Origin of the sequence: Corynebacterium hansenii (genome assembly GCF_030408795.1) — a bacterium.
GTDB lineage: Bacteria > Actinomycetota > Actinomycetes > Mycobacteriales > Mycobacteriaceae > Corynebacterium > Corynebacterium hansenii.
In genome coordinates this window covers 2975666-3091008 of record NZ_CP047211.1, presented here as the reverse complement: position 1 = coordinate 3091008, position 115343 = coordinate 2975666, and the positions used below count along the sequence as shown (strand labels likewise).

Here is a 115343-nt window from a genome sequence, read left to right as displayed (position 1 = left end):
TCCGTGGCGGAAGATGGGGCTCCAGCACGGCCCGCAACGGCCCGCCGCCTCCGATTCCGGGCGGGATCCGATGGCTCCGCCGCCGGCCGGTCCTTCGGGACCCCTGGGCCCCGGCGGCGCCGCCAACCGTATCCGCCGTGGCATGGACGCCGAGTTGGAGAAGGAGCTCTGGCTCAACCGGGTGCTCGTGGACTGGGGCCTGTGCGGCTTCAGCATGGCCGAAGCCTCGGGCCAGGCCGTGACGGCCACATTGCTGTTCGGTCCCCCGCGCTACGCTCCGACGTCGCGCCGCATGCCGACGGGCCCGGTGTCCCCCGACGCGGTGATGCTCACCAGCCTGCACATCGACCCGATCATGGCGGACCAGGGCACAGAGGAAGCGCTGATCAATGCCGCGGTGACGCATCTGGCCGGTCGCGGCGTACGTGCGGTGGAGGCCTTCGGCTGTTCCGGCGGCGGAGACGACGGGGAAAACGCGATTCCGCGGGAGGAAATGTCCCTGACCGAGTCGATCCTGCACTCGGTCGACGCTCCGCGGACGCCGCACCGCTGCGAGTCAACCGCGCTCGGGGCCATCAACCACGACGCCGGCGACGTCATCCCGACGCGCATGCTCATCAATTCCGGCTTCACGGTCGTGGCGCCCCATCCGACGCATCCGCGGCTGCGGCGCGAACTGGACGCCGACCTCGACTGGGCGGCGGCGGTCACCGATGCGCTCGACCAGCTGGTGGCCGCGCAGTTCTACGCGTCCTTCTCGGCTTCCAGGAGCTCGACGAAGCTGTAGGTGCCGGTCAGCGGCTGATCGTCCTCCTCCGGGAGGTACAGGCGCTTGACGCCGACGACGATCGCCTCGGCGATCTGGTCGCGCTGATCGGGCGACGCCAGCACCGCGACGTCGTCCGGATTGGTCAGGTAGCCCACGACCACCTCGACGGTGGGCATGCGCGTCAGGCGCATCAGATCCCACGTGCGGGCGTGCGTGCGGCAGTCACCCAACGGAGTGCGGGCGACGATCTCGCGCTGGATCAGCCCGGACAGCTGCTGGCCGAGAATCGAGCTGTTGCCGACGATCGAACCGAAGTAGAACGTGGCCAGACCCGACGCGCGCTCGTTCGGATAGCGGTCGGCGCGCAGGGAGATCATCACATCCGCGCCGAAGGCGTTGGCCATCTCGGCGCGCTCTTCGATGGACGGATCACCCGTGCGGGGCCGCGACAGGATGGTCTCGGCGCCCACGGCGACGAGGCGACCCTCGACGCGCGAGGCGAGATCCCAGAGGATCTCCTCCTCGGTGATGGGACCGTAGGGCCCTTCGACGGTCATGCCCGGATCGTTGGAGCTGCGGCCCGGGTCGATGACGACCCGCTTGCCCGACAGCTTCGGGCCGGCGGCGCGCACCCGCTCGCGCTCGTGCATGGCGACGTGCGATCCACCCGTCACCCGGCGCCCGAGGTAGCTCAGGGCGCGGAACGTGACCGGCCCGCAGATGCCGTCCGACTGCAGGCCGTAGTTGACCTGGTATTCGCGCACGGCGGCGTCGGTCAACGGCCCGAAGTGGCCGTCGACGCGGGTGTCGAAGAAACCGAGCTCCTGCAGGATGCCCTGCAGCTGCCCGATGTCGTCGCCCGTCATCGGCGAGATCGGGTCGAAGGCCAGCACGCGGGCGCCGAGGACGTACGACGCCTCGCGCAGCGCCTTGAGCGTCGAATCGCGGATGATCCCGTCGGCGTAGATGCCGCGGGACTGCTGGAACTCCAGCAGCGCCGATCGCAGTTCTTCGTCGAAGAGGTCGTCGTCGCCGCTCCATTGCGGCGAGTCCTGTTGGATGGCGTCCCCGGCGTAGCCCGGCAGAAGGCCCAGTCTGGCCAGCGTGGTGCGTACCTCCGCTACGCGCGGCGATCGCTCCCCCACCTGCAGATACTCCGGCACCGGGCGTCCCCTTCCTTCACGTGCTCCGATGGGCAGCCTGATCGGTTGCCCATGTTCACACGCTACCAGTTAGAGCTGAGCTTCCACCTTTCGGAGGATCTCCGCCTTCGGCTTGACGCCGACGATTTCATCGACCTTCTGGCCGCCCTTGAAGATGAGCAGCGCCGGAATCGACATGATCTGGAACATCGCGGCCAGGGTGCGCTCGGCCTCGATGTCGCACTTGGCCACGACGGCGCGGTCGCCGAGCTCGGCGGCGACCTCGTCGACGACGGGGGCCAGCTTGCGGCAGGGGCCGCACCAGTCGGCCCAGAAGTCGACGAGGACGGGCTTGTCGGACTCGATGACCGTGGACTTGAAGTTCGCGGCGGTGACGTTCACGACAGACATGTTTCTCCTAAGAGGATCAGGAAATTATATTGGTGCAGTATATCGAAAAGCGGCCGATGATCAAGAGCTTCAATCGGCGCCCCGCGGGCTACGTCTGCGCGGCCAGGTAATGCTCGGCGTCGATGGCCGCGGTGCAGCCGGTGCCCGCGGCGGTGATGGCCTGCTGGTAGTGGGAATCGACCAGGTCGCCGGCGGCGAAGACGCCGGGGACCGAGGTACGGGTCGACGGAGCCTCCACCTTCACGTAGCCGGACTCGTCCAGGTCGACCTGGTCGACGATCATCTGGGAGCGCGGATCGTGGCCGATGGCCACGAACATCGCGGTCACCGGCAGCTCGGAGATTTCGCCCGTGACGGTGTCCTTCAGCTTCAGCGACGTCACCGAACCCTCGCCCACGACCTCCTCGACGACCTTGTTGGTGGCGAATCGGATCTTGTCGTTGGCGCGGGCGCGCTCCTCCATGATCGCGGACGCGCGGAACTCCTCGCGGCGGTGGACGATGGTGACGGACTTCGCGAACTTGGTCAGGAACGTCGCCTCTTCCATGGCGGAGTCGCCGCCGCCGATGACGGCGATGTCGTGGTCGCGGAAGAAGAAGCCGTCGCAGGTGGCGCAGGAGCTGACGCCGTGGCCGAGCAACTCCTGCTCGCCGGGGACGCCGAGGTAACGCGGCGCGGCGCCCATCGCGAGGATGACGGTGCGGCCCTTGTGCTCCTCGTCGCCGACCCACACGGACTTCACGTCGCCGGTCAGGTCCATGCGGTCGACGTGCTCCATGCGCAGCTCGGCGCCGAAGCGCTCGGCCTGGGCGCGCATCTGGTCCATGAGGTCGGGGCCCTGGATGCCCTCGGCGAAGCCGGGGAAGTTCTCCACCTCCGTGGTCGTCATCAGCGATCCGCCGAACTCGACGCCCTCGAAGACGACGGGCTCGAGCTCGGCGCGGGCGGCGTAGATGGCGGCGGTGTAGCCGGCGGGGCCGGAGCCGACGATGATGACGTCGTGGATGGTGTCGGACATGCTGCGTTCCTCCTGGTGGGTGCCCTTTGACGTGGCATTTCGCGGTGTGCGGCGCGGCCGGGCGCTGCCGACCGCCCGCGTCGTCGTCTCCTGCGGCAGCCTACCCGGGCGCGCCGATGGTCCGATGGACGACGGGCTCCGCGGGGACGGTTCCGCAGGTGTTCACGGTCAACAACACCGTCACCCGCCCGTGCATTCCCGCGGACAGCACGAACAGCTGCCCCACGCGGTCCCCGTGGGCCATCGGCGCGGCACCGAGCAGGGCGTCCTCCCGCTCGCCGTGCTCGGCCAGGCATGCGCCCGCGCGGGCGGGGTCGATGAGCCCGCCAAGGTCCCTCTCCCCCATCGCGCCGGCCGCCGCGGGTCCGAGGGAGGCAAGGTCGATGCCGGGTTGCGCGGGTTCGCGTGACGACGCCCCGTCACCGGCCCCGCCGACGGGCGGCTGCTGGTGCGGGGGCGGGGTGAGCCACGCGCCACCGGCGGCGAAGATGACGGCGGCCGCGGCCGCCGCGGCGATGGTCGCCGGTCCCCGCGGGAAAAGCCGCACCACGGAACGGCGGTCGGGATCGGTCGAATGGCGCAGCCGCCAGGCGTCGTGGACGGACGGCGGAGGGGAATCGTCGCAAAGCAGGGAGGAGGCGAGGTAACCGAGTTCGTCGTCCGCGAGGGCCCGGTGGGGCTCGTCGGGGTGATCGTGGGTGCCGTGGCGGGTCATCGGTCGACCTCCGAATCGAGTCGGCGCAGCTGGCGGCGCAGCGTGGCCCGGGCGCGGGCCCGGCGGGACTTGACCGTGCCCTCGGGGATGCCCATGCGGCGGGCGACGTCGGCGAGCGGCCAGCCCATCAGGTCGACCTCCACGATGACGCGCCGCTGCTCCTCCGGCAGCCGCGACATCGCCTGGCGCATGACCACGCCCAGGGCGGGATCGGCACCGTCGCCGGCGTCCGGCGCGGGCGTGACGCGGTCGTCGACGACGCCGTCGGGCGGGCCGTGGCGGCCGCGCATCCGGTCGTGGCAGCTGTTGACCACGATGCGGTGCAGCCACGTCGCCACCGACGAATCGCGGCGGAACGCCGACGCGCTGCGCAGTGCCTTGACCAGGCCCTCCTGCATCGCGTCGGCCGCGTCCGATTCGGTGCGCGAATGCCGCACCGCGGTCCACCACAGCTGCCGCTCGTGCCGGTCGACGAGCGCCGGGAACGCCCGCGCGTCGCCCGCCAGATGGGCGGTCAGCAGCTCGAGATCGCCGCGCCCGTCGGCCGGAGCCTCTTCCGTGTCCATGCGGTCGACCAGCGCCGTCGGCGCGGTGACCCTCCCCCCGAAGTTCACGCGCCCATCCCATCACGGGTCGGGCGGGCGCGCCATCCGGGGCGGGCCGGGCGCCGGGGTCAGCGTTCCGCGGAGACCTCGGCGATCGACGCCGTCATGGTGTCGGGCAATTCGGTGACCCAGATCAGCAGGTGCCGCGACTTGGGTGCGCCGTCGAGCGCGATGGTCGTGTCGCCCTCGCCCAGGCGGCCCTGGCCGAGCACCTTCGTGGCGCCCAGATCGCCCGTGCCGGACGTGGCCAGATCAGCCGGAATGGAGCGTATCTCGACCTTCGTCCCCGGCGCGCCGAGGATCTCCACCTGCCCCGGTACGGCGTCCTGGCGGAAGGTGAGCACCAGGCCGATGCCCTTCTTCAGCGCCATCGAATCGGAGCCGAGCGGGTAGTTGTACGTCGACGTCATCCACGACGTGTCCCGGTCACCGTCGATGGCGAAGGCGGCGGCGGAGGGATTGTCCGGCCCGGCGAGCGGGTTCGGGTTGGTCGCCTGCCACTCCGCGGCATCCGTGATGCGGATGGGTCCGGCGGGCAGCGCCTCCTCCTGGCCGCGGCGCACGGAGTCCGGCGTCAGCGGCGAGTCCTCGGCGCGGTTGACCCACGCGAACACCGCCGCCAGGATCAGCGCCAGCACCAGCACGAAGCCGACGACGATCGCGCCGGAGCCCCACAGCCGTCCGCGGGTGGTGGACGTGACCTGCTTCAGGCGCGCCGGCGTGATCGGCGCATCGGCGTCTTCGGCGATGACCTGCAGCTGGCCCGAGTCCGGGCCGAGCGCGGCCTCGCGCAGGCGCTTGGCCAGCACCAGGCCGCGGTCGGCGGCCGCCGCCGGATCGTCCACCCCGGAATGCCGGTCGGCGCCCGGCTCGGCGCTCTGGCCCGGGCGGTCGTCGCCGTCGCGGGTGCCCACCTCGTTTCCGGCATGGCTTTCCGACGTCTCGCTCCAGGCGAGGTCGGTCTTCACGTGCGCGGAGGCGCCGCCGGGACCGTCGTGGGCGACGGCGCCGGGGTGTTCGCCGCCGTGTTCGCCGGCGTGGGCGTCGGCGCGGTCACCCGCGTGGTCGCCGGTTCCTTCCTTGCCTGCGGACGTGCGGCGCGTGGCGTCGTCGAGGATGCCGCGGATGTCGGACGGCACGTGGGTGCAGCCCGCCAGCAGCGTCGACAGGGCGCGGCACGCGACCGCGAGATCGCCGTCGGCGGTCGCCTCGGGCAGCGGCGCCGGGAAGGCCAGCTCCACCCGGCCGTCGACGCTGACGCGCAGGCGGTCCAGATCGTCCGCGCCGAGCACCAGCCCGGCCTTGTGCGCGCGCCCGGCGGCCTCGGCGAGGTCCGCCACGGCGAAGGCGGCGGCGTCGGCGTTGGTGCCCTCGCCCACCGCCGACAGCGGGATGCCGGGCACCCAATCACTGGCCACGATGACGTCGGTGCGGCCCAGGTGCACCGCGCGGATCCGGGCCAGGCCCGGCCCCTCGATGCGGCGCAGCGCCTTGGCGCTCTCGGCGATCTGCACCGCGGCGCCGGGGGCCGTGTAACCCACGTGCGGAGCAGTGAGGGTGTCGACGAACGTCAGCGCGACTTCGTCGTGAAGCTTCTTTCCTTCCGCGTCCAGGCGCACCGGGCCCGTGCGGTCGACCGCGCGCCAGAAGCGCACGCCCGGGCGCGAGCCCTCCTCGGACAGCAGGCGGTAGCGGCCGCCGAAGACCATCTCGCCGGGGACGAAGCGCGTGGGGCGCGACGCCTCCGACGGCATCGGCGGGAGCATCGGCGAAGCGGTGAAGCCCTCCGACGCCATCGCGGCGTTCTCGCCGGCCGCCGACGACGGGCCGCCCACGACGGTGCCGGCGATCGCGGCGTCGGCGTCGTCGGCATGCACCTCGGTGCCGTCCACCGGCTTCGGCGCGAAGCGGCGCAGGCCCGGAATCCGGCCCAGCAGACCGCCGAGGATGCGCACCTCCGGCAGCGGCGAGCGCGACAGCACGACCCCGGTGACGATGAGGAAGACGATGCCGGCCAGGGCCGTCCGCAGGAATGCGCCGACCGACCCGAGGGCGTCCAGCGGATCGCCGATGACGAAGGAATCCAGCGCCATGGCCACCGCGATGCCCACCAGGGCCGCCCCGAGCGCCCACACGCACGTCCTGAGCACCTCGCGGCCGCGCAGATCGCCCAGCGTCCGCCGCAGCAGCCACCCGCCGATGATCGCGCCGGCCACGAAACCGAAGCCGTTCGCCGCGCCCAGCAGGACGACGACGAGCTCGGTGCGCGAGGCCATCAGCGGCGCCAGCATCGAGAGCGCCACCTTCACCACCGTGATGCCGAAGATGATGAACGTCGGCGTCCACGCCTCCTCGCGGGCGTAGAAGACGCGCAGGTGCAGCAGCACCAGCGCGTACGGGATGAGCGTGAACGCCGAGAACGACAGCGTCCAGCCGAGGATGTCGGCGGTTTCCTTGGGGAACAGCCCGTAGGCGAACAGCGCGTTGGAGATGGGCACGCCGAAGGCCGTGAAGAACACGACGATGGGGATCAGCGCGATCATGGTCAGGCGCGTGCCCACCGACAGATCGCGGATCACCGCCCTGTCGTCGCCGTCGGCGGCGTTGCGCGACAGGCGCGGCATGATCGCCGTCAGCAGCGTCACGCCGATGATGCCGTAGGGCATCTGCAGCAGCAGCCACGCCTGCTGGTAGATGCCCGGGGCGGCGTCATCCGCCGAGGAGGCGATGCGGGTGGTGATGAGGTAGCCCGCCTGCGAGATGGCGACGTAGGTGACGATGGCGATGCCCATGCCGCCGAACTGCTTGATGCGGTCGTCGATGCCCCACAGCGGCCGCATGTCGATGCCCAACCGCCGCAGCGGCGGGATCATGATCAGCGCCTGGATGACCACGCCCAGCGTCGTGCCCACGCCCAGCAGCAGGATGTGCGGGTCCGTGATCGTGCCAGGGTGATCGAACGGCAGGGAGCCGGGCAGAAGCCAGTAGAGGAGGAGCGTCGCGATGGCCACCACGTTGTTGGCCACCGGCGCCCAGGCCCCCGGTTTGAACACGCCCTTGGTGTTCAGCACCGCCATGAGCAGCGAGAATATGCCGTAGAAGATGATCTGCGGCAACAGCAGGAACGCGAAGGACGTCGCCAGCGGGACGTTGACCTTGCCGTCGGAGTCGAGGCCGATCCTGGTCAGTATCGGCGCCGTGACCACCGCCAGGACGGTGACCGTGCCCAGCAGGGTCAGCGACAGGGTCATCAGCCGGCGCACGAAGGCGGCGCCGCCGTCGGCGTCCTCCTTCTGGGCGCGCACGAGCACCGGCACCACCAGCGAGGTGAGCACCGCGCCCAGGACGATCTCGGTGATCAGGTTCGGCAGCGTGTTGGCGGTGTTGAACGCCGACATGATGGCCGGGCCGAGCGTGATGCCGATCAGCGCGTTGCGGAGGAATCCGGTGATGCGCGAGAACAGCGTGGCGACGGCCATCGAGCCCGTCGAGCGGACGACGTCCGCATCGCTGGCCGTGCCGGACTCGGACGCTGCGGAGGCGCCGGAGCCCGTCGCCGGACCATGGGCGGCGGCGCCGGAACCGGCACCGGTGCCCGCGGCGCCGTCGCGCGTGCGCGCGATGGTCCCCGTCGCGGTGCCCGAGGCGGAACCCGCGGCGACCATCGTCGAACCCGCCGCGCCGGCGGTGCCCGCCGACCCGGACGAACCGGACGGACCGGACGAACCCGCCGCGGAGGCGGTGCCGCCCGCGGACGCCGGAGAACCCGAAGAGCCGCCGCCGGTCGGGGGGCGGTTCAGGATCGGGGCCGGCTCTTCGCGGCGCGCCGCGGGAGCGGTGCGGGGCGCGGGAGCCGGCGCCGGCGGAGCGGGCCGTCGGATGCGGCCGCGCTGCCCGGTATGTGGCGCGTCGGGATCAGTCACGCCCCCATTGTGGACGAATGCGCCGGAATCCATCGAATCGGCGCGTGCGCCACACCGCGAAACCGCCCACGGCGAGACTCAGCACGACCGACGCGATGATGAGCGAACGGGTGCTCGGGCCGGTGCGGGCGACGATCTTGACGGGGGCGGAAATCCGCTGGCCCTCCGGCGTCTCCAGCCACATGTGCAATTGGTTCTGGCGTTCCCGGTCCACGGTCTGCCCCGGGTTCTCCGGCGTGACCTGAAGCGTCAGCGACCCCTTGGCGGGCAGCATCGCCTCGTGCCGGCCGATGACCCCGGAGTCGCCCACCTGAACCCGCGCGTAGGCGGGCACCGGCAGCGGCAGGCCGTTGCGGCCCACGATGACCACGGGCGACATGTCGGTGGCGCGCGTGTAGACGCCGCCGGGGGCCACGAGCGTGACGGAGTCGCGGAGCTTCTGCAGCATCTCCCCCATGCCCGCCATGGTGTTCCCGGCGTTCGCGGCCCGGTCCAGGTGGGACGGGGCGTTGCGGCGACCGGTCCCGGTGACGGCGCGCAGGATGTCGCGCCGCAGCGGTTCGGTGAAGCCGTGGCGCGTCAGCGCGACCTGGGGGTCGTTGGCCATCATCTCGGCGAGGTCGGTGAGGTAGCCGGATTGCTGGGCGGCCCGGCTGACCTCGGTGCCGGACACCGCCCCCGGATCGGGGTTCGGGGCGGAGCTCTGCGCCTGCCCGACCGCATGGTCGGTCGCGGAACGGGCGAGCGCGTCGCCGAGCTGGACGGGTTCGGCGATGCCGTCGTCGAACGTCGCGGCCACCGCGCGCAGCAGCGCCCGGGCGTCCTCACCGGTTGCGGACCACCCCGCGGGCGGCATGGCGACGATGGGCGCCGCCCCGGATTCGCCCGCCCCGACCGAGGCGTCGGAGATCTCCTGGCGCAGCGTGCCCACGACCGTCTGCATGCGGGCGACGCCGGAATCGGCGGTGAGGTCGTAGCGGCCCGCCACGGCGGCGTAGCCGGCGACCTCCGGCGACCTCCCCGTCGCCGCCAGCGCCGACGACAACGGCACCGGCAGGCCGAACGCAGCCGTCCCCGGTGCGAGTTCGGCCGTTTCCCCCGGGCGGGCGATGCGGCCCTCGTCGAGGGTCAGCGAGTTCGCGGCGACCAGCGACGTCGTGCGCGGAGCGGCCGGCGGCCAGATGCCCCCGGGCACCTGCATGGACTCGAAGGCGGTGGAGCCGTCGATCGGCGCCGACGTGTCGCCGAATGCCGTCATGGGCACCGATGCCGCGTCGAGGTACCCCTCGGGCGGGATGATGGTCGACGGCAGCGCCTTGCGCCCCAGCACCCGTTCCACCACGCCGTCGCCCATGGCCAGCGCTTCGGTGGCCAGCTCCCGGTCGTTGGCCGCCGCGACCGCGTTGAGCTCGGCGCCGGACCACGGCAGCGTCACCACGCACAGGTCGCGGGTCACGGCTTCGAGGCGGGCGACCCAGTTGCGCGCGGCTTCGGCGCCCTCGCCCTTGCGCAGGTCGAGGTCGTCGCCGGAGCCCCACGAATCGCGCAACCGCTTGTTGCCCTCCACGGGGCTCGGCCGTTCGGTGCCCACGCGGTAGCCGTCGGCCATGCGCGAGGCGACGTCGAGGAGCTCCGGGTCGACGGCCACGCACGTCGACGCGCGCAGCGACGGCCCCGACGCCCCGGCCAGCTCCGATTCCAGGGCGCCGAGCAGCCCGTCCAGGCGCCCGCCCGGGGACATCTCCTGCGACAGCGATTCATTGGCCAGGATCAGCTCCGGCCGTCCCGGGGCTTCGCCCGTTTCCCCCGGCACCAGCGGCACGTTCGCCGCCAGGGGCCACACCAGGGACACGGGGGCGGGATCGGCGGGCTTCTCTCCGCGGCCGGCGCCACCCGGACCGCCGTCCGATCCCCGGCGGGAGCCCGGCGCCGCGACCTCGTCCCCGTCGCCGCCCGCGCCGGGCCGTTCGGCATCCCCGGCGGCGTCGTCAAGCCGGGAATCGACAGGCACGAGCATGCGCGATTCCGCCAGGAACTGGTCGATGTCGTTGCCCGGCCGGCCGTTGGCGTTGACCAGCACCGGGTACACGCCCGGCTCGGCGATGCCCAACCCGGCCGGTGCGTCGGCGGTCAGCGGCACGGACAGGGTGATCTCGCGCGACTCCCCCGCCGCCAGGTCGAAGCCGTCGCGGAAGGACGTGGCCACGCGGAAATCCTGCTCGGGTGCGGCCATGGCCAGGCGCGCGCCCGCCGCCCCGCTGAGGGGGTCGGAGCGCTGGGTGCGCAAAATGATGTCCCGGACGTCGCCCTCGGACCTGTTCGACACCGTCAGGCGGATGTTCAGTTCGCCGCCGACCTCGGGGTTCTGGGGGGTGACGGCGGTGACGCGCAGGTCCAGCGGCCCGCGGTTGGCCAGGCGGTCGGCGCCGGCGCCCCACTGCTCCGACACCGACGCGTCGGCGGGATCGATGGGCCACGGCGGCGGCGCGGCCGCGGCATCCGGCAGCGCCACCCGGTCCAGCGGGCCCACCGGCACGACGGGCGCGGCGACGAGGGCAAGTGCGCCCGCCGCCGCCGTCGCGATCAGCCGCACCAGGCGGCGCCCCCCGCGCCCCGTCACCGCGGGGTCGCCCTTCCGGCGTCCTTCTCCGCCTTGGCCAGCTCCGGCAGCAGGTCGTGGGCGCGCCGGGCGAGCTTGCGCTCGTCGGCGTACGCCAGCCGCTCGACCAGCGTGGAGGCGGGGAACCACGTCACTTCGGTGACCTCGGGGTCCTCGTCGTTGAGGTCGCCGTCGACGTAGCGCAGCAGGTGGTGGTGCACCGTCTTGTGGATGCGCGTGCCGTCGGAGATGAACCAGTAGTCGATGACGCCCAGCTCGGCGATGACCTCGCCGTGGATGCCGGTTTCCTCCCACACCTCGCGTTCGGCGGTGGAGTCGTGCGCTTCGCCGGGTTCGACGTGGCCCTTGGGCATCGACCACAGCAGGCGGCCGCGGCGGTCGAGGCGCCCGATCAGCGCCACGTAGACGCGCGACAGGTCCACGCTGCCGTCGTCGGCGACGGCTTCGGCGAGCCCGGAGACGACCAGGCCGCCGGCGGACGTTTCGATGGACGTGCGCATCCGGTCGCGCTGCTCGCCGCCGCGCTGGGCGGTGCGTCCGGCCGCGGGGCGGCGCCCGGGGCGTCCCTTGGACTGGCCCGCTTGACGACGCCGCTGCGCACCCCGGCCCGCCCCGGACCTGGAACCCGGCCGCGACGATCCCTTGCCGGAGCGTGACTTGCCGCCGCCGGAGGAGCCGGAACCGCGCTTCTGCTGGGACTTCCGGTCCTGGCCCTCGGCCGTGCGGGAGGTGTTCCCGGCGTCGGGGGAGCCGGTGGCGCCCGAGCCGCCCTTGCCGCCCGAGCCGCCGGAGCTGCGGGAGCCGCCCTTGGCCGCGCCGTCGGATGCGGCCGTGGCCGGAGCGGCGTCCTTCACGGCGACGCCGCCGCCCTTGTCGGAGGCGCCTCCATCATGTGCGTTGTGGCGGGCGTTGGCGCCGCGGTTGCTCCCGCGCCCGCGCCCGCCCCGGCGGCGTCGCCGCGAACGGCTGCCGGAGCCGGAACGCGACCCCTGATCGCGTTTGCCGTCGCCGGAACCGCCGCGATTGCGGGAGCCGCCGCCCGATGCGTCGGAGGCGCCGCCGGAGGTCGTGCCGGACTCGTTGCCGGAGGCATTTCCGGGTGAAGAGGAGGACTGCCCGGTGCCGGATCCCCCGCCCCGCCCGCGGCCGGATTCGGAGGCGGTGTTCTGCTGCGCCCCCCGGCCGCCGTCCTGCGGTCGGCCGCTGCGCCGACGCGAACGGCGGCGGCGCCGACGCTGCGGCCCCGCCGTCCCCTCGTTCCGTTCGGCATCGTTCATTCCTCACAGACTACCGGGCCGCTCCGGGGCTGCGGGTATTGTGTCGCACGTGACCGACGCCCCGACTCCCCAGCACACCCCCGACCACGGAGACCCCGAGGTCCGGCGCACCGCGATGCTGGCGGTGGCGGACCAGGCGATCGGCCGGGAGGCCGACCTGCTGGCGCCGCTGGCCGCCGCGTTCGCGGCCGAGGGGCACTCGTTGTACCTGGTCGGCGGCTCGGTGCGCGATGCCCTGATGGGGCGCCTGGGCAACGACCTCGACTTCACCACCGGCGCGCGGCCGGACGTGGTGGCGCGGATCCTGGAGGACTGGGCCGAGACCACGTGGGACACCGGCATCGAGTTCGGCACCGTCTCCGCGGAGAAGAAGGGCCGGCAGGTGGAGATCACCACCTTCCGCGCCGACGTCTACGACCAGGTCAGCCGCAACCCCGAGGTGACCTTCGGCGACACGCTGGAGGGAGACCTGATCCGCCGCGACTTTCGGTGCAACGCAATCGCCGTGGAGCTCCACGGCGACGGGACCCGCTCCTTCCGCGATCCGCTGGGTGGCTTCGACGATGTCGTCGCCGGCGTTCTGGACACGCCGGGCCCGCCGGAGGTCAGCTTCGGCGACGATCCGCTGCGCATGCTCCGCGCCTGCCGCTTCACGTCGCAGCTCGGCTTCGCCGTCTCCGACCGGGTGCGTGAGGCGATGACGGAGATGAACGGCGAGATCCGCCGCATCACCGCCGAACGCGTCGCCGCCGAGCTGGACAAGATGATCCTCGGCGCCGACCCGTCGGCGGGCATCGACCTCATGGTGGACACCGGCCTGGCCGAGCACGTCATGCCCGAGATCCCCGGCATGAAGATGACGCAGGACGAGCACCGCCAGCACAAGGACGTCTACCAGCACTCCCTGCAGGTCATGCGCCAGGCCATCGAGCAGGAGGAACCCGGCGAACCCGACCTCGAGCTGCGCTGGGCGGCGCTGCTGCACGACTGCGGCAAGCCGGCGACCCGCTCGTTCACGGAATCGGGCAACGTGTCCTTCCACCACCACGAGGTCGTGGGTGCCAAGCTGGTCCGCCGCCGCCTGCGGAAGCTCAAGTACCCCAAGCGGGTCACCGAGAACATCGCGCAGCTGGTTTACCTGCACATGCGCTTCCACGGTTACGGCGACTCCGCCTGGACGGACTCCGCCGTGCGCCGCTACGTCAACGATGCGGGCCCGCTGCTGGACAAGCTGAACAAGATCGTGCGGGCGGATTGCACCACGCGGAACCGTCGCAAAGCAGCCCGCCTGGCGCGGGCCTGCGACGACCTGGAAGCCCGCATCGACGAGCTCGCCGCCGCCGAGGACCTGGCCAAGGTGCGGCCCGACCTCGACGGCAACGACATCATGGAGATCCTCGACCTCGCGCCCGGCCCCGAAGTCGGCGCCGCATGGAAGCACATGAAGGACGTCCGCCTGGACAAGGGGCCGCTGGAGCGCGAGGACGCGATCCTGGAACTCAAGCGCTGGTGGACCGAGCGCGAAGGCTGAACGAAGGCCGGCCGAAGGCCGACGGGACAGTCGGCGCGCACGACCGTTGCGCGCACGGACCGGCCCGGGACGGCCCGAGACGGCCCGGGACGGCCCCCGTGCCTGTCGGCCCGCCGGGGGCGGCGGGCATAATGGGCGGGGTGGAGCAGGAGAACCTTTTCGGAGACCGCCTTTTCAATTGCCTCGAGCGCAACGACCCCGCCGCGGGGATGCTGCTCGTCGCCGCCCCGGGCATGGAGTCGCCGGAATTCGCCCGCAGCGTGGTGTTCATCATCGAGCACGACGAAGGCGGCACCCTCGGCGTCGACCTGACCACGCGGTCGCAGACGCCGGTGCACAACGTCCTCCAGCCGTGGGCCGACCTGATGTCGAAGCCGCCGGTCGTCTACGTCGGCGGGCCGGTCAACCAGACCCAGCCCGTGTGCGTGGGCGTGCTGCGCACCGGCGCCGACGTCCCGGAGGGGCTGGACGAGGGCACCGGCGCTCCCCTGCTGGAGAAGCTCGCCCACCGGTTCGCGCTGGTCAACCTCGGCGTCGAGCCGGCGGAGGTCACCGAACACCTGGAGGGCGCGCGCCTGTTCGCCGGTTACGCCGGGTGGGCGCCCGGCCAGCTGCACGACGAGATCGAGCGCGGCGACTGGTTCGTCGCCCCCGCCCTGCCCAGCGACGTGCTCGCGCCGGGGCCGGCCGACGTGTGGGGCGACGTCATGCGCCGCCAGCCGTGGCCGCTGCCGCTGTACTCGACGTACCCCGTGGACGTCCGTGACAACTGACGGGAGGGCGCGGGGGCGTCGTGAAGCCGTCCCGCCACCGACCGACCCGCACCCCATCCGCGGCGGGATCGCCGAAGCGTGGCCCGTGGGCCTGGGGCTGGTGCCGCTGGGCCTGGCGTTCGGCGTGCTGGTGACGCAGACGGGGTTCGAGTGGTGGTGGACGCCGGTGTTCTCGATCCTGGTGTACGCCGGGTCGATGGAGTTCCTGGCGATTGGCCTGGTCATGGCACATGCCGGGCTGCTGGGGTCGGCGGTGACGGCGTTCATGGTGAATTTCCGGCACATCTTCTACGGGCTGACGTTCCCGCGCGACGTGATCCGCGGGCGGCTCGGCCGGGCGTATTCGACGTATGCGCTGACGGACGAGGCCTACGCCATCGCGTCGGCGCGGCCCGCCGGGGCGCCGCCGCTGACGGGCGCGCGGCTGCTGACCATCCAGCTGTCCTGCCAGATCATGTGGGTCGCGCCGGGCATCGCCGGGGCGGTGGCGGGGCGCGCGCTGCCGGAGGGGTTGGTCGGCTTCGAATTCGCGTTGACCGCCCTGTTCACCGTCCTGGCGGTGGATGCGTTCCGCCTCAACCGCGACTGGTCGCTGCCGCTGTCGGCGCTGGCGTGCGTCGCCGTCGGGTGGCTGGTGGACCCTGGGCAGATGCTGGTCATCGGGCTGATCCTGTACTTCTGCGTGCTGCTGACGCGCGTGTGGTCGCCGCGCCTGGACCGCGCCCTGCGGTGGGGCCGGGGGCCCGGGCCCGTTTCGCTTGACGACGCCGGCCGCGCCGGGACCGACCGCGCCGAAACCGACCGTCCAGGGGAGGCCCCGTGATGCCCGATTACGGATACGTGCTGGTGTCCCTGCTGGTCATGGGTGCGGTGACGGTTGCGCTGCGCTGGGCGCCGTTCGCCTTCATCCGCGTGCTGCGAGGCTCGGAGCTGGTGAGGTTCCTCGGCGTGACCATGCCCGTCGGCGTCATGGTGGCGCTGGTGGCGTACACGCTCGTCGGCAGGATGGGGCTGGTCGGCGGCGATGGAGCCGGGGGCGGCGGGGACCCCGGCGGGTGGTGGGCCGCTCCCCTGGCGCTGGCGGCGACGGTGGCGCTGCATCTGTGGCGCCGCAATGCCGCGGTGAGCATTCTCGTGGGCACCGCGCTGTACGTGGTGCTGGTCAATGTGGTGGCCTGAGGCGCCGGGGCTCGGGGCGCGGTCTCGCTCCCCGCTTGGCATCACGTGCCGGTTGGCGTCACAAGCCGCTCGGAGTTGGACCCGGGATGCAGTCACTGGCCACGTGAACGGCGATAAAAGCCCAGGTGGCCAAATCGAGTGGCTGCACTTTCGCGCTACCGCACCCCGTGCGCCGGAATAGCGCCGAACCGGCCGAACCGTCCGAACACGCCGAACAGCCGATCAGGCCCGCAGGTGGCCGACCCGCTCCCACGCCGGATCCTCGGCGGCCACGATCTCGTGGTCGCCCTCCGTCCACGTGTCCACCAGGTTCGCCAGCCGCTCCGTCGCATCGGTTTCCGGGTCGACGTAGAAGTGCAGCAGGCGCACGCCGTCGGCGGTCTCCGCGGCGACGACCATCCCGTCATCGGCGAGCGTCGCCATCGCATCCTCCCCGAAGTCAGCCAGCGCCTTCGCCGAACTTTCGGCGGCCTGGCCGTCGTCAAGCACATCCGCGAACAGCAGCTGCACCACCACGTGCCGCGTGTACAGCGGCCCGATCAGCGGCGACAGCGGCGCGCGCGTGCCCACCATCACCGGCTTGTCGTCGGCCTGCCCCTGCAGCGTCAGCCACCGCGGGCACGCCCCGGCCAGATGGTCGATGAACGCCGGCAGATCCGACAGCGCCATCGCCCCCTCGGGCTCCTCGGCGGCGAAGGCGAAGGACCGCAGCCACAGCCCGAAGTCCTCCTCCCCCAGCGCCAGCTGCAGCAGCATGAAACCGACGTGCGCGACGTCGCGCTCCCCCTCCTCGCCGGCGGCCGCCAAGCTCTTGAACACCGGGTGGTACAACCGCACGTCCGCGACGCCCTGGCCCGCGGCGACCGCCACCCGCGCCTCGGCGGGGTCGATCTCATGGCCCGCCCACGTCACCGTGGAGACGGGCTCGGCCGTGCGCAGGTCGGTGAAGGACCACACCGGGCCGTCGTCGGGCGCGGCATTGAGCCAGCGGCGCGCGATGTGGCGCACCTCCGGGTCGCCCGCCGCAGTGACCGTCAGCAGGTGGCGCGAAAACGGCTCGCCCGGGCCGAAACCCCACACCAGGCGTTCGTCGATCGCCGAAATGCGCGGGCCGACCTCCGCCTGGATGTCCATCGGCTCGGCATCGCCGAAACCACCGCCGCCGAAATCGGCGCCGCCGGTGAACGCGCCGTCGAGACGGTCCGCCCCCTCGGCCGCCCACCAATCCCAGAACGCCGCGATCGCGCCATCGCGGGTCGCGTTGCCCCGCGGGGCGCCGCCATCGCCGCGCGAACTGGACCGGGTCCAGCCCCACACCCCGTCGAATCCGGCGTCTCCGGCGCTCCCCGGCGTTTCGGTCATGGTGGCGTTCCCTTCATCGGCTGCCTGCGTTGATCTTGAACAACGCTACGCCACGCGGCGGCACTTCTCAGGGTGTGCTGCAGATGTGCGTCCGCCGTCAGCTGACGGCGTCCGCGGTGGCGCGTTCCTCGAATTCGCGGCCCCACCGGGCGGCGTAGACGGCGCACATCATCAGCTGGATCTGGTGGAAGATCATCAGCGGCAGGATGATGACGCCCGCGCCGCCGGAACCGAAGATGACGGCGGCCATCGGCAGGCCCGTGGCCAGCGACTTCTTGGAGCCGCAGAACTGGATGGCGATGCGGTCGCGGCGGTCGAAGCCGGCGCGGCGGGCGATGAACCCGGAGATCCGCAGCATGAACTCGACCAGCACGACGGACAGGACGCACAGGATCAGGATGTCCATCAGCGGCACCCGCGACCAGATGCCCTCGACGACGCCTTCGGAGAACGCGACGTAGACGACCATCGCGATGGAGATGCGGTCGACGTTCTTCGTGGCCTTCGCCGCCGCGAATTTCAGCGTCCACTTCCGCAGCACCTGGCCGATGGCGAAGGGCAGCAGCAGCTGCAGCGAGATGTCCAGGAACACCGAGCCGTCGACTTTGACGCCGTCGCCGGTGGCCATGAGCACCATGACCAGGACGGGCGTGACCACGATGCCCAGCAGATTCGACGCCGAGGCGCTGACGATCGACCCGGCGACGTTGCCGTGCGCGATGGACGTGAAGTTCACCGAGGACTGCACCGTCGACGGCACGAGCGTCATGTAGAGGATGCCCAGGTAGAGCCCGGGCGCGAGCACCATGTCGAGCGGCTTCAGCGCCAGCCCGATGATGGGGAACAGCACGAACGTCAGCGCGAGGATGGTCAGGTGCAGCCGCCAGTTCTTCAGGCCATCGAGGGCCTCCCGGGGGCTCAGGCGGGAGCCGTAGAGGAAGAACAGCAGGCCGATGGCGATTTTCGTGGCGATGCCGAAGCCCTCCGCGAACGCACCGCGCGCGGGCAGGAAAATCGCGATGACCACCGCGAGGATGATCATCACGATCAGGGGATCGGGGCGCCATGAGCGCAGACGGTTCCACATGGGGAACAAGGTTATCCCCTGCCCCGGCCGGGCGAGGCGGTTACGGCGGTTCGGGGGCCGGGCGCGATGGCTTTACGACGTCCCGGCGTGCGCCCTGGTTCGGCCATCAGCGGGATTCGGCCCCTCGTCCGCGGCGTCGTCGATGATGGGGTGTTTGACCAGACCGAAAGCCCCGGCGGAGAATGAAGCGACAGCGTGGAGGAAACAACGATGAGCCGTGAAAATGAACCGTCAACCATGGAGAGAATCCGTGTGTGCCGAGAAATCGTGGAGGAGATTCAGGCAGAGAATCAAGAGCCCGCATGTCATCTGCGGTTCAGCGGCCGATCCTTTGGCATAGCGGACAGTCACTTGGGCGGAATTCCATATTTGCCGCACGGCGACAAGTATCCGACGGGGGCTGACGGTCAAATGTTATGGCTCTGTGCTCAAGTGAACTTTGCCCAAATGCCGCGAATGGGCGATTTTCCCGATGAGGGGATTTTGCAGATCTTTCTTTCGGAGTTCGATCATGATGGTGGCTTCGGTCTCTACGCGGAGGATGACGGAACGGTTCAGGGGCAGTGGTGCGTGCTTTATCATCCGTCGGTGGATGAGACGGTCACCGAAGATGAGTGTCTGGCGAAAATGCCGCGGGCGTGGGACGACGACACGGAACCGTGGCGCACTCCCGACAGGCCCTTGAAAATGGAGTTCCTGCCCATCGAACTCGAAGCCTTGAGCCAAAGTGATTTTCGCTTTGATCCATTGTTCGCCGACGCGCTGAAATCGCGCCTTCCCGACGGGGATCCGGAAGAATACATGCCCGATGGCTTGGCCGATGGGATGTCCGATGAGCGGGAACTCGTGGATGAAATCAGGGAGAAGATCAATATCGGAGGTTGCAAGATCGGAGGATATCCGAGATTTGCCCAAGATGACCCTCGGCCATGCGGTGAGGGAAGTGGGAGGCCTTTGACGGAATGGGATACCCTGCTGTTCCTATTGGATGGTGATACGTTTACGTTTCCCTTAGGCGACGTCGACGATATGGACATCAGCCTAAATGGTGCCACGCTGAATCTCTTCATTCGCAAGGAAGATTTGAAGAACCGGGATTTTTCCCGTGTTCTGGCGCAGTGGGCATGCAGTTGACTCGGGAGCCGGGCAGGGCTGAGCCCAGCTAAACCATGGTCAGCCGCCCATATTTTCCCTATCGCCGGTACGCGTAGACGCCCACGAAAGTGAGCTTGCTCCGATCCGATGCGGCTCCACTGGCGTCTACATCGTAGATGAGGTAGAGGGAGTTGCAGTCTGAAAATTGCCGCATATCTTCATCCAGTCGAACGTCGAAACTTTCCCCGTATGAGTGTTCCCTCACTCTGAGGGCAATATCGTCATCCAGGTCAAAACTGGCTTCCGCGAAGTCTTCGTCGTACCAATCCAACGAAAAATCGTTGAGAAATTCGCTGGTTGCATTATCGTCGTCGTCATCGAATTCGGGTTCGACGTATTCCAGCAACTCTTCTTCGGTGTCGAAATTGCCGCACCAAATGGAGACGACGTTTTCCTTTTCCAGCATCGGCTTATCCTTCGTGATCCAGGTGGACCCGCCGGCCGAGAACCAGCCGGCAAGACTTGGCCTCCATCTTGGCATTTCTCCGGTCGACGGTGCCGGTCAAATCGTCGGATTCCGACACCCTTCACCCGGCTGCCACACGATCCGTCCATTGCCGCCCCGTACCGAATTCTCCATGAGCTGCACTAACCCACCCCGAATGCGCTAACCCACCCGCTGCAGCGGGTGGGTTAGCGCATTCGGGGTGGGTTAAGGCAGGACGGTGGGCCCGGCCTTCCCAATACCGGGTGGGTTAAGGCGAAGTGCGTTGGGGCGAAAAGGCGTTCTGAACCGCAACCTCCGTCGCTTTGCGACGGCCCGCGTTCCCTCAATTTGGCCTATTCGGCGTCGTTGGCGCGGGCGGCGCGGCGCAGCGCCTCACGATCTACGGAGCTCCCGCCGCCCTCGCACATGCCGTGGAGACCGCAGGAGCCGCAGCCGCCGGTCACGCCGCAGTCAGCGGAGGGATCGCGGGGCGCGGCGGAGGCACCGGTGGCAGGAGCACCGGCGGCGGTGGAATCGGCCGAACAGCAGGCGTCCGCGGCGGTCGACTTGGCGGCCGTGGCGTCAGTGCCGGCGGTGCCCGAATCGCACGCATCCGCCTCGGCGGACCCGCAGCCGCAGCCCGAACCGCACGCGGCATCGGCACCCGCGCCGTCGGAGCCGCCGGAGGAGCAGCATCCGTCGGACTCGGCTTCGGCGGACTTCTTGGCGTCGTAAAGCGCGATCGTGTGGGAGCCGATGGCGCCGCCGACGCCCAGCATCGCCAGCCCCAGCAACCCGGTCACGGCGACCCACAGCCACATCCATCCCGACGCATCGGGCTGGACGGCCACGTACGCCAGCGCCGCCGACCCGGCGAACGCCAACGCCGACACGGCCCACGGCGGGCCGGCGACGCGGTGCGTGATGTCCCAGTTCTCCCTGGATTTGCGGGCCTCGGGGGCGCGGATGCCCACGTACCCGTTGCCCGGCAGGCTGGCGGACCACGCCAGACCCGCCACCACGCCCACTGCGACGGCGACGACCAGCAAAATCACCGGAATCACGATCATGGACTCCAATATAGGGCCCCGAGGCGCCACCACGGCAATCGCCGCAGCCACCCGCCCACTATGCTGTGTACCCATGACCAACAGCGGGAACACCGACAACAGCACCACCGCCCCCGAGACCGGCCACCGCTACACGCCGGCCGTCGCCGCCGAGGTGGAGGCGGCGTGGCAGAAGCGCTGGGCGGAGCGCGGCACCTTCCACGCCCCCAACCCGGTCGGCGATCTCGCGCCGGCCGATGGCGCGGAGCTGCCGGCCGACAAGCTGTTCGTGCAGGACATGTTCCCCTACCCCTCGGGCGTCGGCCTGCACGTCGGCCACCCGCTGGGCTACATCGCCACGGACGTCTTCGCGCGCTTCCACCGCATGCGCGGCGCGAACGTGCTGCACACGCTGGGTTACGATGCCTTCGGCCTGCCCGCCGAGCAGTTCGCCGTCCAGACCGGCACGCACCCGCGGGTGACCACCGAGGCGAACATCGCCAACATGGAGCGCCAGCTCGGCCGCCTGGGCCTGGGCCACGACAAGCGCCGCGCCTTCGCCACCACCGACACCGACTACTACCGGTGGACGCAGTGGATCTTCCTGCGCATCTACAACTCCTGGTTCGACGAGCGCGACGGCAAGGCGCACCCCATCGAAGAGCTCGTCGACGCCTACGCCTCCGGCGCAGTGGCCCTGCCGCCGGAGTTCGACGGCCGCGCGTGGGATGACCTCGACCGCGTGGAGCGCGAGCGCGCCCTGGAGGCCCGCCGCCTGGTGTACCGCTCGAACTCGATGGTCAACTGGTGCCCCGGCCTGGGCACCGTGCTGTCCAACGAGGAAGTCACCGCGGAGGGCCGCTCCGAGCGCGGCAACTTCCCGGTGTTCCGCAAGCGCCTGGGCCAGTGGATGATGCGCATCACCGCCTACTCCGATCGCCTGGTCGACGATCTGGAGCTGCTGGATTGGCCCGAGAAGGTCAAGTCCATGCAGCGCAACTGGATCGGCCGGTCCCGCGGCGCCGAGGTCGTGTTCGAGGCCACCGCCGCCGACGGCACCTCCCGCGACATCGAGGTCTTCACCACCCGCCCCGACACCCTGTTCGGCGCGTCCTACATGGTGCTGGCCCCCGAGCTGGACCTGGTAGACGAGCTCGTCGCGGCCTCCTACCCCGACGGCGTCGACCCGCGCTGGACCCTCGGCGAGGACTCCCCGGCGGACGCGGTCGCCGCTTACCGACGCTCCATCGCCGCCAAGTCCGACCTGGAGCGCCAGGAAAGCAAGGAGAAGACCGGCGTCTTCACCGGCGCCTACGCGACCAACCCGGTTTCCGGCGAGCGGATCCCGGTGTTCATCGCCGACTACGTTCTGTCCGGCTACGGCACCGGCGCGATCATGGCCGTCCCGGGCCACGATGACCGCGACCACGAATTCGCCACCGCCTTCGGGCTGCCCATCCGCGAGGTGGTGGCTCCCGCGAACGCGCCGGAGGGAGAGACCGCGGGCGTCGAAAAGCAGGCGTTCACCGGCGAAGGCAAGGCCGTGAACTCCGCCAACGACGACGGCCTGGACATCAACGGCCTGGGCCTGGCCGACGCGAAGGCCGCCACCATCGAGTGGCTCGAGGCGCGCGGCACCGGCCGCGGCACCACCCAGTACAAGCTGCGCGACTGGCTGTTCGCCCGCCAGCGCTACTGGGGCGAGCCGTTCCCGGTGGTCTACGACGAGGACGGCGTGGCGCACCCGCTGCCCGAGTCGATGCTGCCCGTCGAGCTGCCGGAGGTCGAGGACTACAAGCCCGTCACCTTCGACCCCGACGACGCCGACACCGAGCCGCAGGCCCCGCTGGCCAAGGCCACCGACTGGGTCAACGTCGAACTCGACCTCGGCGACGGCCCGAAGATGTACCGCCGCGACACCAACGTCATGCCCAACTGGGCGGGCTCGTCCTGGTACCAGCTGCGCTACATCGACCCGAACAACGACGACGCGCTGTGCGACATCGACAACGAGCGCTACTGGACCGGCCCGCGCCCCGACGTCCACGGCGCCGGCGACCCGGGCGGCGTGGACCTGTACGTCGGCGGCGTCGAGCACGCGGTGCTGCACCTGCTGTACTCGCGCTTCTGGCACAAGGTGCTGTTCGACCTCGGCCACGTGACGTCGAAGGAGCCGTACCGCCGCCTGTTCAACCAGGGCTACATCCAGGCCTTCGCCTACACCGATTCCCGCGGCGTGTACCAGCCGGCGGAGGACGTCGTCGAGCGCGACGGCAAGTTCTTCATCCCGGGCGCCGGCGAGGGCGGCGCTGACCTGGAGGTTTTCCAGGAGTACGGCAAGATGGGCAAGTCCCTGAAGAACGCCGTCTCCCCCGACGACATCTGCGACAACTACGGCGCCGACACCCTGCGCGTCTACGAGATGGCCATGGGCCCGCTGGACACCTCCCGCCCGTGGGCGACGAAGGACCTGGTCGGCGCGCAGCGTTTCCTGCAGCGCGCGTGGCGCCTGGTGGTCGACGAGGCCACCGGCGGGACGTCGGTCACCGACGCCGCGCTTGACGACGACGACCTCAAGGCCCTCCACCGCACCATCGACGGAGTGACCGGGGATTACGCCGGCCTGCGCGACAACACCGCCGTGGCGAAGCTGATCGAGTACGTCAACTACCTGACCAAGGAGTACTCGGGCACCGGCGCGCCGCGTGCCGCGGTGGAGCCGCTGGTGCTGATGCTCGGCCCCGTGGCGCCGCACATCGCCGAGGAGCTGTGGTCCCGCCTGGGCAACGACGAGTCGCTGGCCCACGGCCCGTGGCCGGTCGCCGACGAGAAGTGGCTGGTGGACGACACCGTCGAACTGCCCGTGCAGGTCAACGGCAAGGTGCGGTCGCGCGTGTCCGTCGCCGCCGATGCGTCGCGCGAGGACATCGAGGCGGTCGCGCTGGCCGACGAGAAGGTCGCCGCGTACACCGCCGAGGGCACCGTGGCGAAGGTCATCGTCGTGCCCGGCAAGATGGTCAACGTGGTGGTGAAGAAGTAGGGGCGGAAGCAGGAGCGCCGCCCTAGCGGCGGGCCACTACCGCCGTGGCCCGAGCGGCGGCGGGGCCTCTCCCCCGCCGCCGTCACGGACACGCCCGCGGGGCGGCGCCCCGCGCCGCCGTCACGGAGTGCCGGACTGGACGCCGAACATCGCGATGGAGAACGTCGACGTCATCCACGCCAGCGTCCACGACATGAGCACCCAGCACATGGCCAGCCACGGGCGCCACTTGCCGAAGGACTTCCACCGCAGATAGGTGATCCAGAAGCAGCCGAGCGCGCCGAACAGGCTCACCGCTCCGGGGACCAGCGGGAACGCCAGCTCGGCCCAGCGGGAGCAGATGAACACGTGGGAGCCGTCGTCGCAGTTCGGGCCGCCCATGATGGCGCTGATCACGCCGATGATGATCGCCGCCAGGAACGTGCCGCCCACGACGGCGGCCGCGTACTTCACCGCCGGGCGCCAGGAGTACTCCTTGCGCTCGAGGTGCTTCAGCGGGTCGTCGTCTTCGGGGTAAGGGTCATTCCGGGCGTCGCGCATGCCCTCACCATACGCGCGGGCCCTACGCCGGCGTGATGAGCGTCGGCACGGGGCAATGGCGCACGATCTGGTTCGTCGACGAGCCGATGAACACCCGCCCGAACGGCCCCAGCGTCGACGACCCCATGACCAGCAGGTCGCCCTTCTTCCACTTCAGGGCGCCGAGCGCCTCCTCCCAGCCGTGGCCGCTGCCGACGTCGGCCTCGACGTGGAGGTTCGGGTAGCGGGTGTGGGCGCGGTCGATGCCGCGGTCGATGAGGGCCAGCGCCTGTTCGCGCCATTCGATCATCAGGTCCGCGGACGAGCCGAAGCCGTGCTCGGTGGGGTACATGGTCGCGCCGCGCGGGGTGAAGGCCAGCAGCCGCAGCGGAACGTCCCACTTCATCGCGTAGTCGGCCGCGCGTTTGAGTGCGGTGTGCGACTGCGGCGTATCGATGTAGGACACGTTGATCCTGGTCACGCCGTTCTTCGACAGCTTCCGGCCCCGCGGCGACAGGCCCAGCGCGATCGGCGAATAATGCAGCAGCGCATCGGCGGTGGAGCCGGCGCGGAACCGGTCGGCGGGCGAATTCGCCTCGCTGCCCAGCAGAATCACGTCCGCGCCGAAATCCTCGGCCATCCTGGTCAGCGCCGTGGCCTCCGAAGAGGACTCGATGCTGACGAAGGGCTCGTCGTCAAGCATTCCCTTGCGGATCCCGGCGGCCTTCAGGGCCGCGCGCGCCGACCGCTCCGAATTGCGGCCCTCGCGCTCCACCCACGAATCGTGGTCGGACAGGCGCGCCAGGGACGTCAGGGGCCAGCCGCGCGACAGCACCGTGGCCACGCGAATGCGGACCTCGCAGGTGCGCGCCAGCCATGCGGCGCAATCCATCGCCTCCGGGCCATTGCGGCCCGGGCGCCACGCAACCAAGATGCGGAGCGGGCTATGCGGCATGCGATCCTCCTGGGGCTGTGCCGGAACGCGGCGGGGTTCGGGCGCCCGATCGGCGCACGTCAACGTCGCACCGACCAGCCTAGCCGCCTTCTACTCCGCGGCCGCCGCCCGGTCCTCCCCGTACGTCTGCAGGATGCGCTTGAGAATGGGCACCAGCTGCGCGCCGACTTCCAGCTCCTCGGGCGAGAGGGCCGCGAACATGTTCGCCATCTGCTCGTCGCGCTCGTTGGAGACGCGGTGCAGCTCCGAGCGGCCCTTATCGGTCAATTCGACCCGGACGCCGCGGCGGTCCTGGGTGTCGCGGACGCGTTCGACCATGCCGGCGTCCTCGAGGTGGTGGACGGCGTTGGATGCGGTGGGCATGCGGATGGCCTCCGCCTGCGCCAGCTGGTTGATGCGGCACGGGCCGAGGGCGTCGAGCGTCATCATGATGGAAAGCTGCGCTCGGCTCAGCTGCGACTCTTCGGAGCGCCGGCTGTAGAGCAGCTCGGCCCGGGTCAGCAGGGGGCGAATTTCCTTGGCCAGGCCCAGCGGGGTCATCGCTCCGGCTGCGGCGGCCGCAGCCTGCTTCGTTTCGGTCATGGGCGCAATCGTAGTCAAAGGGCGGCCGTCATTCCCAGTGCAAAATAGTCATGAACCGCTAGTTATTATGAAAAACACAGGGTTGCGCGGAGGGGCTGCAGCATCGTTGCTGTTCAGGGCTTTACGACGGTTTCGTCAGCCGTGATTCGAATGAAAAACCGGGGGTGAAAAAGCACGAGTGCGTTACACCCTAAAGGAGGGCGTAACGCACTCTGCATGGCCGTGGCGGCGCGGCGCGGTCGCTTCGGCGGGCTACTCGCCCGAGATGAACTTCTCCAGTTCGGCGCGCGCGGCGTCGTCGCCCATCTGCTTCGGCGGGGACTTCATCAGGTACGCGGAAGCCGGGAGGATCGGGCCGCCGATGCCGCGGTCCTTCGCGATCTTCGCGGCGCGCAGCGCGTCGATGATGATGCCGGCCGAGTTAGGCGAGTCCCACACCTCGAGCTTGTACTCCAGGTTCAGCGGCACCTCGCCGAAGGCCTTGCCCTCCAGGCGGACGTACGCCCACTTGCGGTCGTCGAGCCAGTCGATCCAGTCCGACGGGCCGATGTGGACGTTGCGGTCGTCGATGAGGCCGGCCAGCGGGCCGGTCAGGTTCGACGTGACGGCCTGGGTCTTGGAGATCTTCTTGGACTCCAGGCGCTCGCGCTCGAGCATGTTCTTGAAGTCCATGTTGCCGCCGACGTTGAGCTGCAGGGTGCGCTCCAGGCGCACGCCGCGGTCCTCGAACAGCTTGGCCATGACGCGGTGGGTGATGGTGGCGCCGACCTGGGACTTGATGTCGTCGCCGACGATCGGGACGCCGGCGTCCTCGAACTTCTTGGCCCACTCCGGGTCGGAGGCGATGAAGACGGGCAGGGCGTTGACGAAGGCCACGCCGGCGTCGATGGCGCACTGGGCGTAGAACTTGTCGGCCTGGTCCGAGCCCACCGGCAGGTAGGAGACGAGGACGTCGACCTCGGCGTCCTTCAGCGCCTGCACCACGTCGACCGGCTCCTTGGCCGACTCGTCGATGGTCTCCGCGTAGTACTTGCCGATGCCGTCGAGCGTCGGGCCGCGCTGGACCTCGACGCCGAGGGTCGGGACGTCCGCGATCTTGATGGTGCAGTTTTCGGAGGCGTTGATGGCCTCGGACAGGTCCTTGCCCACCTTCTTGTCGTCGACGTCGAACGCGGCGACGAACTTGACGTCGGAAACGTGGTAGTCGCCGAACTGCACGTGCATCAGGCCGGGGACGTCGTCACCCGCCTTGGCGTCGCGGTAGAACTCCACGCCCTGGACGAGCGACGAGGCGCAGTTGCCGACGCCGACGATTGCAACGCGAACGGAACTCATGAAATGCGGTCTCCTTGATTCGACTTCCGGTGCGGGCGCGGCGGGTGTTGCGGGCCGTACCCCAATGTGCTGACGCTATACCCATTCCATTCCCCAACCGCATTCGGAAACGGGTGGGGGCGAAGGTGAACCGATAAAGCGGGGGTGGTGCCCTGGGGGTGCCTGCTACCCTGACCGCGTGATCAGGTGGCGCGATGAGGTCGACCACACGCTGGCCCGCAACGCGGAGCTGGCGCGCTGGCGGAGCGGGGAGGTGTCCGCGAGGAAGCTGCGGGACGCCGATCCGCGGCTCGTCGCGGCCGCGCGATTCCACGGGGTCCCCGCCGGGGCGAAGTGCCCGCTTTGTCGCAATGGGGACCTCCGACTCGTATCCTGGGTTTTCGGAGAGAACCTGGGGCATCGTTCCGGCACCGCGTGCGGGGCCGCCGAACTTGCCCATTTGGTGGCCGAGCGTGGACCGTGCACCGTGCAGACGGTGGAGGTTTGCCCCGATTGCCGGTGGAACTTCAGGGTTCGCACGGCGACGGCGGAGACGGCCGACGCAGAATGAAGCAATAACCGATTTGGAGAGAGCCCGTGAGCAAGGATCCTCGAGACAACGCGAGCGGACCCGGTGACCCCGGGTCCGCCGGCGGCGAATGGTGGGACGTCGAGTCCGCCTCCGGCGCCGGGCGTGACGGGGCGACCGGCGCCACCGGCGCGGGTGCCGCCGGCGCGTCCGGCGAGCACCGCCTCGGACGAAACGGCGGCCGTCGCGCCGGCGGCCCGTCGAAGGACGATGCCTTCGCCGGGGACGGCAAGTACGCCCCCGATGAATACGGCCCCGATGACTACGACGCGGACGAGTACGACGCCGGGGACCGCATCGACGATGACCTGGAGGACGACGGAGACGTGGAGGAAAAGGGCGGCCGCCGCCGGGGCATCTGGGCATGGCTGGGAGTCGCCGCCGTGCTCATCATCCTGTTCCCCGTCGCGATCTTCGGCATCGCCTACATGGCGACCGACGTCCCGGAACCCGAAGATCTGCGCAACGACCAGATCGCGGTGATCTACGACAAGACCGGCGACAACGAGATCGCCCGCATCGTTCCGGAGGCCGGCAACCGCCGCGCCGTGAACCTGCAGGACGTGCCGTCGGTCGTCCGCAACGCGGTGCTCGCCGCGGAGGACCGCGAGTTCTACACGAACCCCGGCTTCTCGCTGAGCGGCTACGCGCGCGCCGCGTGGGGCGTCGTCACCGGCAACCCCTCCGCGGGCGGCGGTTCGACGATCACCCAGCAGTACGTCAAGAACGCCGTCGTCGGCAACGAGCGCACCGTCACCCGAAAGGCCAAGGAACTGGTCATGTCGGCGAAGATGGCGCGCGAATGGTCGAAGGACGAGATCCTCGAGGCGTACCTGAACACCATCTACTTCGGCCGCAACGGCTACGGCATCGCCGCGGCCGCCGAGGCGTACTTCGGCAAGAAGGTCGAGGACCTCACCGCCGCCGACGCCGCCGTGCTCGCCGCGTCCATCCAGCGCCCGTCGGCGCTGGACCCGTGGACGAACCGCGCCGAGGCCGAGCAGCGCTGGAACTACGTGCTGGACGGCATGGTCGACATGGGCGTGCTCACCCAGGCCGACCGCAACGCCCAGACGTACCCCGAGACGCTCGATCCCGCGCTGGTCCCGCAGCAGGCGCCGGAGCCCGGCCCAGCCGCGATGATCAAGTCGCAGGTCCTCGCCGAGCTCGACCGCGAGGGCATCACCGAGCAGGAGGTCAACACCCTCGGCCTGCGCGTGACCACCACCATCGACCCGGAGGCCCAGAAGGCGGCGCTCAACGCGGTGGACAACTACATGTTCTCCGACGACCTGCGCGCCGCGATCGTCTCGGTCGAGCCGAAGACCGGCGCCGTCCGCGCCTACTACGGAGGCAACGACCCGAACGGCTGGGATTACGCCAACTCGGGCCTGCAGACCGGTTCGACGTTCAAGATCTTCGCGCTCGCCGCGGCCCTGGACCAGGACATCCCGCTGTCGGCGCAGTACTCGTCGGCGCCGGTCCAGTCCGGTCCGGTGACCATGCAGAACGCCGGCGGCGCGTCCTGCGGCGTCTGCCCGATCTCCGAGTCGCTGAAGCAGTCGCTGAACACGCCGTTCATCCGCCTGCAGCGCGACCTGGCCAACGGCCCGACGGACACCGCCAAGATGGCGCACCGCCTGGGCGTCGCCGAGTCCCTGCCGGGCATCGAGCGCACCCTGGTCGAGGAAAACGGCCAGTCGCTCGACGGCATCGCCCTGGGCCAGTACCAGAGCCGCCCGATCGACATGGCGGTCGGCCTGGGCACCCTGGCCAACGACGGCGTCTACCAGCAGACCCACTTCGTGGAGAAGGTCGAGACCGTCAACGGCGAGGTGCTCTTCGAGCGCGAGAAGAAGGACGGCGAGCGCCGGGTCTCGGAGGCCGTGGCCACCAACGTCATCGACGCGATGAAGCCCATCGCCTCGTTCAACAACCACGCCCTGGCGGGCGGCCGCCCGTCGGCCGCCAAGACCGGCACCACCCAGCTGGGCGACACCGGCCTGAACAAGGACGCGTGGATGATCGGCGCGACGCCGCAGCTGTCCACCGCCGTGTGGGTGGGCAACGTCGACGGCTCCGCCCTGTACAACGCCTACGGCGGCGTGATGTGGGGCGCGAACACCCCGTCGGATCTGTGGAAGTTCACCATGGACAACGCGCTGGTGAACCAGAACTGGGAGAACTTCTCGCAGCCCAAGCCCGTCAACGGCGTCGCCGGTGCCCCGGCGTGGAGCGGCAATGCCCCGCCGGCCGGTCCGGGCCGGGACGAGAACTCGAACGAGGAGAGCTCCGAGGAGTCCTCGCCGGCCCTGCCCGAGCTTCCCGAGATCCCGCCGCCGGGCGGTGGAATCGGTGATCTGCTCCCTTTCCCCCGCCCTGGTGACGGAGGCGGACCGGGCGGTGGCGGCGGAGGCGGCAACGGCGGCGGCGGAGGCGGCGGGGGCAACGAGCCCGTGCCGCAGCCCGCGCCCGGCCCCGCTCCCGAACCGGCCCCCGGAAACAACTGAGCCGCTGTACCGAGCCACACCCGGGACGGACTGAACCGGCCCCGGGGAAGGGCCGCCGGAATTCTCGCCGGCGGCCCTTCGACATTCATTGGGGCCGCCGACCGGCGGCCGATACTTACCCCGGCCCGACCGACGGGCCGACGACACGAACGGGTGGATGAATTGAGCGGCATGCTGATCCTCACGATGGCGAGCGTCTTCGCGGGATTCCTTCTCTTCGGCGCTGCCTTCTACGGCTTCATGTACAAGTGGCCGCAGAGCCGCGTGTGGGGGCTCGTGATCGGCGCATTCTTCTTGGCGACGATCGTCCCCGTGATCATCGCCCTCTTCCACGCGGCGACGGGAGAGTGATCGGGCGCCGCTGCGGTCGCGGCGGGTCGGGCGGTTGCGCGCCGCCCGTCGCAAAGCAGCGGCTCCCGTAAAGCACCGGCTCCCGTAAAGCACCGGCCCCCGCAGAGAGCCAACCCCCGCATGGCGCCGGCCTCCGCAGAGCACCGGCGCCGAATGGCCCCCGGCCCCGCACGAGCGATTATGTGCGGGGCTTTCCCATGGGCTACCCTGACCAGGTTGCCTGACGCAACGACCCTCCTGCCACGCGGAGGTCGGATGCGGCGAGCACCGCGGACAGACCCGCGGCGCCTCCCTCCGTCGAACGCTCCCCGTGGCCGAAACACGAAGAACTAGACCATAGGAGGTGATGAGGTCCGTGCGTCACTACGAAGTCATGATCATCCTCGATCCGTCGCTGGATGAACGCACCGTCGGCCCGTCCCTGGAGAAGTACCTCGACATCGTCCGCAAGGAAAAGGGCGAGGTCGAGAAGGTGGACATCTGGGGCAAGCGCCACCTGGCGTACCCCATCGAGAAGAAGGAAGAGGGCATCTACGTCGTCCTCGACCTCAAGTGCGAGCCGGCCGCCGTGCTGGAGCTCGACCGTCGTCTCAACCTGAACGACTCCATCCTGCGCACCAAGGTGCTGCGGGGCGATCGCTAGTTTTCCCGCCGGGCCCTCCGGGGTCCGCACGGGACCGTAGGATGGCGGGCGTAAAAGCCCGTCACCGATGAACATCGCCCAATCCGAAGAGGAGCGAACATGGCACAGGGAGAGACCCCCATCACGCTGGTCGGCAACGTCGTCGCCGATCCGGAGCTGCGCTACACCCCGTCGGGTGCGGCCGTGGCCAACTTCCGCGTGGCGTCCACGCCGCGCGCCTTCAACCGCGACTCGGGCCAGTGGGAGGACCAGGAAGCTCTGTTCCTGACCTGCAACATCTGGCGCGAAGCGGCGGAGAACGTGATGGAGACCCTGAGCAAGGGCATGCGCGTCATCGTGCAGGGCCGTTTGCGCCAGCGGAGCTACGAGACCCGCGAGGGCGAGCGCCGCACGGTCTACGAGATCGAGGTCGACGAAGTCGGCCCGTCCCTCAAGTTCGCTTCGGCCCAGGTCACCCGCAACCCCCGCTCCGGCGGCCAGGGCGGCGGCGGAGGCCAGGGCTTCGGCGGCGGCAACCAGGGTGGACGCGGCTTCGGCGGCGGAAACCAGGGCGGCGGCCAGAACCAGGGCAATTTCGGCGGCCAGGGCGGCCGCGGAGGAAACCAGGGCTTCGGCGGCGGACAGCCGGCCGAGGACCCGTGGAACTCCGCTCCCCAGTCCGGCGACTTCGGTGGCGGCGACGAGCCGCCGTTCTGATCCGGTCCCACGCGATCACACAAATCCGACGTTAGAAATATCCAGCGAAAGGCAGGGATCATGAAGCTGATCCTCACCGCCGCCGTCGACAAGCTCGGTGTCCCCGGTGACATCGTCGAGGTCAAGGCCGGCTACGGACGTAACTACCTGCTTCCCCGCGGTCTGGCCATCGTGGCCACCCGTGGTGCTGAGAAGCAGATCGAGGGCATTCGCCGTGCCCAGGAGGCCCGTGAGATCCGGGACCTCGACCACGCTCGCGAGGTCAAGGACAAGCTCGACGCGCTCGAGAACGTTTCCGTCGCCGTGAAGGCGTCCGAGACGGGCAAGCTGTTCGGTTCGGTCACCGCCGCCGACGTCGCGGACGCGGTCCGCAAGGCGTCCGGCCAGGCCATCGACAAGCGCGCCGTGCAGCTCTCCGCCGGCCAGATCAAGGCCACCGGCAAGCACACCGTTGACATCGCGCTGCACCCGCAGATCACCGCGCATGTTTCCGTGGAGGTCGTCGCCGCCTAAACCGCGGCCCATGACGGCGGCCGGTCACACCGGCCCAATGACAACAGCGCACCCCGGCCCCTCCCGATCCCTCGGGAGGGGCCGGAGGTGTCTCTCGGGTGCGCCGGGGGCCCAACCTTCGAGTTCCGCTTGAACATGAGGGGGGAGGGGTTGCGGGAGGGGGTTGCCGGGCTTGTGGAAAAACTGTTGGGGAGTTTCCGCAGGACACCACCGTCAGCCCGCCCGAAAGTGAACCGCAGATGAGGTCCGGGTGGCGCGCAGGGGGTCCGAATGTCGCCCGTTGGCTACCCCCGCCACCGGACTTTTTCTCGGAATAGGTTCGTGACCAGCGGAAATACTGGTTTGTGCTGGTCACCGGGTTCGGCGTCGCGTGGGGCTTCGGAGTTGCTCCACATAATCTCCTGGGCATTCATGTTTCGTTCACACTTCGTCCCCAGATCCATCCACAGCTCCTGTGGATAACTCTGTGGGGAACCGCACCCGGGCGGCGCGTTCGAACGCCCGCGGATGAGGTTCCGATCCGGGCCGCGGGGTAGCCTGTGGCGGAACCTGGACCCGGGTCAGCCGGACCCGCGGGACGACAGCTCACGGAAGGGAAGGCGGCGGACATGAGCCAGCCACGGGAACCGATGGAGGGCGCGGCATTTGCGGCGTCGTACGACGACGTGCCCCCGCCCCCGGAGTCCGGGAGCTTCGACGGCGGATACTCGGGCGCCGGGCCGTCGGAAAGCGGGGGAGGCTCGGGAGGCTTCAACCGCAGGGGCCGCGGCAACGGCGACCGGTTGCGCGGCGAGCAGGTTTCGCGGGGAGTCGATTTCGGCCGCCAGCCGCCGCACAACATCGAGGCGGAGCAGGGCGTCCTGGGCGGCATGCTGCTGAGCCCCACCGTCATCGCCGACGTCTACGAGCTGCTCAAGCCGGAGGACTTCTACCGGCCCGCGCACCAGGCCATCTACGAGGCGATCCTCCACCTGTACGGCGAATCGTCGGAAGTGGACCCGATTCTGGTGGCCGGGCGCCTGGACCGGCTGGGAGACCTCGAGCGCGTCGGCGGGGCGCCGTACCTGCACACGCTCGTGGCGATGGTGCCCACCGCGGCGAACGCGCACTACTACGCCAAGATCGTCGCCGAGAAGGCCACCATCCGCCGCCTGGTCGAGGCCGGCACGCAGATCGTGCAGTTGGGGTACGCCGGGGCGGAGGACTCGGAGCCGGAGGTGCTCGTCGACCAGGCGCAGCAGATCGTCTTCGGCGTCGGCCGCGACTCGGAGAAGGCGGACTACTCGTCGATGTCCGAACTCATGGACCCGGCGCTGGAGGAGATCGACCTGATCTCGCAGCAGGGCGGCCTGGCGCAGGGCGTGCCCACCGGTTTCCACCGCTTGGACGAACTGACCAACGGACTGCACGGCGGGCAGATGATCATCATCGCGGCGCGCCCCGGCGTCGGAAAGTCGACCATCGCCCTGGACTTCATGCGGTCGGCGTCCATCCAGCATGGCAAGACCAGCGTGATCTTCTCGCTGGAAATGTCGAAGATCGAGATCATGATGCGCCTGCTGTCGGCGGAGACGGAGATCGACCTGTCCAAGCTGCGCTCCGGAAACATGGAGCCGGGCGACTGGAACAAGCTCGTGGAGCGCACGGAGCAGATCCGCGAGGCGCCGCTGTTCATCGACGACTCGCCGAACCTGACCATGATGGAGATCCGCGCGAAGGCCCGGCAGCTGAAGCAGAAGCACGACCTCGACCTGATCGTGCTCGACTACCTGCAGCTGATGTCCTCCGGCAAGCGCGTCGAATCCCGCCAGCAGGAGGTCTCGGAGTTCTCGCGCCAGCTGAAGCTGCTGGCCAAGGAGCTCGACGTGCCGCTGATCGCCATCTCGCAGCTCAACCGCGGGCCGGAAGCGCGCACGGACAAGAAGCCCCAGGTCGCCGACCTCCGCGAATCGGGTTCGCTCGAGCAGGACGCCGACATGGTCATGCTGCTCTACCGCCCCGACTCCCAGGAGCTCGAGCACGAGCGGGCCGGCGAGTCCGACATCATCCTGGCCAAGCACCGCGGCGGCCCGATCGGCACCGTCACCGTGGCCAACCAGCTGCGGTACTCGCGCTTCGTCAACATGGCCCACGAGCACTAGGGGGCCGGGGACGGGCAGGCTCACGCCGTTCGGTCACATTCGCACCGTGGGGGTGTTCCCCGTCACCTGGGCTTTCCAGTCCAGGTCAGCAGGGGTAAACTGCCTTACCCGCGGCCACGGGCGCATTTTTGCGTGCCAAAAGCGCCCCCGGACGGGGCCGCGGACGGTGAATGTACGGGAGGATTCTTTGGCGGGAACCGTAGCTGCCAACACGGCCGGCGCGTCGGCGAACACTCGCCCGCGCGTGGAATGGGTCGATTCGGCGAAGGGGCTGTGCATCCTCCTCGTCGTGCTCGGCCATGCCGTCACGGAGTTGGCCAACCACGGTTACTCGACCGGGATCTGGGCCGAGGTGAGCTTCATGCTCGGCCCCATCCGCATGCCCCTGTTCTTCCTGCTTTCGGGCCTCTTCGCCGCGAAGGCGCTGTCCGAGTCCTGGCACAAGCTGGCCAACCGCCGCATCTGGGTGATGGTCTGGCTGTACGTGCTGTGGGTGCCGCTGCGCGACGTCGTGCTGGCGATGCTCCCCGCGTCCTACGTGACCGAGATGGGCTTCATCGACGCGCCCCGCATCGTCGATCCCTCGAACTGGGGCGCGATGTTCTACAACTCGCTGCACGCCCTGGTCGAGCCGACCTCGTACCTGTGGTTCCTGTGGGCCCTGGCGCTGTTCGCGATCATCTCGAAGGCCACGCGGCACGTCCCCCCGCTCATCCAGATCGCGGCGGCGGCGGCCGTCAACGTCGCGGCGCCGTTCGTGGCGGTCAGCTGGTCGTGGGACTTCGTGTCCGAGATGTACGTCTTCTACCTGATGGGCATCTACGGCGCGCCGTACATCTTCCGCATGGTCGACCGCCGCCCCATCGGCTTCCTGGCCGGATCGGTGGCCGCCTACGTGGTGGTCGCGGGGTGGGTCGTCCTCACCTTCCCGTCGTTCAACGACGGCAACCAGGGCCTCACGCGCCTGTTCCTGTCGACGGCCGGCATCTTCGCGGCCGTCAACGTCATGGCCATGCTGCAGGGTTCGGTGGTGGTCGAGCCGTTCGAGAAGCTCGGCCGCCGCACGCTGCCGGTGTTCCTGATGCACATCCCGATGCTCGCGATCCTGGGCATCGTCGCCGACCAGTTCTTCACGCGGGATCCGGGGCTGCCGTGGCAGCCGGTCATCGCCACGGTGATCGCCGCGGCGCTGTGCCTGGGGCTGTACCGCCTGCTCCTGCGCGCGGGCGCCGGGTGGCTGTTCAAGCGCCCGGATTGGGCGGTTCGCTTGACGACGCCCGCCGTCGCCCCGGCCGTGCCCGCCACCCCCGCTTCCGCCGGGGAACCGGGTCCGGTCGCGCGGGCCCGCGCCACCGCCGTTCGCGGTGACGGGGAGGGCGGCCGCCGATGAAGCTCGCGACTCTGCGCATCGATGGTTCGACCCGGGCGGCGGTGCTGTCCGGGGGTTCGGCCGTGCTGCTGGACGCCTCGTGCGTCGGCGATCTGCTGTCCCGCGAAGGGTGGCGGGAGGAGGCCGACGCCGCCGTCGCCACCCTCGACGCCGATCGCCCGGATCCGGAGCGGGTGGTCCCGGAGTCCGCGTGGGCTTTGGCGCCGTTGATCCCGCGCCCGGGCAAGGTCTTCTGCGTCGGCTTGAACTACGCGGCGCACATCGACGAAATGGGCCACGACCGCCCCGACGTGCCGACGCTGTTCGCGAAGTTCGCCGATGCCCTGGCCGGCCCGCGCGATGACCTGATGGTCCACGAAGACGCCGCCGGCGCCCTCGATTACGAGGGCGAGCTGGCCGTCGTCATCGGCGAGACCGCCTACCGCGTGGACGAGGACGAGGCCGCGGCGCGCATCGCCGGGTACGCCATCCTCGACGACTTCACGCAGCGCGACGCCCAGTACGCCACGCAGCAGTGGCTGCAGGGCAAGACGCTGCAGCGGACCTCGGCCTTCGGGCCCTGGCTGGCCACGCCCGACGAATTCGACGCCTCGACCGCCCGCGTGCGCACCTGGGTCGACGGCGAACTGCGGCAGGACGCGCCGATCGCCGACCTGGTGTTCCCGCCCGCCGCGCTGGTGTCCTACATTTCGCGGTTCGTGCAGCTGAACCCGGGCGACGTCATCTCCACCGGGACCCCGGCCGGGGTCGGCCACGGGATGTCGCCGAAGACGTACCTGCGCGACGGCCAGGAAATCCGCGTGGCCATCGACGGCCTGGGGGAGCAGCGCAACATCCTGCGCATCCGGTAGCGTCCGGGGCAGGCGCCCGGTCGCGGGTCGCCGAGGCCGTGCCGGAGGCTTCCGCAATCGGAGGTTCCGGACGGGGCGTCGTGAAGCGAAAAAGCCCCCGGGAATACCCGGAGGGGTTTACGTGTTGTTCGGGGCGTGCCGGGAAGCGGCACCGCGCGGGGAGGTGCCCCGCGGGAACCGATGAAACGAGGAGCCCCTTCATGGCAACCATCGACGTCACCAACGAGACCTTCGCCCAGACCATCCAGGACAACGACATCGTGCTCGTCGACGCCTGGGCCGAGTGGTGCGGCCCCTGCCGCCAGTTCGCGCCGATCTTCGAGCAGACCTCGGAGAAGCACGCGGATGTCACGTTCGCGAAGCTGGACACCGACGCCAACCAGGAGATCTCCGCGGCGCTGGGCATCCAGTCGATCCCGACCCTGTTCCTGTTCCGCGAGGGCATCCTGCTGTTCCAGCAGGCCGGCGTGCTCCCGCCGCAGGCCCTCGAGGACCTGCTGCGCCAGGCCCGCGAGCTGGACATGGAAGATGTCCGCCGCCAGATCGAGGAGCAGATGGCCGCCGGGGACGCCGCCGCCGGCGACGCCCAGGCGTAAGTGGGCCGGTAGGCGGGTCCAGGGGCGCAGGCGCGTCCGGCCCCCGGGACCCCGGGGGGCGGGAAACCCCGCGCCCGGCGATGGCGGTCGTTCGGGGGAGCGGTCAGGCGGCGGTGCGCCGCGTCTGCCAGCCCAGCCCGAAGCCCGCGGCCGTGGCCACCAGGAGCGCGAGGACCCACGGGGTCGCCGACCCCGCGACCGGTCCCGCCTCCGCCTCCGCCGACGCCGCCTGGCGGATCGCCTCGTCGCCGCGCTTCTCCACGCCGGCGCCGCCCTCCGGGAAGACATGCGCGATCGCCGCGGTGAAATCGTCGGGCGAGACGTTCCGCGTCAGCACGGCCATGACGTAGCGGTCGTCCTCGCCGAAGAAACCGGCGGACGTGCGGATCTCCGGGTCGTACCAGCCGCCCTTCGCGCCGACGAACTCGTCGGGCAGTGCCGCGCGCAGGCCGATGTTCTGGTCCGCATCGCCGTAGGAGTACCGCGGCAGCGAGTACATCAGCTGCACCAGGTAGCGGGTCTCGACGTCGGAAAGCCCGCCCTTCTTGGACAGCAGGCCGTCGAAGAAGGCCACCATGTCGGCGGCCGACGACTTCGTCGAGCCCCAGTCCGAGTTCGGCACGGTCGCCTCGCTGAGCCCGTAGCGCTCCTTGATGTTCTCGACGACGCGCGTATTGCCGTACTTGCCCCACAGGGCGTCGGTCGCCTCGTTGTCGGAGTAGCGCATCATGTCGTCGCGGAGCATCGCGTCGCCGTTGCCCTTCACGGGCATGTCGCCCTCGCCGGCCTCGATCTCGCCGCGGCGGCCCGGAGGCGCGTAGTTCGTGTAACCGACGACCTCGGCGATGAACACCTTGGACAGGCTCGCCAGCTGGAACCCCTCCAGGCACTGCTCGTTGCACACGAGCTCGCCCGTCTTGCGGTCCAGGAACGCCATGCCGATCTGGCCGCCCCCTTCGGCGACGGTCTCGGTGGCCTCGTCCATCCGCTCGCGGATCTCGCGGCCGACGTCCGTCGTCGGCTCCGGGATGCCGGAGCCGCCGGCGCCGGCGCCCTTGGACGGCTTTTCGCCGCCCTTGCCGGCATCCTTCGGGTCTTCCTTTTCGGCGGACTTGTCGGCGCTCTTCTCGCCGGACTTGCCGGAATCCTTGCCCGCGTCCTTGTCGGCCTCCTTGTCCGCCGAGGTGGCGGGCGACTTGTCGGGAGAGGTGGATGCCGGAGCGTCGGAGCTCTTCGCGGGGGCCTTTCCGGTGGGCTTGGCCGGATCCTTCGCGTCCTCCTTCTTCGCCGCTGCGGCGGTCGGCGCGGCGAAAGGCGTGGCGGAAGCGGAATCGGGGGAATTGCTCGGCACGACGGCGGGCGCGGCGACGGCGAGCAGGGCCGCGCAAGCGGACGCGGCGGCGATGCGCCGGCCCGGGAACCGGGGGTTGAACATGATCCGAGACTTTACATCGGAAGCGCAATCCGTTTTTCCCGAAGGTGGCCGAGGGCGCCCGGAGCCGGGGTGCACGGCGTGAACCCCGCGCGTGGGGCCGGGTTTTACGTAGAATCCGGGGCGACGACACCGAAAGGAACCCCGCGACATGGCTAACCCGTTCAGCAAGGGCTGGAAGTACATGATGTCCTCCTTCGACAAGAAGATCGAGGACAACGCCGACCCGAAGGTGCAGATCCACCAGGCGGCCGAGGCCGCGAGGGAGCAGCACCGCCAGATCCAGGAGCAGGCGGCGTCGGTGATCGGCAACCGCAACCAGTTGGAGATGACGCTGTCGCGGTTGCGCAAGGAGAGCGAGAAGCTCACCGCCAACGCCCGCACCGCGGTCCAGCAGGCCGACGCCGCGCGTGCCGCGGGCGATGAAGCGAAGGCGCGCGAGTTCGAGAACTCCGCCGAGATTTTCGCGTCGCAGCTGGTGAGCGTGGAGACGGAGATTGAGCAGACCACCGAGATGCACGCCCAGGCCGTCACCGCGGCCGAGGAGGCCCAGCATCAGGCCAAGCAGTCGCAGGCGCGCTACGAGCAGATCAAGTCCCAGATCCGCGAGCTCGAGTCGCAGGCCGACCAGGCGAAGATGCAGGAGGCCACCTCCCGCACCCTCGAGGGGATGCAGGGCGTGGCCAACGATCCGAACGTGCCCACCCTGGAGGGCGTGCGCGAGAAGATCGAGTCCCGCTACGCCAACGCGCTCGGCGCCCAGGAGCTGGCGCAGAATTCCCACGCCGGCCGCATGGCCGAGATCGAGGCGTCCGGCGCCGACGCACGCGCGGATGCGCGCCTGGCGGAGATCCGCGCCCAGATGGCCAAGGAGGCCGGGGACAAGGAGCTGGGCAAGGGCACCGCGGGTGAGCTCGAGGCCGGCGCCGAGACCGGTGCGGAAGCGAAGCCGGGCGCCGATGCCGGGTCCGAGGCCGGTGCGACGGAGACGGCCGCCGACTCCAAGGCCGCGCCGGGCGCCGACGCCGGAGTCACCGACGTCGACGATGCCGACGTGACCGTCGAAGACCCCGGCGCGGGCGACGGCAAGCACCGCGCCTGAGGCACGACGGCCGGGATCAGCCCCTCTTGTCTCCCGAGGGGTTGTTCCGGCGGTTGAGCAGCACGCCGCGGATGCCGGCGTGGAACCCGTCCCGCAGATTGACGCGCTGGCCGTCGGTCAGCGTGTATTCGTGCAGCGTCTCGCAGGCGAACTGCAGCAGCGGGCGGTCGATCTCGGGCGGCAACCCGCCACCGGAGAGCAGGTGCGCTTCGTCGCGCTGCTGATCCGTCGCCGCGGACTCGTACCACCACAGGGCGTACTGCTGGCCCACGTCGAACGGCGACTGGAACCCGGCCGACGCCCAGACTTCGTTGGGCAGCGGGACGTAGCGCGACCGCAGCTTGCGACGCGGCGCCATCATCGAGGGGTTCGGTCGTGGCCCGGGCTTCGCGGGCGAGCCGGTGCCGGCGTCCTCGACTTGGCCGGAAGCATCCGAGCCGGACTCGGCGCCCGCCGCAGCGGGGGAGTCGCCGGTGGTCTTACCGCCGGCGTCCCCTGTACCGGCGGCGCCACCACCGGATACGCCGCCATCGGCGGCCTCTGCACGGGGCGCGCTGCCGCCGGCAGATCCGGATTGCGATGCATCCTGGCCCGCGACCGCGCCGCCGCCCGTTTCACCGGACTTCTCGCGGACCTGCCCGCCCGGCTTGGCGCCCTCCTTCGCTGAGGCCTTTTCCCCGGCCCTTTCCCCGGCCTTCGCCGCGGCTGCCGCGACCGCGGCCATCGCCTCCGCAGGATCCCGCGGCACCGGCGTCGACGCCGCAGCCGGGGAAACGCCCGCCTTCTCCGCCGCCGCATGCTCGGCCTGCGAGGCAATCTCGCGCGCGCCGGCCTTCGCGGCGGCCTCGGTTTCGGCGACCTTCGGCGCATCCGCCCTGGCCGTCGGCGTCGCCGCGTCCGCCGTCCCGCGATCCTCCGGCGAATCGGGATCCCCGGCGGACCGGTCGTCGTCAAGCGCAGTGCCGGGAGGCGTCACCCGGGTGTCGGGCACCTCCGTGGCGCCCTGCTCCTCGGGGGGCTCGCATTCGCCGAGCGGCTTGTCGCGCACGACCGGCGGCAGCGGGCCCTCCAGGACGTTGAGCTGCATGGACTCGGCGAAATCCTCGCGGGGGTCGAGGATCGTCGTCGAATCGCAGGCATGGCGAAGCGCCGACGACATCGAATCCCAGCCGAAGCCGTACAGGTGCACGCGCACGCCGGCGTTCGACGCCTCCGCGACGCCCGGCAGCATGTCGGCATCGCCCGACACGAGCACCATGTCCGACGCCAAACCGCGCACGCCGGCCAGGACCATGTCCGCGACCAGCCGCGTATCCACGGCCTTCTGCGTGCGGCGATCGCCCCATTCGATGAGTTGGCCCGCGCGCAATTGAACGCCGTCGATGGTGCGCAGGGAACGTTGATAACGGTGCGGCCCCGACTCCGGAATGCCGTCGTACCAGAGCTGCCGCTGCACCGGCTGCCCCAGCTGTTGCGTGATCATCCGGTCGAGTACATGAACAACCTCTCTGAGATCGATTTCCAATTGCCCGCGGGCTCCGGTCTCCCACGAGTTGTAAAAGCTGGCCAGCAGGTAAGACGTGTCGACGTAAACCAATGTGCGTTCAAGCATGGGCTCCTTCAATCCGTTCATTGCTAAAGAAAGTCAGATTCGTTCATGTCCCAGGATGCATGAATTTGGCGGTCCCGTGGCCGGGAAGTCCGCCGGGTACCGTTGACCACGGCCGGGGCGGAATTCGAGCGCGGAAAGGTGGCGGGCGGCGTGAAGCGGTGGTTCGCGATGCTCGTGGCGGTGACCGTCGTCGGGCAGGCCGTGTTCAACGGCGGGCGCGTGCTGCTGAGTTACCGCGTGCTGGATTTCGGCGGCGATGCCGTGATGATCGGGGCGTTCACCGCGGCGTTTTCGCTCGTCCCCCTGCTGATTGCGCTGCGTGCCGGGCGGCTGGTCGATGACGGCCACGCGCCCGCGGTGATGCGCGCCGGGCTGATCGCGACGGTGGCGGCGACCGCGCTGATGGCGTGGTCGGAGGGCTTGGGCCTGCTGCTGGTCGGCTACGTGGCGTTGGGGTTCGCGCACATGACCAGCCTGATCGCCGCGCAGGGGATGGTCTCCAAGTTGCGCGGCACAACCAGTGGCCTCGATTCGCTCTTCGCCTACTTCACCTTGGGCATTTCGGTGGGGCAGTTGCTGGGCATCGCGCTTTCCGGGTGGATCGCGGCCGGTGGGCAGGGCGATGGCCGCGTGAACACGACCCCGGCGTTGCTGGGCCTGACCGCGCTGGGCGCGGTGGCCCTGGTGGCCGGATGGCCCGTGGCCTCGGCTTTTCGACGCCTCGTGCCCGCCGTCGAGCAGCCGGCCGAGGGAGCGCCCGCGCATTACCCGGTGCGGAGGATGCTGGGCCTGCCCGGGATGCCCGCGGCGATGGGGGCGTCGGTGGCGGTGATCGTGGCCATCGACCTGATGACCGCCTACATGCCGGTGCTCGGCCATGAAATCGGCTTGTCGGTTGGCGAAGTGACGATGATTCTCGGTGCCCGGTCGGGCATGGGGGTCGTGTCGCGCGCGCTGATGCCGTGGGCGCTGGCGCACGTGGACAGGGACCGCGTGCTGGTGGCCATGATCGCGGCGGGGGCCGTTCCGCTGGTGGCGACTCCGTGGCTGAACGGGGCCTGGATGCTGGCCATCGCGACGGGGATCTGCGGGTTCGCCTGGGGGTTCGTCATGCCGATGACCATGACGTGGGTGTCGTCCCTCGTTCCGCCGGCGGACAAGGCCATGGCTCTGTCGGTCCGGTTGATGGGCAACCGCCTGGCGCAGGTGGCTCTGCCGGCGGGGGCGGGTGCCCTCGCCTCGGCCACGGGAGTCGCGACGGTTTTCGTCTTGTCCGGGCTCATGCTCGGGGCCACCGCGGTGGGGGCGGGCCAGTCGCTCACGGGCCGCCGTCGTTTGCGGGGTTTGCGGTGAAACATGGGTTGACGTGGCGTTTTGCTTTGTTCGAAGCGGCGTGTGTAATGTTCTGGGAGTCAGCGAGGCCGACGCCGCAAGGCGGGACGGGCCGCTGGTTGGGGGAAGAGCCAGACACTGTTGGTTGGACGCTGCTTGCGCGGTGTTCGGCGGGTGTGCTAAGTTCTTCTCTCGCTGCTTGAAGCGCCGGGTGAGGCCTGGTTGTTTTGGGTGTGCGCGTGTTTTTTGAGAACTCGATAGTGTGCCGATGTACTATTTTTTGTGTTGATTTGGTGAGTGCCAGGAGTTTCTGGTTGCTCTTATTTCAACCTTTTTTGGCGTGCCTGCTCCTTCACCCTGTCGGGGTGGGTGCGTTGTTGTTTTTTTGGATGATGAATGCCAGGCTGACCATGTTTTTGTGGTTGGTTTGTCGTTTGTTTTTGCCGGTTTCGGGCTTTTCACTTAAAAAGTCTTTTGTGGAGAGTTTGATCCTGGCTCAGGACGAACGCTGGCGGCGTGCTTAACACATGCAAGTCGAACGGTAAGGCCCCAGCTTGCTGGGGTACACGAGTGGCGAACGGGTGAGTAACACGTGGGTGACCTGCCCCGCACTTCGGGATAAGCCTGGGAAACTGGGTCTAATACCGGATAGGACCGCATCGTTGGGATGTGGTGGAAAGTTTTTTCGGTGTGGGATGGGCCCGCGGCCTATCAGCTTGTTGGTGGGGTAATGGCCTACCAAGGCGGCGACGGGTAGCCGGCCTGAGAGGGTGGACGGCCACATTGGGACTGAGACACGGCCCAGACTCCTACGGGAGGCAGCAGTGGGGAATATTGCACAATGGGCGGAAGCCTGATGCAGCGACGCCGCGTGGGGGATGACGGCCTTCGGGTTGTAAACTCCTTTCACCATCGACGAAGGTTTTCTGACGGTAGATGGAGAAGAAGCACCGGCTAACTACGTGCCAGCAGCCGCGGTAATACGTAGGGTGCGAGCGTTGTCCGGAATTACTGGGCGTAAAGAGCTCGTAGGTGGTTTGTCGCGTCGTCTGTGAAATTCCGGGGCTCAACTCCGGGCGTGCAGGCGATACGGGCATAACTTGAGTACTGTAGGGGAGACTGGAATTCCTGGTGTAGCGGTGAAATGCGCAGATATCAGGAGGAACACCGGTGGCGAAGGCGGGTCTCTGGGCAGTAACTGACGCTGAGGAGCGAAAGCATGGGTAGCGAACAGGATTAGATACCCTGGTAGTCCATGCCGTAAACGGTGGGCGCTAGGTGTAGGGGTCTTCCACGACTTCTGTGCCGTAGCTAACGCATTAAGCGCCCCGCCTGGGGAGTACGGCCGCAAGGCTAAAACTCAAAGGAATTGACGGGGGCCCGCACAAGCGGCGGAGCATGTGGATTAATTCGATGCAACGCGAAGAACCTTACCTGGGCTTGACATGTACGGGATCGGGCCAGAGATGGTCTTTCCCTTGTGGCTCGTATACAGGTGGTGCATGGTTGTCGTCAGCTCGTGTCGTGAGATGTTGGGTTAAGTCCCGCAACGAGCGCAACCCTTGTCTTATGTTGCCAGCACGTTATGGTGGGGACTCGTGAGAAACTGCCGGGGTCAACTCGGAGGAAGGTGGGGATGACGTCAAATCATCATGCCCCTTATGTCCAGGGCTTCACACATGCTACAATGGTCGGTACAGTGGGTTGCGATGCCGTGAGGCGGAGCTAATCCCTTAAAGCCGGTCTCAGTTCGGATCGGGGTCTGCAACTCGACCCCGTGAAGTCGGAGTCGCTAGTAATCGCAGATCAGCAACGCTGCGGTGAATACGTTCCCGGGCCTTGTACACACCGCCCGTCACGTCATGAAAGTCGGTAACACCCGAAGCCAGTGGCCCAACCTTTTTTGGGGGGAGCTGTCGAAGGTGGGATCGGCGATTGGGACGAAGTCGTAACAAGGTAGCCGTACCGGAAGGTGCGGCTGGATCACCTCCTTTCTAAGGAGCTTATTTTTTGAAAGTCGGGTTGTTGCCTGGTCACTCCTGTGGGGTGTGGTGGCGGCCCGCGTTTTTTGGGTGGACGCTTGCCGGCCGCATGGTGCGGTCCAACACGAAGAAGTTTGTGCATCGGTGCGCTGTCGGGTGTCTGGGAAGGCACGCTCGCATTACAGGCGGTTTTGGCCGTGTGTGGTGTGGTGGTTTTTCCTGTTGCGGTCATTGCCTGCTTCTCCTGCTTGTGTGGTGGGGGTGGTGTGGTGGTGGTTGGTGTTGTGTGAGAACTGGATAGTGGACGCGAGCATCTTGATTTTTCTGTAGATTTGTTCCAACAGTTTGTTCTGTTTGGTCGTTTTGTGTGTTGTGTTGTAAGGGCACACGGTGGATGCCTTGGCATCAGGAGGCCGATGAAGGACGTGAGAGGCTGCGAAATGCCTCGGGGAGCTGCCAACTGAGCGTTGATCCGAGGGTGTCCGAATGGGGAAACCTGGCCGTCGTTATGGGCGGTCGCCGCCAGATGAATTCATAGTCTGGTTGGTGGTTACGCGGGGAAGTGAAACATCTCAGTACCCGTAGGAAGAGAAAACAATTGTGATTCCGTTAGTAGTGGCGAGCGAACGCGGAGGAGGCTAAACCGCATGCGTGTGATACCTGGCAGGGGTTGCGTGTGTGGTGTTGTGGGGTTTGCGCGTGCATGGTCTGCCAGCTGTGCGCCGATGTTTGTTCGTGGTTAGCGGAAAGTGCGTGGAATCGCCTGCCGTAGACGGTGAGAGCCCGGTACGTGAAAGCCATGGCGCGTTGGTTGCGTTTGTCCCCGAGTAGCAGCGGGCCCGTGAAATCTGCTGTGAATCTGCCGGGACCACCCGGTAAGCCTGAATACCTTCTGTGACCGATAGCGGATAGTACCGTGAGGGAATGGTGAAAAGTACCCCGGGAGGGGAGTGAAATAGTACCTGAAACCGTGTGCTTACAATCCGTCAGAGCCTCCTCGTGGGGTGATGGCGTGCCTTTTGAAGAATGAGCCTGCGAGTCAGCGGCACGTCGCGAGGTTAACCCGTGTGGGGTAGCCGTAGCGAAAGCGAATACTAACTAGTGTGTTTGTAGTGGCGTGTCCTGGACCCGAAGCGGAGTGATCTACCCATGGCCAGTGTGAAGCAGAGGTAAGACTCTGTGGAGGCGCGAACCCACTTAGGTTGAAAACTGAGGGGATGAGTTGTGGGTAGGGGTGAAAGGCCAATCAAACTCCGTGATAGCTGGTTCTCCCCGAAATGCATTTAGGTGCAGCGTCGTGTGTTTCCTCCTGGAGGTAGAGCTACTGGTTGGTTTAGCGGGACTATCATCTTAGCGACATCAGCCAAACTCCGAATGCCGGTGAGGTGAGAGCACGGCAGTGAGACTGCGGGGGATAAGCTTCGTAGTCGAGAGGGAAACAGCCCAGATCGCCGGCTAAGGCCCCTAAGGGTATGCTAAGTGGAAAAGGATGTGGGATCGCGAAGACAACCAGGAGGTTGGCTTAGAAGCAGCCATCCTTGAAAGAGTGCGTAATAGCTCACTGGTCGAGTGGTCCTGCGCCGACAATGTAGTGGGGCTCAAGCATACCGCCGAAGCCGCGGCAATCAGCCTTTTGGTTGGTTGGGTAGGGGAGCGTCGTGTTCGGCTGTGAAGCTGCGGGGTGACCTGTGGTGGAGTGGACGCGAGTGAGAATGCAGGCATGAGTAGCGAATGAGGAGTGGAAAACTCCTCCGCCGGATGACCAAGGGTTCCTGGGCCAGGTTAATCCTCCCAGGGTGAGTCGGGACCTAAGGCGAGGCCGACAGGCGTAGTCGATGGACAACGGGTTGATATTCCCGTACCCGCGCAATCGCGCCCATGGTGAATCAGTGAGACTAACCCTCCTGAAGCGTCTTTTCGCTGCCCTTTGGGTGGTGTCTGGTCGTGGATGCAGGGGACCTGATCTGGTAGTAGCCAAGTGATGGGGTGACGCAGGAAGGTAGCCGTGCCACCGGATGGATGGTGGTGTAAGCGTGTAGCCCGCAGCCCAGGTAAATCCGGGTTGCGCTAAGGGTGAGACGTGATGCGTACCCGTAGTGGGGAAGTCGGTGATCCTATGCTGCCGAGAAAAGCCTCTAGCGATGTGGTTGTGTGGCCCGTACCCCAAACCGACACAGGTGGTCAGGTAGAGAATACTAAGGCGATCGGGTGAACTGTGGTTAAGGAACTCGGCAAAATGCCCCCGTAACTTCGGGAGAAGGGGGGCCTCGTGGTGTCCATGCCTTTTCGGCGGACGGCGCCGTGTGGCCGCAGAGAATAGAGGGAAGCGACTGTTTACTAAAAACACAGGTCCGTGCGAAGACGTGTAAGTCGATGTATACGGACTGACGCCTGCCCGGTGCTGGAAGGTTAAGAGGACCTGTTAGGTTGGCTTTTGGCCGGCCGAAGCGGAGAATTTAAGCCCCAGTAAACGGCGGTGGTAACTATAACCATCCTAAGGTAGCGAAATTCCTTGTCGGGTAAGTTCCGACCTGCACGAATGGCGTAACGACTTCCCTGCTGTCTCAACCACAGACCCGGCGAAATTGCAGTACGAGTAAAGATGCTCGTTACGCGCGGCAGGACGAAAAGACCCCGGGACCTTCACTATAGCTTGGTATTGGTGTTCGGTTCGGTTTGTGTAGGATAGGTGGGAGACTGTGAAACCTCAACGCCAGTTGGGGTGGAGTCGTTGTTGAAATACCACTCTGATCGTATTGGATATCTAACCTCGGCCCGTGATCCGGGTTGGGGACAGTGCCTGGTGGGTAGTTTAACTGGGGCGGTTGCCTCCCAAAGAGTAACGGAGGCGCCCAAAGGTTCCCTCAGCCTGGTTGGCAATCAGGTGTTGAGTGTAAGTGCACAAGGGAGCTTGACTGTGAGACTGACAGGTCGAGCAGGTACGAAAGTAGGGACTAGTGATCCGGCACCGGCTTGTGGAAGCGGTGTCGCTCAACGGATAAAAGGTACCCCGGGGATAACAGGCTGATCTTCCCCAAGAGTCCATATCGACGGGATGGTTTGGCACCTCGATGTCGGCTCGTCGCATCCTGGGGCTGGAGTAGGTCCCAAGGGTTGGGCTGTTCGCCCATTAAAGCGGCACGCGAGCTGGGTTTAGAACGTCGTGAGACAGTTCGGTCTCTATCCGCCGCGCGCGTGGAAACTTGAGGAAGGCTGTCCCTAGTACGAGAGGACCGGGACGGACGTACCTCTGGTGTGCCAGTTGTTCCGCCAGGGGCATTGCTGGTTGGCTACGTACGGAAGGGATAACCGCTGAAAGCATCTAAGCGGGAAGCCTGTTCCGAGATCAGGTTTCATTTGAGGTCCCCCATAGATGATGGGGTTGATAGGCCGGATCTGTACGCACGGTAACGTGTTCAGGTGACCGGTACTAATAGGCCGAACGTCAACACACACCCCACTTCGGGGTATGGCGTGTGACATTTCTACGTAACGAGAAGAACCAGGTTTGGTTCGCGTCCACTATCCAGCGTCTGGGACAGCACCGCCCACCCGCCCCGGTTTTGTTGGGGTGTTGTGGTGGGTTGCGGAGAAGTCCCGTGTATACGTGTCGGTGGTTATAGCGGTGGGGTCACGCCCGGTCCCATTCCGAACCCGGAAGCTAAGCCCACCTGCGCCGATGGTACTGCACCTGGGAGGGTGTGGGAGAGTAGGTCACTGCCGGCCAATAAACATGGTGTTGGAGCCGTCGTTGGTTCATGCCCCTGTTGGGGGTGTGGGCCGGCGACGGCTCCTTCGCGTTTTGAGGGGGGTTTCAGTAGGTGGTCGGCTGCGCTGTGGTGTGTGGGTGTTGTCGTGTGCCCGCCCACGGGTGGGTGTGGCCGGCCTCCTGTTGGATCGTCGCCGGGGCCCGTTCGTTGCCTGGCCCCGGGTGCGAGTGGCGGATTCGTTGGTTAACCCACCCTGAATGGGCAGAGCCACCCGTTACAGGGGGTGGGTGTGCGCTTTCGGGGTGGGTTAGCCGGGCTATAGCCGGCGGTTGCGGCGGGAAAATTGTCTCGTTCGTATCCATGGCGAGGGTCAGCGTCGGCCGCGCTGTTCGTCTCAATCCTTCGATTGACCCGTACCCGGGGTGGGGGCCCGGCGCCGAATCGGTCGCGGCGGATACCCGGCGTAGCATCGGGATCATGCGCAAATTGTTCATCGCCTCCGCCACGTACCTGGGCTTCGGCCTCGCCGCCGGCGTCTTCTATCGTGAGTGGACGCGTTTCCATGACGCCGTCGATTCGTCCCAGCTCAACACTTTGCACACGCACCTGCTGACCCTGGGCACGTTCTTCTTCCTCATCGTCCTCGCCCTGGAACGGCTCTTCCGCCTTTCGGCGCACAAGTCGTTCGACGCCTGGTTCGTCGTGCACAACGTTGCGCTGGTGTGGACGATCGGGTTCATGGTCGCCAACGGCATCGTCCACACGATGGGCAACGGCGATGCGTGGGGGCCGATGTGGTCCGGGATGGCCGGGCTCGGCCACATCCTGTTGACCGTTTCCTTCATCATGTTCTTCACCATCCTGGGCAAGCGCATCCGCCGTGTCGAAATCGATGACGCCAAAGCGGCCACCGAAAGCGTTCCCGCCGCCTGAGCCCTTCTTGCGGGCTCTCCCGTCTGCTTGAGTCTTCGTCCGGTCAGCAAAAACCCGCCCGACCTTGTCCAGGTCGGGCGGGTTTCGGCTCGGGCGGGTTCTCGTTGGCCGGAGGGCCTCAGGGGAAGGCTTCACCGGAAGGCCCCAGCGTTAGCCCTCAGTGCAAGGCTCCGGTGCAAGGCCACGGCGCAACGCCCCGGTGCAACGCCCCGGTGCAAGGCCACGGCGCAAGATCCAGCGAAAGGCCTCATCGGACGGCGTCGTCAGAGGGCTCCGTCGCACGGCGCCGTCGGAAAGCCCTGCCGGAAGGCTCCGCCGGCACGCGCGGTCATTCTTCGGCGATGGCTGCGAGCGGCGGAGTTTGCGCCGCCCGCTTCGCCGGCCAGACCGCCGCGAGCACGCCGACGACTGCGGCGCCGACGAGCATCGTCCCGATCAGGCCCCACGGCACGACGATGGTGCCGATGCCCTCGTCGGCGAGGACGGTGAGCAGGGCCCAACCGAGGCCGAGGCCGAGCAACGCGCCGACCACCGCGCCGAAGATGGAGATCTGCACCGACTCCAGGCGCACCATGCGCCGGATGTCCTTGCGCTGCATGCCCACGGCGCGGAGCATGCCGATTTCCTGGCGGCGTTCGATGATCGACAGGGCGAGGGTGTTGATGATGCCCAGGATCGAGATCACCACCGCCAGGCCCAGCAACGCGTAGACGATGCCCAGCAGCGCATCGATCGAGGTGGTGGCCACGTTGCCGAACTCCTCGCGGTCCTGCACCTGCACCACCAGGTAGGGGGCGACGGCATCCTCGAGCGGACCCCGGATCGACTCCACCGCGCCTTCGTCGATGTAGTTGTTGCGGTCCGCCGGGTCGGCGCCGTCGGCGATTGCGGCGGCCCGGGCATCGGCCGCGCCGCCCTTCACGCCGACGAAGATCTGCATCGGCGTCAGCATCGAACGCGACGCACCCGCCCGGTCCAGAATCGACGGCGACAGGGTGATCCCGCCTTCGCCGTCCATGTCCTCGTGGATGCCGGTGACTTCGGTCCGCAGGACGCCCATCGGGGAGACGATCCCGACGGGGTGGCCCATTCCCCAGCCGCGTTCCTTGGAGACGGACTCGGAAATGACCACGCCGGCATCGGGCGCCGCCAAATCGAGCGAGCCCGCGACGACGTCCGCGGAGTACCAGCGGCCGTAGTCGCCGTCGAGGAAGGAACCGCCGCCGGGACCGCCGGGACCGCCGGGCCCGGTCGCCCCGCCGCCGATTTCGGCCTGGGCGCGGGCGATGGCCTCGGGGTCGTCGGGGTCGATGACCTGCACGCCGCCGAGGTACACGGTGCCCGTATCGGTCACGCCGTCGATCTCGGCGACGGCGCCGCGCACGCCCTCGGGCATGGCCACGTGGGCCATCAGCGGCGGGCTGAGCACGTAGTCGGCGGCGAAGCTCTGGTCCATGAAGTCGTCGATGACGCCCTTCATGGTCGAGCCCAGCATGCCCACGCTGGCCACCAGGGCCAGGCCGAGCGTCAAGGCGAATGCGGTGGCGGAGGTGCGCCGCGGGTTGCGGCGCGAGTTGGTCGCCGCGAGCTTTCCGACGGCCTTGAACGGCGCGCCGATGATGGTGCCCAACCCGCCGACGAGGGGGATGGAGAGGGCGGGACCCGCCATCCAGATCGAGGCGACGGCCGCGACCGCACCGAATCCGACCAGGCGGGCGCGGGGCCCGGTGTCGCCGTCGGTCCACTGCAGCGCCCAGGCGATGAGGCCCACGGCGAGGACGGCGAGGGCGGCGCCGACGAAGGTGCGCACGCGCAGCCTCGGATTGGACGCCTGGTCGCCGGAGCGCATGGCCTCCACCGGCGGAATCGCGCCGGCGCGCGCGGCGGGGGCCCACGCCGCGAGGATCGTGATGGCCAAGCCCGCGACCAGCGGAACGATGACGGCGGAGGGCGTGGCGGTGAGGCCGGAACCGGGCATCTCGAAGCCGAACGCGCTCATGGACGCGTACAGCAGCTGCGACAGCCCGAAGCCGGCGGCGACGCCGAGCACCGAACCGATCAGGCCGACGACCACGGCCTCCATGACCACGGATCCGGTGAGCTGCCCGCGGGACGCGCCGAGCGCGCGCAGCAGGGCGAATTCCTTCGTCCGCTGCGCCACCAGCATGGAGAAGGTGTTGGAGATGATGAACGTGCCCACCAGCAGGCCGATCAGGCCGAAGGCGACGAGGAAGTAGTTGACGAAGCCGAGGGCCTGCGAGATTTGCTTGGAGTCGCGTTCGGCGAGTTCCTTGCCGGTGTGGACGTCGAGCTCCGGGAACGCCGCGGCGATCCGGTCGCGCAGGGCCACGGGGTCGACGCCCTCGACGGCGCCAACGGTCACGCGGCTGACGTGCTCGCCGTCGGTGTAGAGCTCCATCCATTTGTCCAGCGGGAACAGGACGCCCATCCAGCCGGCGACGTCGCCGTCGAGCTCGTAGACGCCGGAGATGGTGACGTCGGCGCGGTCGGAGCCGGTGACCACCGTGACGCGGTCGCCGACGCCGACGTTGCCGCGCTTGGCGGCGGTGGCGTTGACGGCGACCTCATCGGGCCCGCGCGGCGCATTGCCGTCCACGAACCGGGTGTCCGGCCCCACGGCCCCGGGCTCCTCGTAGAAGGGCAGGCCCTGGGCGGGTGCGCCGCCGGTCTGGATCGGCTTTCCGTCGGAACCGGTCATGACCACGCTGGATGCCCGGGCGCTGGCGTTGACGGCGCGGACGCCGTCGACCTCGCGGATCCGATCGAGGGTTGCGCGGTCCATGCCAGGGGTGCCGGACGGGGATTCGGCGATGACGTCCATGCCGTCGTAGGCGGTGGCCAGCACCCCGTCGAACGCCTTGTTCAGCGAGGCGGTGAACACGAACGCGCCGGAGATGAACGCGGTGCCCAGCACGACGGACAGGATGGTCAGGGCGAATCGGATCTTGTGGGCGGCGAGGCTGCGGAGCGAGACCCGCCGCATGGTCGAGGAGGATGCGCTCACAGCTGTTCCATGCGTGCCATGCGGTTGAGGATGGCATCGGTGTCGGGGGTGCGGAGCTCGTCGACGACGCGGCCGTCGGCGAGGAAGATGACGCGGTCGGCGTAACTGGCGGCCTTGGCGTCGTGGGTGACGATGACGACGGTCTGCCCGAGGTCGTCGACGGCGGTGCGCAGGATCTGCAGCACCTCGCGGGAGGAGTTGGAGTCGAGGTTGCCGGTCGGTTCGTCGCCGAAGATGATTTCGGGCCTGCCGACGAGGGCGCGGGCGCAGGCGACGCGCTGCTGCTGGCCGCCGGACAGCTCCGACGGGCGGTGCGACAGGCGGCCGGTCAGGCCCAGCTTGGAGGTGATGGAGTCGAACCACTCGCGGTCGACCTTCCGCCCGGCGATGTCGACGGGCAGCGTGATGTTCTCTTCCGCCGTAAGGGTGGGCACCAGGTTGAACGACTGGAACACGAATCCGAGGCGGTCGCGGCGCAGCGCCGTGATCTCCTTGTCGGACAGCCCGGACAGCTCGGTGTCGCCGATGCGGGCCTCGCCCGAGGTGGCGGAGTCGAGGCCGGCCATGCAGTGCATGAGCGTCGACTTGCCGGAGCCGGAGGGGCCCATGATCGCGGTGAACTCGCCGCGGCCGAATTCCACGTCGACGGCATCGAGCGCGACGACGGCGGTGTCGCCTTCGCCGTAGCGTTTGGTCAGGCCCGTTGCGCGGGCGGCCGGTGCCCGGGGAGGCGTGGCGCCGGGTCCTCCGGCGCTGGTGCGGTGCTGGCTGCCCGGGGTGTCGGGAGCGGACATGAATGACCTTCCGTGCGGTTGCCTGCCGGCCGCCGGGTCGGCGGTCGGCCATATCTTCCCCATTATGTCGTCTGCGCCGGATCAGGGTGCGGTGGCGGGATCGGCCGTGGACCGCCCGCTGCGGAACACCCGGCGCTCGCCGGTGAACGGGTCGTCGAACGCGAGCTCGCGGCAGACCAGGTGCATCGGTCGCGCGGGATCTTCGGCGTCGGCGGGCAGCACCTCGGGGTAGAGGGGGTCGCCGAGGATGGGGAACCCCAGTTCGTGGAGGTGCAGCCGCAGCTGGTGGGTGCGCCCGGTCAGCGGCCGCAGGTGCCAGAGGGCCGTTCCGGGGAGCCGGCGGGCGTCGTCAAGCCCAGTGCCGTCACTCCCGGCGCCGCCAAGCCCAATGCCGTCACTTCCGGCGCCGCCGAGCACATGGCCGCCAACCTCGATGCCGTCGACGATGGTCCGCGCGTTCGGCTCGCCCGCGACGGTGCGCGCCTGCAGGACGCCGCGGGTCTTCTCCTGCCGCGTGGCCAGCGTGAACGGGGGTGCGGGCAGGTCGGCGGGGCCGGGTAGTCGGGTGAGTGCCTCGTAACGCTTGACGACGGCCCCCGGTTCGGCGAACAGATCCTGGTACGCGCCGCGAGCCTCCGGCCGCGCCACGAAGACGAGGACGCCGGAGGTGAGGCGGTCGAGGCGATGGGCGGGGATGAGGTCGCCGTCGCCGAGTTCGCGGCGCAGGCGCACCACCGCCGATTCGACGATGTGGCGGCCGCGCGGCGTCGTGGCCAGGAACGGCGGCTTGTCCACCACGACGATGTCCCGGTCGCGGTGGATGATCGGCATCGGGCCCGCGAGCCGGGGTTCCGGGGCCGGCAGCCGGTAGAACCAGATGTCCGCGCCGGGCCGCAGTTCGGAGCCGGGGGAGAGGGGGCGGCCGGCGGCGTCGACGACCAGGCCGTCGGCGAAGCGCGCGGCGATGGCGGCGGCATCGTCGGCGGGATGGCGATGGGTCTGCCCCTCGATGGCGGCGGTGAGCAGCTCGAGTGCGGTGACGGTTCCGGAGGCTCCCGGACCGGCCTGCGGCGCCCGGACCCGGGAGGGGTTGAGGCCGTCGCGGATCGGCAGGGGCGCGGTGCGGCGACGGCGGCGGCGAGGCGACCGGCGCGAAGTCGGCTCCGGTTTCTCGGCCGGATCGGGTTGCTCGCCGAGGTCCGCGTCGTCCGCCGGATCGTCGAAGCAGCCGGGATCGTCCAAGGTCATGGGCACGCGAGGATCGTAGCAATCGGGGCGGACCCGGCCATGGCGGCGGCCGGGCGCGATCCGGGGCGTCGTGTACAACGAGGGCATGAGCGAAACACGGGTGCCGCTTTCCGTCCTCGACCTGGTGCCGGTCTCCGCGGGGTCGAACGCCGCCGAGGCCATCGCGGCCAGCGTCGAAGCCGCCCGCGCGGCGGAAGCGGCGGGGTACCGGCGGTTCTGGATCGCCGAGCACCACAACACGCTCAACATCGCGTCGTCGGCGACGGCGGTGCTGATGGGCCACATCGCCGGGGCGACGTCGACCATCCGCGTCGGGTCCGGCGGGATCATGCTGCCCAACCATGCGCCGCTGCGGGTGGCGGAGGACATCGGCACGCTGGCCACCATCTATCCCGGCCGCATCGACCTCGGGCTCGGCCGCGCGCCGGGCACGGACCCGGCGACGGCCCGCGAACTGCGGCGCGGCGCCTCCGACGTCGCCGACTTCGCCTCGGACATCCGGGACCTGATCCGGTACCTGGGACCGGTGCGGCCGGAGGCGACGATCGTCGCGCATCCCGGCCAGGCGACCAACGTGCCCATGTACGTGCTCGGCTCCACGACCGCCGGCGCGTCGGTTGCCGCGGCGCTGGGCATGCCCTTCGCCGTCGCGTCGCACTTCGCGCCGCATCAGCTGGCCGAGTCGCTCGAGGTGTACCGGAGCGCCTTCGACGCCGGCGCCCCCACGGCCACCATCGCCGAACCCCGAGTCATGGTCGCAGCCAACGTCCTCGTCGCCGACACCGCGGACCGGGCGCGGCGGGAGTTCTCCGTCGTGCAGCGGATGTTCCTGTCACTCGGCCGCGGCAGCGCCCGCAAGCCGCTGCCCGAACCGGTCGACCACCCCGAGGCCGGCGCGACGATGATCGAGTGGCAACGGGTGCAGGCAATGCTGCGGTGCTCGTTCGTCGGCACCGCCGCCGACGTCGTCGCAGGTCTGGAGGGTTTCGCCGCCGAGACGGGAGCGGACGAGATCATCACCGTCACCTACTCGCATGACCCGCGGGTGCGCATCCGGTCGATTCATAAGCTCGGTTTGGCGTGGTTCACGCAATCGCCGAAAAAAGGTGCCCGTCAGCCGTCGTAAAGCGGGTGAAACGGGGGTACCGTGGGTGGTGGACGTGCACAAGACAGGCGGAAGCCGGCAGCGGCCGCCGCCCTACAAGGAGGGGGCAAAATGCCCAAACAAGACATCATCGTCTGCGCCGTCGATGGCTCGGATGCGTCGAAGACCGCAGCCAAGTGGGCGGCCAACACCGCGGTGAAGCGCGGAATCCCCCTGCGGCTGGTGAGCAGCTACTCCATGCCGCAGTTCCTCTACGCGGAGGGCATGGTCCCCCCGCAGGAGCTCTACGAGGACCTGGAGGCGGAGACCCTGGAGAAGGTCGAGGAAGCCAAGCAGGTCGCGCGCGACTTCGCGCCCGACGTCGACGTGTCGCACCAGATCGAGGAGGGCAGCCCGATCGACATGCTGCTCGACCTGTCCGAGCAGTGCACCATGATCGTCATGGGCTCGCGCGGCCTCGGCGGGCTCTCCGGCATGGTGATGGGTTCGGTGTCGGCCGCGGTCGTGTCGCACGCGTCGTGCCCGGTGGTCGTGGTCCGCGAGGACAACCACGTCACCGAGGAGACCAAGTACGGCCCGGTCGTCGTCGGCGTCGACGGCTCCGGCGTGTCGCAGAAGGCGATCGAGAACGCCTTCAAGGAGGCCGACGCCCGCGGTGCCGAGCTGATCGCCGTCCACACCTGGATGGACATGCAGGTCCAGGCGTCGCTCGCCGGCCTGTCCGCGGCGCAGCAGCAGTGGCAGGTCGTCGAGGAGGAGCAGAACGCGCTCCTCGGTCAGCGGCTCGCCGGCTGGCAGCAGCAGTTCCCGAACGTGAAGGTCACCAAGGTCGTCACCCGTGACCGTCCGGTGCGCGCGCTCGCCGACGCCTCCGAGGGCGCGCAGCTGCTCGTCGTCGGCTCGCACGGCCGCGGCGGCTTCAAGGGCATGCTGCTCGGCTCCACGTCGCGCGCGCTGCTGCAGGCGGCGCCGTGCCCGATGATGGTCGTGCGACCGGACTCGCTGCCGAAGTAGTCGATGCGGTGCGGGGCCCCGGGTGGGGCCCCGGCCCCCGGCCGACCGCTTTTCGACGGCCGATCCGCGGATGTGCAGCCCGGTGGAAGTGAATTTCAGAAGAACTTTCTCGTTTTGCCCCTGACACGGAAAACCAAGCGTGACCTGAGGGGATTCCGTGACGGGGCGTAGAAAATCTTTCTCAAAACGTTAGCGTTCCGTTGCAGTATCAACGTCTCGCTCGATTACAATGGTGAACGACGGTTTCTTCCCCGTGAAAGGAAATACGATCATGACTGACACTCTGCTTCTCGCCGCGTCCGCACCGGCCATGGGCTTCATCGGCTGGATCATCATCGGTGGTCTGGCCGGCTGGATCGGCTCCAAGATCATGGCCACCGACGCGTCCATGGGCATCATCCTGAACATCGTCGTCGGCATCATCGGTGGCTTCCTCGGTGGTTTCCTGCTCGGCCTGTTCGGCGTCGACGTTGCGGGCGGTGGACTGATCTTCAGCTTCCTCACCTGCCTCCTCGGCGCGGTGATCCTGCTGTGGATCGTCGGCCTGGTGACCAAGCGCCGCTAAACGCGCTTTTACGCCACGCGATCGGGCCCGGATCCCCTTCCTTCGGGAAGGGGGTCCGGGCTTTTTCGTGCGCCCGCCGGTGCTTGGGCGTGGGGCGGTTTGCGGGCGCCGGTCGGCCGCAATCCCGCCGGCCGCAATCCCGCCGGCCGCAATCCCGCCGACCTGCAAACCCCGGCTCGCCGTGCGACCCTCGGTGCCATGGGGGGAATCGACGATGGCGCTGGTGATGAGGCTGAACCCGACTGCGGTGTTTTCCCACCGCACGGCGGCGTGGCTGCACGGGTTCCGGCAGTCGCCGCCCGCCGAGCTCGATGTGATCGTGCCCCGCAGCGTCGCCCGGCCCCAGGGCGCCGTGGTGCACCGCCGCATGCCATCCACGACGACGGGCGTGCTCGTCCACGGTTGGCGCGCGACCGGCGCCGCGCAGACGTTGGCCGATCTCATGGCCCCTTCGCAGTGGGGCGCGGAACTGGTGGCGATGGTCGTCGACAAGAAGATGCCCGATGTGGCGAGCCGTGCGGCTCTGCTGGAGGAAGCCCGGGCCCTGGCGCACCCGCGGGCGTCGGAGCTGGTCGCGCTGCTGTCGTGGGTGCCGGAGGGCGCGAGGCCGAACGTCGAGCGGCGGCTGGCGCGGGCGCTGGAACGGCTGGGCGTGATCGTCGTGCTCGATCACCGGGTCGGGCCGTACCGCTTCGACCTTGTGCACGAGGGCGGACGGCGCGCCGAAACCGACTGGGACCGGCTGCCCTGCTGGGAGCTTTACGACGACCTCGAATGCCGCGCCGATGAGTCCACCGCCCGGGAGTTCGGGCTGTTCGAGGGTGAGTGAGGGTTGCGGGCTGAGGCTCTCTACGGGGTGGAGGCCCTTGGGGTGGGGGCACTGGCCGGGTTGGTGGTTGTTGCGGTGCCGGGACGCATGAAACCGCACATTTCCCGGTCCCCGAAAACCGCGACCAGCGGGTTTGCGGGAGGGTGGCTGCACTTTGCGACGCCTCCGCTCATCCGGCTGGCGTCGCAAAGCCACATAGGAGCCGGAATCGCGGAGCCGAGGCCGCGTAGCGGGACATGCCGCGGGCCAGGAGGGCGTGCAACGTCGGCGCGCATGTTGGGCGCGCGCGGCGGGGGAGACGCCCGCGAACGGGAGTGGCCGACCGAAGACAGCGGAAACCGGCGGGCCGACCGTCCAACGCGGCAGCGTGGCTGTAAACTCGGGTGAAACCTCGATCTGCACTGACCAGTCTGACCATTCGGTGCAGTCGCCGTGCAGGCGGCGAGGGGCACGACGAGGACGATGCGAAGGGACGGGTGCACGACGTGGCGGATGCGACGACCGGCAAGACGACGCGGGGTGGCAAGGCCACGTCGCGGCGCCGAAACCGGCCGAGCCCCCGCGACCGGCTGCTGACCTCCGCCACGGAGCTGTTCACCAACGAAGGCATCCGCGTCATCGGCATCGACCGCGTGCTGCGCGAGGCCGACGTGGCCAAGGCCAGCCTGTATTCGCTGTTCGGGTCGAAGGACAAGCTGGTCATCGCGTACCTGGAGGACCTCGACCAGAAGTGGCGCGCCGCCTGGAACGCCCGCGCGGAATCGCTGGACACGCCCGAGGAGAAGATCCTCGCGTTCTTCGATCAGTGCATCGCCGAGCAACCCGGCATCGACTTCCGCGGCTCGCACTTCCAGAACGCCGCCTCCGAATACCCGAACCCGGCGACGGAATCGGAGGAGGAGATCCGCGCGACCGTCGTGGCCCACCGCACCTGGCTGTGGGACACGCTGCGCGCGCTGCTGGGAGAGAAGGAATGCAATCAGGCGTCGCTGCACGCGAACATGCTGATGCTCTACCTCGACGGCGGGCTGGCCGGCGCGAAGATGTCCAAGGACCTCACGCCGCTGCAAACCGCCCGCGATCTGGCCCGCGACCTGGTCTACGCCGAGCACTGACGCGACGCCGGCCAGCTGAGCCCCCGCTCAGTTTCAGCCGTCCAACCCGGCGTTCTTCGCGGCCCTGGCCGCTGCCCTCGCCTTGAGCCGCGCGGCCGCCTTCGCCCGCTTCGTCTCGGCGCGCTTCTTGTCCTGCGCATCCTTCGCCAGCACCATCCGCACGACGACCTTCCCCAGCTTGCCGACGATCCGCTCGTCCTCCTGGGTGGCCGGCTCCGGGAGGGGCGCAGTCCGTCGCCAAGCGTCGTTGACTCGCGTCGGGCGGTCCATGCTGGGCAGGTCGCCCTGGGACTCGGTGCGCAGCAGGCGCGCGAGCTGCCGCGTCTGGTGAATCTTGACCTTCTGCGCCATCTGCCTGTCGGTCATCGCCTTCGCCGCGGCCTCGCGTTCCGCGAGGAAGGTGCGGTGGGCGTCCCACAGTTCCTCGCGTCGGCGCGGGTGGCGGATGGTCCCGGCCACCGCGCGCCAGCGGGAGGACCGAGCTTCACGACGATTGCGCCGCCGATTCTTCCGCTGCTGCCGTCGCGCATCCCGCGATTGATCCCGGAGGGCCTTGAATTCCGGCGTGAGGGGATGACGGGCCTCGAGGATGATGGTGATGATGGCATTCTGGCTCATGGTCCACAGGTTGTTGCACACCCAATAGACGACGATCGCCAGCGGCGCCGGGCCGAAAAAGCCGAAGAACAGCGGGAACGACACGGCGAAGAAGGTCATGAAGACCAGGTATTTGTAGGTGCCGCGCATGAAGCGCGAACCGTGGTCGAGCGTGCGCCGCAGTCGATTGACGGAAATCGCCATGTTGATGCCCGTGAATGCGGCAGCCGCGAAAATGAGCGGGGTGGCGACGGAGAGGACATCAGAAAAGCTCGTGCCCAGTTCGGCCAATTGCGGCTGCGGCATCGCGGGATATGCGGGCAGGGGAACGCCCGAGAATGTCGCGGAGGCGAATCCGCGGACCTCATCGCCGCTGAGCAGGCCCACCCTTTCGGTCACGTGCGACGACCCGTGCGCGCCGACGGCGGCCATGTGCCGGAGCATGCGGTACAGCCCGATGAACACCGGGATCTGCACCAGCGGGGGGATCAGCCCCGTCCACACGTTGATGCCGTGTTGCTTCCGCAGCTCCTGCGCCGCCCACTTCTCGTACTTCGCGGCGTTCGGATCGATGCTGCGCGCGTACTTCAGCCGGATCGCGGCGAACTCGGGTCGCAGGTTGACCGTCTTCCGGCCCATCACCAACTGCTTGTAGGCGATGGGCAGCAGGGCCGTGCGGACCGTGATCAGCAGCAGGACCACCGACGCGGTCCAGGCCGTGGACGCGGAAACGCCCGGCACCGCCGAAATGACGAGGTGCCAGGCTTTGAGGATCCCCGAAATGACGAAGACCAGGGGTGCCAGCAACGGGACCCATCCCCTTTCGGGCGCCCGGAACCCGCGGGGCCGGCCCGGGAGCGCCCGGAACCGTCACGCGGGACGATGTCGAATAGTTGCCTGCGGGCCCCGTTCCGCTGCGCCGTCGCCGGACATCGGGCGGGCGCCCGCACGGGCTCCCGGAACCGGCGCTCGGCTCGGCTCCGGGGCTCGCGCATCCGATTCTAGGAGTGCGGGGCCTCTTCTAGGAGTGCGAGGCCTCGTACTCGTCGATGATCGCCTTCGGCAGTGCGCCGCGGTCGGCGACGTCCATGCCGCGGTCCTTCGCCCACTGGCGGATGATGCGGTTGCGCTCGCGCTGCTTCGTGGAATTCGGGTTGCCGCCGCGGCGGGTGCGGGTGGCCGGCGCCGAATCGTCGGCGTGGGCCTTTTCCACGTACGGGCGGATCATTTCGTCGAACTTCTCCGCATTGTCTGCGGAAAGGTCCAGGTAGTAATTGCGGCCCTGGTAGCCGAAACGAACGACCTTGACCTCTTCCGCGTCCAGCGCGGTGCCGTCTAGATCGTCGATGTACTGGATTACTTCTTTGCGCGCCATGTCTTCCCTATCTGTGGTGGGTGGCATCGGCGCCGTCACGTGCACCGTCATGCCTTCTCTGGTGTGATCTCGGTCTTGCATCGAATTGTATACGGATTTAATGGTCGGGCGCTTCAATTGCGGCGAATCTCGGTGAATTCTCAGTCGATTCGGATTCCGCATAGGCGTCGAGAAGCAAAAGTACTATGCGGCGGGTTAAACGAAATGTGCGGATGGTCCGCAAAGTCGGGTGGAATTCGTCACATCGCGGCGCTCGCCGCAGGAGTGAGCCCGGGAAGCCACGCAAAACGGCCCCGGGCGCCACTGGCGGGCGTCCGGGGCCGTCGGTCGGTCGGCCGGAGCCGGGACCGGGAAGAGGGCGCCTACGCGGGCGACACGCCCTCGCCGCGGCGCACCCGGTACCGCGCGGCGGTGTGCAGCGGGCGGTTGGGCACGGTCTTGTCGTCGACGAAGCGGTACTCGGCCACGATCTCATCGGCGCGGACATGGACGCTGACGTAGCCGTGGTTGTCGAACTCCACCCACTTCACGTGGCGGTTGGCCGTGGACAGCGCCTGCTCGGCGGCGAGCGAAATGGGGTTGCGCGGCGGCAACTTCACGATGTCGTCGATGTTCGGCGAGCTGACGGACGTGCACACGATCTCCGCGGCGGCGACGCCGTCGGCGGGGTAGCGGCCGGGCGCCACCGGCACGTCGCAGGCCCACGAGGAGTGGATGTCGCCGGTCAGGAACACGACGTTGTCGAGCCCCTGCTCGGACATGATCTGGATCAGGCGGCGGCGCTCATGGGCGTAGCCGTCCCACTGGTCGGAGTTGTAGGGGATGCCCTCCTGCGGCAGGCCCATCAGCTCGGTGATCGCGCCGGAGGTCTGCGGGTCCAGCGGCGGGATGAGCACCGGGGTGAACATCACGGAATTGCCGACCAGGTTCCACGACGCCGACGACGTCGACCACCGGTTGTGCAGGAACTTCATCTGCTCGGAGCCGAGCATCGTGCGGTTCTCGTCGTCGGTGTCGCGGGCGTTGACGAACTCGGGGGCCTTGTCGCGGTAGGTGCGCAGGTCGAGCATCGTGATGTCCGCCAGGGTGCCGTAGGCGAAGGCGCGGTAGAGGTGGCCGCCCTGGGACAGCGGGGTGGCGCGCACGGGCAGCCACTCCAGGTACGCCTGGTAGGCGGCGTCGCGGCGGGCGGCGTAGTCGCCTTCGCTTTCGGGGGAGTGATTGTCGGCGCCGGTGGCGTGGGCGTCGTCGGCGATTTCGTGGTCGTCCCAGGTCACCAGCCACGGCTTGGCGGCGTGGGCGGCCTGCAGGTCGGCGTCGGTGCGGTAGTGGCCGTAGCGGCGGCGGTAGTCGGACAGCGAGATGATCTCGTGCGCCGGCTCATGGTTGCGGATGGCGCCGTCCTTGGCCGCGTATTCGCCGCTGGCGTATTCGTACAGGTAGTCGCCGACGCACATGATGACGTCGACGTCCGGGTTGTCCGCCATGTCGCGGTAGGCGGAGAAGTAGCCCGCTTCCCAGTTGGCGCAGGAGGTCAACGCGATGCCGAGCTTGTCGGGCGTCGCCGAGGCGGCCGGGGCGGTGCGCGTGCGGCCGATGGGGGAGACCTGCCCGGCGTACTCGCCGTCGGCGACCGTGAAGCGGTACCAGTACCGGGTGTCGGGCCTCAGGCCGGTGGCGTCGAGCTTGACGGTGTTGTCGTTGTCCGGGGAGGCGGTGGTCTCGCCGGACAGGACGATCTCGGAGAAGGAGTCGTCGGTGGCCACCTCGCAGAGCAGCTTGACGACGGTGCCGGCGCCGGAACCGGGGATGTCGTCCGGGTTGGAGGTGGCGCGGGTCCACAGGAGGACGGAGTCGGGCAGCGGATCGCCGGATGCGACGCCGTGCTGGAAGACGGCGTGGCCGCCGGCGTCGACGGCCTGCTGCGCGGCTTCCTGGGCCGCGGCGGTGAAGCGGCCGGCGAGGCTCGACGTGCCGACGAGGGCGGCGGTGGCGGCACCGGCCTTGAGGACGGTGCGGCGGGACGGCGTCGGCGACGAGGGGGAGGAGCCCGAGGCGAAAGTCATGCTCTACATGACACTTGGCCAGTACCTGTATCGCCAATTCGGGGCAGCGACAGTTCACCCCGATGAGGGGGGAATTAACGAAAGGTTCATTTTTCGGTCATTCACGGTTCCCGGAGCCGAGGCCCCGCGTTCGCTGCGTTCACGTGCGGGGACCGGGCGTGAAAAAGCCGGCCGGCCCACCCGGGAAGGGCGGTCCGGCCGGCGATGGCGGGTCTAGGCGGTCAGGCCCATCTTGGCCATGATCTCGGAATCGATGCCGTCGAGCTCCGCGGAGATGGACATGTGCGCGCGGCGGCGCTGGTCCGGCGTCATGTGCTCGGCCGTCTCGATGGCGTCGACGAGCAGGTCCAGGCGGCTGCGGGCGTCCTTGACGAAGCCCATCGTGCCCGACGCCTTCGACTTCTCCAGGCGGTCCAGCGAACCGTGGATGCCCTCGATGCGGGCGCGCAGCGGGGCGCCGTAACCGTGGTGGCGGGCCACGGCGTCGCCGGTCACGCCGAAGCGGCGGGCGGAGGCGTCCTGGCCGCGGTTCTGCGCGAACGTCAGCAGCCGGTAGCCGAGCGGCAGGGCCACGGGCAGCAGCAGGCGGGCGGCGCCGACCCAGCCCTTCGCCTTGTCGGAGGTGACGCCGCGGCTGCGCTGCTGCTGGAGGATCTTCTCCGCCATGCGCGTCTGGTGCTTGTGCTTGGCCTTGAGGGCCTTCTTCTCGTCCTTCCACCCCGCCTTGCGGATCTTCTCGGCCCGCTTGGTGGCGCGCTTGTCCAGCTTCCGGTCGCGCTTGGCTTCCTTCTTGGCGGCCCTCGAATCGCGCTTGCGCTCGACCTCGGCGGCCTTGAGGCCATCGCGGTACGCCTTGTCCTTCAGCTTCGCCTCGTGCTTCGCGTCTTCCTTCGCCTTGGCCTTCGCGGCCTTCAGCTTCAGTTTCGTTTCGCGGCGGCGGTCGCGGTAGTCGCCCAAGAAGCTCATGGAATCCCTAATCTGCGGTCGGAGTCTTCGTTCGTTTCGTCGATCGAGCTGCGCCGCGGCGCGGGCCGCGGATCGTGGTCTCGTAACCAGATTAACCCCGGTTCCGGCCGGGCGATACTCTGGTTGCATCGTGAACACCGAGGATACCGTCCCGCAGCCGGTGACCGGGCCCGATTTGGTCGGGTGCCGGTATCGGCTGGTCCGCGATCGCCTGGCCGGGCCGCGGCGCCCGGGGGAGCCGGAATCGGCGCGGCGGCGCGCGGAGTTGGGCGCGCATCACCGCGCATCGGTGATTGCCGCGCTGCCCGATCCGACGGTCATCGAACCGGGGCCCGACGCCGATCTGGACACGCTGGAGGCCATCGCCGCCGGGGCGGACCTCATCGTCGGCGGCGTGCTCAGCCACGCGCGGCCGCCGGGGGACCGCGCCTTCTCCGGCATCGCGGAGGAGTCCCGCCCCGACCTGCTGGTCCGCCTCGGCGACGGCTATCTGCCGGTGCTCATCGCCGCGCACAAGCTGCTGGAGCCGCGCCGCCGCCGCACGGAGGCCGCCCGCATCCTCCCCGTCGCCCGCCTGGGCCGCCCGGGGGTCCTGGGCCGGACGCTGCGCGAGGGCATCGTGGCCGATGAGGCGCTGAAGCTGCGCCACAACGCCGCCGACGCCGTGCGCTTGGGCCAAGCCGCCGCGCTGCTGCACCGGCTCGGCGCCTCGTGCGGGCTGGTCGGGGGCATCGGCGCCGACCCGACGCGGGTGGTCGTCGCCGACGAGGGCCCTCGGGTCGCCGCGTACCGCACTGCTTTGCGACGCGCACGGGCAGCCATCCACGCCGTGGAGCGCCACGAAGCCCGGGGCCGGGAGCAGATGCCCGGTGCGGGCGGGGGAGCGTCGTCAAGCGAAAATGGCCCGCCGCCGGCGCCGAAGGTCGACGGAATCGAATGGCGCGTCGGCGAATGGCCGCTGGCGCCGCGCAAGATCCGCGAATGCCGCGGCTGCCGCTGGCGTGAAGCGTGCGAGGACGAGCTGCGCGCCGCCGACGACATCTCGCTGCTGCTGCCGGGCAACCGCGGCGACGAGTACCGGCAGGCGGGGATCACCACCATCCGGCAGCTGGCGCGGGCCGAAGGGGCCGGCGAGCACCGGCACCTGGCGCTGCTGTCGGTGTTCGGCGAGCCCGCCGCCCTGCGCGTGCGCGAGACGACGGCGCCGCGCGCCGACGTGGAAATCGACGTCGACCTCGAGGCGTACCCCGGGCACGGCGCGTACCTGTGGGGTGCCTGGACCCCCGACGACGGCTACGTGCCGCACGTGACGTGGGCGCCGCCCGGTCCGGAGGGGCTCGGCGGCGAGGCGGAGGCGCGGAATTTCGCGCTGTTCTGGGACTGGCTCATGGCGCGCCGGGCCGCCGCGCACGCCGATGGGCGGACGTTCCGCGCCTACTGCTGGGCGGCGGAGGGCGAGAACCACTGGCTGCGGCATTCGGCCAAGCGATTCGCGGGCATGGAGTTCGTCGTGGAGGCCGGCGCTCACGCGCCGGATTCCACCGGCCCGGCCCGCATCATCGCGGTGCCCGACGTCGCCGAGATCGAGCGCTTCATCTCCTCCGCGGAATGGGTCGACCTGTTCCGCGTGACCAAACGGCAGCTGATCAGCCCGGCGGGGCTGGGGCTGAAGGTCGTCGCGCCGCTGGCCGGGTTCACCTGGCGCGACGAAGACGCCGACGGCGAGGCGTCGCTGTCCTTCTACCGCGACGCCGTCGGCATCGGCGCATGCGACGCGGGCCAGGCCGGTGCGCCGGAGCCGCGCCCCGGCATGGACTCCGCCGCAGCCCGCGCGAAACTGCTGCGCTACAACGGGGACGACTGCCGGTCCACCGCCGTCGTGCGCGAATGGCTGGCCACCGGCCGCGCCACCCGCGAGATCCCCTACGTCGGCGATCTGGAGGACCGCGTCAGCGCTTCTTCCGGCCGAAGATCAGCGTCCCGCGGCTGACGAAATCCGGCGCCCTCTTCTTCAGTCCCGCAGCCCGGGCGCGGGCGGCGTTTTCGCTGACCAGCAGCTTCGCCTGCTGGAAGCGCTCCGCCCGGAACGTGGCGCGCGGGGAGCGCCACGCCGAATTGAACAGCGACTTCGTCGCCGCGATCTGGTCGGGGGACCGGCCGATCAACTGGCGGAGCATGTCGCGGGCCCGCGCGTGGGCGTCGTCAAGCGAATCCGCGGTTTCCGTGGCCAGCCCGGCCGCGACGGCCTCCGTGCCCGACAGCTCCTCGCCCGTCATGGTCAGCCAGCGGGCGCGCTCCGCGCCGACGTGGTCGGCCAGCGTGCGCGCGCCCGACATGTCGGGGATCAGGCCCCATTTGGTCTCGAGCACCGACCAGCGGGCATCGGCCGCCGTGACGCGGAAGTCCGCGCCAAGCGCCAGCTGCACGCCGCCGCCGTAGCAATGGCCGTGGACCACCGCGATGACGGGCGCGGGCAGGCGGCGCCACTCCCAGCACACCCGCTGGAACAGGTTCGCGCCGTCGCGCGCCAGCGGATTCGGGGCGAACGCGGAGACGATGTCCAGCGGCTTCTTCATCACCGACGCGAAATCCAGGCCGGCGCAGAACGACGCCCCCTCGCCCGCGAAAATCACCCCGCGCAGGTCGCGATCGCGGCGCAGCGACTTCGCCGCGGCATCGAGGCCGCGGAGCGTGGCCATGGTCAGCGCGTTGAGCTTCGCCGGCCGATTCAGCGCGACGACGGCGATGCGCGCGCCATCGAGCTCCTCGTACGTGATGGTCACCGGGTCGTCCGTGGCGGCGCCCGTGTGCTGGTCGTGGGCCGGGGTGGCGGTATCGCGGGTGTTCATGGCGCAACGGTATCCAGTGGCGGGCGGGCGCGGGCCGGATTCGGCGGGTTGGGCCCTTGTCAACGGAAACGGCCGAAAAGTCATGTATCCCATCCTGCTTCGGAATCGTGAAAGAACGCTCACCGGCGAACGCATCGTGCCGATAATCTCACCCCATGTTCGCATTTACACACCTGGTGTTCATGGGGGTCAGCGGCTGCGGCAAAACCACCGCCGCACAGCTGGCCGCCGAATTGACCGGTTGGCCGTACGCGGAGGCCGACGACTTCCACCCGAAGGCCAACATCGACAAGATGTCGGCGGGCCATCCCCTCGACGACGATGACCGCCGCCCCTGGCTGGAGGCCATGCGCGATTGGATGTCGCAGCGGGCCGCCGAGGGCGGCGCAGTCGCCGGGGGCGCCGCGATCGCGGAGGGTGCCGGTTCCGCCGGTTCGCTTGACGACGCCGGCCGCACCGCCGAGCGGCCCGGATCCATCGTGACGTGCTCCGCGCTCAAGCGCCGCTACCGTGACATTCTCCGGGAGGCCGACGGGCGCGTGGTGTTCGTGCATCTGCATGGCGACGCCTCGATCATCGAGGGGCGCCTGGCCCACCGCACCGGCCACTTCATGCCGGCGTCGCTGCTGCCCAGCCAGTACGCGGACCTGGAGCAGCTCGGCTCGGATGAGGACGGCGTCACCGTCGACCTGGCGGGGACCCCGCGGGAGATCGTCGACGCCGGATTCGCGCACGTGGGCATGGAGCCCGCGGGCGGGGCGACGACCGACACGGATGCGGCCGGAAACGAGGTCGCGCGATGATCGCCGCCTCCTCTCATCTCGGGACCTCTGATCTCGCCACTTCCAATCTCTCCACCTCTTATCTCGCCGCCGACGCCACCGCCCCGTTGACCACCGCCGGACCCGCGCAGCTGGTCATCGCGGCGCTGGTGGGCATCGCCGCCATCGTGGCGCTCATCGTGTGGGGCAAGCTGCATCCGTTCCTGTCGCTGATGCTGGGTTCGGCGGTGCTCGCACTGGTGGCGGGCATCGGCCTGACCGATACGTTCACCGCCTTCACCAAGGGCGTCGGGTCGACGGTCGGCGGCACGGGCGTGCTCATCGCGCTCGGCGCGATCATCGGCATGCTGCTGGTGAAATCCGGCGGCGCCGACGCGATCGTCGAGGGTTTCCTCGACCGCACGACCGCGGGGAAGCTGCCGTGGGTGATGGCGGCGCTGGCGTTCGTCATCGGCATCCCGCTGTTCTTCGAGGTCGGCGTGGTGCTGCTCATCCCCGTCGTCATGCTGGCGGCGAAGCGTGCGCGACAGCCCGTCATCCTGCTGGGCATCCCGGCGCTGGCCGGCCTGTCGGCGCTGCACGGCCTGGTGCCGCCGCACCCTGGGCCGCTGATCGCCATCGACGCGCTCGGCGCGAACCTGGGGCTGACGCTGGGGCTGGGCCTCATCGTCGCGGTGCCGTGCGTGGTGCTGGCCGGCCCGGTGGCGGGCAAGTTCATGGCGCGGTGGGTGCCCATCCCCGCCCCGGACACCTTCACCGCCGGCGAGCCCGTCGCGGAGGAGGACCGCCCCGGCGTCGCGGTGTCGTTGTCGGTCGTGCTCCTGCCCGTGGTGCTGATGCTCCTGCGCACCCTCGTGGAAACGGCGTGGGCCGGCGGCACCGGCAATCCGGCCCATTCGCTGGTGATGTTCGCGGGCACGCCGCTCGTGGCGCTGCTGGCGACGTCGCTGTACGCGATGTGGGTGCTCGGCATGCGCGGCGGCCGCGGCCTGAAGGAGGTCTCCGACCTGGTCGGCGCATCCTTCGCGGGCATCGCCGGCATCCTGCTCATCGTCGGCGCCGGCGGCGGCTTCAAGGAGACCCTGGTCGCGTCCGGCGTCGCCGGCGTCATCGGCGATTGGCTGTCGGGGGCGGCCATCTCGCCGCTGCTGGCGGCGTGGCTGGTGGCGGTGTTCATCCGCTTGGCGACGGGATCCGCCACGGTCGCCACCATCACCGCCGCCGGGATCATGGCGCCCATCGCGACCGGCCTGGACCCCGCGACGACCGCCCTGATGGTGCTGGCCATCGGCGCCGGTTCCGTGTTCTTCTCGCACGTCAACGACGCCGGCTTCTGGCTGGTCAAGGAGTACTTCGGCATGACCGTGCCGCAGACCCTCAAGACGTGGTCGCTGATGGAGACGATCCTGTCCGTCGTCGGCTTGATCACCGTGATGCTGCTGGGCCTGGTGGTCTGACGGTGCCGGTGGGCTGACGGTGCCGATGGGCTGAGCCGCCGATGGGTTGAGCCGCCATTGGTTTCGGCCGGCGGTCCGTGCGGTCCGTGCGGTCCGTCGGCCTGTCCGGGCCAGATGACGCGGCGAACGCGAAACCCGCCCCACCGACCGCGAAAAACGCGGGGGTGGGGCGGGTTGGTTCACCGGGCGGCCGACTTGTGCAGCGGACCGCCGGGGAGTCCCTCGATGCGCGACGGCGGAGCCGTCGCAAAGCATCCCGCGCCGCCGCCCGGAAACCGGGCGGGGCGGAAAGGAAACTTAGGCGGAAGCCTTCGCGTAACGCTCGGCGACGTCGTCCCAGTTGAAGACGTTCCAGACGGCCTTGACGTAATCGGCCTTGACGTTCTTGTACTGCAGGTAGAAGGCGTGCTCCCACATGTCGAGCATCAGCAGCGGGGTCAGGTTCACGGAAACGTTGCCCTGCTGGTCGGTCAGCTGCTCGATGACGAGACGGCCGGCGATGTGGTCGTAACCCAGGATGGCCCAGCCGGAGCCCTGCAGGCCCAGCGCGGCACCGGAGAAGTGATCCTTGAACTTCTCGAAGGAACCGAAGTCGCGGTTGATGGCCTCGGCCAGCTCACCGGTCGGCTCGCCGCCGCCGTTCGGGGAGAGGTTCTTCCAGAAGATGGAGTGGTTGGTGTGGCCGCCCAGGTTGAAGGCGAGATCCTTGGAGAGCGCGGTGACGACGCCCGCGATGGAACCGTCGTTGCGGGCGGCCTCCAGCTTCTCCAGGGCGGCGTTGGCGCCGTTGACGTAGTTCTGGTGGTGCTTGGTGTGGTGCAGCTCCATGATCTCGCCGGCGATGTGCGGCTCGAGGGCGTCGTAGGCGTAGTCCAGTTCCGGCAGCTCGTAAACGGCCATGGGTGGTCCTCCTTGGAATGTCGATTTCGCTTCTGACACCCGATGGTACCCATCCCAAAGAATTACGCAAGGTTTCATGTGCGTAATTCCGCAGGTTCGATAGGTGGGCATGCGATGACCGGCGCGCGCCGACGGGGCTGATCGCCGGCGTGTGGTCCACGCCACCGGGCGTACGTACGCGACGGTACCCGCGAACGCGGATCGGGGTCGGGGCGCGGCGTTCGAATCGGCGCTTCCGGCGCTCACGGTCGCCCGGCCCGCCGCGTATCCTCGCGCCCATGACTGCTTTCACCCCGACCGACATCCTCGACGACGGCGGCCGCGTCGCCGGTGAGCACCTGGTCCTGGGCACCCCGTACGGCGGGCCGTGGCCCGAGGGGCACCACGCCATGATCGTCGCCGCCGGCTGCTTCTGGGGCGTCGAAAAGCTCCTGTGGAATGCGCCGGGAGTGTGGACGACCCTGCCCGGCTACGCCGGCGGGGCGACGCAGTGGCCGTCGTACCGCGAGGTCTGCGGCGGCCGGACCGGGCACACCGAGTCCGTGCTCGCCGTGTTCGACCCCGCGCGGACCAGCTTCGCGCAGCTGCTGCGCCTGGTGCTGGAAAACCACGACCCGACGCAGGGCGACCGCCAGGGCAACGACATCGGCCCGCAGTACCGCTCGGCCGTGTTCCCGCTCGACGCGGAACAGGCGCGCGTGACGGAGGAGACCCTCGCGGCCTACGCGCCGCGGCTGGCGGCGGCCGGGTTCGGGCCCATCACCACGGAGGTCACCCCGCTGGACCGGACCCCGACCGGGCGCTTCTGGGTCGCCGAACCCTTCCACCGCGGGTACCTGGAGGCGAACCCGGGCGGATACTGCCCCGTGCACGCCACCGGCGTCACCTGCGGTTAGCGGGCGGCGGGTTCGCCGCCTTCGCGCGTCTCGCCGCCGCCCAGGCGCTTGGCGGCCTCTTCCTGCACGCGATCGATCTTGTCGGCGTACTTGCCGCCGGTGCGCTCGTCGATCACGTCGCCCGCCTTCTCGATGCCCTGGCGGACCTTGTCCGGATTCTTGTCGATGAAATCCTTGGCCTTGTCGATGAGGCTCATGGCGCGTCGCCTTTCGTGCTGGTCCGCGGCGCGTGGCGGCGCGGAATCGGTGCCGGTCCGGGGTGGTAAAGCCGGGGTCGGAGCCGGCGGAGGGGTCCCGCACACAGAATAACGCCCGCTGCCCGGGGGATTCCCGGGAAACGGGCGCCATGCACGTGACGTGCGCTACTGCTGGGGCTGCTCGCCCTCGCCGTCGGCGAGATGCTTGCGGGCGGCGTCCTGCGCCTTGTCGATCTGCTCGGAGTGCTTGCCGCCGGTGCGCTCGTCGATCGCGTCGCCGGCCTTGTCGATGCCCTGGCTCACCTTGTCCGGGTTGTCGGCGGCGAACTGCTTGGCCTTGTCGAAGATTCCCATGTTTCGCATCCTTTCCTGGTTACGGTGACCGCACGGGCCGTCGACCCGTCCAGCCGTCGAACACGGCCCACGGTACGTAGGTTCCGTCGATCCCGCAGGGCGACCGGGAGATGCGCGCTACGCCTTGGGCGGCAGATTCCTCCGGCCCCACTTGGCGATCCTCTTGAACCGCACCCCCGCGGCTCCCGCGTGGTCGTCGTCGAGCTCGCAGCCCAGCACGGCCGCCCAGGCCGGCAGCGACTCGGCCTCGTACCTGTGCCCGTGGCCGTCGCCGACGTCCACGCTGACCAGGCCGTCGATGAGCACCTGCAGGAACGTCACCGCCGGGAACCACCGCATCGCCGACAGCACGTCGCGGCCCAGGCGCTCGCGCAGCCAATCGGGCCGCCGCCACGCCAGCGGATAGTCCCACCACACGATCGGATCGGACGCGTGCTGCAGGTACGCCACGCGCGGATGCTCCCATTCGCCCAGCGGCTCGCCGCCGTAGGTCTCCCACAGCTCCTGCGGGCGGGTGGCGAAGCGCACGTTCCGGCCGCCGTCGATCACCGGCGCGATCTCCGGCGATCCCGCGTCGCGGGTGCGCGTCAGCTCCTTCCAGATGGGCGTGAACTGCGGCGTGCCGGTCCACACCGCCCCGTCGACCGAGGCGAGCATGTCCGCGACGTCGTCGAACGCCCCGTTGCCGCCGAAGCCGCCCAGCGACTCGCCGGCGATGATCAGCTTCGGCCGGTCGCCCTCCGGCAGCCGTTCCCATTCCTCGCGGATGCGGCGGAACAGCGCGCGGCCGGCCTCCGGGGGCGTGTCGTGGTCAGCCAGCCACGCCACCGGCGACGGCAGGTCCGAGTACTGCAGGCCCACCTGCGCGCAATTGCCGCCGGTGAAGAACTCCACCGCCATCAGCCCCCACGGCGGTATCCATCCGGTGCCGGTGGTCACGTGGATGACCAGGTGATCCCGGCGGAATGCGCCGGTGCGGTGCAGCTCCCGGATGATCAGCTCCGTCTGGAACTTCAGCGACCGCCCCCGCACCTTGCCCGCGTACACGCGGATCGGCTCCATGACCTCGTCCGGCTTCCGCTTGGTCACCGCGGCGATGTCCCGCGCCCGCGGCCCGTCGGCCACCATCGACCGGCCCTGCGCCCCCAGCGCGTGCCACGGCTCCAGCGACCACGGGCTGCCCGAGCGCTCCGGCTCCCACGGCTGCACGCGGCCCGGCATCACCCGCATGTTCACCCGGTGGGCGTTGCGGTAGACGCGCTCGATGGTCCTGCGCACCAGCAGCTTGTCGACGGCCAGCCCCAGCCCTCCGCCGACCACGATTCCCGCGGTCACGGGCGCGACGCCCCGCGGCACCCACGGGCGCAGGGCGCGGCGGATCCGGTCGAAGACGAACTCCGCGGCGAACGTCAGCCCCTGCGTGGCCAGGTACGCCCCCGACGCCATGACCGTGCCGCCGAACTGGGCCCGCGCGGACGACAGCGCGTCCATGCCGACGAGCCCGCCGATGGACTGCTGGTGCTGGATCGACCGCCACCACACCCACGCCGTGGCGGCCGTCATCGACCCGTGCCATGCCATGGCGATGGTCCGCTCCGTGCGCACCGACGGCGCGAACCGGCCCAGCTTCGTCCTCCGCAACCGGGCGTCGGCCAGGCGGAACCCGTAGCCGACCGCGACGCCGACCACGTGGCCCGTGATCTGCGCGCCGAAGGAGACCATCGCCGTCGACCCCCACGGCCGCGGCATCAGCGACGGGCTGAACGCCGCCCACGACGCGATCTCGGCGCCGACCAGCCCCGGGTTCGACGGGATCCCCCGCCACGGGCGCGAACGCCGGCGGATGGGCAGCCCCGTGCTCACGGCGCGGGCCGTTTCACGGGCCACCGTTTCGCGCAACCGCGCCTCACGGAGCCGCGTCACCGGCTTCAGCGAGCGCACGAAATCCATGTTCCTCATACTGTCAGACGCCAGAAGGAATTTCCGCTGCTCCCACGGGAACACGCCCCGCCTGCCGCGCCGGGGCGTCGTAAAGCGGTTACCGTGCATGTGTCCAGGGTCACCGGACAAAACCCTGTCAAAACCAGTGCCCAAGCGGGCATAATCGGACACAGGTACACAACCATTGGGGCGTGAACGGACTACGTGCGGTGGCGAAACCACCACCCGGAACCCCGACCGCGAACCCGCGCCCCGGAAGGAAGCAACCATGAAGGTCTCCGCCGGAAACAAGGTCGTGCTCATCGGTGCCGGGGACGTCGGCGTCGCCTACGCCTACGCGCTGGTCAACCAGGGCACCTGCGACCACCTGGCCATCATCGACATCGACGAGCGCAAAACCGAAGGCAACGTCATGGACCTCAACCACGGCGTCGTCTGGGCCCCCTCCCGAACCAAGGTCACCCGCGGCACCTACGCCGACTGCGAGGACGCCGCACTCGTGGTCATCTGCGCCGGCGCCGCCCAGAAGCCCGGCGAAACGCGCCTGCAGCTCGTGGACAAGAACATGCGCATCTTCAAGTCCATCGTCGGCGACATCATGGCCAGCGGCTTCGACGGCATCATCCTCGTCGCCACCAACCCCGTCGACATCCTCACCCACGCCACCTGGAAGTTCTCCGGCCTGCCCGCCCACCGCGTCATCGGCTCCGGCACCGTCCTGGACACCGCCCGCTTCCGCTACATGCTCGGCGAGTACTTCGAGGTCTCGCCCATGAGCGTCCACGCCTACATCGTCGGCGAGCACGGCGACTCCGAGCTGCCCGTCCTGTCGTCCGCCAACATCGCCGGCGTCGGCCTGCGCAGCCAGCTCGAGAAGAACCCCGAGCTCCACGACGAACTCGAGGCCATCTTCATCCGCACCCGCGACGCCGCCTACGAAATCATCGACGCCAAGGGCTCCACGTCCTACGGCATCGGCATGGGCCTGGCCCGCATCACCCGCGCGATCTTCCAGAACCAGGAAGTCGCCCTCCCCGTGTCGGCGCTGCTGCGCGGCGAGTACGGGCACGAGGACATGTACATCGGCACGCCCGCCATCGTGAACCGCAAGGGCGTCCGCCGCGTCGTCGAGCTCGAGCTGGACGAGTACGAGACCGAACAGTTCAACAAGTCGGTCGAGACCCTCCGCGCGATCCAGGACCCGTTCTGGAAGGACGGCGAGTTCGTCCACCCGTAAGGGGCGCTGCTTCTGTGCGGCCGGCGCGATGATCCGCGCGCCGGCCGCGCTTTGCTTTTTGGGACTTTTGGGACTTTTTGCGGCGCCGAAGCGGTGACGGGCCTCAGTGATCCGCGCCGGTCGAGGGGTGCAGTGGGATGGTGGCGACCGTGTCATGCAGCGCGCCGCCGGATCGGCCCTCGCCGAGCCTGGAGGAGACCAACTCGATCTCCGTCGCCGACCACGACGGGCCGGAGTAGACGCTGAGCGCGTGGACGACGTCGCGGAGGACGTCCGCGCCGTCATGGCGGGCCGGCCGCGCGAGATCGCGGCCGTGACCGCCGTCCCGCCCGTAGCCGCCGCTGCCATATCCGCCCTCGCGGGAACGGCCCCGCCGGCGATCGCCCGCCCATGCGCTGCGCCGGTGGGCACGGCGCCCGTCGCGGCGGCCTCCCTGTTCGCGGGCGCGGAGGCGGGCGACGGTCAGGTGCGCCCGGCGGCGCTCGCGGGCCGCGGACCCATCCGAGACGCCGGGGTCATCGGGGTCGGCGAAGGGATCATGGGCGCAGGCGGCCATCAGATCCCGCAGCGGCGCGACGTCGCCGCCCACGCCGATCCACAACGTGCGGCCGGAAAAGCTGCCGGCGCCGCGCAAATGCAGGTCGAGGGCGTCGGGAAGCTCCGTGGTCGCCGCAGCGGCGGCGATGTGCCCGGCCAGCTCATCGACGGAGCCGTCCGGCCTTTCGCCGTAGAACGCCACCGTCAGGTGCCATTGATCGGGGTCGGTCCACCTCAGCAGCGGACCGTGGTCGTCGCGGACGGGGCGCAGCGCCGTGACGAGGTGCTCCCGAACCTCCTCCGGCGGCCGAATCGAGGCGAACAATCTCATGCCGCCACCGTAGCCGCGGGTCCGCGCCGGGCCGCGCCGATCCGTTCCGATCGGTGTTGCCCAGGCCGAATGCCGGGTCATGTGGGGGTAGTCGAAATCACCGTGCGACGTGATCTGGGCCACGTCGGCGACGGCATTGTGTTCCGCGCCCGAACGTCGTCCCGTTGTGTCCGCGGCGACGACGTGTGAAATTTGCGGACGAGACAACGATCCCGGCCGATTCACGGTGCCCGCCGAAAACCAACCGTTCCCACCCGAAAGCCCGCCAAAGCCCACATCGTCCAACCGGGGGCGCGGCAAAAGCGGAGCATCCGGATTGGCGACCGGCCCGGCTCGGGCCGGAACCTGAGAGCGCTCTCATTGATTCGTCCGGGCTGGCGACGTTCGCAGGCTTGCCCTTGCGAAGCTTGCGAATAATTTGCAGGTCGTCATAATCGCTGGTCAGTCGAGTGTGGCGGGGCCATTCGAGTACCCCCGCCCCCGATCTTCGCATTTTTAACGGGACGGGCGCCGTCCATAGGATCGCTTCGTTGGGAAAAGGTACCCAAGGTTTCTTTAAGGTTCTCCCGAAAGGTCAGGACATGTCACACCCCACCACTTCGCCGGGCTCGAGCCCGACGGAGGCCGAGTTCATCGAGGTGCAGGCCTCGGAGGAATTCGACGACCTCCGCAGGACGTTCCGCGGGTTCGTCTTCCCGCTGTTCGTCGCCTTCATCGCCTGGTACGTCCTCTACATCGTCACCGCGACGTTCTTCCCGGACGCGATGGCGATCTCCGTCTTCGGCAACATCAACTTGGGCATGGTCCTGGGCCTGGCGCAGTTCGTCACCGCCGGCCTGATCACTTGGGCGTACGTGAAGTTCGCGGACACCCGCCTCGACCCGGCCTCCGAGCGCATCCGCGCCCGGATGGAGCACCGCGCCCCGATCACGGAAGAGGTCTAGACGATGAACACCGCATTTCTCGCGCAGGACGCCGTCGAAACCGGCAACCCGCTGCTGAACATCTCCATCTTCATCGCGTTCATCGTCGTCACGCTGACGGTCGTCGTCCGGGCGACCCGCCAGACCTCGCAGAAGGGCAGTGACTTCTACACCGGCGGCGCGTCCTTCAGCGGCACCCAGAACGGCCTGGCCATCGCCGGCGATTACCTGTCGGCCGCCGCGTTCCTGGGCGTCACGGGCGCCATCGCGGTGCAGGGCTACGACGGGTTCCTGTACTCAGTCGGCTTCCTCATCGCCCTGCTGGTGGCGCTGGTGCTCGTCGCCGAGCCGCTGCGCAACACGGGCCGTTTCACCATGGCCGACGTGCTGTCGTTCCGCCTGAACCAGAAGCCGGTGCGCACGGCCGCCGCCATTTCGACGCTGACCATTTCGCTGTTCTACCTGATCGCCCAGATGGCCGGCGCCGGTGGCCTGGTGGCGCTGCTGCTGGGCATCGACGGCGGCATGGCGCAGTACACGGTCGTCGCGGTCGTCGGCGCGCTGATGATCGTCTACGTCCTGGTCGGCGGCATGAAGGGCACGACCTACGTGCAGATGATCAAGGCCGTGCTTCTGGTCGGCGGGTCGATCATCATCGCGATCCTGACGTTCTGGGCGCTCAAGGGCGGCTTCAACAATCTCCTGGGCGCGGCGGTGGCCAATCACCCGTCGGGCGAGGCGATTCTGAAGCCCGGCCTGAAGTACGGCGGCGACGTCCTGACGAAGCTGGACTTCGTGTCGCTGGGCCTGGCGCTGGTGTTCGGCACCGCGGGCCTGCCGCACGTGCTGATGCGCTTCTACACCGTCCCGACCGCCCGCGAGGCGCGCCGTTCGGTCACCTGGACCATCGGCATCGTGGCGCTGTTCTTCCTGCTCACGGTCATCATGGGCTACGGCGCCGCGGCGCTGGTCGGCCCGGAGCAGATCCTGGCGGCGCCGGGCGGCGTGAACTCCGCGGTGCTGCTGCTGGCGGCGGAGGTCGGCGGCACGATCTTCATGGCCATCATCTCGGCCATCGCCTTCGCCACGATCCTCGCGGTCGTCGCCGGCCTGGCCATCACCGCCTCGGCGTCGGTGGCGCACGACATCTACAACAACGTCATGCGCAACGGCGAGGCGACGGAGGAGGAGCAGGTCCGCGTGTCCCGGGCGACGGTGGTGGTCATCGGCATCCTGGCCATCATCCTGGGCATCGGCGCGCTGGGCCAGAACATCGCGTTCCTGGTCGCGCTGGCGTTCGGCATCGCGGCGGCGGCGAACCTGCCGACGATCATCTACTCGCTGTACTGGCGCCGCTTCAACACCACGGGCGCGCTGTTCTCGATCTACGGCGGCCTGCTGACGTCGATCGTGCTGATCATCTTCTCCCCGGCGGTGTCGGGCCAGGAGACGTCGCTGATCGCCGGCGCGGACTTCGCGTTGTTCCCGCTGGAGAACCCGTCGCTCGTCGCGATCCCGGCCGGTTTCCTGCTGGGCATCGTCGGCACGCTGGTGGGCAAGCCGGACAACTTCCCGGGCAAGCGCGCCGAGATGGAGGTCCGCTCCATGACCGGCATCGGCGCCGAGGCGGCCGTTTCGCACTAGGCAGTTTCGCACGGTCCCGACCGTTTCCCGCCGGCTCCCGCATCATCGCGGGCGGCCGGCGGGTTTGGCGTTTCTCGGCGGCTTTGCGACGTCCCCCGCGCCGCGGTTTCCGTCGTAAAGCGGGGGCCCGGTGGCGGGAAGGTGAATTCTCGGTGAAACCTTGCGTGAAATGGCTTTTGGGGTGTCGCTTTCGCGCCGGCGCGGCCATGATTGGGGCATACCGATCGCCCGACGAATCCCCGCGTCCGCCGATCGGCCGTCGGTGTTGGGGGTCCGGCGACCCCTGCGGCGGTGGCGGAGGCGGGGTGAGGAGAACCCGATACACATGCAGCATGACGTCCGTCCCCTGATCGAGCAGCTCGATGACCTCCTCGGGCAGCTCGACCGCGTCAACGCCGACGCGGCGGACATGCTGTCGGGCGTGCATCCGGACCACCGCGCCGGCGCCGAGAATCTGCTGCAGTACGCGCACCTGCGGACCATCGACATCCGCGAACTGCAGAACGGCCTGCACGACCTGGGCGTCACCAGCCTGACCACCGCGGAGTCCAGCGTTTACGGGCGCCTGGTCATCGCGCGCACCGTGCTGCGGGCGCTCGTGGGCGACGAGGTCGACACCGACGTGAGCAAGTACATCGAGCTCGACGACGCCGCGGACCTCGCGCTCGACGCGAACTCGGACCGGCTCTTCGGCCTGGAACGCGAGGGCGTTCCGGCGCGCATCATGGTGACGCTGCCGTCCGAGGCCGCCGACGACGCCGAGCTGGTCCTCGGTTTCGCCCGGGCGGGCATGGACGTCGCCCGCATCAACTGCGCCCACGACGGGCCGGCCGCGTGGCGGAAGATGATCGCCAACGTCAAGGCTGCGGCGGAGCAGGTCGGCCGGGACATCAAGCTGTCCATGGATCTGGCGGGTCCGAAGATCCGCACCGGCGCCGTGGCGGATGGCCCGAGGGTCGGCCGCGCGCGGACGACGCGGGACGACGCCGGCACGGTGCTGACCACCGCGAAGCTGTGGCTGACGCCGCGCGTGGTGGACCTCGGCGGCCCCGGCGGACCGGATCGCCGGGACGAATCCCGCGACGGCGCGGTCGCCGCAGTGCCCGCCCCGGTGCCGCAGGGACTGCCCGGCCGCCCGCCGCTGCCGCTGACCGTCGATGCCGGCTGGCTGGAGAACCTGCAGGTGGGCAGCGAAATCACGCTGCACGACAACCGCTCGGCCAAGCGCCGCTTCACCGTCACCCACGTCGAAGACGGCGGCGTGCTCGCCGAGGGCGACCGCAACGCCTACATCGCCGACGGCACCCTGCTGCGCCACGACTACGAGAAGACCCGCGCCACCGGCGTGCCCCCGGTCGCGCGGCGGCTGCGGTTCGAGGTCGGCGACGAGATGATCATCACCACCGAAACCGTCGAGTCCGTGCCCGTCGAATGCGGCGGGGACGTGCCGCGGCTGTCGTGCACCCTGCCCGAGGCCGTCGCCGCGCTCGAGGTCGGGCAGCCCGTGCTTTTCGACGACGGCTCGATCGCCGCGGAGGTCGTCTCCGTCGAAGAGGTGGCCGGCACCGAGGGCGCGGGCGACGGTGGGGACGCGGGCGTCGCCAAGCACCACGAAGCCCGACTGAAGGTGGTCCGGGCCAAGCCCGGCGGCCAGAACCTGGCCGGCCACAAGGGCATCAACCTGCCCACGACCGACCTGCCCGTGCCCGCGCTGACCGAGGAAGATGCCGAGCACCTGCGCTTCATCGCGGAGCACGGGGACGTGGCGGCCGTGAGCTTCATCCGCACGCCCGACGACGTGGCTCACGTGCTCGGCGAGCTGGAGAAGATCGCCGCGGAGCACGAGGCCGCCGGCGACGACGAACTGGCCGAGCGCACCCGCAACCTGGGCATCGTGCTGAAGATCGAGACCATCCCGGCGTTCCGCAACCTGCCGGAAATCGTCGTCGCCGGCATGCGCCACGCGAACATGGGCATCATGATCGCCCGCGGCGACCTGGCCGTCGAACTCGGCTTCCCGCGCATGGGCGAGGTCCCCGGCCAGATCCTCGCGCTGGCGCAGGCCGCCCGCGTGCCCACCGTCCTGGGCACCCAGGTGCTCGAGTCGCTGGCCAAGTCCGGCCTGCCCTCCCGCGCGGAGATCACCGACGCCGCGTTCGCGCTGCGCGCCGAGTGCGTCATGCTGAACAAGGGCCCGCACATCACCGACGCCATCGGCGTCCTGGACCACCTGGCCAAGAAGCTGGGCCGCTCGCAGCGCAAGAACCGCATCATGCTGCGCCGCATCCGGTCCTGGGACGGTGAAGCCCGATGATCGGGCCGCAGCACGCGCCGGGCGCGGGAGGTCCGGGTCCGCAGGGGCCGCAGGGGATCCGCGGCGACGGCGAATGGGCCGGGGATTGGGCCGTGCCGCCGTCGCCGCCCCCGCCGCCGGCGTTCGGCCGCGGCCCCGTGACCGGCGGCGTGCACGATCTGCCGGGCGGCCACGGCGAGGGCCCGCGACCCATCAGCGGTGAAATCCACCCGCGGGGCCCGGTGCCGGGCCCGGTTCCGGCGCCGATCCCGATGAGCGGATTCGCCGTGTTCCAGCTCCCGCCGCCGCCCGACCCGCGCGAGGTCGTGTGCCGCCGTGCCGTGGCCGGCCGTCGGTGGGCGATCGTCACCGCGGCGTTCTTCGGGCTCGGAGCGTTCGCGACGTGGGGCAGCTTCCAGTCGCCCGGCGGCAGCCCGTTGCTGTCGTTTCTCCTCGGGCCGCTGGCGGTGATGCTGTACTTCTTCGCCGTGGTGTCCAGCGCGGTGCTGGGCGCCTACGTCATTTCGACCCTGCGCGCCCTCGCCGACCGAGCCCGCCGGTGGCAGCCGCCGCTGGCCCGCAGCCACAGGACCATCGGCGCCATGCACCTGTGGCCGGGGCGCAACGTCGCCGGGCCCGTCGTCATCCTGGCGGAGACCGGCGTGCGCGGCATCGGCCAGTGGGCGTGGTTCGCCACTTGCGCCCTGTGGCCGCTGGCGCTGGTGTCGGTCGTGTGGAGCGACTCGGCGCTCGGTGTGTTCCGCACCGGCGTGCTGGCCACCATCGCGGCGGTGGCGACGGCGGTGACCGCGGCGTCGCTGGCCCGGGCGCTGTCGCCGCCGGACCCGCGCCGCATGGTGCCGGGTGCGGAGGCCACCGTCGACGACATCGACGACCCCGATGGGACCGAGCAGCCGTTCTGGTCCCGCGGCCTGATCACGACACGTCGCCCGAACGCACCGAAAACCGTCGTCCCGCCCATCGACGACTCGATCACGTCCCTGTACGAGGAGAAATCCTGATGGAGATCATCGCCCACCGCGGAGCCTCCGGCGCCCACCCCGAGCACACCATCGGCGCCTACGAAGCCGCGGTCGCCGAGGGCGCCGACGGCGTCGAGTGCGACATCCGCCTGACGGCCGACGGCCACCTGATCTGCATGCACGACCGCACGCTGGGCCGCACCACCGACGGCTCCGGCGCGGTCGGTGCGGCGACGCTGGCGCAGATCCGCCGCCTCAACGCCGGCACCTGGGAGAAGCCCCAGCCGGTGCTGGAGTTCGACACCTTCCTCGAGTTCGCCGTCGCCAACCCCGGCCTGGGCCTTTTCATCGAGACCAAGCACCCCGTGTCCACGGGGCTTCGCACCGAGCGGGTGCTGCGCGAGCGGCTGCGCCACTTCGGGCTGGACAAGGACCCGCGGACGCGGATCATCAGCTTCGCCGCCCGCTCCATCAACGCCGTCGGCGAGATGCTGCCCGACCTCGAGCGCATCCAGCTGGTCAAGACCCCCGGCGCCCGCACCGCCATGCAGCGCTACCTCGGCGGCCCCACCGCGATGGGCGTGGACATGTACGGCGCCCGCCGCGACCCGATGGGCATGATGTCCTGGAACCTGCCGCTGTACTGCTGGCTGGCCAAGACCGACGTCGACGTCACCTACGCCAAAGCCCGCGGCATCGACTGGCTGGCCACCGACTGGCCCGCCCGCGCCCGCCGCACGCTGGAGGCCATGCCGCAGGTCGGACATTTCGACGCCGCCGCCACCGCCGCCATGGCGGCCGGGATGAACGAGCGCGATGCCCGCGAGGCCCGCGCCGGGCGCTCCCACCTCGCCGCCGACGCGATCGCCGCCCAGGATGCCGCGACCGCGGAGGCGCAGGGGACCCCGCTGGGCGGGTTGCCGCTGGGACAGCGCGACACCGGGCTGCGGCCCGAAGACGCCGTCGGCTTCGACCGCGAATCCCTGCGGCCGGAGGACGTGACGAGGGCCGTCGCAAAGCCCGGGACGCCGACCGCCAACTGACCCGGACCCCGGCGCCGCGACCGAACTCCGGGTGCGGGCGGCCCGGCGGACACCGGCCGGGCGACGCCACCGCGGGCACCGCGGCCAGTATGTTGGTGGCCGTGGGAAAAAAGTCTCGTAAGAACCGTGCCGCAGCCGACGTGAACGTGCCCGAGGGGATGAGCCGCCGCCAGGCCAAGCTCGCCGCCCGCGCCGCCGAACGCGAACGCCTCGCCGGCAACCCCCGGCCCTTCGCCGGGCTCGACGCCGAAGCCGACCTCGTCGCCCTGCGCGAATTCGCCCCCTCGGCCACCGTGCCCGCCGAAGTCGCCGGCGCCAAGCGCCCGATCCACCTGTGCACCGTCCTGCCCGGCGGCATCGCCGCACTGACCCGCGCGACCTCCGAGGGCGGCGCCGCCTACGTGGCCATGCAGACCCAGTCGCGCTCCAACGACGCCGCCTCCGACCTCGCGCGCGCCCTCGAATGGGCCCGCAACGCCGACGACGGCGAGCAGCTGGACAACGCCGTCGACGGAACCGACGGCGGATCGCTCGCCGACGTCCTGACCGGCGTCAAGCTCGACGAGCTGGAGGTCCACCAGGACTTCGAATGGTGGATCCCCGCCGACGTCGAGCGCACCCCGCTGGTGCAGCAGAACCTGGCGGCCGCCAACGACACGATCATGCCGTCGCGCCGCCTCGACCTCGACGTGCCCGGCGCCGTCTGGTGGATCGACCCGGGCGAGCGCGCCCACATCCGCTGGATCCGCCTCGAGGACGAGCGCACGCTTCTGGACGCCCTCGCCCGCGTCCACGCCGCCGACCGCCTGAGCATGGGCGAGGGCACCAAGTTCGCCGGCGTGTTCCGCACCGACGGCGTCCTCGTGCCGGTGTGGGACCTGGACAACACCGTCGCCCACGACTCGTGGGGCGAGGTCATCGCCGACGCCGCGGCGCGAATCGACGCGGCGCTGAAGTCCGATGAGCCGCTGACCGCCGACGAGCGGAAGTCCCGCGACACCATCGTGTCCCGCCAGGTGACCATCCGGTAGGTGGACTGACCATCCGGTAGATGGACGCGGCGCGGTGGTGCCGGCCCCCTCCGCCAGATGCGCCAGTTCCGTGCAGATGCTCCCGTTGCAACGGGCGCATCTGCCTGGAACTGGCGCATCTGCGTGGTTGGACCCCGCCGGCTACTTCAGCCCGTCGAAGAACGCCGGCGCCGCGGATTCGTCCCACAGCAGGACGTTGCCCGAGCCGTCGGTGTCCATGGTCCCGGCGGTGGGCACGGTCTCGGACTCGGAGCCCATGGACATGCGCACCATCAGCCACGCGAGGTGCCACACGTGGTCGCCGGAATCGACGGTCAGCGCCTTCGCGCCGGTCGAGCCCAGGCGGTACCAGCGCCAGGGGTTGAGCCAGACGGCGGGGGACTTGACGCGCTTCATCATCGCGCCCATGAATTCGCGCTGGCGGGCGACGCGGTCGAGGTCGCCCATGGCGGTGGCGCGGGTGCGGACGTACCCCAGGCCGGTGGCGCCGTCGAATTTCTGGCAGCCCGCCTGGATGTCCAGGCCGGCCAGCGGGTCCTGGATCGCCTCGGCGGGGCACATTTCGATGCCGCCCATCGCGTCGACGATGGACGCGAAGCCGCCGAAGCCGATCTCCATGTAGTGGTCGATGCGGATGCCGGTGTTCTGCTCGACGGTTTGGGCGAGCAGCGGGGCGCCGCCGAAGGAGTAGGCGGCGTTGATCTTGTCCTGGCCGTGGCCGGGGATGCTGACGTAGGAGTCGCGGGGGATGGACACCAGCCGCGCCTTCCCGAACAGGGGGAAGTGGGCGATCATGATGGTGTCGGTGCGTTGCCCGAAGTCGCCGGCGCCGGTGGACAGGTTGGCGGCTTCCTCGTCGGTGAGGCCGGCGCGGGAGTCGGAGCCGACGAGCAGCCAGTTGGTGGCCATCGATCGGCCGGGGCGGTCGGTGCCGGAGGCGAAGGCGTCGACGCGGTTGAGGTTGAAGTCGACCCACATCGCGCCGCCGCCGATGACCAGCAGCAGCACCAGCAGGAACGCCTTGATGCGGAAGCGGGGGAGCCTGCGGGGGCCGCGGTCGCGGCGGCCCCGGCGGAGCTTGTCGGCGAAGGGCAGTGCTTTGCGACGCCCGCCGTCCCGCCCATCGTCGTAGTCGCCCGGAGCGCCGTCGGCGTATCCGCGGTCGGGGTCATAGCCGCGCGGCGGGAAGCGGGGGTCGTCTTGGCCGCGGTAAAGAGGACGGTCGGAGGCACGGCGGTCCCCGCGGCGGTCGGAGGCGCGACGGTCGGCGCGGACCTCGTCGGGCCGTTGGAACACGCGGGTTTCGTTGGCGCGGGGGCGAGCTCCGGCCGCGCCGGCTCCACGGGCGGCCGCGCCGGCCGCGCCCGCCGCGCCCGCTCCCGCGGCTCCGGCAGCTCCTGCGGCACCCGCCGCTCCTGCGCCGGGGCGGCGCGGCCGCTGCCCGCGATCGGCGCCCGAACGATCGGCGCGTCCACGATCCGCGCCCGAACGATCCGCACCGGGGCGGGCGCCGCGCTCGCGCAGCCGCCGCAGCTTCTCCATGTCGGCGCGGGTCAGCCGCCCCTCGTCGGAACGGCCGCGGCGACCACGCTCATCGGCCTCGCGGGAAACGCGGCGATCCTGCGCCGGACGCGACGGGCGCTCCTGCCGGGATGCGCGGCTGGGGCGGGGCGAGCGGGCGTCGTCAAGCGAAGCTGAACCCGCGGACCCGCGCCGCGGCGCCTCGCGGCGGGGCTGCGCCGACCGCCGGTAAATCGGCCGGCCGTACCTGTCGCGCAGGGGCTTGCCGTCGCGGCCGCGGACGATCTCGCGGTCATCGCGGGGCTGGTCGCTTCCGTTCATGGCTAAAGACAATAGGGCAGGCCGGGGATCGGCGTTAATGACGACGACGGCGCATCCTGCCGAATGGAGGCCCATCGCGCCGAACGGAGACCCGATCGGCGGCTGGGGCGGGATTATTCTGGGGGCATGTTCGCGAAACGCTCCGGCAACGGGTGGGAACGCCCGGCCGCGAAAGCCCCCGACGACACCCACGTCAAAACCCGCCCCGGCGCACCCGCCGGATTCTTCGCCCTGGAAGCCGCCGGCCTGCGCTGGTTGAAGGAACCCGAGGCCGACGGCGGCGCGCGCGTCGTCGACGTCCTCGAAGTGGGGCGCAACAAACTGGTGCTGCGGAAAATCGCGGCGGAGCGGGCGTCGGCGGGCAAGGCGCGGAGGTTCGGCGAGGCGCTGGCCCGCACCCACGACGCCGGGGCCGCCGGATTCGGCGCGGCGCCCGAGGGGTGGGAACGCGACGGCTGGTTCGGGCCCCTGGACGATCCGCGGACCATGCGCCTGACCCCGCGCGCCAGGTTCGGGGAGTTCTGGGCGCATGACCGCATCGCCCCCGCCGTCGCCGAATTGGGACGGCGCCCGGGGACGTACGCGCCGTCGGAGCTGGCGGTGTTCGAACGGCTGGTGGAGAAGCTCCTCGACGGCGAGTTCGACGACGGCGAAGCCCCCGCCCGCGTCCACGGCGACCTGTGGTGGGGAAACCTGATGTGGGACGCGGACGGCGCGGTGCTCATCGACCCGGCCGCCCACGGCGGGCACCGCGAAGAGGACCTGGCGATGCTCGGGATGTTCGGCGTGCCCCACCTCGACGAGATCATCCTCGGCTACGAATCCGTCCACCCGCTGCCCGGGCGCGAGTCGAGGGCGCCGCTGCACCGGCTGTACGCGGTGCTCATGCACGCGGTGCTCTTCGGCGGCGGATACGCGGGGCAGGCGCTGGAGATGGCGAAGCGGTACGCGTAGCGGGGCGGCGGAGCAGCGGCCGCGGATCGGCCGACCGCGCCCGCCCCATCCACGTAGCGTTGGGGCATGAGCGCCCACGACGACGTCATTTACCTCGTCGCGCCGACGGGGCACCCGAATTTCGGCGACGAGTACATCGCCGCCGCCTGGCTGCGCACCCTTGCGCGCCGCCGGCCGCGTGCGCGGGTGGTGCTGGATTGCCCGCATCCGGGGATGGTCGGCGTTCTGCACGCGGGCCTGCACCCGAATCTGACGGCGACGGACACGCTGTTCCGCCTGGCGGAGGCCGCCCGCGCCGGCATCCCCGACGACGGTGGCCATTGGCTCGAGGCCGCGCGCCGGGCGGAGGTGGCGGCGGTGGACCCGGATGTGCTCGACGACGTCGCCCCGCGCCTCGAACCGGGCCTGGACCTGCTGTATTCCGCGTCGACGATCCACGCCCTCGGCGGCGGGTGGGTCAACGACATATGGCCCGACAAGTCGGTGGTCCTCGCGGCGGCGTCGGCGGTGGCCGAGCGGTCCCGGGCGGCGGAGGGCGACCGGGGCGCGGTGCGGCTGCTGGCCACGGGCATGGGGTTGGTCCCGGCGGGGCTTCACGACGAGACCATGCACCGCATCTGGCCCCGTTTCGACTTGATCGACGTGCGCGACGCCGATTCCTTATACATTGCGCGCGCCGCGCTCGGCGGCGACGGGGCCACGCGCGTCACCTGCACCGGCGATGATGCGTGGACGGTGCTCGGTTCGGGGGATCTGGAGGACAACGGACTTGGGGACGGTCTCGGCCACTCCGCCGGCCTCGACGCGCTTGACGCTCTCCCGGGCATCGGCGACGGCCGCGTCCTGGGCATCGAGCTCGCGGAGGACGACGGCCCGGGCGCCGACGTGGTGTCCCGGCCCATCGTGCTGTGCCTGCAGGGCGATCTGCTGGCCGGCGAGGAGGATCCCGTCGGCGCGCTGGCCGATGCCGTCATCGCCGCGCTGCGCGGCTGGGACGTCGATGGTCGGCCGGTGGCGGGGCGGGACCTGGCGGTGATCGAGGCGATCCCGGGCGCCGATGCGCACGTGTGGCGGGAGGTCGCGCGCCGCGCACCGGATCTGGCGGAGGGGGCGCTGTTCGTGCGTTTCGCCGAGCTGTGGGATCGCGGCCTGCCCGCGCGCGCCGGGCAGCGGTGGCTGACCACGCGCTTCCACCCGCATCTCATCGCGGCCGCGCGCGGGGCGTCGGGCGTCGCGCTCGACGTGCACGTGCGAGGCTATTACTCCGTCAAGCACGCGTCGGTGGCGGCCGCGGGCAGCGGTTGGCCGGTCGTTTCGCTTGACGACGTCGCCGGCGCCGAACCCGGCCCGGGCATTTCCCCGGAGTTGGTGGAGCGCAACCGCGAGGCGAAGGCGGAGACCGTCGAGGAGGCGTATCCCGTCAGCGCCGTGGTGGAGGGATTGACCACGGCGGCGGTGAAGGGGCGGCGCGCCGGACTCGGGATTTTGGGGCTCATGAGGCGCCTGTGACGCCCGTGGCGAATGTGGCAGATGCGGGTTTCGTGCGTCTCCGTTTCGTTATCGTGCCGTTATAAAAAGTCCCGGCGGAACGCCCATCCCCTCGGGGGGATGTCACCGAGTGGTCACGAAACCGCGTTTTCGCCTGTCGCAGTTGCCTTTTGCGGCGAACGAATTTAGGCGGGGGTGATGGGATTTCACCAGTTCGGCCAAAAGTTGGACAACGTCTGCGGTCCTCCATAGTCTGGTCACGACTTAATAACGGGGCGATTACGAACCGCCCATCACGAAATCCAGTCTTCGAATCAGAAAGCCGCCACATGGGTTACACCGGACGTCACCGCAAGAGCAGCCCCCTGAAGATCACCAAGCGCAACGTCGCGATGGTCGCCGCCTTCGCCGGCATCGCCACCGCCGGCGGCGCCGCCAACGCTTCCGCGGCCAACGCCGCCCCGCTGCCGGGGATGCCGTCCATGATCCAGGACGCCATCGAGGGCGCCCTGCCGGGCAACGCCGGCCAGGGCTCCGCGGCCGCCGTCGTGGACCGGGTCTTCCGCCCGGCCGACGGCACCAAGACCTCCGGCTACGGCCCGCGCTGGGGCACGATGCACAACGGCATCGACATCGCCAACTCCGTGGGCACCCCGATCCACGCCGTCATGGCGGGCACCGTCATCGACTCCGGCCCGGCCTCCGGCTACGGCAACTGGATCCGCATCCGCCACAACGACGGCTCCGTGTCCGTGTACGGCCACATGGAGACCCTCGCGGTCACCGTCGGCGAGGCGGTCTCCGCCGGCCAGTACATCGCCGGCATGGGCAACCGCGGCCACTCCACCGGCTCGCACCTGCACTTCGAGATCCACCCCGACGGCTCCACCCCGGTGGACCCGGAGCCGTGGTTCGCCAAGCACGGCATCCACTTCTAGGATCACCTTCCCGGGCATTCGTTGGCCCGCGGGTTTGTCCGGAACCCGCGGAACCCACCGGATCCCGTACGCGATAGACGCACAACCGACCCGGCCCCCGTCGTGATGGGGCCGGGTTTTCGCGTGCCCGGACCCCGATCGAACCGGCGACGCGATCAGGCCAGCGACTCCAGCCACGGCGCGGCCAACGGGTAGCCGACGAAGGCGACGGCGTCGATGAGGAAATGCGCGATGACCAGCGGCCACACCCGCCCGGTGCGCAGGTACCACGCGGCGAAGATGACGCCCATCGCGATGTTGCCGAACCCCGCGCCCACGCCCTGGTACAGGTGATAGGCGCCGCGCAGCAGCGACGATGCGGCGATGATGGCGGCGACGGTGCGCCGCGTGAGGTGGGCGTCGTCAAGCGCGGCCCCGCCCCACAGCTGCCGCAGGCGCGTGACCAGCCAGCCGACGACGACCAGCTCCTCGGCCACCGCGTTCGCCGCCGCCCAGCCGAGCAGAGGCGCGACGGTGAGGGCCGTGACGCCCATCGCCGCCGGATCCACCGGCCGGCCGAGCCCCGCGACGAGGCCGATGACGTATAACCCGAGGCCGGGCACGCCGATCAGCGCCGCCAGGCCCGCGCCCCACGCCCAATCGCCCGCGCGCATGCGGCCGGGCATGCCGCGGATGCCGTCGGCGCGCAGGAGGTACCAGGCGAGGGCACCCCACGCGAGCAGCCCGGCGATGCGGATCAGCTGTAGGGCGCCGTTGAGCCACGGGTCGTCGGCCAGTGCATCGTTGAGGGACACCGGCTGGTCGCGCAGCGAGCCCTCGGCCAGCGCGCCGATGAGCCGCACGATCGCATTGAGCGCCGACGTGCCGAACGTCACCGCCAGCACCACCAGGATTTCCGCCTTGATGCGCCGCGGGCCGGGGGCCGGGGGCCGGACGTTGCTTGGCGACGACGCCGTCATCGCCGTCCGCCCGGGACGTCGCAGTTGCGCAGGAGTCCCGCGCGGCGCTCGGCGGCGTGAAGATCGGCCGCGGGGTCGACCAGGTCGGCGGCGATGTCGAGCAGCGTGGCTTCGCCGCATCGCACCGCGCCCACGTGCACCGATGCGCCCGCCCCGCCGAACGGCAGCGACAGGCCCGCCCAGCCCGTGAGATTCCACAGCGACAGCCACGGCGTCCATTCCGTCTGCGCGAGGAAATTGTCCTGCGGCGCCATCGCCGCGAAATGCCCGATGGGCGGCGGGTCGAAGGCCAGGGTCGGGGTGATCACGGCGTCGACGTCCCAGCGGGCGCGGATGGCGTCGCCCAGTTCCAGTCGCGTGCGTTGGTGCCCGGCGGCGGCGCCGTCGGAGACCTCCGCGCCGCGCTCGCGGACCCAGCGGACCATGGGAGAGAAGTCGCCGTCGGGCAGTCGCGAGGCGAAGTAGGCCATGACCTCGGTGAACGTGTGGAAGATGTCCGGCCCCTCCGGCGGGTACGGCGGCAGCACCTCCACGACGTCGTGGCCGGCGTCGGACAGGCGATCCGCCGCGGCGAGGGCGGCATCGCGCCAATGGGCGGCGACCTCGACGTCGGCGTGGAACGGGCGGACCGTCACGCCGATGCGCAGGGGCCGGTCGTGCGGAGGTTTGGTGCGAAAAAGCTGGGTGGGCCGGGCCCGGTCGTGCGGAACCCAGTCGCGCGGGGGCAAATCGGCGAGGAGGCGGGCGTCGTCGAGCGAACGCGTGAGAAAACCCGGCGTGGCCAAGCGGCCGCCCCGGATGTCATGGGCCGGCTTCAGGCCGACCAACCCGCACGCGGCGGCGGGCACGCGGATGGAACCGCCGCCATCGGACCCCAGCGCCGCGGCCACCGCCCCCGACGCCACCGCGACCGCCGACCCGCCCGACGACCCGCCCGGCGTGCGCCCCGGCAGCAGCGGATTATCCGGCGCGGGCAGATCGGTCGGCTCGGTGTAGGCCGTCGCGCCCATCTCGGAGGTCGCCGTCGTCGCCGGGATCGTCGCCCCGCGGGCCAGCAGGCGCGCCACCGGGTCCGACGTGTGATCGGCCGTGCGGGACAGTCGCGACGAACCGAACGTGCAGGTCACGCCGTCGATCGTGTACAGGTCCTTCACCGCCACCGGCAGTCCGGTCAAGGAGCGGGAGAAGACGTGGGCGGCGGCGGGCCGAGCTGAGGCGGGTTGTGCGGTGACGGGGTGCGCGTGGGCGTCGTCAAGCAAAAAGGGGCCGGGAGCGCGCCCCTCCGCAAGGGGACCGCCGGCCCGCGTGCGGCGCACCGCGCGATCCACCGCCTCCGCCGTGGCCGACGCGAGCTCCGGCGTCAACGTGGCCACTCCCGTCTCCTCCGGCCGGCCGTCGAGGGCCCGCACCGCCGCCGCCGCGATCTCGGCGGCCGACGCCTCACCCGACTCCACGGCGGCGACGATGCCGCCGGCGCCGGAAAAGTCGGGATCGCGGGTCATGGGCGAAAGTCTAACGGGCGACTTAGGCTGGTGGGCATGACCACCGTGACCTATCTCGGCCCCGCCGGGACATTCACCGAGGCGGCCCTGCTGACGATGGCGCGCCGCGGCGAAATCGACCCCGCCGGACCCGATTCCGTCGACTCAGTGCCCGTCGACAGCCCCGGCGCGGCGCTGGCCGCCGTGCGCAGGGGAGAGGCCGACTTCGCGTGCGTGGCCATCGAAAACAGCGTCGACGGGCCGGTGACGCCCACGTTCGACGCCCTGACCATGGGGCCCGAACTGCAGATCTACCGCGAAACGGAGATCGGGGTGGAGTTCTCCATCTTCGTGCGGCCGGGGACGGACCCCGCGGCGGTGCGGACGTTCACCACCCACCCCGTCGCATACCCGCAGGTCAAGCAGTGGGTCGATGCGAACCTGCCCGACGCCGACTTCCACTCGGCGACGTCGAACGCAGCCGCGGCGCACCTGGTCGCCGACGGGGTCCACGACGCCTGCGCCGCACCCGCGCGCGCCGGGGAACTGCTCGAACTCGAGGCCATCGCCGAGGGCGTCGCCGACGTCCGCGGCGCCCGCACCCGATTCGTGCTGGTCGGACGGCCCGGCGTGCCCACCGCCCGCACCGGCGTCGACCGCACCAGCGTGTCGTTCACCCTGCGCAACGAGCCCGGCACGCTGATGCGCTCCATGAACGAATTCGCCGTCCGCGACATCAACCTCACCCGCATCGAATCGAGGCCGACGCGCGAGTCGATGGGCGCGTACCGTTTCCACATCGACGTCGCCGGCCACATCGACGACCCCACCGTCGCGTCGGCTCTGGCGGCGCTGCACCGGCGGGCCGCCGACCTGCGGTTCCTCGGGTCGTGGCCCGCGGCGCAGGGATCGGCGAACATCGACGCCGGGCCGCCCGACGTCGAGGACTCGCTGAATTGGGTGGCCGAACTGAAGGAAGGGAAGCGACGATGACCAAGTTCGACGGCAACTTCGCCGCCGGCGAGGACCACTCCCTGGAGGAGTCGGTCGGCCAGGCGCACCGCGGCGAGGATCGGTTGATTCTCATCCGCCACGGCCAGACCCACGCGAACATCGCGCGGATCCTGGACACCGCCCTGCCGGGGGCGCCGCTGACCGACCAGGGCATCATCCAGGCGCGGCGGCTCGGCCGGGTGCTGCTGCCGTCGTGGGACCGGCTGCATGAGGTGGTCACGTCGCATGCGCTGCGGGCGCGGCAGACCGGGGCGGGCGCCGTGGCCGGCCTGCACCTGCTGGCGGGGCCGGGCGTGCGGCTGCGTCACGAGGCCGGCCTGCACGAGGTCCAGGCCGGCGACATCGAGGGCCGCAGCGACTACGAGGCCCACCGCCGCTTCATGGAGATTTTCCACGGCTGGCTCCACGGCGATTTCGCCGCGAAGGTCCCCGGTGGCGAGTCGGCCGATGACGTGCTCGCGCGGTATCTGCCGGTGCTGCGGAAGCTCGTCGGCGAGGATCCCGCGGCGTCGGGCCTCGCGGCGTCGGGTGGTGCGCCCGGTGTTTCGCTTGGCGACGGCCCGGCGTCCCACTCCGGAGCCGCCGACCATGCGGCAGGGGCCGCGGGTGCGGGTGCCGTGGGCGATGCTGCCAGTGGTGCCGGTTCCGTGGGCGACGCGGCGGCGGGGGCGGGCCGCAACATCGCGGTGGTCAGCCATGGTGCGGCGATTCGGCTGATCGCGCAGCATCTGGCGGGCATCGACGGCAAGTTCATCTTCGAGAACCCGCTGCCCAATGCGGCGCGCGTGGAGCTGGTGCGCGATGTCGATGCCGGCGATGGCGACAAGGCCGGGTCGTGGAAGCTGGCGCGGTGGGGTGAGCTGAGCAACGAGCCGGAGGCCCGCTGACCCCCGCCGCTGAACCCCTCCCTTCACCACCACTCTCCGCCACTCCACCACACGACCGCAGATGCGCCAGTTCCAGGCAGATACGCCCGTTGCAACTGGCGCATCTGCATGTAACGGGCGCATCTGGGTCGAAGGGGCGGGGGCGACGAAGGTCCGGGGATTAGGGCGGGGGCGGGGGCGAGGAGGGGGCGGGGTGCTAGGCGTAGCCGAGCCGATCCAAGTCGTCCTCGTCCATGCCGAAAAAGTGCCCCACCTCGTGGAGGACCGTCACCCGGATCTGCTCCACCAGCACCTCCTCCGACGCGCAGTAATCGCACAGCGCCTCACGGTAGATGTGGATGCAATCCGGCGGCCCCCAATGGTCGGCGGTCCGCTCGGTCAGGGGAACGCCCTCGTAAAGCCCCAGCAAGTCGGGGGTATCGGGGTTCCGCGGGGCGACGAGGATCACCACGTTTTCCATCATGTCCAGGAATTCGTCGGGGATCAGGTCGATGGCCTCGTCGACGAGCTCGTCGAAGCGCTCCTCCGAAACGTCGATCATGCGCCTCAGTTGCCCGCCGCGCCGCCACCCGCGGCACCGCCGCCGCCCACGGTGCCCGTCGGGGCGCCGGCACCCGGGGCAGTCGGCTGCGGCGAGCCGCCCTCCCGCAGCGGGTTGCGCGGCGGCGGATCCACCTTCGGCTCGCCGTTGATGGTGAACTCGCCCTTCGCGGACCCCGCCAGCGACGAGAAGCCGCCGAAGCCGTTGTCCTTCATCAGCCAGCAGTTCACGGAATGGGTGCCGGCGTCGTAGGACTCGGGTGCGATGCTCATCCAGAACGGCAGCAGCGTCGACTGGTACAGGTTTTCCTCGCCGCCCAGGTATTCCTCGGCGGCGGCGACGCACGCCTGGCTGAGGTGCTCGTTCTGCTCATCGGGCGTGGGCGTGCGATCGGGGAACTTCTCGCGCAGGTCGACCTTGCCGACCGCCTCGAGCAGGTGCGGCTCCCCGCAGTCGATGGGCTGCAGGCCGCCGGATTCGTCCAGCGCGACGCATTGGCCGGCCTCCACGAGGGTGGCCTGGTCCAGGTCGGCGACGCGGCCCTTGACCTGGGCGGGAGCGCCGCCGGCGGCGGTGGGCTGCAGGCCGCAGAGCATGGTGCGGTCGCCGTCGGCCCACGATTTGCTGGGCGGCAGGATCGGCGACGGCACGAACCGGCCCTTGGGGTCGAGTTTGCCGTTGACGTATTTCTGCACGGGCTCGCGGCACACGGAGTCGCGCAGCTGCAGCAGGGTGTCCTGGTCGGGTTCGGGGGAGTCGTCGCCGAATTGGCCGATGGAGGGGTCGACGTTGCGCAGGTCGACGCGGTCGGCGACTTCGTAGCGGTGCTGTTCGTCGCAGCCGACGACGACGAAGTTGCTCACGGATCCGTCGTCGGCGATGTCCCAGGTGAGGCAGTCGCCGACTTGGGCGTTGGTGAACGCCGCGGCGTCGACGTCCTTGACCTTCGTCTGCCGGGTCGGTTTCATCACGTCGGGGCCGGTGATGTCCGGGGCGCCCTGCCACCAGGCGGTCAGTCCGGCGCCGACGAGCATCGCGGCGGCGGCCACCCGGAGGCCCCATCCGTCGCGCATGCCGTTTTTGATCCGTCGCTCAGCCATCTCTTCCATTGTGCATCACCCGGCCACCGGGGCAGGCGCGGCTATGATCCCCGCCATGCGCATTTCGCTGCTTTCGTCCCGCCCGACCCCCATTTCCGGGGTGGCGCCGGGGTTCGGTGCCCGATGAACTGGGCGGCTTTCACGGCGATGCTGGGCATCCACGTCGTCGGGATGACGTCCCCCGGCCCGGATGTCCTGTTGATCCTGCGGATGGCCACGCGGTCGCGGAAGCATGCGCTGGCGGCGGTGGCGGGGATCGTGACGGGGTTGACGGCGTGGGTGACGTTGACGGTGGTGGGCGTGGCGGCGGTGCTGTCGTCGCACCCGGCGCTGATGGGCGCGATCCAGTTGCTCGGCGGCGGTTATCTGGCGTACATGGGCGCGCGGATGCTGGCGGGCGCGGTCCGCGGGATCCGGGAGCTGCGCGCGGGCGGCGCCCCGGCGGTGGGCGCGGGCGCGCTGGGCACGGTGGGCGGGGCGTACCGGCAGGGGCTGCTGACGAACCTGTCCAACCCGAAGGTCGTGCTTTTCTTCGCGGCGGTGTTGTCGCAGTTCATGCCGGTCGGCGCGCCCTGGTGGGTGCAGGCGGTGTACGTTGCGGCGCTGCTGGCGACGTCGGTGCTGTGGTTCGGCTTCATCGCGGTGACGGTGTCCACGGAGCCGGTGGTGCGGCGGCTGGTGTCGGCGGGGCCGTGGATCGACCTGGTGGCGGGCGTCGTCTTCGGGGCGTTGGGTGTTTCTTTCCTGTGGCAGGGCTTGACGACGCTCACGTGATCGTCGTCAAGCGCGCATCCAGCGGTTGGCCGGTGGACCCCGGCCCCCTCCGGGTACCCTGGGCACGTGATCGATCTGAAATTCCTCCGCGACAACCCCGACGTCGTCCGTGAATCGCAGCGGACCCGCGGCGAGGACCCCGCCCTCGTCGACCGGCTGCTCGACGCCGACGCCCGCCGCCGCGACGCCATCGCCAAGGCCGATGCGCTGCGCGCCGAGCACAAGGGCTTCGGCAAGAAGATCGGCGCCGCCTCCAAGGAAGAGCGCCCCGCGCTGCTGGAGGAGGCCAAGGCCTTTTCCGGCCGGGTGAAGGACGCCGAGAACGAGCAGCGCGACGCGGAGGCCGCCGTCCACGATCTGCAGATGCAGCTGGGCAACATCGTCGCCGGCGCCCCGGCGGGCGGCGAGGACGACTACGTGGTGCTCGAGCACGTCGGCGAGGTCCCCGAGTTCGATTTCGAGCCGAAGGACCACCTGGACCTGGGCGAGGCGCTCGGGCTGATCGACATGGAGCGCGGCGCGAAGGTGTCGGGCTCCCGGTTCTACTTCCTCACCGGCGCCGGCGCGATGCTGCAGCTCGGCATGCTCAACCTGGCCGCGCAGAAGGCGATGCAGCACGGCTTCCAGCTGATGATCCCCCCGGTGCTGGTCCGCCCCGAGACGATGGCCGGCACCGGTTTCCTCGGCGCCCACGCCGACGAGATCTACCACCTGGAGGAAGACGACCTTTACCTGGTGGGCACCTCCGAGGTGGCGCTGGCCGGCTACCACGCCGACGAGATCATCGACCTGTCCGACGGGCCCGTCCGCTACGCCGGCTGGTCGTCGTGCTTCCGCCGCGAAGCCGGGTCCTACGGCAAGGACACCCGCGGCATCCTCCGCGTCCACCAGTTCGACAAGGTGGAGATGTTCTCCTACTGCAAGCCGGAGGACGCCGAGGCTGAGCACCAAAAGCTGCTGGACATGGAGCGCGACATGCTCTCCGCCGTCGAGGTGCCCTACCGCATCATCGACATCGCCGGCGGCGACCTCGGCTCCTCCGCGGCCCGCAAGTTCGACACCGAGGCGTGGGTGCCGTCGCAGAACACCTACCGCGAGCTGACGTCCACCTCGAACTGCACCACCTTCCAGGCGCGCCGACTGAAGACCCGCTACCGCGACGACAACGGCGGCACCCAGTTCTGCGCCACGCTGAACGGCACGCTGGCGACCACCCGCTGGCTGGTGGCGATCCTGGAGAACAACCAGCGCGCCGACGGTTCCGTCGTCGTCCCCGAGGCCCTGCGCCCCTTCGTCGGCCGCGACGTCCTGGAGCCGGTGGCGAAGCCGAAGAACGCGCCGAAGTCCGGCGCCAAGAAGAAGGGCTGAGCGCATGGCGTTCGATTCGTCGAAGTACACCAAGATCAAGGGCTTCACCGTCCCGAAGTCGTTCCGCCCGGCGCCGCTGACCGCGGAGGCCAAGGAGTGGTTCTACGGGCGGACCATCCTGCCCGCGGCCATCGCCTACATGCGGTTCCAGGGCCTGGACATCACCGTCGAGGGCGCGGAGAACATGCCCACCGACGGCGGCGCGATGGTCGCGGTGAACCACACCAGCTACTTCGACTTCATCCACGGCGGCATCCCGGCGTACCTCAACGGCCGCCGCCTGGTGCGCTTCATGGCCAAGAAGGAAATCTTCGACAACAAGATCGCCGGCCCGCTGATGCGCAAGATGAAGCACATCGAGGTCGACCGCTTCGCCGGCCGCGGCGCCTACGAGGAAGCCGTCCGCCGCCTGCGCGCCGGCGCCCTGGTGGGCATCTTCCCGGAGGCCACGATCTCGCGGTCCTTCGAGATCAAGCGCCTGAAGACCGGCACCGCCCGCCTGGCGCACGACGCCGGCGTGCCCATCGTCCCGGTGATCATGTTCGGGTCGCAGCGCGTGTGGACCAAGGGCCACAAGAAGCACCTCGGCCGCGTGAACGTGCCCATCTGGATCCGCGTCGGCGAGCCGATCCGCACCACCGGCGACGCCGTCGCCGACACGCAGACGCTCCACGACGCCATGGCCGAGCAGCTGGCCTCCCTGCGGGCCGACTACATCGACCGTTACGGCGATGCCCCCGGCGCCTACTGGATGCCGGCCTCGCTCGGTGGCTCCGCGCCGACGCTGGAGGAAGCCAACGAGATGGACGAGAAGCTGCGGCTGGAGCGCATCGCCAAGCGCGACGCGCAGCGCATCCGCGAAGGCAAGGAGCCCCTCGGCGACACCGCCAACGGTGCCGGTCGCGGCGGCGACGGCGACGGCGGTTTCGGCGACGGCGGCGGCAACGGTTACGCCGCACCGGGCTCCGGCTCGGGCTCAGCCTCCGACACCGGCGCAGGCTCCGACACCGGAGACGGCACCGCCCCCGGCACGACACCCGCCCCCCGGGAGGACTGATCGGCCGTGGCCCAAGAGGTTCCCGGGGCTCCCGACGCGGCCGCCGCATCGGGTGACGGCGGGGCGTCGCAAAGCAAGGGCGACCTGCCCCCGCTGCTGGTCGCCTCCGACATCGACGGCACCCTGCTCGACTCGAGGGACCGCGTCACGCCGCGCCTGAAGGAGGCCATCGCCCGGATGATCCGCCGCGGCGTGCCCCTGACCCTGGCCACCGGCCGCCCCGCGCGCTGGCTGCAGCCGGTGCTGGAGCAGCTGCCCGTGCGGCCGGTGTGCGTGTGCGGCAATGGCGCGGTGCTGTACGACTCCGGGCGCGATGTGGTCCTCGCCGACCACAGTCTCCCGCCGGAGGCGCAGGCGGAGGTCGTCGCCATCGCCCGGTCCGCGATGGCCGACGTCGGGCCGGTGGGCGTCGCCGTGGAACGCGCCGGGCGGTCGGCGCTGGACCCGTCGGAGGAGCTGTTCGTCGTCGGGCCGGCCTACGCCCACGCATGGGAGTCCACCGAGCACGGTGTCTGCGGCGAAACCGAGATGATGTCCGAGCCGGCGACGAAGATGCTGCTGAGCAACCCGGCGATGTCCAGCGCGGAGCTGCATTCCGTCATCGCGCCGCACATCCCGGGGGAGCTGGCGCACGTGACGTACTCGATGCCCGAGGGGCTGATCGAGGTGTCCGCGCCGGGGGTGACCAAGCGCGCCGGGCTGGAGCGCCTCGCCGATCTGGTCGGCGCGGCGGCCGATGACGTCGTGTGCTTCGGCGACATGCCCAACGACATCGAGATGATCCGCTGGGCCGGCCTGGGCGTGGCCATGGGCAACGCCGCGCCATCCGTGCGGGAGGCCGCCGACGAGGTCACCGCCCGCAACGACGACGACGGCGTGGCGAAGGTTCTCGAGCGCTGGTTCTAGGCGAGCTGAGCGGCTTGACGGTGGGCGTCGCGAAGCTGCTTTGCGACGACGCCGCGGGGCGCGCACCGGCCGATGCCGATGCGCGCCCCGCATCCGTTGTCGGCGCGGACGCCCGCGCTACTTCAGGTCGACCTTGACCTTGCCGGTGGTCCGGTCGAAGGTGATCGTGCCGCCCTGGAACTCCGCCTTCTCGACGTTGCCGTCGACGGTCTGCGTCGACGTCGGGGCGCCGAGCTCGCCGACCTCGAAGCCCTGCTTCGCCCAGGCGTCGGCGATCTCGTTCCACAGCGCCACCGAACCCGTGGTCTTGGAGTCGGTGATGATGCCGTTGTCGAACTTCACGTAGCGCAGCGTGTCCGCGCGGCCCTGCGGGTTCGCGACCGTCGCGCCGTTCTGGACGCCGGTCTGCGGCTGGCCCAGGACGTCGCCGAACTGCTCGACGACGCTGGCCCACTCGGCGGCGAGGTCGTTCTTCTCGTCGATCTCGAGGATCTTCTGGACGAGGACCGGGATGTCGTCGATCGACGGGCCTTCATCGATGGACTTGCCGACGGCCTCGAAGATCGCGTCCGCCGTCTGCCCCAGGCCCGGGGTGCCCAACACCCCGAACGCCGCCGCGAGGATGGACCGGGCGCCGGTGATGGCGGTGTTGGCGTCGTCGGCCGAGATCGAGCCGGAGTCGCCGGTGCCCGTGCCTCCCGTGCCGTTGCCGCCGGTGCCGTTGCCGCCGGTGCCGTTGCCCGTGCCCGGGCGCTCGTTGTTGCCGCCGCCCGTGCCGTTGCCGGTCCCGCCCGTACCCGGACGTTCCTTGTCGTTGCCGCCGGTGCCGTTGCCGGTACCGCCCGTGCCCGGGCGCTCCTTGTTGCCGCCGCCCGGAATCAGGCCGTCGCCGAGGCCGGGGATGTCGATCTTGGTGCCGGTGTCGCCGGACGGGCCCTCGTTGTCGACCCGGCCGCTGCCGAGGGCGCGGAACTTCTTGTCGGCGATGTTGCGGATGTTGTCCATCTGCGCGTAGCCCGCGTTGCCCGGGCACGTGGTGTTGCCGACGTCGCGGTGGGCGAAGATGTTCGGCAGCTGCACCTGGGTGCCGTACGGGAACTTGGTGTAGCTCGAGCCCGCCGAGGTCAGCGACGTCGAGCCCTTCGGGTTCACGCCGGCGACCTTCATGCGCCAGCCGAGCATGTTGCCCACGGAGTTGATCATCGCCTGGCTTGGCTGGACCGACGAGTAGTCGCCCATCATCGAGATGCCCCAGGTGTTCTTGTTGAACCCGCCCGCGTGGGCGCCCTGCACGTTCTTGTCCAGGCCGCCGTAACGGCCCTCGTAGATGTTGCCGAACTTGTCCACCAGGGCGTTGTAGCCGACGTCGCACCAGCCCAGCGTCTGCGCGTGGTACTGGTAGATGCCGCGGACGATGCCCGCCGCCTGCGCCTGCGTGTAGTTGTTCGAGCCCGCGGTGTGGTGGACGGTGGTCGCCTTCACCGAATCGTCGTACGTGGCGTTGCGGCAGCGGGCGCCCTCGTTGGCGCCCCAGCCGGCGCGGGTGATCACGCGCGGCATGCCGGTGATGTTCTTCGCGTCGACGATGGGGTCGATGCCGTCGCCGGCGTCGGCCTTGCCGTCGATGAACACGGCCTGGACGTCGTCGAGGGGCTTTTCGTCGTCGACGGCCTCGATGTCGCGCCATTTCGGCAGGTCGTTGACCGTGCGGCCGTTGGCGCCCTCGGACTCGCGGACGTCGCGGGCGCGCACGCCGGAGGAGCCCTCGCCGATCTCATGCGGCTCGCCCAGGCTGCCGGTGCCGAGGCTGCCGGTCCCGCCGGGGCGGTCGGCGCCTTCCTTGCCCGCTCCGCCTTCGGCGCTTCCCGACGCGTCGCCGGTCCCGCCTCCGCCGCCGGAGCTGCCGGCGCCGAGGAAGTCCTCCAGGCGGCTGCGCTGCTCGTCGGTGAGGTCGGCGGAGCCCTCGATGTCGTCGACCGTCACGCCGGAGCCGGGGCCGAAGACGTTGAGGCCGTGGCTGGAGATCTGCACGGCGGTGGTCGGCTCGACGTAGATGAGCTCGGTGCCGTTGAGGCCGTTGCCCTCGCCGTCGGCGGGGTAGTGCGGCTCGGCGTCGTACCACTCGGACCACGTGCCGTCGGGGCGCAGCGCGCGGAAGTAGGTGGCGACGTCGGGGGAGCCGGTCCACGTCAGCGCGAACATGGAGAACTCCTCGTCGCGCCTGAGCTCCTTGACCACGCCGCGGTTCGGGTGCAGTTCGTCGACCACCGACTGGGTGGCGATGGCCGCATCCTCCACGAGCACGGAAGAGCCGGTGGACAGGGCGACCTTGTCGATGATCGCGTCGATCGGCCCGCGGCCGTTGTCCTCGACGAGTTCGAATGCCGCCGTGGCCCCGAGGGCGACGAGCGGCGCGGCGATGAGCGCGGAAACCACGCTGAAAATCAGCGGCTTCCGCGCGCCGGAATGGGCGCTGATGCGTCGTCGGTTCAGCAAGGTGATGACTCCAGAGTTCGGGTGCAGGTGCTCCGTCGGGCCTTTCGCTCAGACGTGAATGTGCAGGTCATGCGCTTCGTCGCATCTGTGCGAATTGTGGCGGATGTGCAATCAGTTGCCAATGTTACCAATGTGACGTGTGTTGTCCATAGTTGTTGACATGACAGGGGTGCACCGTTAACCACCCTTCGGCCCAGCGCACGAGCGTCGCAAAGCAACCGCCGCCCGCCGCGCGGTGCCGTCCGGCCCGCCCCGCCGCCCCGCCGCGCGCCGTGCCCCGCAAGCCGTGCGCCGCCCCCGCGCCCCACGGCCGCCACCCCAAACGGACCGTCGCCGCGATGCCATCCGCCCCACCGATTAGGCTGGCGCCCGTGAACACTGACACCACGTATGACCTTTTCGTCGTCGGCTCCGGATTCTTCGGGCTGACCGTCGCGGAGCGCATGGCCGACCAGCTGGGCAAGCGGGTGCTCGTCGTCGAGCGCCGCGACCACATCGGCGGCAACGCCTACTCCGAGGCGGAGCCGGAAACCGGCATCGAGGTGCACAAGTACGGTGCGCACCTGTTCCACACCTCCAACAAGCGGGTGTGGGACTACGTCAACCGCTTCACCGACTTCACCGGCTACCAGCACCGCGTCTTCGCCATGCACAAGGGCACCGCGTACCAGTTCCCGATGGGCCTGGGGCTGATCACGCAGTTCTTCGGCAAGTACTACAGCCCCGACGACGCCCGCGCGCTGATCCGGGAGCAGGCCTCCGAGATCGACGCCGACGCCGCCGAAAACATGGAGGAGAAGGCGATCTCGCTGATCGGCCGCCCCCTGTACGAGGCATTCGTGCGCGACTACACCGCCAAGCAGTGGCAGACCGACCCGAAGAACCTGCCGGCGTCGAACATCACCCGCCTGCCGGTGCGCTACACGTTCAACAACCGCTACTTCAACGACACCTACGAGGGCCTGCCCGTCGAGGGCTACACCAAGTGGCTGGAGAACATGGCCGACCACGAGCTCATCGACGTGGTCACCGACACCGACTGGTTCGACGTCCGCGACGAGCTGCGCGCCGCCAGCCCCGACGCGCCCGTCGTCTACACCGGCCCGCTGGACCGCTACTTCGACTACGCCGAGGGCCGCCTGGGCTGGCGCACCCTCGACTTCGAGACCGAGGTGCTGCCGACCGGCGACTTCCAGGGCACGCCGGTGATGAACTACAACGACGCCGAGGTCCCCTACACCCGCATTCACGAGTTCCGGCACTTCCACCCGGAGCGCGACACGTACCCGACCGACAAGACGGTCATCATGAAGGAGTACTCCCGCTTCGCCGAGGGCGACGACGAGCCGTACTACCCGATCAACACCCCCGACGACCGCGAGATGCTGGGCAAGTACCGCGAGCGCGCGGCCGCCGAGGCCCGCGACAACAAGGTCCTCTTCGGCGGGCGCCTGGGCACGTACCAGTACCTGGACATGCACATGGCCATCGCGTCGGCGCTGACGATGGTGGACAACAAGCTCGTGCCCTACTTCACCGAGGGCGCCCCGCTGGAGCAGGACCGCGGGCACTAGGGCGCGGGAGCGGAAGATAAAAGAGCTTCACGACGTCCCGGCGATCCCGTGACGCATCAGCACGCCCCGGCGCCGCCCGGGGGAACGCCGCGCATCCATGGCCTGGACATTGCGCGGGCGGTGGCGATCATCGGCATGATGGGCGCGCACCTCGGCCCCTGGCAGGGGCGGCCCGCGCTGGCCGACCCGTCGACGTGGCCGGCGGTGGTCAACGGCTACCCGTCGGTGCTCTTCGCCGTGCTCGCGGGCGTGACCATCGGGATCATCGCCCGCCGCGGCGTCGCGGAGGGCGGCGTGGAGCTGCTGCGATCGCGGATGCGGCTGGGGGCGCGGGCGGTGATCCTCATCGCGATGGGCCTGGTGCTGGCGTCGCTGCAGGACGACGTGCTGGTGGTGCTCGTGCCGATGGGCGCGATGTTCCTGGTGGCGCTGCCGCTGGCGGGGGCGCGGACCGGGACGGTCGCGGTGGTCGCGGCGGTGCTCGCCGTGGTCGGGCCGCTGCTGATGGCGCCGCTGCGGGTGTATCCGTCGCTGGTGACCAACGCGACGGTGCGCGACTCCATCGTGTTCACGTACCCCCTGACCGCCTGGGCTTTTTACGGGCTGGTGGGCTTGCTGATCTACCGCCTCGTGCTGCGCCGTCCCCGCCTGTGGGCGTGGTTGGCGGCCGGTGGGACGGCCGTGGCGTTGGCGGCGGCGTTCGCGTGGAGCGCCCTGGTGCCGGTGTTCGGAGTGGGCACCGGCGGTGCCGACATCGACGACGCCTGGAGCGACGGCATGGGCGGAGTCGACTGGAGCGCGGGGGCGCTGCGGGTCGATGCCACCATGCCCGAGCCTGCTGGAACGCCCGATGCCGTCGGCGGCGTCGGCGGTGATGCGTCGATGCCCGTGCTTCCCGGCATGCCCGATCCGCCCGCGCCGGCGTCGACCGACATGGGCACGGGGGAGCGGCTGCTGGGCGCGTTCGTCGATGGTTCGGCGCATGCGGCCGGGCTTCTCGACGTCGTCGGCGCCGCCGCCGCGTCACTCGCCGTCGTCGCGCTGCTGCTCATGGTTGGCCGCACGCGTTTCGGGGCTGCCGCGCTGTACCCGCTGCGGATGATGGGGTCGATGTCGTTGACCATCTACGTCGCGCACGTGGTCAGTTTCGCGGTCATCGATCTCGCCGGCGTTTTCTTCCCCGCCGTCGCGGCCGTGGAACCTGAGACGTGGCTGGTCGTGTCGATCATCGCCGCGCTCGTGTTCGCGGTCGCGTGGAAATGGCGGCATCGGCGCGGGCCCCTCGAGGAGGCCATGTACCGCGCCACCGATCGGGCCGCGCGCATCGACGTGCCGGGCGCAGGGGCGTCGTAAAGCAAAAGGCGCGCAGGTGCGCCAGCGGCCCCTCAGCCGCCCCCGGCCCCAGCCGGCGTCGGCCCCCCGAAGAGGAGGACCGGGCGGCCGGGGAAGCCGCGCCGGCCCTGCGCCGCCTGCTATGCGTACGCGACGTTGACGGCGCGGGTCACGCCATCGCGGGTGATGCTGCCGCCCTGGAAGTCCGCGCGGTCGGCGCCCCAGTTCGGGGCCTGCGTGGTGGTCGGCGCGCCGAGGCGGCCGATCTCGAAGCCCTGCTTCGCCCAGGCCTCGGCGACTTCTTCCCAGATGGCGTGCGTGCCGGTGGCGATCGAGTTCACGATGATCCCGCGCTCGAACTTCACGTACCGCACCGGATCCGCGGTGCCGGAGTCGTTGGGCACCGTGGCGCCCTGCTGCACGCCGGTGACCGGCTTGCCCAGGACGTCGCCGTACTCGTCGGTGACCTTGCGCCACTCGGCGGCGAACTCGTCGTCGCCGTCCTTGGCGGTCGTCGGCTGAACCACGACGGGGATGTCGGCGAGCGACGGCCCCTGGTCGGCGTTGCGGCCGACGGCGCCGAGGACGGACTCGGCGTCGTTGCCCAGGCCGGGCGCGCCGGCGAGGCCGAGCGACGCGGCGAGGATGCTTCGGCCGCCGGAGAAGGTGTCGGCCTGTTTGTCATCTGCCTTCTTGCCGTCGCCGTTCTTGCCCGCGCCGTTCTTGTCGTCGCCCATGGCCTGCAGCCCCGGGATCGCGGCGATGGCTTCCGGCGGCAGCCCCAGGCCGTCGATGATCTCGCCGATGTCGGCGCTGCTGCCGGGCAGGTCGGCGCGGATGTCGGTGGTTCCGTCGGGGTGCTCGTTGTTGATGATGCCGTCGCCGAGGCCGGTGGACTTCTGCGCGGCGATGGCGCGGATGCGGTCCATCTGCGCGTAGCCGGCGTTGCCGGGGCAGGTGGTGTCGCCGACGTCGCGGTGGGCGAAGATGGTCGGCAGGTTGGCCTTCTGGCCGGCGCCGTACTTCGCGGACTTGTAGCCCTGCGACACGAGCGTGGCCTTGCCGGACGGGTCGAGGCCGGCGATGCGCAGGCGCCAGCCGATCATCGCGCCGACGGAGTTGATCATCGCCTGCGTCGGGTGGGCGGTGGAGTAGTCGCCCATCATCGAGATGCCGAACGTGCCCTTGTTGAAGCCGCCGGCGTGCGCGCCCTGCACGTTCTTGGTCAGCCCGCCGTAGCGGCCCTCGTAGATGTTGCCGAACTTGTCGACGAGGGCGTTGTATCCGACGTCGCCCCAGCCCAGGACCTGGGTGTGGTACTTGTAAATGCCCCGCACGATGCCCGCGGCCTCGGCCTGCGAGTAGTTGTTGGCGCCGGCGGTGTGGTGGACGGTGGCGGCCTCGAGCTTGTCGTCGTAGGTGGGGCCGGAGCCGCGGATGGATTCGTCGGCGCCCCAGCCGGCGCGGGTGATCACGCGGGGCATGCCGGTGACGTCGGAGTCGTTGGCGACGGGTTCGACGCCGTCGGGGGTGAGGCCGCCGTCGATGAACACGCCCTTCACGTCGTGGAGGGCGACGGGGCCGAGCAGGTCGGCCAGGCCGGCGAAGTCCCCGGCGCCGGCGCGCTTGACGACGTCGATGATGTCCTCGGGCTTTTCGCCGAAGACGTTGAGGCCGAAGGAGGACACCTGCACGGCCTTGGTGCGGCCGATGTACACCGGGTCGGTGCCCTGGATGCCTTCGCCGGTGATGCCGGGGGCGCCCACGGAGTCGGCGGAGAACCATTCGGACCAGGAGCCGTCGGGGCGTTCGGCGCGGAAGAAGGCGGTGACGTTGGGGGCGTCGCGCCAGGTCAGGGCGAACATGGAGAATTCGCGGTCGTGGCGCAGTTCCTTGACCAGGCCGCGGTTGGGGTGCAGGGCTTCGACGAGTCCGCGGGTGGCCAGGGCGGCGTCGTCGACGAGGACGGCGGCGGCGTCGGACAGGGCCTGGGTGGCCATGTGGACGTCGACGGGGCCGGGCGCGGGCGTCTCCAGCAGGCGCAGGCCCGAGCCGACGACGCCGGACTTCGCGATGGCGGCCGTGGATGCGGCGGCGGTGGTCGCCGCAAGTCCCGCCAGGAAGGGGCGACGGCCGATCGCGGTGGAATTGATGCGACTACGAGTCGGCAAGAGAGCACTCCAAACTGAGAAAAATGAGACGAAACGGAATCAGTGAGGCGAATGTTACTCGTGGGACTGAGGATTGTCAGCCCGCCGCGCAACGTAATTCCGAATGGTTTTTCCGATCGGAGGCGCGGGTCCGTGAAAGGTACGGTGAAACACCGTTTCTCGCTTTCGCGGCGCCGGGGGTGAACGGCCGCCGGCCACGTTCGACTGCGGGTGGCCGGCGGCGCGGCGGCTGCCGGCGGGCGTCCTTCGAGTCCCCTCCGATTCCCCTCCGAGCCACCTCACCACCCGGACTTGGCCCGTCAATGACGACGGGCACGGGCGCCGCCGTTACTATTCGGGGTACGTGACCGACCAGTTACGAGTCGACCCGAAAGCCGTGATGCCCCCCATGAGCACAGACGTCCAGAACGGAAGCCTCGCCGTCGAAAGACTGCAGCGGATCCTGCTTCCCAAGCCGGGCGAACCGCGAGACGTGCGGTCGCTGTACCTCGTCGAGCCGGAAACGAACGCCGCGCGCGTCGTCGCGCCGTCGCGGACCGAAGCTTCCGTCACCGCCGGTGACGAGGTCAGTTTCGAGACCTACTTCAACGCCTTCCCCGCCAGCTACTGGCGCCGCTGGACGTCGTTGGATCGGGTCGTCCTGCGCATCGAACTGTCGGGCGTCGCCCGCGTCGACGTGTACCGCTCCAAGATCGACGGCAGCCGCATCGCGGTGACCGGCGAGCTCGCCGGCGATCAGGCGAACCCGGCGGAACGCTCCATCGTGGAGATCCCGGTGTCGCTGGCGCCGTTCGAGGACGGCGGCTGGATCTGGTTCGACCTGACCTGCGAAACCGACGTCACCGTCCACTCCGCCGCCTGGTGGTCGCCCGTCGCGGCGCCGGACCAGACGCACCCGGACGGAACGACCCATCCCGCGCCGGAGGGACGGGTGACCGTGGGCATCCCCACGTTCAACCGCCCGGAGGACGCCGTCGCCGCGCTGGAGGCGCTCGCCTCCGACCCCGAGGTCGACGGCATCATCGACGCCGTGCTCATGCCCGATCAGGGCACCCGCCATCCCGCCGACGAGCCCGGATTCCCGGCCGTCGAAAAGCACTTCGGCGACCGGCTGCGGATGTTCCCGCAGGGCAACCTGGGCGGCTCGGGAGGCTACTCGCGCATCATGTACGAGGCCCTCGGCGGCCCCGACTCCGACCCCGCGCGCGCCACCGACAGCCCGTTCATCCTCTACATGGACGACGACATCGCCATCGAGCCCGACTCGATCCTGCGCGCCGTCGCCGTGGGGCGCTTCGCGAAGTCCCCGATGCTCGTCGGCGGCCAGATGCTCAACCTGCAGGAACGCAGCCACCTGCACTCCATGGGCGAGGTCGTCGGCCGCCACGACTTCATGTGGACCTCCGCGCCGCACGTCCACTACGACCACGACTTCCACGCCCACCCGCTGCGCGACCGTGGCGAGCACGGCGTCAACGCCACCGGCGAGAAGATCGACTCCAAGGACCTCCACCGCCGCATCGACGTCGACTACAACGGCTGGTGGATGTGCCTGATCCCGCGCGTCATCGCGGAGAAGATCGGCCAGCCGCTGCCGCTGTTCATCAAGTGGGACGATGCGGAGTACGGCCTGCGCGCCGCGCGCCACGGCTTCCCGACGGCCACCTGGCCCGGCATCGCCATCTGGCACATGGCCTGGTCCGACAAGGACGACGCCATCGACTGGCAGGCGTACTTCCACCTGCGCAACCGCCTCGTGGTCGCCGCACTCGAGCACGACGGCCCGGTCGACGGCATCGTGAAGTCGATGATGAAGGCCACCGCCAAGCACCTGCTGTGCCTGGAGTACTCGACCGTCGCCATCCAGAACGAGGCGATGAAGGACTTCCTCGCCGGCCCGGACCGGCTGTTCGACATCCTGGAAACCTCCCTGCCGCGCATCAACGCGCTGCGCAAGGAGTACCCCGACGCCCGCGTGCTGCCGACGGCCGGCGTGCTGCCGAAGCCCAGCGGCATCCCGGGCGTGCCCACGAAGGACATCGGCGGGCGCCTGGCCCCGCTGAAGAAGTCCGTGTGGCTGGCCAAGGGCCTGCTCCACAGCCTGCGCCCGCACGACCCCGCGCACCACGAGACCCCGCAGGCGAACCTCTCGCCGCTGGAGGCCCGCTGGTTCTCCCTGTCCCGCGTCGACGGCGCGACGGTGACCACCGCGGATGGCCGCGGCGTGGTCTACCGCCAGCGCGACCGCGAGAAGGCCAAGGCGCTGCTGGAGGAATCGCGCGCGCTGCAGAAGCAGGTCGCCGAGCGCTTCGACGAGATGCGCCGCCGCTACCGCGACGCGCACCCCGAACTGACCAGCCGGAAGAGGTGGGCGGATGTTTTCGAGCAGCAGTAGCGTTCTGCGCCCGGCCACCGGCTCCGGCGCGGGTAACGGCGCGGCCGCCGCGGGCGATGCAGTCACAGTGGACGCAGAAGAGAAAACCGTGACCATCCCGCCCGCCGCCGGCGAGGTGGCGATGCTCATGGCGATCCAGGAAAAGATCGCCGACGCCCCCGGCGTCATGCCGGCCGCGAAGGCGATGAGCTTCTTCGGCGAGCACGCCGCGGGCTGGATGGGCCTCGCCGCCCTCGGCGCGGCGGTCGACGAGGAGCGCCGCCGCGGGTGGGCCGTCGTCGGCGTGTCCGCGTTCGCGTCGCATGCCGCGTCGGTGATCATCAAGCGCGTCGTGCGCCGCAAGCGGCCCCATCACCCCGGCATCCGCGTCGGGGTGGGCACCCCGTCGAAGCTGAGCTTCCCGTCGTCGCACGCGACGTCGACGACGGCCGCGCTGGTGGCGATGTCGAAGATGGGCTTCGGGCCCGCGCCCCTGGCGGGGGTGCCCGCGATCATGCTGTCGCGGCTGGTGCTCGGGGTGCATTACCCGACGGACGTCCTCGCGGGGGCCGCCCTCGGTTGGACGACCGCGACGATCACGGACAGAATCCTCGGGGCCCCCGCCGACGGGGGCCCGGCGACGACCGCCGCAGACGGAAGGACAGCCAAGTGACCGACGACCGCGTGAACCACCCCGACCCGGCGGCGGCCGATGCCGCACGGGGCGCGGGACGTGCCGTGCGAGGCGATCGCGTAGACGACCGCCGCGACGGCCTGAACCTGGGTTCCGAGCCGCACACCTACGGCATCGACGAGCCCGCGAACCCGCAGGGCCACCCGCCGAAGAACCTGCTCGACGGCATGATCAAGGCGCTGCGGCCGAAGCAGTGGGTCAAGAACGTCCTGGTCATCGCCGCCCCCGCGGCGGCCGGCGCCGAGGCGCTGACCGACGGCCGCACGCTTCTCGACGTGCTCATCGCGTTCGTGGTGTTCTGCCTCGCGGCGTCGGCGATCTACCTGATCAACGACGCCCGCGACGTCGAGGCCGACCGCGCGCACCCGACGAAGCGCTTCCGCCCGATCGCGGCGGGCGTGCTGCCGGTGCGGGTCGCCTACGTCATGGCGGTGGTCCTCATCGCGGCTTCCATCGGCCTGTCCTTCCTGGCGTCGTCCGGGCCGGGCCTGGCCATCGTCGCGGCGGTGTACATCGCCCTGCAGCTGGGTTACTGCTTCGGCTGGAAGCATCAGCCGGTGATCGACATCGCGCTGGTCAGCTCCGGTTTCATGCTGCGCGCGATGGCGGGCGGCGTGGCGGCGTCGATCCTGCTGTCGCAGTGGTTCCTGCTGGTCGCGGCGTTCGGATCGCTGTTCATGGCGGCCGGCAAGCGGTACGCGGAGCTGCTGCTGGCGGAGCGGTCGCAGAAGAAGATCCGCAAGTCGCTGGAGGGCTACACGGCCACGTACCTGCGGTTCGTGTGGACGCTGTCCGCCACCGCCGTCGTGCTGGCGTACTCGCTGTGGGGCTTCGAGATGGGCAACCGCTCCGTCGGGGCCGCCGCCGTCTGGTACCAGATCTCCATGGTGCCGTTCACCGTCGCGATCCTGCGCTACGCCGCCGACGTCGACCGCGGCACGGCGGGCAGCCCGGACGAAATCGCCCTGCACGACCGCGCCCTGCAGGCGCTGGCGCTGCTGTGGGTCATCTCCATCGGCATCGCGGTGTACGCGGTGCCCGCGCTGTAGCCGCGCGCCCGGCTCGCATCCGCGGCCGTGACCTCCGTCTCAGTACGGGGTCGCGGCCGCTTTCGCATCCGCTTCCGTGCCCGCCGGCGGGTTGCTTTGCGACGGCCATTCGCGCACGTCGAGAAGCCGATCCTGCGGAAACGTTGGACACCGAAGCGACCAGGGGGAAGCGACGGGGGGAAGTCGCATCGATGCTGCCTGATAACGGTTTGAGAAATTATCGCGGAACGGTAACGTTAGCGTCCGCATGTCCGATGAACCCATCGGAACGTGCGCCCCATTGCGAATGGCCCGGAACCCCGTCGGCGCGAACCGGCGGCCGGTGACCGGATGGCTTCGCGGTGCGGCGCACATGCTCGAACGTCAACGAGGAGAAACATGAGCTTCACCGCAATTGCGCGCGGGTGGAAGGCCAAGGTCGTGGCCGCGATGGTCGCCGTGGCCGCCATCTTCGGCATGATGCAGTTCGCGGCCCCGCAGGAGGCCAACGCCCACCGCGGCTGGCTGCGTCCCGGCTGCGAGTGGGACACGTACAACTACTGGGTGCAGTACTGCCAGGTGTACTCCCCCGCGATGGGCAAGGACATCACCGTCCACGTCCGTCCCGGCATCCACCCGAACAGCCCCGGCCTGTACCTCCTGGACGGCCTGCGCGCCCGCGATGACTGGTCCGAGTACGTCTGGACCGCCAACGCCCCGCGCCTGTTCGAGCACGACAACGTGACGCTGGCCATCCCGGTCGGCGGCGAGGCCTCGTTCTACACCGACTGGAACGGCCCGGCCGTCAACTCCAAGGGCCAGGCCCGCAACTACAAGTGGGAGACGTTCCTGACCCAGGAGCTCCCGGCCTACCTGGCCGACCACTTCCAGACGCGCCGCGACAACAACGCCGTCGCCGGCCTGTCCATGGGCGGTTCCGCCGCGATGTCGCTGGCGTACAACCACCGCGACCAGTTCAAGCACGCGTCGGTCTTCTCCGGCTACTTCCAGGTCTCCAACCCGGTCATGTCCACCGCCATCGCCGGTGCGCAGGTCGACCAGGGCTACGAGCCGTCCGCCATGTGGGGCCCCCCGGGCATCCCGACCCCGGGCCACGTGCGCAACGATCCGTCCATGAACATGGACAAGCTGCAGGGTCTTCCGATGTTCATCTCCTCGGCCAACGGTTACCCCTCGCACTGGAGCACCCCGGAGGCCCTGGCGGGCGCGCCGGCTGAGCTGCCGCAGATCGGCATGGGCATCGCGCTGGAGGGTCTGTCCCGCGCCTCGACCCGCGTCTTCGAGTCGCAGGCCCGCGCCGCCGGCCTGAACCCGGTCATGCACTACAGCCCGGACGGCATCCACGCCTGGTCGCTGTGGCAGAACGACCTCGCCATGGCCCGCCCGCACATCAAGGCGGCCCTGGGCATCTAGCCCGCGCCAGACCCCGCCCGGTCGCCGCACGCGACCGGCTCCGGATCCCCGACGCTCCCGCAGCGCCGCTCCTCGTGCGCCGCGATAGCGCCGAACCCGGGATCACCCCGAAACCCGCCCCGACCGGAAGGTCCGGGCGGGTTTTCGCATGTGCGGGGCCCCCTGGGTAAACCGACCGGCGACGGGAGAGTGCGGGTTTTCGCATGCGTGGGGGGAGTGGCCCTTTGCCGGCGTGCCCCTCGCCAGCGTGCCCCTCGCCTCGTCAACCCACCCCGTATGCGCAGACCCACCCGTTACAGCGGGTGGGTCTGCGCATACGGGGTGGGTTAGCCGTGGATGGGCCGTCGGGCCGGCGGATCCTACGCAGCTCCTGCCGGGCACAGGGCGGCTACCGTCGGCGCGCCCCCGTTCGTGCACGCGCTCCCGTTCGCGCACAGGCCCCCGTTCGTGCCCGCGTGGCCCGCTCCGTGGCTTTTGCTCCGCCCCAACCCTAAAGTTGAACTTAAAGCTGAGGTTCTTGGCGCGTCGCACCAGAATCGGCGCCGCGCCCGGGTAAGAATCAAGGTCGAAGCGGCGGTCGCGCCGCGACCGCCCACCCGGGAGAGGGGAACTCCCGGGAGCCGGACGCCGAGCGGCCTCCACGGCGACGGGCCGGGCTCGCTTCCGCGTGCCGCGCCCATCGGCGGGGTTCGCCGCGGTTGGACACCGGACACGACACGTTTACTTGTAAGGGAAAGCCCTCATCATGCGAGATACCGCACACTCCCCCCGGGGCCTCCGCTCCCGGGTGCTCGCCGTCCTCACGGCGATCCCGCTGGCGCTGACGCTCGCCGGAGTCCCGGCGCACGCGTCCCCCGCGGGTTCGCAGTCGCAGAAACCGGCCTCCTCCGCCCCCTCCACGAGCGCGTCGCGGTCCGCGGAGCCCTCCGGCTCCCCGGCGGGGCGGGAGCCGTCGTCAAGCCAAGGCAACGATGCCGGTGCCGGCGCCGACGCCCTGCCCATGCAGTCCTCGCTGTGGACCCCCGAGCCCCGGCCCGGCGAACAGCCGGCCCCCATCCGCGAGACCGAGCAGAAGCTGCCGAACCTGCCCGGCTCCGTCGAGGTGGAGAAGGTGCAGTGGCTCACCGAGCGCCGCGTGATGCTGCACATCAAGTCCGCCGCCATGCCCGGCGAACCGATCAAGGTGGATCTGCTGCTGCCGCGCGACTGGAACCGCGACCCGGGCCGGACGTTCCCGACGATCTGGCATCTCGACGGCATGCGCGCCCGAGACGACTGGAACGGCTGGGCGCTGGAGACGAACATCGAGCGCTACTACGCCGACAAGAACGTCATCGTGGCCATGCCCGTCGGCGGCGAGTCGTCGTTCTACACCAACTGGAACGAGCCGGACAACGGCAAGAACTACCAGTGGGAGTCGTTCCTCGTCGATGAGCTGGTACCCGTGCTGCGCGAGGGCTGGCGCGCCAACGAGGACCGCGCGGTCGTCGGCCTGTCCATGGGCGGCACCGCCGCGTTCAACCTGGCGGCGCACCACCCGGATCTGTTCCGCTTCGCCGGCAGCTTCTCCGGCTACCTGGACACTTCCAGCCGCGGCATGCCCGCCGCCATCGGCCAGGCCATGCGCGAGGCCGGCGGCTACGACGCCACGAAGATGTGGGGCCCGGTGGATTCGCCCCGGTGGAAGGACAACGACCCCAAGGAGAACGTGGCCAAGCTGAAGGGCATGTCGCTCTACGCCTCCGCGGGCAGCGGCAACACCGGCCAGTGGGACGTGCCGTCGACGCAGTTCCCCGGCCTGCCGCAGAACACCGCGGGCTTCGGCCTGGAGGTCATCGCGCGCATGACCACCGAGACCTTCGCCCAGCGCGCACGCGCCGCGAAGGTCCCGGTCACCGTCAAGATCCGCGAATCCGGCACGCACTCGTGGCCCTACTGGCAGTTCGAGATGAACCAGGCCTGGCCGCAGATCGCCGACGCACTGCAGCTTTCCGACGAGGACCGGGGAGCCAATTGCATCGTGGGCGGAGCCATCGCCGAGCGCATCAAGAGCTTCGACAACATGGGCGCGTGCCTGTCGCCCGAGTACGACACGGCCAACGGCGGCCGCGCGCAGGACTTCACCAACGGCCGCGCCTACTGGCACCCCCTCACCGGCGCCCAGTTCGTGTGGGGCCGCATCGGCGCCCGCTACCACGAGGCCGGCGGCCCGGAGTCGCCGCTGGGTTACCCGAAGACCAGCGAGATGACCACGCCCGACGGCGTCGGCCGCTTCGTCCACTTCGAGCACGGGTCCATCTACTGGACGCCCGAGCTCGGCGCGCACCTGGTCATGGGCGACTTCATGAACATGTGGGGCAACGAGGGCTGGGAGAAGGGCCGCCTCGGCTACCCGACCTCCGACCGCCGCGACGTCCCCGGCGGCGTGGTGCAGGACTTCGAGGGCGGGCAAATCGTCAAGCCCGCCGCCGGGCTCCCGCAGATCGTCCTCGGCGCCATCGGGGCCGCCTACAAGGCGGGCAACGGGCCCGAGGGGCCGCTGGGCTTCGCCCAGACCGGCGAGCTGGACATCCGCGGCGGCAAGTTCCAGCGCTTCGAGCACGGCTCCGTCTACTGGTCGCCGGAGTCCGGCGCCCACGCGGTACCGCACGGCGACATCATGGACCACTGGGGCTCGACGGGCTGGGAAAACGGCCCGTTCGGCTACCCCACGGGCCCGCAGAAGCAGATCCCGGCCGGAGGCCTGGAGCAGGAATTCCAGGGCGGCTGGATCCGCCAGATCAACGGGAAGATCGAGGAGGTCCGGCGATGAGCGCGCGCATCCGCGCCACGGTCCTCGCGCTGCTCGGCGCCGGCACCCTGGTCCTGGCCGCATGCGGCGATTCCACGGTCGAGTCGTCCGAGGTGACCAAGACCCCGTCCGCCACGGAGACACAGAGTTCCGCGACGAGCACGCCCAAGAGCGGCGAATCGGAGACGCCGCGGACCTCGGCGCGCG

The 115343-nt window shown here is 69.8% G+C and carries 91 protein-coding genes and 3 rRNA genes (2 of these 94 running past the window's edge); 56 read left to right on the top strand and 38 right to left on the bottom strand.

Features of this window, described 5'->3' with window-relative positions; translation table 11 throughout:
• Nucleotides 1-787, top strand: the 3' portion of a protein-coding gene (locus CHAN_RS13640) for a hypothetical protein (RefSeq protein WP_290290607.1). Its footprint begins 182 nt before the window's first position; the window shows 787 of its 969 coding nt (coding positions 183-969); its start codon lies beyond the left edge, outside the window; its stop codon occupies nucleotides 785-787.
• Here the strand turns inward: CHAN_RS13640 and CHAN_RS13635 are convergent.
• The 8 genes from CHAN_RS13635 to CHAN_RS13600 form a co-directional block, all read right to left on the bottom strand.
• On the bottom strand, nucleotides 745-1932 hold the full coding sequence (locus CHAN_RS13635; protein WP_290290605.1) for an N-acetylmuramoyl-L-alanine amidase: 1188 nt from the start codon (nucleotides 1930-1932) through the stop codon (nucleotides 745-747). The two genes, CHAN_RS13640 and CHAN_RS13635, sit on opposite strands and share 43 nt — an antisense overlap.
• A gap of 69 nt (nucleotides 1933-2001) precedes the next feature.
• On the bottom strand, nucleotides 2002-2322 hold the full coding sequence (trxA, locus tag CHAN_RS13630; protein WP_048740624.1) for a thioredoxin: 321 nt from the start codon (nucleotides 2320-2322) through the stop codon (nucleotides 2002-2004).
• A gap of 88 nt (nucleotides 2323-2410) precedes the next feature.
• On the bottom strand, nucleotides 2411-3340 hold the full coding sequence (gene trxB / locus CHAN_RS13625) for a thioredoxin-disulfide reductase (RefSeq protein ID WP_290290602.1): 930 nt from the start codon (nucleotides 3338-3340) through the stop codon (nucleotides 2411-2413).
• A gap of 100 nt (nucleotides 3341-3440) precedes the next feature.
• The gene (locus CHAN_RS13620) at nucleotides 3441-4055 is read right to left on the bottom strand and encodes a hypothetical protein (protein WP_290290599.1); all 615 of its coding nucleotides are present in this window, start codon (nucleotides 4053-4055) and stop codon (nucleotides 3441-3443) included.
• Nucleotides 4052-4669, bottom strand: coding sequence for an RNA polymerase sigma factor SigM (gene sigM / locus CHAN_RS13615; protein WP_290290597.1), 618 nt, complete (start codon nucleotides 4667-4669; stop codon nucleotides 4052-4054). Before sigM ends, CHAN_RS13620 begins: the two co-directional genes overlap by 4 nt.
• A 59-nt stretch (nucleotides 4670-4728) precedes the next feature.
• Nucleotides 4729-8583 (bottom strand): murein biosynthesis integral membrane protein MurJ, encoded by a 3855-nt coding sequence (murJ, locus tag CHAN_RS13610; RefSeq protein ID WP_290290595.1) that lies wholly within the window; start codon nucleotides 8581-8583, stop codon nucleotides 4729-4731.
• Nucleotides 8576-11203, bottom strand: coding sequence for a hypothetical protein (locus CHAN_RS13605; RefSeq protein ID WP_290290594.1), 2628 nt, complete (start codon nucleotides 11201-11203; stop codon nucleotides 8576-8578). The genes murJ and CHAN_RS13605 overlap by 8 nt, the downstream gene beginning before the upstream one ends.
• Nucleotides 11200-12057 (bottom strand): NUDIX hydrolase, encoded by an 858-nt coding sequence (locus CHAN_RS13600; RefSeq protein WP_290293553.1) that lies wholly within the window; start codon nucleotides 12055-12057, stop codon nucleotides 11200-11202. Before CHAN_RS13600 ends, CHAN_RS13605 begins: the two co-directional genes overlap by 4 nt.
• 538 nt (nucleotides 12058-12595) lie before the next feature.
• On the opposite strand from CHAN_RS13600, the gene CHAN_RS13595 reads away from it, so the two are divergent.
• From CHAN_RS13595 to CHAN_RS13580, 4 genes are all read left to right on the top strand, one after another.
• Nucleotides 12596-14011, top strand: coding sequence for a CCA tRNA nucleotidyltransferase (locus CHAN_RS13595; RefSeq protein WP_290293550.1), 1416 nt, complete (start codon nucleotides 12596-12598; stop codon nucleotides 14009-14011).
• A gap of 131 nt (nucleotides 14012-14142) precedes the next feature.
• Nucleotides 14143-14784: a YqgE/AlgH family protein gene (locus CHAN_RS13590; protein ID WP_290290592.1), complete on the top strand. Its 642-nt coding sequence runs from the start codon at nucleotides 14143-14145 to the stop codon at nucleotides 14782-14784.
• Nucleotides 14785-14839: 55 nt separating this feature from the next.
• Nucleotides 14840-15607, top strand: coding sequence for an AzlC family ABC transporter permease (locus CHAN_RS13585; RefSeq protein ID WP_290293548.1), 768 nt, complete (start codon nucleotides 14840-14842; stop codon nucleotides 15605-15607).
• On the top strand, nucleotides 15607-15963 hold the full coding sequence (locus CHAN_RS13580) for an AzlD domain-containing protein (protein WP_048740641.1): 357 nt from the start codon (nucleotides 15607-15609) through the stop codon (nucleotides 15961-15963). The genes CHAN_RS13585 and CHAN_RS13580 overlap by 1 nt, the downstream gene beginning before the upstream one ends.
• A gap of 222 nt (nucleotides 15964-16185) precedes the next feature.
• Here CHAN_RS13580 and CHAN_RS13575 read toward each other — a convergent pair whose 3' ends face one another.
• Together CHAN_RS13575 and CHAN_RS13570 are read right to left on the bottom strand one after the other, a co-directional pair.
• Complete coding sequence (locus tag CHAN_RS13575; protein ID WP_082144314.1) at nucleotides 16186-17325, bottom strand: DUF695 domain-containing protein; 1140 nt, start codon at nucleotides 17323-17325, stop codon at nucleotides 16186-16188.
• 97 nt (nucleotides 17326-17422) lie between these two features.
• Complete coding sequence (locus tag CHAN_RS13570; RefSeq protein WP_290290587.1) at nucleotides 17423-18412, bottom strand: bile acid:sodium symporter family protein; 990 nt, start codon at nucleotides 18410-18412, stop codon at nucleotides 17423-17425.
• A gap of 210 nt (nucleotides 18413-18622) precedes the next feature.
• Here CHAN_RS13570 and CHAN_RS13565 point away from each other — a divergent pair, with 210 nt between their 5' ends.
• Nucleotides 18623-19546: a YwqG family protein gene (locus CHAN_RS13565; protein ID WP_290290586.1), complete on the top strand. Its 924-nt coding sequence runs from the start codon at nucleotides 18623-18625 to the stop codon at nucleotides 19544-19546.
• A 58-nt stretch (nucleotides 19547-19604) separates the two neighbouring features.
• Here the strand turns inward: CHAN_RS13565 and CHAN_RS13560 are convergent, their stop codons facing one another.
• Together CHAN_RS13560 and CHAN_RS13555 are read right to left on the bottom strand one after the other, a co-directional pair.
• Nucleotides 19605-19973 carry an immunity 22 family protein gene (locus CHAN_RS13560; RefSeq protein ID WP_290290584.1) on the bottom strand — a complete coding sequence of 123 codons (369 nt, stop codon included), beginning with the start codon at nucleotides 19971-19973 and terminating at the stop codon, nucleotides 19605-19607.
• 374 nt (nucleotides 19974-20347) lie between these two features.
• On the bottom strand, nucleotides 20348-21064 hold the full coding sequence (locus CHAN_RS13555; protein ID WP_290290581.1) for an SdpI family protein: 717 nt from the start codon (nucleotides 21062-21064) through the stop codon (nucleotides 20348-20350).
• Nucleotides 21065-21137: 73 nt separating this feature from the next.
• Between CHAN_RS13555 and leuS the strand changes: the two genes are divergently transcribed.
• Nucleotides 21138-24083, top strand: a complete 2946-nt coding sequence (gene leuS, locus CHAN_RS13550) for a leucine--tRNA ligase (RefSeq protein WP_290290580.1) — start codon at nucleotides 21138-21140, stop codon at nucleotides 24081-24083.
• A gap of 120 nt (nucleotides 24084-24203) precedes the next feature.
• Here leuS and CHAN_RS13545 read toward each other — a convergent pair whose 3' ends face one another.
• The 4 genes from CHAN_RS13545 to CHAN_RS13530 form a co-directional block, all read right to left on the bottom strand.
• Nucleotides 24204-24623: a hypothetical protein gene (locus tag CHAN_RS13545; protein WP_290290578.1), complete on the bottom strand. Its 420-nt coding sequence runs from the start codon at nucleotides 24621-24623 to the stop codon at nucleotides 24204-24206.
• Nucleotides 24624-24645: 22 nt separating this feature from the next.
• Nucleotides 24646-25557, bottom strand: a complete 912-nt coding sequence (locus CHAN_RS13540) for a universal stress protein (protein WP_048740656.1) — start codon at nucleotides 25555-25557, stop codon at nucleotides 24646-24648.
• Between the two features lie 90 nt (nucleotides 25558-25647).
• Complete coding sequence (locus tag CHAN_RS13535; protein WP_048740659.1) at nucleotides 25648-26139, bottom strand: MarR family winged helix-turn-helix transcriptional regulator; 492 nt, start codon at nucleotides 26137-26139, stop codon at nucleotides 25648-25650.
• A gap of 252 nt (nucleotides 26140-26391) precedes the next feature.
• Nucleotides 26392-27474, bottom strand: a complete 1083-nt coding sequence (locus CHAN_RS13530; RefSeq protein WP_290290573.1) for an inositol-3-phosphate synthase — start codon at nucleotides 27472-27474, stop codon at nucleotides 26392-26394.
• Between the two features lie 178 nt (nucleotides 27475-27652).
• Here CHAN_RS13530 and CHAN_RS13525 point away from each other — a divergent pair, with 178 nt between their 5' ends.
• From CHAN_RS13525 to trxA (CHAN_RS13480), 10 genes are all read left to right on the top strand, one after another.
• Nucleotides 27653-28024 (top strand): DUF5318 family protein, encoded by a 372-nt coding sequence (locus tag CHAN_RS13525; RefSeq protein WP_082144315.1) that lies wholly within the window; start codon nucleotides 27653-27655, stop codon nucleotides 28022-28024.
• Nucleotides 28025-28050: 26 nt separating this feature from the next.
• Nucleotides 28051-30552, top strand: coding sequence for a transglycosylase domain-containing protein (locus CHAN_RS13520; RefSeq protein ID WP_377748404.1), 2502 nt, complete (start codon nucleotides 28051-28053; stop codon nucleotides 30550-30552).
• A gap of 171 nt (nucleotides 30553-30723) precedes the next feature.
• Entirely contained in the window at nucleotides 30724-30903 is a 180-nt protein-coding gene (locus CHAN_RS13515; RefSeq protein ID WP_048740665.1) for a hypothetical protein, read from the top strand.
• Nucleotides 30904-31258: 355 nt separating this feature from the next.
• The gene (gene rpsF / locus CHAN_RS13510; RefSeq protein ID WP_082144321.1) at nucleotides 31259-31546 is read left to right on the top strand and encodes a 30S ribosomal protein S6; all 288 of its coding nucleotides are present in this window, start codon (nucleotides 31259-31261) and stop codon (nucleotides 31544-31546) included.
• 99 nt (nucleotides 31547-31645) lie between these two features.
• Nucleotides 31646-32242, top strand: coding sequence for a single-stranded DNA-binding protein (locus tag CHAN_RS13505; protein WP_048740669.1), 597 nt, complete (start codon nucleotides 31646-31648; stop codon nucleotides 32240-32242).
• 60 nt (nucleotides 32243-32302) lie between these two features.
• Entirely contained in the window at nucleotides 32303-32755 is a 453-nt protein-coding gene (gene rplI, locus CHAN_RS13500; protein ID WP_048740672.1) for a 50S ribosomal protein L9, read from the top strand.
• A gap of 608 nt (nucleotides 32756-33363) precedes the next feature.
• On the top strand, nucleotides 33364-34896 hold the full coding sequence (gene dnaB, locus CHAN_RS13495; protein ID WP_290290566.1) for a replicative DNA helicase: 1533 nt from the start codon (nucleotides 33364-33366) through the stop codon (nucleotides 34894-34896).
• Nucleotides 34897-35140: 244 nt separating this feature from the next.
• Nucleotides 35141-36286: an acyltransferase family protein gene (locus CHAN_RS13490; protein ID WP_290290563.1), complete on the top strand. Its 1146-nt coding sequence runs from the start codon at nucleotides 35141-35143 to the stop codon at nucleotides 36284-36286.
• A complete protein-coding gene (locus tag CHAN_RS13485; protein ID WP_290290560.1) occupies nucleotides 36283-37137 on the top strand; it encodes a fumarylacetoacetate hydrolase family protein in 855 nt (284 codons plus the stop codon). Before CHAN_RS13490 ends, CHAN_RS13485 begins: the two co-directional genes overlap by 4 nt.
• Nucleotides 37138-37337: 200 nt before the next feature.
• Nucleotides 37338-37733 (top strand): thioredoxin, encoded by a 396-nt coding sequence (gene trxA, locus CHAN_RS13480; protein ID WP_290290558.1) that lies wholly within the window; start codon nucleotides 37338-37340, stop codon nucleotides 37731-37733.
• Nucleotides 37734-37836: 103 nt separating this feature from the next.
• Here the strand turns inward: trxA (CHAN_RS13480) and CHAN_RS13475 are convergent, their stop codons facing one another.
• The gene (locus CHAN_RS13475) at nucleotides 37837-39168 is read right to left on the bottom strand and encodes a serine hydrolase (protein ID WP_290290556.1); all 1332 of its coding nucleotides are present in this window, start codon (nucleotides 39166-39168) and stop codon (nucleotides 37837-37839) included.
• A gap of 148 nt (nucleotides 39169-39316) precedes the next feature.
• Here CHAN_RS13475 and CHAN_RS13470 point away from each other — a divergent pair, with 148 nt between their 5' ends.
• Complete coding sequence (locus CHAN_RS13470) at nucleotides 39317-40267, top strand: PspA/IM30 family protein (RefSeq protein ID WP_290290553.1); 951 nt, start codon at nucleotides 39317-39319, stop codon at nucleotides 40265-40267.
• Nucleotides 40268-40283: 16 nt separating this feature from the next.
• On the opposite strand, the gene CHAN_RS13465 is transcribed toward CHAN_RS13470, so the two are convergent.
• On the bottom strand, nucleotides 40284-41879 hold the full coding sequence (locus CHAN_RS13465) for an NYN domain-containing protein (protein WP_290290552.1): 1596 nt from the start codon (nucleotides 41877-41879) through the stop codon (nucleotides 40284-40286).
• A 150-nt stretch (nucleotides 41880-42029) separates the two neighbouring features.
• Here CHAN_RS13465 and CHAN_RS13460 point away from each other — a divergent pair, with 150 nt between their 5' ends.
• The 5 genes from CHAN_RS13460 (at nucleotide 42030) to CHAN_RS13440 (ending at nucleotide 49836) form a co-directional block, all read left to right on the top strand.
• The gene (locus CHAN_RS13460; RefSeq protein ID WP_290290549.1) at nucleotides 42030-43232 is read left to right on the top strand and encodes an MFS transporter; all 1203 of its coding nucleotides are present in this window, start codon (nucleotides 42030-42032) and stop codon (nucleotides 43230-43232) included.
• Between the two features lie 452 nt (nucleotides 43233-43684).
• Nucleotides 43685-45205: ribosomal RNA gene (locus CHAN_RS13455) — 16S ribosomal RNA — on the top strand.
• Between the two features lie 354 nt (nucleotides 45206-45559).
• Nucleotides 45560-48648: ribosomal RNA gene (locus CHAN_RS13450) — 23S ribosomal RNA — on the top strand.
• 154 nt (nucleotides 48649-48802) lie between these two features.
• A 5S ribosomal RNA gene (gene rrf / locus CHAN_RS13445) occupies nucleotides 48803-48919 on the top strand.
• Together the 16S, 23S and 5S rRNA genes form the textbook arrangement of a ribosomal RNA operon.
• A 461-nt stretch (nucleotides 48920-49380) precedes the next feature.
• Nucleotides 49381-49836: a DUF2871 domain-containing protein gene (locus CHAN_RS13440; RefSeq protein WP_290290547.1), complete on the top strand. Its 456-nt coding sequence runs from the start codon at nucleotides 49381-49383 to the stop codon at nucleotides 49834-49836.
• Nucleotides 49837-50164: 328 nt separating this feature from the next.
• Here CHAN_RS13440 and CHAN_RS13435 read toward each other — a convergent pair whose 3' ends face one another.
• The 3 genes from CHAN_RS13435 to CHAN_RS13425 all read right to left on the bottom strand — a co-directional run bounded on the left by CHAN_RS13435 (nucleotide 50165) and on the right by CHAN_RS13425 (nucleotide 54909).
• On the bottom strand, nucleotides 50165-52861 hold the full coding sequence (locus tag CHAN_RS13435; protein WP_290290545.1) for an ABC transporter permease: 2697 nt from the start codon (nucleotides 52859-52861) through the stop codon (nucleotides 50165-50167).
• Nucleotides 52858-53655 carry an ABC transporter ATP-binding protein gene (locus CHAN_RS13430; RefSeq protein WP_290290543.1) on the bottom strand — a complete coding sequence of 266 codons (798 nt, stop codon included), beginning with the start codon at nucleotides 53653-53655 and terminating at the stop codon, nucleotides 52858-52860. Before CHAN_RS13430 ends, CHAN_RS13435 begins: the two co-directional genes overlap by 4 nt.
• 81 nt (nucleotides 53656-53736) lie before the next feature.
• Entirely contained in the window at nucleotides 53737-54909 is a 1173-nt protein-coding gene (locus CHAN_RS13425; RefSeq protein WP_290290541.1) for a pseudouridine synthase, read from the bottom strand.
• Between the two features lie 79 nt (nucleotides 54910-54988).
• Between CHAN_RS13425 and CHAN_RS13420 the strand changes: the two genes are divergently transcribed.
• From CHAN_RS13420 to CHAN_RS13400, 5 genes are all read left to right on the top strand, one after another.
• The gene (locus CHAN_RS13420) at nucleotides 54989-56029 is read left to right on the top strand and encodes an LLM class flavin-dependent oxidoreductase (protein WP_290290539.1); all 1041 of its coding nucleotides are present in this window, start codon (nucleotides 54989-54991) and stop codon (nucleotides 56027-56029) included.
• Between the two features lie 90 nt (nucleotides 56030-56119).
• Nucleotides 56120-57022, top strand: a complete 903-nt coding sequence (locus tag CHAN_RS13415) for a universal stress protein (RefSeq protein WP_048739515.1) — start codon at nucleotides 56120-56122, stop codon at nucleotides 57020-57022.
• Nucleotides 57023-57293: 271 nt separating this feature from the next.
• Nucleotides 57294-57587, top strand: coding sequence for a GlsB/YeaQ/YmgE family stress response membrane protein (locus tag CHAN_RS13410; protein WP_290290537.1), 294 nt, complete (start codon nucleotides 57294-57296; stop codon nucleotides 57585-57587).
• 226 nt (nucleotides 57588-57813) lie between these two features.
• The gene (locus CHAN_RS13405; RefSeq protein WP_494337354.1) at nucleotides 57814-58416 is read left to right on the top strand and encodes a type IV toxin-antitoxin system AbiEi family antitoxin; all 603 of its coding nucleotides are present in this window, start codon (nucleotides 57814-57816) and stop codon (nucleotides 58414-58416) included.
• 485 nt (nucleotides 58417-58901) lie between these two features.
• The gene (locus CHAN_RS13400) at nucleotides 58902-59531 is read left to right on the top strand and encodes a TetR/AcrR family transcriptional regulator (protein WP_048739857.1); all 630 of its coding nucleotides are present in this window, start codon (nucleotides 58902-58904) and stop codon (nucleotides 59529-59531) included.
• Between the two features lie 33 nt (nucleotides 59532-59564).
• Here the strand turns inward: CHAN_RS13400 and yidC are convergent, their stop codons facing one another.
• The 4 genes from yidC to CHAN_RS13380 all read right to left on the bottom strand — a co-directional run bounded on the left by yidC (nucleotide 59565) and on the right by CHAN_RS13380 (nucleotide 64535).
• Nucleotides 59565-60935, bottom strand: coding sequence for a membrane protein insertase YidC (gene yidC / locus CHAN_RS13395; protein WP_290290533.1), 1371 nt, complete (start codon nucleotides 60933-60935; stop codon nucleotides 59565-59567).
• Between the two features lie 214 nt (nucleotides 60936-61149).
• A complete protein-coding gene (locus CHAN_RS13390; RefSeq protein ID WP_290290530.1) occupies nucleotides 61150-61503 on the bottom strand; it encodes a histone-like nucleoid-structuring protein Lsr2 in 354 nt (117 codons plus the stop codon).
• Nucleotides 61504-61865: 362 nt separating this feature from the next.
• Entirely contained in the window at nucleotides 61866-63569 is a 1704-nt protein-coding gene (locus CHAN_RS13385) for an alkaline phosphatase D family protein (RefSeq protein ID WP_290290528.1), read from the bottom strand.
• Nucleotides 63570-63782: 213 nt separating this feature from the next.
• Nucleotides 63783-64535 carry a DUF6474 family protein gene (locus tag CHAN_RS13380; RefSeq protein ID WP_290290526.1) on the bottom strand — a complete coding sequence of 251 codons (753 nt, stop codon included), beginning with the start codon at nucleotides 64533-64535 and terminating at the stop codon, nucleotides 63783-63785.
• 130 nt (nucleotides 64536-64665) lie between these two features.
• Between CHAN_RS13380 and CHAN_RS13375 the strand changes: the two genes are divergently transcribed.
• Nucleotides 64666-66525, top strand: a complete 1860-nt coding sequence (locus tag CHAN_RS13375; protein ID WP_290290524.1) for a ribonuclease H-like domain-containing protein — start codon at nucleotides 64666-64668, stop codon at nucleotides 66523-66525.
• On the opposite strand, the gene CHAN_RS13370 is transcribed toward CHAN_RS13375, so the two are convergent.
• A complete protein-coding gene (locus tag CHAN_RS13370) occupies nucleotides 66485-67384 on the bottom strand; it encodes a crotonase/enoyl-CoA hydratase family protein (protein WP_290290522.1) in 900 nt (299 codons plus the stop codon). The two genes, CHAN_RS13375 and CHAN_RS13370, sit on opposite strands and share 41 nt — an antisense overlap.
• Before the next feature lie 155 nt (nucleotides 67385-67539).
• Between CHAN_RS13370 and CHAN_RS13365 the strand changes: the two genes are divergently transcribed.
• Both CHAN_RS13365 and CHAN_RS13360 read left to right on the top strand, forming a co-directional pair.
• The gene (locus CHAN_RS13365) at nucleotides 67540-68187 is read left to right on the top strand and encodes a gluconokinase (RefSeq protein ID WP_290290520.1); all 648 of its coding nucleotides are present in this window, start codon (nucleotides 67540-67542) and stop codon (nucleotides 68185-68187) included.
• A complete protein-coding gene (locus CHAN_RS13360; RefSeq protein WP_290290518.1) occupies nucleotides 68184-69623 on the top strand; it encodes a GntT/GntP/DsdX family permease in 1440 nt (479 codons plus the stop codon). The genes CHAN_RS13365 and CHAN_RS13360 overlap by 4 nt, the downstream gene beginning before the upstream one ends.
• 297 nt (nucleotides 69624-69920) lie before the next feature.
• On the opposite strand, the gene CHAN_RS13355 is transcribed toward CHAN_RS13360, so the two are convergent.
• Nucleotides 69921-70523 (bottom strand): superoxide dismutase, encoded by a 603-nt coding sequence (locus CHAN_RS13355; RefSeq protein WP_048739529.1) that lies wholly within the window; start codon nucleotides 70521-70523, stop codon nucleotides 69921-69923.
• Nucleotides 70524-70801: 278 nt separating this feature from the next.
• On the opposite strand from CHAN_RS13355, the gene msrA reads away from it, so the two are divergent.
• The gene (msrA, locus tag CHAN_RS13350) at nucleotides 70802-71419 is read left to right on the top strand and encodes a peptide-methionine (S)-S-oxide reductase MsrA (RefSeq protein ID WP_048739530.1); all 618 of its coding nucleotides are present in this window, start codon (nucleotides 70802-70804) and stop codon (nucleotides 71417-71419) included.
• Here msrA and CHAN_RS13345 read toward each other — a convergent pair.
• The 3 genes from CHAN_RS13345 to CHAN_RS13335 all read right to left on the bottom strand — a co-directional run bounded on the left by CHAN_RS13345 (nucleotide 71416) and on the right by CHAN_RS13335 (nucleotide 73920).
• The gene (locus tag CHAN_RS13345) at nucleotides 71416-71616 is read right to left on the bottom strand and encodes an antitoxin (RefSeq protein ID WP_290290514.1); all 201 of its coding nucleotides are present in this window, start codon (nucleotides 71614-71616) and stop codon (nucleotides 71416-71418) included. The genes msrA and CHAN_RS13345 overlap by 4 nt on opposite strands.
• A gap of 165 nt (nucleotides 71617-71781) precedes the next feature.
• Nucleotides 71782-71970 (bottom strand): antitoxin, encoded by a 189-nt coding sequence (locus CHAN_RS13340; RefSeq protein ID WP_290290513.1) that lies wholly within the window; start codon nucleotides 71968-71970, stop codon nucleotides 71782-71784.
• 117 nt (nucleotides 71971-72087) lie between these two features.
• Complete coding sequence (locus CHAN_RS13335) at nucleotides 72088-73920, bottom strand: alpha/beta-hydrolase family protein (protein WP_290290510.1); 1833 nt, start codon at nucleotides 73918-73920, stop codon at nucleotides 72088-72090.
• Nucleotides 73921-74179: 259 nt separating this feature from the next.
• On the opposite strand from CHAN_RS13335, the gene CHAN_RS13330 reads away from it, so the two are divergent.
• The gene (locus CHAN_RS13330; protein ID WP_048739537.1) at nucleotides 74180-75148 is read left to right on the top strand and encodes an L-lactate dehydrogenase; all 969 of its coding nucleotides are present in this window, start codon (nucleotides 74180-74182) and stop codon (nucleotides 75146-75148) included.
• A 103-nt stretch (nucleotides 75149-75251) separates the two neighbouring features.
• On the opposite strand, the gene thpR is transcribed toward CHAN_RS13330, so the two are convergent.
• Entirely contained in the window at nucleotides 75252-76016 is a 765-nt protein-coding gene (gene thpR / locus CHAN_RS13325) for an RNA 2',3'-cyclic phosphodiesterase (RefSeq protein WP_290290506.1), read from the bottom strand.
• 581 nt (nucleotides 76017-76597) lie between these two features.
• On the opposite strand from thpR, the gene CHAN_RS13320 reads away from it, so the two are divergent.
• The 6 genes from CHAN_RS13320 to CHAN_RS13295 all read left to right on the top strand — a co-directional run bounded on the left by CHAN_RS13320 (nucleotide 76598) and on the right by CHAN_RS13295 (nucleotide 83933).
• The gene (locus CHAN_RS13320; RefSeq protein WP_290290505.1) at nucleotides 76598-76960 is read left to right on the top strand and encodes a DUF485 domain-containing protein; all 363 of its coding nucleotides are present in this window, start codon (nucleotides 76598-76600) and stop codon (nucleotides 76958-76960) included.
• Nucleotides 76961-76963: 3 nt separating this feature from the next.
• Nucleotides 76964-78583, top strand: coding sequence for a monocarboxylic acid transporter (locus tag CHAN_RS13315; RefSeq protein WP_290290503.1), 1620 nt, complete (start codon nucleotides 76964-76966; stop codon nucleotides 78581-78583).
• Between the two features lie 325 nt (nucleotides 78584-78908).
• Nucleotides 78909-80897, top strand: a complete 1989-nt coding sequence (locus CHAN_RS13310) for a pyruvate kinase (protein ID WP_290290501.1) — start codon at nucleotides 78909-78911, stop codon at nucleotides 80895-80897.
• On the top strand, nucleotides 80894-81898 hold the full coding sequence (locus tag CHAN_RS13305) for a hypothetical protein (protein ID WP_290290499.1): 1005 nt from the start codon (nucleotides 80894-80896) through the stop codon (nucleotides 81896-81898). Before CHAN_RS13310 ends, CHAN_RS13305 begins: the two co-directional genes overlap by 4 nt.
• Complete coding sequence (locus CHAN_RS13300; protein WP_290290498.1) at nucleotides 81898-82902, top strand: glycerophosphodiester phosphodiesterase; 1005 nt, start codon at nucleotides 81898-81900, stop codon at nucleotides 82900-82902. Before CHAN_RS13305 ends, CHAN_RS13300 begins: the two co-directional genes overlap by 1 nt.
• 101 nt (nucleotides 82903-83003) lie before the next feature.
• The gene (locus tag CHAN_RS13295; RefSeq protein WP_290290496.1) at nucleotides 83004-83933 is read left to right on the top strand and encodes a DUF5926 family protein; all 930 of its coding nucleotides are present in this window, start codon (nucleotides 83004-83006) and stop codon (nucleotides 83931-83933) included.
• A gap of 141 nt (nucleotides 83934-84074) precedes the next feature.
• On the opposite strand, the gene CHAN_RS13290 is transcribed toward CHAN_RS13295, so the two are convergent.
• Entirely contained in the window at nucleotides 84075-85775 is a 1701-nt protein-coding gene (locus CHAN_RS13290) for an LCP family protein (RefSeq protein ID WP_290290494.1), read from the bottom strand.
• A 126-nt stretch (nucleotides 85776-85901) separates the two neighbouring features.
• On the opposite strand from CHAN_RS13290, the gene CHAN_RS13285 reads away from it, so the two are divergent.
• From CHAN_RS13285 to CHAN_RS13275, 3 genes are all read left to right on the top strand, one after another.
• The gene (locus CHAN_RS13285; protein WP_290290492.1) at nucleotides 85902-86729 is read left to right on the top strand and encodes a fructosamine kinase family protein; all 828 of its coding nucleotides are present in this window, start codon (nucleotides 85902-85904) and stop codon (nucleotides 86727-86729) included.
• Nucleotides 86730-86795: 66 nt separating this feature from the next.
• Nucleotides 86796-88238: a polysaccharide pyruvyl transferase family protein gene (locus CHAN_RS13280; protein WP_290290490.1), complete on the top strand. Its 1443-nt coding sequence runs from the start codon at nucleotides 86796-86798 to the stop codon at nucleotides 88236-88238.
• Between the two features lie 308 nt (nucleotides 88239-88546).
• Nucleotides 88547-89155: a M23 family metallopeptidase gene (locus tag CHAN_RS13275; protein WP_048739553.1), complete on the top strand. Its 609-nt coding sequence runs from the start codon at nucleotides 88547-88549 to the stop codon at nucleotides 89153-89155.
• A gap of 155 nt (nucleotides 89156-89310) precedes the next feature.
• Here the strand turns inward: CHAN_RS13275 and CHAN_RS13270 are convergent, their stop codons facing one another.
• A complete protein-coding gene (locus CHAN_RS13270) occupies nucleotides 89311-90114 on the bottom strand; it encodes a CPBP family intramembrane glutamic endopeptidase (RefSeq protein WP_290290487.1) in 804 nt (267 codons plus the stop codon).
• Nucleotides 90111-91616: an amidase family protein gene (locus CHAN_RS13265; protein WP_290290485.1), complete on the bottom strand. Its 1506-nt coding sequence runs from the start codon at nucleotides 91614-91616 to the stop codon at nucleotides 90111-90113. The genes CHAN_RS13270 and CHAN_RS13265 overlap by 4 nt, the downstream gene beginning before the upstream one ends.
• Before the next feature lie 36 nt (nucleotides 91617-91652).
• Between CHAN_RS13265 and pheA the strand changes: the two genes are divergently transcribed.
• Complete coding sequence (gene pheA / locus CHAN_RS13260) at nucleotides 91653-92588, top strand: prephenate dehydratase (protein WP_290290483.1); 936 nt, start codon at nucleotides 91653-91655, stop codon at nucleotides 92586-92588.
• Nucleotides 92585-93496, top strand: a complete 912-nt coding sequence (locus CHAN_RS13255; RefSeq protein WP_290290481.1) for a histidine phosphatase family protein — start codon at nucleotides 92585-92587, stop codon at nucleotides 93494-93496. The genes pheA and CHAN_RS13255 overlap by 4 nt, the downstream gene beginning before the upstream one ends.
• Before the next feature lie 196 nt (nucleotides 93497-93692).
• Here the strand turns inward: CHAN_RS13255 and CHAN_RS13250 are convergent, their stop codons facing one another.
• Complete coding sequence (locus CHAN_RS13250) at nucleotides 93693-94037, bottom strand: metallopeptidase family protein (protein ID WP_048739561.1); 345 nt, start codon at nucleotides 94035-94037, stop codon at nucleotides 93693-93695.
• Nucleotides 94038-94042: 5 nt separating this feature from the next.
• A complete protein-coding gene (locus CHAN_RS13245; protein ID WP_290290477.1) occupies nucleotides 94043-95137 on the bottom strand; it encodes a septum formation family protein in 1095 nt (364 codons plus the stop codon).
• Between the two features lie 123 nt (nucleotides 95138-95260).
• Here CHAN_RS13245 and CHAN_RS13240 point away from each other — a divergent pair, with 123 nt between their 5' ends.
• From CHAN_RS13240 to CHAN_RS13225, 4 genes are all read left to right on the top strand, one after another.
• Nucleotides 95261-95911, top strand: a complete 651-nt coding sequence (locus CHAN_RS13240; protein WP_290290475.1) for a LysE family translocator — start codon at nucleotides 95261-95263, stop codon at nucleotides 95909-95911.
• A gap of 66 nt (nucleotides 95912-95977) precedes the next feature.
• Nucleotides 95978-97279, top strand: coding sequence for a serine--tRNA ligase (gene serS, locus CHAN_RS13235; RefSeq protein ID WP_048739570.1), 1302 nt, complete (start codon nucleotides 95978-95980; stop codon nucleotides 97277-97279).
• 4 nt (nucleotides 97280-97283) lie between these two features.
• On the top strand, nucleotides 97284-98336 hold the full coding sequence (locus CHAN_RS13230; protein WP_290290472.1) for a lysophospholipid acyltransferase family protein: 1053 nt from the start codon (nucleotides 97284-97286) through the stop codon (nucleotides 98334-98336).
• A gap of 84 nt (nucleotides 98337-98420) precedes the next feature.
• The gene (locus tag CHAN_RS13225; protein WP_048739873.1) at nucleotides 98421-99242 is read left to right on the top strand and encodes a Cof-type HAD-IIB family hydrolase; all 822 of its coding nucleotides are present in this window, start codon (nucleotides 98421-98423) and stop codon (nucleotides 99240-99242) included.
• Between the two features lie 117 nt (nucleotides 99243-99359).
• Here the strand turns inward: CHAN_RS13225 and CHAN_RS13220 are convergent, their stop codons facing one another.
• Nucleotides 99360-101738: an N-acetylmuramoyl-L-alanine amidase gene (locus tag CHAN_RS13220; protein ID WP_290290470.1), complete on the bottom strand. Its 2379-nt coding sequence runs from the start codon at nucleotides 101736-101738 to the stop codon at nucleotides 99360-99362.
• Nucleotides 101739-102109: 371 nt separating this feature from the next.
• Between CHAN_RS13220 and glf the strand changes: the two genes are divergently transcribed.
• Nucleotides 102110-103312, top strand: coding sequence for a UDP-galactopyranose mutase (glf, locus tag CHAN_RS13215; protein ID WP_275042077.1), 1203 nt, complete (start codon nucleotides 102110-102112; stop codon nucleotides 103310-103312).
• 48 nt (nucleotides 103313-103360) lie between these two features.
• On the top strand, nucleotides 103361-104665 hold the full coding sequence (locus tag CHAN_RS13210) for a DUF418 domain-containing protein (RefSeq protein WP_290290465.1): 1305 nt from the start codon (nucleotides 103361-103363) through the stop codon (nucleotides 104663-104665).
• A gap of 119 nt (nucleotides 104666-104784) precedes the next feature.
• Here the strand turns inward: CHAN_RS13210 and CHAN_RS13205 are convergent, their stop codons facing one another.
• Entirely contained in the window at nucleotides 104785-106815 is a 2031-nt protein-coding gene (locus CHAN_RS13205; protein WP_290290463.1) for an N-acetylmuramoyl-L-alanine amidase, read from the bottom strand.
• A gap of 388 nt (nucleotides 106816-107203) precedes the next feature.
• Here CHAN_RS13205 and CHAN_RS13200 point away from each other — a divergent pair, with 388 nt between their 5' ends.
• From CHAN_RS13200 to CHAN_RS13175, 6 genes are all read left to right on the top strand, one after another.
• Nucleotides 107204-109210, top strand: coding sequence for a glycosyltransferase (locus CHAN_RS13200; protein ID WP_290290461.1), 2007 nt, complete (start codon nucleotides 107204-107206; stop codon nucleotides 109208-109210).
• 121 nt (nucleotides 109211-109331) lie between these two features.
• Nucleotides 109332-109862, top strand: a complete 531-nt coding sequence (locus tag CHAN_RS13195) for a phosphatase PAP2 family protein (protein ID WP_290293541.1) — start codon at nucleotides 109332-109334, stop codon at nucleotides 109860-109862.
• Between the two features lie 107 nt (nucleotides 109863-109969).
• Complete coding sequence (locus tag CHAN_RS13190; protein WP_290293539.1) at nucleotides 109970-110932, top strand: decaprenyl-phosphate phosphoribosyltransferase; 963 nt, start codon at nucleotides 109970-109972, stop codon at nucleotides 110930-110932.
• A 378-nt stretch (nucleotides 110933-111310) separates the two neighbouring features.
• Entirely contained in the window at nucleotides 111311-112345 is a 1035-nt protein-coding gene (locus tag CHAN_RS13185) for an alpha/beta hydrolase (RefSeq protein ID WP_053088017.1), read from the top strand.
• 745 nt (nucleotides 112346-113090) lie between these two features.
• Nucleotides 113091-115157: an alpha/beta hydrolase-fold protein gene (locus tag CHAN_RS13180; protein WP_290290458.1), complete on the top strand. Its 2067-nt coding sequence runs from the start codon at nucleotides 113091-113093 to the stop codon at nucleotides 115155-115157.
• Nucleotides 115154-115343, top strand: partial view of a DUF732 domain-containing protein gene (locus CHAN_RS13175; RefSeq protein WP_290290456.1) — the 5' end (the start) only. 320 nt of this gene lie beyond the right edge of the window; 190 of the gene's 510 nt are visible here — the first part of the coding sequence; it begins with the start codon at nucleotides 115154-115156; the stop codon falls past the right edge of the window. The genes CHAN_RS13180 and CHAN_RS13175 overlap by 4 nt, the downstream gene beginning before the upstream one ends.

Excerpts from the sequence above, each read along its gene's own strand:
- trxA (WP_048740624.1), bottom strand. The coding sequence starts at position 2,322 with ATGTCTGTCGTGAACGTCACCGCCGCGAACTTCAAGTCCACGGTCATC.
- trxB (WP_290290602.1), bottom strand. The coding sequence starts at position 3,340 with ATGTCCGACACCATCCACGACGTCATCATCGTCGGCTCCGGCCCCGCC.
- CHAN_RS13620 (WP_290290599.1), bottom strand. The coding sequence starts at position 4,055 with ATGACCCGCCACGGCACCCACGATCACCCCGACGAGCCCCACCGGGCC.
- CHAN_RS13595 (WP_290293550.1), top strand. The coding sequence starts at position 12,596 with ATGCTGGCGGTGGCGGACCAGGCGATCGGCCGGGAGGCCGACCTGCTG.
- CHAN_RS13590 (WP_290290592.1), top strand. The coding sequence starts at position 14,143 with ATGGGCGGGGTGGAGCAGGAGAACCTTTTCGGAGACCGCCTTTTCAAT.
- CHAN_RS13580 (WP_048740641.1), top strand. The coding sequence starts at position 15,607 with ATGCCCGATTACGGATACGTGCTGGTGTCCCTGCTGGTCATGGGTGCG.
- CHAN_RS13575 (WP_082144314.1), bottom strand. The coding sequence starts at position 17,325 with ATGACCGAAACGCCGGGGAGCGCCGGAGACGCCGGATTCGACGGGGTG.
- CHAN_RS13570 (WP_290290587.1), bottom strand. The coding sequence starts at position 18,412 with ATGTGGAACCGTCTGCGCTCATGGCGCCCCGATCCCCTGATCGTGATG.
- CHAN_RS13565 (WP_290290586.1), top strand. The coding sequence starts at position 18,623 with ATGAGCCGTGAAAATGAACCGTCAACCATGGAGAGAATCCGTGTGTGC.
- CHAN_RS13560 (WP_290290584.1), bottom strand. The coding sequence starts at position 19,973 with ATGCTGGAAAAGGAAAACGTCGTCTCCATTTGGTGCGGCAATTTCGAC.
- CHAN_RS13555 (WP_290290581.1), bottom strand. The coding sequence starts at position 21,064 with ATGATCGTGATTCCGGTGATTTTGCTGGTCGTCGCCGTCGCAGTGGGC.
- leuS (WP_290290580.1), top strand. The coding sequence starts at position 21,138 with ATGACCAACAGCGGGAACACCGACAACAGCACCACCGCCCCCGAGACC.
- CHAN_RS13545 (WP_290290578.1), bottom strand. The coding sequence starts at position 24,623 with ATGCGCGACGCCCGGAATGACCCTTACCCCGAAGACGACGACCCGCTG.
- CHAN_RS13540 (WP_048740656.1), bottom strand. The coding sequence starts at position 25,557 with ATGCCGCATAGCCCGCTCCGCATCTTGGTTGCGTGGCGCCCGGGCCGC.
- CHAN_RS13535 (WP_048740659.1), bottom strand. The coding sequence starts at position 26,139 with ATGACCGAAACGAAGCAGGCTGCGGCCGCCGCAGCCGGAGCGATGACC.
- CHAN_RS13530 (WP_290290573.1), bottom strand. The coding sequence starts at position 27,474 with ATGAGTTCCGTTCGCGTTGCAATCGTCGGCGTCGGCAACTGCGCCTCG.
- CHAN_RS13515 (WP_048740665.1), top strand. The coding sequence starts at position 30,724 with ATGCTGATCCTCACGATGGCGAGCGTCTTCGCGGGATTCCTTCTCTTC.
- CHAN_RS13505 (WP_048740669.1), top strand. The coding sequence starts at position 31,646 with ATGGCACAGGGAGAGACCCCCATCACGCTGGTCGGCAACGTCGTCGCC.
- rplI (WP_048740672.1), top strand. The coding sequence starts at position 32,303 with ATGAAGCTGATCCTCACCGCCGCCGTCGACAAGCTCGGTGTCCCCGGT.
- dnaB (WP_290290566.1), top strand. The coding sequence starts at position 33,364 with ATGAGCCAGCCACGGGAACCGATGGAGGGCGCGGCATTTGCGGCGTCG.
- CHAN_RS13485 (WP_290290560.1), top strand. The coding sequence starts at position 36,283 with ATGAAGCTCGCGACTCTGCGCATCGATGGTTCGACCCGGGCGGCGGTG.
- trxA (WP_290290558.1), top strand. The coding sequence starts at position 37,338 with ATGGCAACCATCGACGTCACCAACGAGACCTTCGCCCAGACCATCCAG.
- CHAN_RS13475 (WP_290290556.1), bottom strand. The coding sequence starts at position 39,168 with ATGTTCAACCCCCGGTTCCCGGGCCGGCGCATCGCCGCCGCGTCCGCT.
- CHAN_RS13470 (WP_290290553.1), top strand. The coding sequence starts at position 39,317 with ATGGCTAACCCGTTCAGCAAGGGCTGGAAGTACATGATGTCCTCCTTC.
- CHAN_RS13465 (WP_290290552.1), bottom strand. The coding sequence starts at position 41,879 with ATGCTTGAACGCACATTGGTTTACGTCGACACGTCTTACCTGCTGGCC.
- CHAN_RS13440 (WP_290290547.1), top strand. The coding sequence starts at position 49,381 with ATGCGCAAATTGTTCATCGCCTCCGCCACGTACCTGGGCTTCGGCCTC.
- CHAN_RS13430 (WP_290290543.1), bottom strand. The coding sequence starts at position 53,655 with ATGTCCGCTCCCGACACCCCGGGCAGCCAGCACCGCACCAGCGCCGGA.
- CHAN_RS13420 (WP_290290539.1), top strand. The coding sequence starts at position 54,989 with ATGAGCGAAACACGGGTGCCGCTTTCCGTCCTCGACCTGGTGCCGGTC.
- CHAN_RS13415 (WP_048739515.1), top strand. The coding sequence starts at position 56,120 with ATGCCCAAACAAGACATCATCGTCTGCGCCGTCGATGGCTCGGATGCG.
- CHAN_RS13410 (WP_290290537.1), top strand. The coding sequence starts at position 57,294 with ATGACTGACACTCTGCTTCTCGCCGCGTCCGCACCGGCCATGGGCTTC.
- CHAN_RS13405 (WP_494337354.1), top strand. The coding sequence starts at position 57,814 with ATGAGGCTGAACCCGACTGCGGTGTTTTCCCACCGCACGGCGGCGTGG.
- CHAN_RS13390 (WP_290290530.1), bottom strand. The coding sequence starts at position 61,503 with ATGGCGCGCAAAGAAGTAATCCAGTACATCGACGATCTAGACGGCACC.
- CHAN_RS13385 (WP_290290528.1), bottom strand. The coding sequence starts at position 63,569 with ATGACTTTCGCCTCGGGCTCCTCCCCCTCGTCGCCGACGCCGTCCCGC.
- CHAN_RS13380 (WP_290290526.1), bottom strand. The coding sequence starts at position 64,535 with ATGAGCTTCTTGGGCGACTACCGCGACCGCCGCCGCGAAACGAAACTG.
- CHAN_RS13370 (WP_290290522.1), bottom strand. The coding sequence starts at position 67,384 with ATGAACACCCGCGATACCGCCACCCCGGCCCACGACCAGCACACGGGC.
- CHAN_RS13365 (WP_290290520.1), top strand. The coding sequence starts at position 67,540 with ATGTTCGCATTTACACACCTGGTGTTCATGGGGGTCAGCGGCTGCGGC.
- CHAN_RS13360 (WP_290290518.1), top strand. The coding sequence starts at position 68,184 with ATGATCGCCGCCTCCTCTCATCTCGGGACCTCTGATCTCGCCACTTCC.
- CHAN_RS13355 (WP_048739529.1), bottom strand. The coding sequence starts at position 70,523 with ATGGCCGTTTACGAGCTGCCGGAACTGGACTACGCCTACGACGCCCTC.
- msrA (WP_048739530.1), top strand. The coding sequence starts at position 70,802 with ATGACTGCTTTCACCCCGACCGACATCCTCGACGACGGCGGCCGCGTC.
- CHAN_RS13345 (WP_290290514.1), bottom strand. The coding sequence starts at position 71,616 with ATGAGCCTCATCGACAAGGCCAAGGATTTCATCGACAAGAATCCGGAC.
- CHAN_RS13340 (WP_290290513.1), bottom strand. The coding sequence starts at position 71,970 with ATGGGAATCTTCGACAAGGCCAAGCAGTTCGCCGCCGACAACCCGGAC.
- CHAN_RS13335 (WP_290290510.1), bottom strand. The coding sequence starts at position 73,920 with ATGGATTTCGTGCGCTCGCTGAAGCCGGTGACGCGGCTCCGTGAGGCG.
- CHAN_RS13330 (WP_048739537.1), top strand. The coding sequence starts at position 74,180 with ATGAAGGTCTCCGCCGGAAACAAGGTCGTGCTCATCGGTGCCGGGGAC.
- thpR (WP_290290506.1), bottom strand. The coding sequence starts at position 76,016 with ATGAGATTGTTCGCCTCGATTCGGCCGCCGGAGGAGGTTCGGGAGCAC.
- CHAN_RS13320 (WP_290290505.1), top strand. The coding sequence starts at position 76,598 with ATGTCACACCCCACCACTTCGCCGGGCTCGAGCCCGACGGAGGCCGAG.
- CHAN_RS13315 (WP_290290503.1), top strand. The coding sequence starts at position 76,964 with ATGAACACCGCATTTCTCGCGCAGGACGCCGTCGAAACCGGCAACCCG.
- CHAN_RS13310 (WP_290290501.1), top strand. The coding sequence starts at position 78,909 with ATGCAGCATGACGTCCGTCCCCTGATCGAGCAGCTCGATGACCTCCTC.
- CHAN_RS13305 (WP_290290499.1), top strand. The coding sequence starts at position 80,894 with ATGATCGGGCCGCAGCACGCGCCGGGCGCGGGAGGTCCGGGTCCGCAG.
- CHAN_RS13300 (WP_290290498.1), top strand. The coding sequence starts at position 81,898 with ATGGAGATCATCGCCCACCGCGGAGCCTCCGGCGCCCACCCCGAGCAC.
- CHAN_RS13290 (WP_290290494.1), bottom strand. The coding sequence starts at position 85,775 with ATGAACGGAAGCGACCAGCCCCGCGATGACCGCGAGATCGTCCGCGGC.
- CHAN_RS13285 (WP_290290492.1), top strand. The coding sequence starts at position 85,902 with ATGTTCGCGAAACGCTCCGGCAACGGGTGGGAACGCCCGGCCGCGAAA.
- CHAN_RS13280 (WP_290290490.1), top strand. The coding sequence starts at position 86,796 with ATGAGCGCCCACGACGACGTCATTTACCTCGTCGCGCCGACGGGGCAC.
- CHAN_RS13275 (WP_048739553.1), top strand. The coding sequence starts at position 88,547 with ATGGGTTACACCGGACGTCACCGCAAGAGCAGCCCCCTGAAGATCACC.
- CHAN_RS13270 (WP_290290487.1), bottom strand. The coding sequence starts at position 90,114 with ATGACGGCGTCGTCGCCAAGCAACGTCCGGCCCCCGGCCCCCGGCCCG.
- CHAN_RS13265 (WP_290290485.1), bottom strand. The coding sequence starts at position 91,616 with ATGACCCGCGATCCCGACTTTTCCGGCGCCGGCGGCATCGTCGCCGCC.
- pheA (WP_290290483.1), top strand. The coding sequence starts at position 91,653 with ATGACCACCGTGACCTATCTCGGCCCCGCCGGGACATTCACCGAGGCG.
- CHAN_RS13255 (WP_290290481.1), top strand. The coding sequence starts at position 92,585 with ATGACCAAGTTCGACGGCAACTTCGCCGCCGGCGAGGACCACTCCCTG.
- CHAN_RS13250 (WP_048739561.1), bottom strand. The coding sequence starts at position 94,037 with ATGATCGACGTTTCGGAGGAGCGCTTCGACGAGCTCGTCGACGAGGCC.
- CHAN_RS13245 (WP_290290477.1), bottom strand. The coding sequence starts at position 95,137 with ATGGCTGAGCGACGGATCAAAAACGGCATGCGCGACGGATGGGGCCTC.
- CHAN_RS13240 (WP_290290475.1), top strand. The coding sequence starts at position 95,261 with ATGAACTGGGCGGCTTTCACGGCGATGCTGGGCATCCACGTCGTCGGG.
- CHAN_RS13230 (WP_290290472.1), top strand. The coding sequence starts at position 97,284 with ATGGCGTTCGATTCGTCGAAGTACACCAAGATCAAGGGCTTCACCGTC.
- CHAN_RS13200 (WP_290290461.1), top strand. The coding sequence starts at position 107,204 with ATGAGCACAGACGTCCAGAACGGAAGCCTCGCCGTCGAAAGACTGCAG.
- CHAN_RS13195 (WP_290293541.1), top strand. The coding sequence starts at position 109,332 with ATGCTCATGGCGATCCAGGAAAAGATCGCCGACGCCCCCGGCGTCATG.
- CHAN_RS13185 (WP_053088017.1), top strand. The coding sequence starts at position 111,311 with ATGAGCTTCACCGCAATTGCGCGCGGGTGGAAGGCCAAGGTCGTGGCC.
- CHAN_RS13180 (WP_290290458.1), top strand. The coding sequence starts at position 113,091 with ATGCGAGATACCGCACACTCCCCCCGGGGCCTCCGCTCCCGGGTGCTC.